The organism is Acinetobacter sp. 24-47-39, from assembly GCF_056783825.1.
The window spans coordinates 1-115,343 of record NZ_JBWYIP010000009.1; the positions used below are offsets into that span (position 1 = coordinate 1).

At 38.4% G+C, this 115,343-nt stretch carries 108 protein-coding genes, 1 tRNA gene, 1 pseudogene and 1 riboswitch (1 of these 111 running past the window's edge); of the genes and pseudogenes, 45 read left to right on the top strand and 65 right to left on the bottom strand.

What is annotated here, in order from left to right:
* From AC1M9C_RS09200 to AC1M9C_RS09230, 7 genes are all read right to left on the bottom strand, one after another.
* A partial coding sequence (locus AC1M9C_RS09200; RefSeq protein ID WP_481953576.1) for a GA-like domain-containing protein occupies nt 1–1,889 on the bottom strand: 1,889 nt, incomplete at its 3' end.
* A gap of 655 nt (nt 1,890–2,544) precedes the next feature.
* Nucleotides 2,545–3,018, bottom strand: coding sequence for a peptidoglycan-binding protein LysM (gene lysM, locus AC1M9C_RS09205; RefSeq protein WP_035269196.1), 474 nt, complete (start codon nt 3,016–3,018; stop codon nt 2,545–2,547).
* Nucleotides 3,019–3,215: 197 nt separating this feature from the next.
* Nucleotides 3,216–3,452 carry an acyl carrier protein gene (acpP, locus tag AC1M9C_RS09210; RefSeq protein ID WP_035269198.1) on the bottom strand — a complete coding sequence of 79 codons (237 nt, stop codon included), beginning with the start codon at nt 3,450–3,452 and terminating at the stop codon, nt 3,216–3,218.
* Between the two features lie 84 nt (nt 3,453–3,536).
* Nucleotides 3,537–4,271 carry a 3-oxoacyl-ACP reductase FabG gene (gene fabG, locus AC1M9C_RS09215; RefSeq protein ID WP_481953577.1) on the bottom strand — a complete coding sequence of 245 codons (735 nt, stop codon included), beginning with the start codon at nt 4,269–4,271 and terminating at the stop codon, nt 3,537–3,539.
* Nucleotides 4,268–5,254 (bottom strand): ACP S-malonyltransferase, encoded by a 987-nt coding sequence (gene fabD, locus AC1M9C_RS09220; RefSeq protein ID WP_481952265.1) that lies wholly within the window; start codon nt 5,252–5,254, stop codon nt 4,268–4,270. Before fabD ends, fabG begins: the two co-directional genes overlap by 4 nt.
* A 214-nt stretch (nt 5,255–5,468) precedes the next feature.
* Nucleotides 5,469–5,654 (bottom strand): 50S ribosomal protein L32, encoded by a 186-nt coding sequence (gene rpmF, locus AC1M9C_RS09225; RefSeq protein ID WP_035269206.1) that lies wholly within the window; start codon nt 5,652–5,654, stop codon nt 5,469–5,471.
* A gap of 77 nt (nt 5,655–5,731) precedes the next feature.
* Complete coding sequence (locus AC1M9C_RS09230; protein ID WP_179999015.1) at nt 5,732–6,289, bottom strand: YceD family protein; 558 nt, start codon at nt 6,287–6,289, stop codon at nt 5,732–5,734.
* 97 nt (nt 6,290–6,386) lie between these two features.
* Between AC1M9C_RS09230 and AC1M9C_RS09235 the strand changes: the two genes are divergently transcribed.
* Together AC1M9C_RS09235 and AC1M9C_RS09240 are read left to right on the top strand one after the other, a co-directional pair.
* The gene (locus AC1M9C_RS09235) at nt 6,387–7,049 is read left to right on the top strand and encodes an elongation factor P hydroxylase (RefSeq protein WP_481953578.1); all 663 of its coding nucleotides are present in this window, start codon (nt 6,387–6,389) and stop codon (nt 7,047–7,049) included.
* Between the two features lie 81 nt (nt 7,050–7,130).
* Nucleotides 7,131–7,748 carry an L-threonylcarbamoyladenylate synthase gene (locus AC1M9C_RS09240; RefSeq protein WP_481953579.1) on the top strand — a complete coding sequence of 206 codons (618 nt, stop codon included), beginning with the start codon at nt 7,131–7,133 and terminating at the stop codon, nt 7,746–7,748.
* Between the two features lie 32 nt (nt 7,749–7,780).
* On the opposite strand, the gene AC1M9C_RS09245 is transcribed toward AC1M9C_RS09240, so the two are convergent.
* On the bottom strand, nt 7,781–8,512 hold the full coding sequence (locus AC1M9C_RS09245) for a GNAT family N-acetyltransferase (protein WP_481953580.1): 732 nt from the start codon (nt 8,510–8,512) through the stop codon (nt 7,781–7,783).
* Between the two features lie 281 nt (nt 8,513–8,793).
* On the opposite strand from AC1M9C_RS09245, the gene AC1M9C_RS09250 reads away from it, so the two are divergent.
* Genes AC1M9C_RS09250 through rluB form a run of 3 tightly spaced genes read left to right on the top strand, consistent with a single transcriptional unit; the run spans nt 8,794 to nt 11,380 of the window.
* On the top strand, nt 8,794–9,585 hold the full coding sequence (locus AC1M9C_RS09250) for a segregation and condensation protein A (protein WP_481953581.1): 792 nt from the start codon (nt 8,794–8,796) through the stop codon (nt 9,583–9,585).
* Nucleotides 9,582–10,172: an SMC-Scp complex subunit ScpB gene (gene scpB, locus AC1M9C_RS09255; protein ID WP_035269219.1), complete on the top strand. Its 591-nt coding sequence runs from the start codon at nt 9,582–9,584 to the stop codon at nt 10,170–10,172. The genes AC1M9C_RS09250 and scpB overlap by 4 nt, the downstream gene beginning before the upstream one ends.
* 41 nt (nt 10,173–10,213) lie before the next feature.
* Nucleotides 10,214–11,380, top strand: coding sequence for a 23S rRNA pseudouridine(2605) synthase RluB (gene rluB, locus AC1M9C_RS09260; protein ID WP_081403293.1), 1,167 nt, complete (start codon nt 10,214–10,216; stop codon nt 11,378–11,380).
* Nucleotides 11,381–11,877: 497 nt separating this feature from the next.
* Here rluB and bioD read toward each other — a convergent pair whose 3' ends face one another.
* The 6 genes from bioD to ftn form a co-directional block, all read right to left on the bottom strand.
* Nucleotides 11,878–12,522, bottom strand: coding sequence for a dethiobiotin synthase (gene bioD, locus AC1M9C_RS09265; RefSeq protein ID WP_481953582.1), 645 nt, complete (start codon nt 12,520–12,522; stop codon nt 11,878–11,880).
* Nucleotides 12,519–13,298 (bottom strand): malonyl-ACP O-methyltransferase BioC, encoded by a 780-nt coding sequence (gene bioC, locus AC1M9C_RS09270; RefSeq protein ID WP_481953583.1) that lies wholly within the window; start codon nt 13,296–13,298, stop codon nt 12,519–12,521. Before bioC ends, bioD begins: the two co-directional genes overlap by 4 nt.
* A gap of 8 nt (nt 13,299–13,306) precedes the next feature.
* A complete protein-coding gene (locus AC1M9C_RS09275; protein ID WP_481953584.1) occupies nt 13,307–14,464 on the bottom strand; it encodes an 8-amino-7-oxononanoate synthase in 1,158 nt (385 codons plus the stop codon).
* Nucleotides 14,461–15,744, bottom strand: a complete 1,284-nt coding sequence (gene bioA, locus AC1M9C_RS09280; RefSeq protein WP_481953585.1) for an adenosylmethionine--8-amino-7-oxononanoate transaminase — start codon at nt 15,742–15,744, stop codon at nt 14,461–14,463. Before bioA ends, AC1M9C_RS09275 begins: the two co-directional genes overlap by 4 nt.
* Nucleotides 15,745–15,826: 82 nt before the next feature.
* Nucleotides 15,827–16,549 carry an alpha/beta hydrolase family protein gene (locus AC1M9C_RS09285; RefSeq protein ID WP_481953586.1) on the bottom strand — a complete coding sequence of 241 codons (723 nt, stop codon included), beginning with the start codon at nt 16,547–16,549 and terminating at the stop codon, nt 15,827–15,829.
* Between the two features lie 166 nt (nt 16,550–16,715).
* Nucleotides 16,716–17,180: a heteropolymeric bacterioferritin subunit Ftn gene (gene ftn / locus AC1M9C_RS09290; RefSeq protein WP_035269243.1), complete on the bottom strand. Its 465-nt coding sequence runs from the start codon at nt 17,178–17,180 to the stop codon at nt 16,716–16,718.
* Nucleotides 17,181–17,501: 321 nt separating this feature from the next.
* Between ftn and AC1M9C_RS09295 the strand changes: the two genes are divergently transcribed.
* Nucleotides 17,502–18,566, top strand: coding sequence for an SDR family oxidoreductase (locus tag AC1M9C_RS09295; protein WP_481953624.1), 1,065 nt, complete (start codon nt 17,502–17,504; stop codon nt 18,564–18,566).
* Nucleotides 18,567–18,627: 61 nt separating this feature from the next.
* On the opposite strand, the gene ligA is transcribed toward AC1M9C_RS09295, so the two are convergent.
* The 5 genes from ligA to AC1M9C_RS09320 all read right to left on the bottom strand — a co-directional run bounded on the left by ligA (nt 18,628) and on the right by AC1M9C_RS09320 (nt 26,996).
* Nucleotides 18,628–20,673: an NAD-dependent DNA ligase LigA gene (gene ligA, locus AC1M9C_RS09300; protein WP_035269246.1), complete on the bottom strand. Its 2,046-nt coding sequence runs from the start codon at nt 20,671–20,673 to the stop codon at nt 18,628–18,630.
* Between the two features lie 96 nt (nt 20,674–20,769).
* Nucleotides 20,770–21,873 (bottom strand): cell division protein ZipA C-terminal FtsZ-binding domain-containing protein, encoded by a 1,104-nt coding sequence (locus tag AC1M9C_RS09305; protein ID WP_481587221.1) that lies wholly within the window; start codon nt 21,871–21,873, stop codon nt 20,770–20,772.
* Nucleotide 21,874: 1 nt separating this feature from the next.
* Entirely contained in the window at nt 21,875–25,327 is a 3,453-nt protein-coding gene (gene smc / locus AC1M9C_RS09310) for a chromosome segregation protein SMC (RefSeq protein WP_481953587.1), read from the bottom strand.
* Nucleotides 25,328–25,337: 10 nt separating this feature from the next.
* Entirely contained in the window at nt 25,338–26,033 is a 696-nt protein-coding gene (locus AC1M9C_RS09315) for a GntR family transcriptional regulator (RefSeq protein ID WP_481587219.1), read from the bottom strand.
* A gap of 162 nt (nt 26,034–26,195) precedes the next feature.
* Entirely contained in the window at nt 26,196–26,996 is an 801-nt protein-coding gene (locus AC1M9C_RS09320) for a sulfite exporter TauE/SafE family protein (RefSeq protein WP_481587218.1), read from the bottom strand.
* A 27-nt stretch (nt 26,997–27,023) separates the two neighbouring features.
* On the opposite strand from AC1M9C_RS09320, the gene AC1M9C_RS09325 reads away from it, so the two are divergent.
* The 3 genes from AC1M9C_RS09325 (at nt 27,024) to AC1M9C_RS09335 (ending at nt 29,059) form a co-directional block, all read left to right on the top strand.
* On the top strand, nt 27,024–27,776 hold the full coding sequence (locus tag AC1M9C_RS09325) for a biotin--[acetyl-CoA-carboxylase] ligase (protein WP_481587217.1): 753 nt from the start codon (nt 27,024–27,026) through the stop codon (nt 27,774–27,776).
* 26 nt (nt 27,777–27,802) lie between these two features.
* On the top strand, nt 27,803–28,543 hold the full coding sequence (locus AC1M9C_RS09330; protein ID WP_481587239.1) for a type III pantothenate kinase: 741 nt from the start codon (nt 27,803–27,805) through the stop codon (nt 28,541–28,543).
* 102 nt (nt 28,544–28,645) lie between these two features.
* On the top strand, nt 28,646–29,059 hold the full coding sequence (locus AC1M9C_RS09335) for a hotdog fold domain-containing protein (protein WP_481587216.1): 414 nt from the start codon (nt 28,646–28,648) through the stop codon (nt 29,057–29,059).
* Nucleotides 29,060–29,143: 84 nt separating this feature from the next.
* Here the strand turns inward: AC1M9C_RS09335 and AC1M9C_RS09340 are convergent, their stop codons facing one another.
* Nucleotides 29,144–29,698 (bottom strand): RBBP9/YdeN family alpha/beta hydrolase, encoded by a 555-nt coding sequence (locus AC1M9C_RS09340; protein WP_481587215.1) that lies wholly within the window; start codon nt 29,696–29,698, stop codon nt 29,144–29,146.
* A 123-nt stretch (nt 29,699–29,821) separates the two neighbouring features.
* The gene (gene ffh / locus AC1M9C_RS09345) at nt 29,822–31,228 is read right to left on the bottom strand and encodes a signal recognition particle protein (protein WP_035269264.1); all 1,407 of its coding nucleotides are present in this window, start codon (nt 31,226–31,228) and stop codon (nt 29,822–29,824) included.
* A 143-nt stretch (nt 31,229–31,371) separates the two neighbouring features.
* On the opposite strand from ffh, the gene AC1M9C_RS09350 reads away from it, so the two are divergent.
* The 7 genes from AC1M9C_RS09350 to AC1M9C_RS09380 all read left to right on the top strand — a co-directional run bounded on the left by AC1M9C_RS09350 (nt 31,372) and on the right by AC1M9C_RS09380 (nt 38,423).
* A complete protein-coding gene (locus tag AC1M9C_RS09350) occupies nt 31,372–32,181 on the top strand; it encodes a cytochrome C assembly family protein (protein WP_179999001.1) in 810 nt (269 codons plus the stop codon).
* A 361-nt stretch (nt 32,182–32,542) separates the two neighbouring features.
* Entirely contained in the window at nt 32,543–32,956 is a 414-nt protein-coding gene (locus AC1M9C_RS09355; protein WP_481587214.1) for a type IV pilin protein, read from the top strand.
* 1 nt (nt 32,957) lies between these two features.
* On the top strand, nt 32,958–33,485 hold the full coding sequence (locus AC1M9C_RS09360; protein ID WP_092767479.1) for a pilus assembly FimT family protein: 528 nt from the start codon (nt 32,958–32,960) through the stop codon (nt 33,483–33,485).
* Nucleotides 33,457–33,903 carry a PulJ/GspJ family protein gene (locus tag AC1M9C_RS09365; RefSeq protein WP_092767481.1) on the top strand — a complete coding sequence of 149 codons (447 nt, stop codon included), beginning with the start codon at nt 33,457–33,459 and terminating at the stop codon, nt 33,901–33,903. Before AC1M9C_RS09360 ends, AC1M9C_RS09365 begins: the two co-directional genes overlap by 29 nt.
* Nucleotides 33,904–33,906: 3 nt before the next feature.
* Nucleotides 33,907–34,569 carry a PilW family protein gene (locus AC1M9C_RS09370; protein WP_481953588.1) on the top strand — a complete coding sequence of 221 codons (663 nt, stop codon included), beginning with the start codon at nt 33,907–33,909 and terminating at the stop codon, nt 34,567–34,569.
* 41 nt (nt 34,570–34,610) lie between these two features.
* Nucleotides 34,611–37,358: a bactofilin family protein gene (locus tag AC1M9C_RS09375; RefSeq protein WP_481607909.1), complete on the top strand. Its 2,748-nt coding sequence runs from the start codon at nt 34,611–34,613 to the stop codon at nt 37,356–37,358.
* A gap of 114 nt (nt 37,359–37,472) precedes the next feature.
* A complete protein-coding gene (locus AC1M9C_RS09380) occupies nt 37,473–38,423 on the top strand; it encodes a tRNA-dihydrouridine synthase (RefSeq protein WP_481953589.1) in 951 nt (316 codons plus the stop codon).
* Nucleotides 38,424–38,433: 10 nt separating this feature from the next.
* Here AC1M9C_RS09380 and AC1M9C_RS09385 read toward each other — a convergent pair whose 3' ends face one another.
* From AC1M9C_RS09385 to acnD, 13 genes and pseudogenes are all read right to left on the bottom strand, one after another.
* The gene (locus tag AC1M9C_RS09385) at nt 38,434–38,838 is read right to left on the bottom strand and encodes an NUDIX hydrolase (protein WP_481953590.1); all 405 of its coding nucleotides are present in this window, start codon (nt 38,836–38,838) and stop codon (nt 38,434–38,436) included.
* A 72-nt stretch (nt 38,839–38,910) separates the two neighbouring features.
* Nucleotides 38,911–39,375, bottom strand: a complete 465-nt coding sequence (locus AC1M9C_RS09390) for a YybH family protein (protein ID WP_092767489.1) — start codon at nt 39,373–39,375, stop codon at nt 38,911–38,913.
* Between the two features lie 238 nt (nt 39,376–39,613).
* The gene (locus AC1M9C_RS09395) at nt 39,614–39,952 is read right to left on the bottom strand and encodes a zinc ribbon domain-containing protein YjdM (RefSeq protein ID WP_035269853.1); all 339 of its coding nucleotides are present in this window, start codon (nt 39,950–39,952) and stop codon (nt 39,614–39,616) included.
* A gap of 140 nt (nt 39,953–40,092) precedes the next feature.
* The gene (locus AC1M9C_RS09400; protein ID WP_481953591.1) at nt 40,093–40,473 is read right to left on the bottom strand and encodes a ribonuclease E inhibitor RraB; all 381 of its coding nucleotides are present in this window, start codon (nt 40,471–40,473) and stop codon (nt 40,093–40,095) included.
* Nucleotides 40,474–40,639: 166 nt separating this feature from the next.
* On the bottom strand, nt 40,640–41,305 hold the full coding sequence (locus AC1M9C_RS09405) for an RluA family pseudouridine synthase (protein ID WP_481953592.1): 666 nt from the start codon (nt 41,303–41,305) through the stop codon (nt 40,640–40,642).
* Nucleotides 41,306–41,803: 498 nt separating this feature from the next.
* Nucleotides 41,804–42,064: a hypothetical protein gene (locus tag AC1M9C_RS09410; protein WP_481953593.1), complete on the bottom strand. Its 261-nt coding sequence runs from the start codon at nt 42,062–42,064 to the stop codon at nt 41,804–41,806.
* A gap of 72 nt (nt 42,065–42,136) precedes the next feature.
* Nucleotides 42,137–42,868, bottom strand: a complete 732-nt coding sequence (locus AC1M9C_RS09415; protein WP_481953594.1) for a hypothetical protein — start codon at nt 42,866–42,868, stop codon at nt 42,137–42,139.
* 109 nt (nt 42,869–42,977) lie between these two features.
* Nucleotides 42,978–43,559 carry a DUF4126 domain-containing protein gene (locus AC1M9C_RS09420; protein ID WP_481953595.1) on the bottom strand — a complete coding sequence of 194 codons (582 nt, stop codon included), beginning with the start codon at nt 43,557–43,559 and terminating at the stop codon, nt 42,978–42,980.
* Between the two features lie 118 nt (nt 43,560–43,677).
* Nucleotides 43,678–43,917 (bottom strand): zinc ribbon-containing protein, encoded by a 240-nt coding sequence (locus AC1M9C_RS09425; protein ID WP_481953596.1) that lies wholly within the window; start codon nt 43,915–43,917, stop codon nt 43,678–43,680.
* 5 nt (nt 43,918–43,922) lie between these two features.
* Nucleotides 43,923–44,651 (bottom strand): hypothetical protein, encoded by a 729-nt coding sequence (locus AC1M9C_RS09430; protein WP_481953597.1) that lies wholly within the window; start codon nt 44,649–44,651, stop codon nt 43,923–43,925.
* An 11-nt stretch (nt 44,652–44,662) separates the two neighbouring features.
* Nucleotides 44,663–44,853, bottom strand: a pseudogene (locus AC1M9C_RS09435) (hypothetical protein); the annotation flags it as partial.
* A gap of 14 nt (nt 44,854–44,867) precedes the next feature.
* Nucleotides 44,868–45,284 carry a hypothetical protein gene (locus tag AC1M9C_RS09440; protein WP_481953598.1) on the bottom strand — a complete coding sequence of 139 codons (417 nt, stop codon included), beginning with the start codon at nt 45,282–45,284 and terminating at the stop codon, nt 44,868–44,870.
* 230 nt (nt 45,285–45,514) lie between these two features.
* Nucleotides 45,515–48,133 carry a Fe/S-dependent 2-methylisocitrate dehydratase AcnD gene (gene acnD, locus AC1M9C_RS09445; RefSeq protein ID WP_481953599.1) on the bottom strand — a complete coding sequence of 873 codons (2,619 nt, stop codon included), beginning with the start codon at nt 48,131–48,133 and terminating at the stop codon, nt 45,515–45,517.
* Nucleotides 48,134–48,405: 272 nt separating this feature from the next.
* Here acnD and ygfZ point away from each other — a divergent pair, with 272 nt between their 5' ends.
* Nucleotides 48,406–49,128, top strand: a complete 723-nt coding sequence (gene ygfZ, locus AC1M9C_RS09450; protein WP_481609080.1) for a CAF17-like 4Fe-4S cluster assembly/insertion protein YgfZ — start codon at nt 48,406–48,408, stop codon at nt 49,126–49,128.
* A gap of 38 nt (nt 49,129–49,166) precedes the next feature.
* On the opposite strand, the gene AC1M9C_RS09455 is transcribed toward ygfZ, so the two are convergent.
* The 3 genes from AC1M9C_RS09455 to AC1M9C_RS09465 all read right to left on the bottom strand — a co-directional run bounded on the left by AC1M9C_RS09455 (nt 49,167) and on the right by AC1M9C_RS09465 (nt 51,354).
* Nucleotides 49,167–50,348 carry an MFS transporter gene (locus AC1M9C_RS09455; RefSeq protein ID WP_481614117.1) on the bottom strand — a complete coding sequence of 394 codons (1,182 nt, stop codon included), beginning with the start codon at nt 50,346–50,348 and terminating at the stop codon, nt 49,167–49,169.
* 6 nt (nt 50,349–50,354) lie between these two features.
* Nucleotides 50,355–50,939 (bottom strand): TetR/AcrR family transcriptional regulator, encoded by a 585-nt coding sequence (locus AC1M9C_RS09460; protein WP_481953600.1) that lies wholly within the window; start codon nt 50,937–50,939, stop codon nt 50,355–50,357.
* A 169-nt stretch (nt 50,940–51,108) separates the two neighbouring features.
* Nucleotides 51,109–51,354 (bottom strand): hypothetical protein, encoded by a 246-nt coding sequence (locus tag AC1M9C_RS09465; protein WP_092767507.1) that lies wholly within the window; start codon nt 51,352–51,354, stop codon nt 51,109–51,111.
* 290 nt (nt 51,355–51,644) lie between these two features.
* On the opposite strand from AC1M9C_RS09465, the gene AC1M9C_RS09470 reads away from it, so the two are divergent.
* Nucleotides 51,645–52,445, top strand: a complete 801-nt coding sequence (locus tag AC1M9C_RS09470; RefSeq protein ID WP_092767509.1) for a tetratricopeptide repeat protein — start codon at nt 51,645–51,647, stop codon at nt 52,443–52,445.
* Between the two features lie 108 nt (nt 52,446–52,553).
* Here AC1M9C_RS09470 and AC1M9C_RS09475 read toward each other — a convergent pair whose 3' ends face one another.
* Both AC1M9C_RS09475 and AC1M9C_RS09480 read right to left on the bottom strand, forming a co-directional pair.
* Complete coding sequence (locus AC1M9C_RS09475) at nt 52,554–53,477, bottom strand: AEC family transporter (protein WP_481953601.1); 924 nt, start codon at nt 53,475–53,477, stop codon at nt 52,554–52,556.
* Between the two features lie 97 nt (nt 53,478–53,574).
* Nucleotides 53,575–54,693 carry an NADH:flavin oxidoreductase/NADH oxidase gene (locus AC1M9C_RS09480; RefSeq protein WP_481953602.1) on the bottom strand — a complete coding sequence of 373 codons (1,119 nt, stop codon included), beginning with the start codon at nt 54,691–54,693 and terminating at the stop codon, nt 53,575–53,577.
* A 247-nt stretch (nt 54,694–54,940) separates the two neighbouring features.
* Between AC1M9C_RS09480 and mutM the strand changes: the two genes are divergently transcribed.
* Both mutM and AC1M9C_RS09490 read left to right on the top strand, forming a co-directional pair.
* Nucleotides 54,941–55,795 carry a bifunctional DNA-formamidopyrimidine glycosylase/DNA-(apurinic or apyrimidinic site) lyase gene (mutM, locus tag AC1M9C_RS09485; RefSeq protein WP_481587196.1) on the top strand — a complete coding sequence of 285 codons (855 nt, stop codon included), beginning with the start codon at nt 54,941–54,943 and terminating at the stop codon, nt 55,793–55,795.
* Nucleotides 55,792–56,076, top strand: a complete 285-nt coding sequence (locus AC1M9C_RS09490; protein ID WP_481587195.1) for a peptidylprolyl isomerase — start codon at nt 55,792–55,794, stop codon at nt 56,074–56,076. The genes mutM and AC1M9C_RS09490 overlap by 4 nt, the downstream gene beginning before the upstream one ends.
* 162 nt (nt 56,077–56,238) lie before the next feature.
* On the opposite strand, the gene mscL is transcribed toward AC1M9C_RS09490, so the two are convergent.
* Nucleotides 56,239–56,673 (bottom strand): large conductance mechanosensitive channel protein MscL, encoded by a 435-nt coding sequence (gene mscL / locus AC1M9C_RS09495; RefSeq protein WP_035270698.1) that lies wholly within the window; start codon nt 56,671–56,673, stop codon nt 56,239–56,241.
* 233 nt (nt 56,674–56,906) lie between these two features.
* A complete protein-coding gene (gene typA / locus AC1M9C_RS09500) occupies nt 56,907–58,739 on the bottom strand; it encodes a translational GTPase TypA (protein WP_035270590.1) in 1,833 nt (610 codons plus the stop codon).
* Between the two features lie 178 nt (nt 58,740–58,917).
* Between typA and AC1M9C_RS09505 the strand changes: the two genes are divergently transcribed.
* From AC1M9C_RS09505 to AC1M9C_RS09515, 3 genes are all read left to right on the top strand, one after another.
* Entirely contained in the window at nt 58,918–60,282 is a 1,365-nt protein-coding gene (locus AC1M9C_RS09505) for a uracil-xanthine permease family protein (RefSeq protein ID WP_035270592.1), read from the top strand.
* 61 nt (nt 60,283–60,343) lie between these two features.
* Nucleotides 60,344–61,369, top strand: coding sequence for a methyltransferase (locus tag AC1M9C_RS09510; protein ID WP_481607919.1), 1,026 nt, complete (start codon nt 60,344–60,346; stop codon nt 61,367–61,369).
* A 10-nt stretch (nt 61,370–61,379) separates the two neighbouring features.
* Nucleotides 61,380–62,834 (top strand): amino acid permease, encoded by a 1,455-nt coding sequence (locus tag AC1M9C_RS09515; protein WP_481587193.1) that lies wholly within the window; start codon nt 61,380–61,382, stop codon nt 62,832–62,834.
* Nucleotides 62,835–62,881: 47 nt separating this feature from the next.
* Here the strand turns inward: AC1M9C_RS09515 and AC1M9C_RS09520 are convergent, their stop codons facing one another.
* Together AC1M9C_RS09520 and omp38 are read right to left on the bottom strand one after the other, a co-directional pair.
* Nucleotides 62,882–63,340, bottom strand: coding sequence for an OmpA family protein (locus tag AC1M9C_RS09520; RefSeq protein ID WP_481587192.1), 459 nt, complete (start codon nt 63,338–63,340; stop codon nt 62,882–62,884).
* 108 nt (nt 63,341–63,448) lie between these two features.
* Nucleotides 63,449–64,501, bottom strand: a complete 1,053-nt coding sequence (omp38, locus tag AC1M9C_RS09525; protein WP_035265534.1) for an outer membrane protein Omp38 — start codon at nt 64,499–64,501, stop codon at nt 63,449–63,451.
* Nucleotides 64,502–64,873: 372 nt separating this feature from the next.
* On the opposite strand from omp38, the gene AC1M9C_RS09530 reads away from it, so the two are divergent.
* Complete coding sequence (locus AC1M9C_RS09530; RefSeq protein ID WP_481607921.1) at nt 64,874–65,404, top strand: GspH/FimT family pseudopilin; 531 nt, start codon at nt 64,874–64,876, stop codon at nt 65,402–65,404.
* Between the two features lie 101 nt (nt 65,405–65,505).
* Entirely contained in the window at nt 65,506–66,681 is a 1,176-nt protein-coding gene (locus tag AC1M9C_RS09535) for a thiolase family protein (RefSeq protein ID WP_481587190.1), read from the top strand.
* 164 nt (nt 66,682–66,845) lie between these two features.
* On the opposite strand, the gene AC1M9C_RS09540 is transcribed toward AC1M9C_RS09535, so the two are convergent.
* The 7 genes from AC1M9C_RS09540 to AC1M9C_RS09570 form a co-directional block, all read right to left on the bottom strand.
* Nucleotides 66,846–67,832, bottom strand: coding sequence for a diaminopimelate dehydrogenase (locus AC1M9C_RS09540; RefSeq protein ID WP_481953603.1), 987 nt, complete (start codon nt 67,830–67,832; stop codon nt 66,846–66,848).
* A gap of 401 nt (nt 67,833–68,233) precedes the next feature.
* Nucleotides 68,234–68,719: a DUF934 domain-containing protein gene (locus AC1M9C_RS09545; RefSeq protein ID WP_481587188.1), complete on the bottom strand. Its 486-nt coding sequence runs from the start codon at nt 68,717–68,719 to the stop codon at nt 68,234–68,236.
* Entirely contained in the window at nt 68,712–70,355 is a 1,644-nt protein-coding gene (locus AC1M9C_RS09550; protein ID WP_481587187.1) for a nitrite/sulfite reductase, read from the bottom strand. Before AC1M9C_RS09550 ends, AC1M9C_RS09545 begins: the two co-directional genes overlap by 8 nt.
* 230 nt (nt 70,356–70,585) lie before the next feature.
* A complete protein-coding gene (locus tag AC1M9C_RS09555; RefSeq protein ID WP_481587186.1) occupies nt 70,586–71,098 on the bottom strand; it encodes a DUF1543 domain-containing protein in 513 nt (170 codons plus the stop codon).
* 14 nt (nt 71,099–71,112) lie between these two features.
* Entirely contained in the window at nt 71,113–72,087 is a 975-nt protein-coding gene (locus AC1M9C_RS09560) for an FRG domain-containing protein (protein ID WP_481953604.1), read from the bottom strand.
* A gap of 70 nt (nt 72,088–72,157) precedes the next feature.
* Nucleotides 72,158–73,402 carry a tryptophan synthase subunit beta gene (trpB, locus tag AC1M9C_RS09565; protein ID WP_035265544.1) on the bottom strand — a complete coding sequence of 415 codons (1,245 nt, stop codon included), beginning with the start codon at nt 73,400–73,402 and terminating at the stop codon, nt 72,158–72,160.
* The gene (locus AC1M9C_RS09570; protein ID WP_481591711.1) at nt 73,383–74,027 is read right to left on the bottom strand and encodes a phosphoribosylanthranilate isomerase; all 645 of its coding nucleotides are present in this window, start codon (nt 74,025–74,027) and stop codon (nt 73,383–73,385) included. Before AC1M9C_RS09570 ends, trpB begins: the two co-directional genes overlap by 20 nt.
* Before the next feature lie 142 nt (nt 74,028–74,169).
* Nucleotides 74,170–74,385, top strand: a riboswitch (cobalamin riboswitch).
* Nucleotides 74,386–74,422: 37 nt separating this feature from the next.
* Between AC1M9C_RS09570 and AC1M9C_RS09575 the strand changes: the two genes are divergently transcribed.
* The 7 genes from AC1M9C_RS09575 to AC1M9C_RS09605 all read left to right on the top strand — a co-directional run bounded on the left by AC1M9C_RS09575 (nt 74,423) and on the right by AC1M9C_RS09605 (nt 82,021).
* Nucleotides 74,423–76,261, top strand: a complete 1,839-nt coding sequence (locus tag AC1M9C_RS09575) for a TonB-dependent receptor plug domain-containing protein (protein ID WP_481613341.1) — start codon at nt 74,423–74,425, stop codon at nt 76,259–76,261.
* A 96-nt stretch (nt 76,262–76,357) separates the two neighbouring features.
* Complete coding sequence (locus tag AC1M9C_RS09580; protein WP_481591709.1) at nt 76,358–76,942, top strand: cob(I)yrinic acid a,c-diamide adenosyltransferase; 585 nt, start codon at nt 76,358–76,360, stop codon at nt 76,940–76,942.
* Nucleotides 76,943–77,081: 139 nt separating this feature from the next.
* Entirely contained in the window at nt 77,082–77,795 is a 714-nt protein-coding gene (locus AC1M9C_RS09585; protein WP_481953605.1) for a glycerophosphodiester phosphodiesterase, read from the top strand.
* Between the two features lie 230 nt (nt 77,796–78,025).
* The gene (locus AC1M9C_RS09590; RefSeq protein ID WP_481953606.1) at nt 78,026–79,192 is read left to right on the top strand and encodes an acyl-CoA desaturase; all 1,167 of its coding nucleotides are present in this window, start codon (nt 78,026–78,028) and stop codon (nt 79,190–79,192) included.
* A gap of 148 nt (nt 79,193–79,340) precedes the next feature.
* Nucleotides 79,341–80,786, top strand: a complete 1,446-nt coding sequence (locus tag AC1M9C_RS09595) for a protein adenylyltransferase SelO (protein WP_481591708.1) — start codon at nt 79,341–79,343, stop codon at nt 80,784–80,786.
* Nucleotides 80,787–80,855: 69 nt separating this feature from the next.
* Nucleotides 80,856–81,224, top strand: coding sequence for an MmcQ/YjbR family DNA-binding protein (locus AC1M9C_RS09600; RefSeq protein WP_481953607.1), 369 nt, complete (start codon nt 80,856–80,858; stop codon nt 81,222–81,224).
* 122 nt (nt 81,225–81,346) lie between these two features.
* On the top strand, nt 81,347–82,021 hold the full coding sequence (locus AC1M9C_RS09605; protein ID WP_481953608.1) for a DUF6988 family protein: 675 nt from the start codon (nt 81,347–81,349) through the stop codon (nt 82,019–82,021).
* Between the two features lie 147 nt (nt 82,022–82,168).
* Here AC1M9C_RS09605 and AC1M9C_RS09610 read toward each other — a convergent pair whose 3' ends face one another.
* Together AC1M9C_RS09610 and baeS are read right to left on the bottom strand one after the other, a co-directional pair.
* On the bottom strand, nt 82,169–82,855 hold the full coding sequence (locus AC1M9C_RS09610) for a response regulator (protein WP_092767563.1): 687 nt from the start codon (nt 82,853–82,855) through the stop codon (nt 82,169–82,171).
* Nucleotides 82,856–82,873: 18 nt separating this feature from the next.
* A complete protein-coding gene (gene baeS / locus AC1M9C_RS09615; protein ID WP_035265564.1) occupies nt 82,874–84,535 on the bottom strand; it encodes a sensor histidine kinase efflux regulator BaeS in 1,662 nt (553 codons plus the stop codon).
* A 133-nt stretch (nt 84,536–84,668) separates the two neighbouring features.
* On the opposite strand from baeS, the gene AC1M9C_RS09620 reads away from it, so the two are divergent.
* The 4 genes from AC1M9C_RS09620 (at nt 84,669) to AC1M9C_RS09635 (ending at nt 90,019) form a co-directional block, all read left to right on the top strand.
* On the top strand, nt 84,669–85,295 hold the full coding sequence (locus AC1M9C_RS09620) for a hypothetical protein (protein ID WP_481609070.1): 627 nt from the start codon (nt 84,669–84,671) through the stop codon (nt 85,293–85,295).
* A 310-nt stretch (nt 85,296–85,605) separates the two neighbouring features.
* On the top strand, nt 85,606–87,408 hold the full coding sequence (locus AC1M9C_RS09625) for an acyl-CoA dehydrogenase C-terminal domain-containing protein (protein WP_180028280.1): 1,803 nt from the start codon (nt 85,606–85,608) through the stop codon (nt 87,406–87,408).
* Between the two features lie 170 nt (nt 87,409–87,578).
* Complete coding sequence (locus AC1M9C_RS09630; protein ID WP_481953609.1) at nt 87,579–89,360, top strand: acyl-CoA dehydrogenase C-terminal domain-containing protein; 1,782 nt, start codon at nt 87,579–87,581, stop codon at nt 89,358–89,360.
* A gap of 161 nt (nt 89,361–89,521) precedes the next feature.
* Nucleotides 89,522–90,019 carry a phosphate-starvation-inducible protein PsiE gene (locus AC1M9C_RS09635; protein WP_035265636.1) on the top strand — a complete coding sequence of 166 codons (498 nt, stop codon included), beginning with the start codon at nt 89,522–89,524 and terminating at the stop codon, nt 90,017–90,019.
* Between the two features lie 33 nt (nt 90,020–90,052).
* Here the strand turns inward: AC1M9C_RS09635 and AC1M9C_RS09640 are convergent, their stop codons facing one another.
* Nucleotides 90,053–90,520: an RcnB family protein gene (locus AC1M9C_RS09640; protein WP_481593538.1), complete on the bottom strand. Its 468-nt coding sequence runs from the start codon at nt 90,518–90,520 to the stop codon at nt 90,053–90,055.
* A 199-nt stretch (nt 90,521–90,719) separates the two neighbouring features.
* On the opposite strand from AC1M9C_RS09640, the gene AC1M9C_RS09645 reads away from it, so the two are divergent.
* On the top strand, nt 90,720–91,166 hold the full coding sequence (locus tag AC1M9C_RS09645) for a hypothetical protein (protein ID WP_092767573.1): 447 nt from the start codon (nt 90,720–90,722) through the stop codon (nt 91,164–91,166).
* A gap of 31 nt (nt 91,167–91,197) precedes the next feature.
* Here AC1M9C_RS09645 and AC1M9C_RS09650 read toward each other — a convergent pair whose 3' ends face one another.
* Nucleotides 91,198–92,661, bottom strand: coding sequence for a phospholipase D family protein (locus tag AC1M9C_RS09650; protein WP_481953610.1), 1,464 nt, complete (start codon nt 92,659–92,661; stop codon nt 91,198–91,200).
* A gap of 87 nt (nt 92,662–92,748) precedes the next feature.
* Nucleotides 92,749–94,896, bottom strand: coding sequence for a zinc piracy TonB-dependent receptor ZnuD (gene znuD / locus AC1M9C_RS09655; protein ID WP_481953611.1), 2,148 nt, complete (start codon nt 94,894–94,896; stop codon nt 92,749–92,751).
* Nucleotides 94,897–95,076: 180 nt separating this feature from the next.
* Between znuD and AC1M9C_RS09660 the strand changes: the two genes are divergently transcribed.
* The 3 genes from AC1M9C_RS09660 (at nt 95,077) to AC1M9C_RS09670 (ending at nt 98,102) form a co-directional block, all read left to right on the top strand.
* The gene (locus tag AC1M9C_RS09660) at nt 95,077–95,847 is read left to right on the top strand and encodes a DUF4184 family protein (protein ID WP_481953612.1); all 771 of its coding nucleotides are present in this window, start codon (nt 95,077–95,079) and stop codon (nt 95,845–95,847) included.
* Between the two features lie 147 nt (nt 95,848–95,994).
* A complete protein-coding gene (gene aspS / locus AC1M9C_RS09665) occupies nt 95,995–97,779 on the top strand; it encodes an aspartate--tRNA ligase (RefSeq protein ID WP_035265578.1) in 1,785 nt (594 codons plus the stop codon).
* 107 nt (nt 97,780–97,886) lie between these two features.
* Nucleotides 97,887–98,102 carry a hypothetical protein gene (locus tag AC1M9C_RS09670; RefSeq protein ID WP_035265580.1) on the top strand — a complete coding sequence of 72 codons (216 nt, stop codon included), beginning with the start codon at nt 97,887–97,889 and terminating at the stop codon, nt 98,100–98,102.
* A gap of 114 nt (nt 98,103–98,216) precedes the next feature.
* Here AC1M9C_RS09670 and AC1M9C_RS09675 read toward each other — a convergent pair whose 3' ends face one another.
* The 6 genes from AC1M9C_RS09675 to AC1M9C_RS09700 all read right to left on the bottom strand — a co-directional run bounded on the left by AC1M9C_RS09675 (nt 98,217) and on the right by AC1M9C_RS09700 (nt 104,302).
* Entirely contained in the window at nt 98,217–99,128 is a 912-nt protein-coding gene (locus AC1M9C_RS09675) for a hypothetical protein (RefSeq protein WP_481607933.1), read from the bottom strand.
* Between the two features lie 11 nt (nt 99,129–99,139).
* Complete coding sequence (locus AC1M9C_RS09680) at nt 99,140–99,931, bottom strand: glycosyltransferase family 25 protein (RefSeq protein WP_481607934.1); 792 nt, start codon at nt 99,929–99,931, stop codon at nt 99,140–99,142.
* Between the two features lie 7 nt (nt 99,932–99,938).
* Nucleotides 99,939–100,703 (bottom strand): glycosyltransferase family 25 protein, encoded by a 765-nt coding sequence (locus AC1M9C_RS09685; RefSeq protein ID WP_481607935.1) that lies wholly within the window; start codon nt 100,701–100,703, stop codon nt 99,939–99,941.
* Nucleotides 100,704–100,938: 235 nt separating this feature from the next.
* Entirely contained in the window at nt 100,939–101,913 is a 975-nt protein-coding gene (locus AC1M9C_RS09690) for a glycosyltransferase (protein ID WP_481587165.1), read from the bottom strand.
* The gene (locus tag AC1M9C_RS09695; protein ID WP_481607952.1) at nt 101,910–103,520 is read right to left on the bottom strand and encodes a glycosyltransferase family 2 protein; all 1,611 of its coding nucleotides are present in this window, start codon (nt 103,518–103,520) and stop codon (nt 101,910–101,912) included. Before AC1M9C_RS09695 ends, AC1M9C_RS09690 begins: the two co-directional genes overlap by 4 nt.
* Before the next feature lie 11 nt (nt 103,521–103,531).
* Entirely contained in the window at nt 103,532–104,302 is a 771-nt protein-coding gene (locus tag AC1M9C_RS09700) for a glycosyltransferase (protein ID WP_092767589.1), read from the bottom strand.
* A gap of 168 nt (nt 104,303–104,470) precedes the next feature.
* On the opposite strand from AC1M9C_RS09700, the gene AC1M9C_RS09705 reads away from it, so the two are divergent.
* Entirely contained in the window at nt 104,471–105,640 is a 1,170-nt protein-coding gene (locus AC1M9C_RS09705; protein ID WP_481953613.1) for a nucleotide sugar dehydrogenase, read from the top strand.
* Between the two features lie 38 nt (nt 105,641–105,678).
* Here the strand turns inward: AC1M9C_RS09705 and AC1M9C_RS09710 are convergent, their stop codons facing one another.
* From AC1M9C_RS09710 to AC1M9C_RS09725, 4 genes are all read right to left on the bottom strand, one after another.
* Nucleotides 105,679–106,605: a branched-chain amino acid transaminase gene (locus AC1M9C_RS09710; RefSeq protein WP_035265589.1), complete on the bottom strand. Its 927-nt coding sequence runs from the start codon at nt 106,603–106,605 to the stop codon at nt 105,679–105,681.
* A 34-nt stretch (nt 106,606–106,639) separates the two neighbouring features.
* Nucleotides 106,640–109,381 (bottom strand): bifunctional [glutamate--ammonia ligase]-adenylyl-L-tyrosine phosphorylase/[glutamate--ammonia-ligase] adenylyltransferase, encoded by a 2,742-nt coding sequence (gene glnE / locus AC1M9C_RS09715; RefSeq protein ID WP_481613354.1) that lies wholly within the window; start codon nt 109,379–109,381, stop codon nt 106,640–106,642.
* A 65-nt stretch (nt 109,382–109,446) separates the two neighbouring features.
* Nucleotides 109,447–110,727, bottom strand: a complete 1,281-nt coding sequence (locus tag AC1M9C_RS09720) for a sensor histidine kinase (RefSeq protein WP_481953614.1) — start codon at nt 110,725–110,727, stop codon at nt 109,447–109,449.
* A 358-nt stretch (nt 110,728–111,085) separates the two neighbouring features.
* Nucleotides 111,086–111,172, bottom strand: a tRNA-Leu gene (locus tag AC1M9C_RS09725).
* Between the two features lie 182 nt (nt 111,173–111,354).
* Here AC1M9C_RS09725 and queA point away from each other — a divergent pair.
* The 4 genes from queA to tgt all read left to right on the top strand — a co-directional run.
* Nucleotides 111,355–112,392, top strand: a complete 1,038-nt coding sequence (gene queA, locus AC1M9C_RS09730) for a tRNA preQ1(34) S-adenosylmethionine ribosyltransferase-isomerase QueA (RefSeq protein WP_481587161.1) — start codon at nt 111,355–111,357, stop codon at nt 112,390–112,392.
* A 10-nt stretch (nt 112,393–112,402) separates the two neighbouring features.
* Nucleotides 112,403–113,437: a hypothetical protein gene (locus AC1M9C_RS09735; RefSeq protein ID WP_481587160.1), complete on the top strand. Its 1,035-nt coding sequence runs from the start codon at nt 112,403–112,405 to the stop codon at nt 113,435–113,437.
* Nucleotides 113,438–113,461: 24 nt separating this feature from the next.
* Nucleotides 113,462–114,031 carry a LemA family protein gene (locus AC1M9C_RS09740; RefSeq protein WP_481587159.1) on the top strand — a complete coding sequence of 190 codons (570 nt, stop codon included), beginning with the start codon at nt 113,462–113,464 and terminating at the stop codon, nt 114,029–114,031.
* Between the two features lie 285 nt (nt 114,032–114,316).
* Nucleotides 114,317–115,343, top strand: the 5' portion of a protein-coding gene (tgt, locus tag AC1M9C_RS09745; RefSeq protein ID WP_035265598.1) for a tRNA guanosine(34) transglycosylase Tgt. Its footprint extends 104 nt past the window's final position; the window shows 1,027 of its 1,131 coding nt (coding positions 1–1,027); its start codon is at nt 114,317–114,319; its stop codon lies beyond the right edge, outside the window.

Consider the following 115,343-nt stretch of genomic DNA (forward strand, 5'->3'; position numbering starts at 1 on the left):
TCTTTGTCTGCTCCTTCTGGAAGTGCATCAACTTTCGCTTGTGCATCTTCTTTAGCAGCAAGTGCATCATCACGTGCTTGAGTCAGCTCAGCAAGTTCTGTTGGCGTGATTAAACCATCTGATTCTGCATCTGCTAGTGCTTGCTCTGCCTCAGCATATGCTGCTTCAGCCGCCTCTACTGCCTCTGTTGCTTCTTCAAGTGTAATATCTTCGCCGTCTGGTACGCCATCACCATCCGCATCATTGACTTCAGGTAAGTCAATATTTACAAGAGCATCTAGACGATCTTGTAAACCATCTTTAATCGCTCCATTTGGCAATACATTTACCTTATCTTGAGCAACTTCTTTTGCATCAAGTGCAGCCTGTACTTTCTGTTCAAGAATACTGAGTTCAAGCGGGTTAATTAAGCCATCTTTTTGAGCCAAAGCTAAATTATTAAGAGCTTCAGCATATTTAGCTTCAGCTTCTTCTACAGCTGACTGCGCTTCCTGAATCGCTTCTGGTAAGCCATCTACAATGCCATCACCATCTGCGTCATTTACTTCAGGCAAACTTATGTCAGTCAGATCATCTAATCGATTTTGAAAGGCATCTTTCTGTTCCTGAACAGATTCAGGTAGAGCATTTACTTTACTTTGAGCAGTTGATTTAGCAATTTGTGCCTGCTCTAAAGCATTCTGTAAAGCATTAAGCTCTGTTGGATTAATTAATCCATCACGATTTGCAACAGTTAAAGCATTTTCAGCAGCTGCATACTTTGCTTCAGCTTCCGCAACAGCCAACTCTGCTTGAATGAGTGCTTCAGCGATATCATCTACGATACCATCATCATTTTCATCATTAATTTCAGGTAGGATGATATCCACTAAATCTTCAAGACGTTCCTGCAAAGCATCTTTTTGAGATTGAACTGATTCTGGTAATAAATTTGTTTTAGTTTCTGCTAAGGCTTTGGCACTCTCGAAAGCCTCTTTAGCTTGATCTAATTCCGCTCTTTCAGCAGGTGTAATCAGGCCGTTTTCATTCTTCTCTAAAATTAAATCTTTTAATGCTTCGTACGCTTGTTCAGCATTGGCTACAGCTTCTTCAGCATCTAGTAAAGCTTGCTCGAGATCATCTGGTACACCATCACCATTTTGATCATTAATTGGTGGCAACTCTTCATCAACCAAATCATCTAGTCGATCTTGTAAATCAGATTTTTCCTCGCCATCTACCAAGTTATCGACTTTATCTTGAGCAGCATCTTTAGCATCCTTTGCATCTTGTAATGCTTCCTCTAATTCAGCTTTTTCCTCAGGGGTAATTAACCCATCATTTAATTTATCTTCAATCAAATCTTTAAGATCTTGATAAGCTTTCTCTGCATCATTAACGAGCTGTTTTGCTTCTTCTAATTCATCGTTAATTGGTGGTTCTGGTTCCGGCGATACAGAATTAGATTTTTTATCTGAATCACTCATATTATCTGCAATAGCAACTACTCCAGCAGCTAATCCCCCTGCAATTAACCATGGAGTTAACCCTGTCAAAGCTGTACTTGAGTTTCCAGCGATAAGTGCTGAAATATCATCAATTGGATAATATTTAATAGTCGAAGCTATTTCATTGGCAGCATCTGTGAACTCAACCCAATAAAGCTGACCATTGTCATTAAATAAAATATTATGACTATTTAAGGGATCGTCAAAATAACTTTCTACAACTAATTGTTCGCCATTTTTAAAATTAATAACTAAAGAATTTCCTTCTTTCTGAAAATTTAAGACCTCTTCGATTGATGCATCAATTTTCACAATTGAGTTCTGGTTTAATACGATTTTATTAGCAGTAGTCTTTTCTAAAACCGCCCCATCGTTTTTTGATAGTATTTCTAAATTTTTCATGACGTCACCCAGTATTATTAAGATATTCTTTAACCCTCTATTTTTTTATCAGATTGAGAATCAATGTAAACGTCATAAAAAGTCAGTTGAAAATCAACAAAAATTCATAGTTAAAAAAAAATTTTTTACACCCCATTCGAGATTCTTAAAGTAATGTTTTTATTGATAATATTTAATTTTAAACAAAGTCACAATTTATAAATTAATAGTGAAAAAAATCTCATTATTTATTATTTTATATAAGTTAGACCTAAAATTTTTAAATATTGCAAAAAAACACCAGAAACAAAATTACACTATTACTTAATTAAAGTTACATAATAAAACCCAATGAAACAATATTTTATTTCTTGAAACAAATTAAATTTTATTTATTTTCAAGCACTTATTTTTACTAATTTATTTTTCCTATATAAAACATAAAGTTAGGATTAATGAGTTTATTTCAATTTTTTTATTCTTATTACTTCGAAATAACTTAAAAAATGGCCAAAAACACCATTGCAATGTGGAAGTTAAAATATATTTATAGAAATTTTCTAGGCGTTAAAATATTGTTTTGTATTGATAATTTAGAAATCAGTTTTAAATTATTAAGTTACTTTAAAATAAAAAACCGAGATTTAAATCTCGGTCTTTTAGATTCACTAATATTTTAGTTTGGAATTCTTAGAACCTGTCCCGGGAAAATATCATCTGCATTTTTAAGTAATGGTCGGTTTGCTTCAAAAATTTTGTTGTACTGATTTGCATCACCATAAAACTCTTTAGAAATTTTTGAAAGATTATCCCCTGATTTTACTGTATAGAATTTACTTTCAGGCTCTGGAGATGAAACAGTAAGTTGGTCATCGACTTGAGCAACATGATCAATATTTCCCACAGCCAAGATGATCTTTTCACGATCTGCTTGAGTTTGCACTTGTCCTTTTACAGTCGCTAAATCACTGCTTGCATTATAAGTCACAGACAGTCCTGTTACTGGTAAGCCAAGTGATTTAATATGCCCCAATAATTTATTCGCAATTTCTTGAGCAGATGGCTCTGCTGGCGTTGCTGGTGTAGCTTGTTGCTCAGCTGGTGCGGTATTCTTTTTCCCAATACCTTTCACAAAATCAAAAAGACCCATTGTTATTCTCCTATTGTTATTTCAGTTTGGTGATCAAATAATTTAGATCCCTTAATTTTTATACAGAAGAACTATACCTAACGCCGTTATCTTTCTTAAACTTAAGGTAACTTAATGTAATATTGCAATTTAATCCTTGATAAAAAAAAGCCACCATAAAGGTAGCTTTTAAGTTCGAAAAGAACTGAATCTGATGATTAAGCTAATTTCTTAGTTACATAATCGATAGCAGATTGAACAGTTGTAATTTCGTTAGAGTCTTCATCAGGAATAGTAATGTCGAAATCATTTTCGAAAGACATTACAAGCTCAACTAGATCTAGAGAGTCAGCACCTAAGTCATCCATGAAAGATGCTTCGTTTTTAATCTCTTCAGCTTTTAAGCCAAGTTGTTCAGCTACTGCTTGTTTGATACGTTGTTCGATATCGCTCACAGGAATTCTCCTCATTGCTTGTGGCGGCGTATAATGCCTATAGTTTAATTGAATCTTGATATATTTGAAAGTTTATACATCGCATTACGCCATGTATAAACCGCCATTCACGTGTAATACCGTACCAGTAATGTAACTTGCTTTATCAGAAGCAAGGAAACTTACTGCATTTGCGATATCTTGAGGCTGACCAAAACGGCTCAATGCCACTTGATCACTCATTTTTTTCTGAATTTCATCACTTAACTGTTCAGTCATCTCAGTTGCAATAAATCCAGGCGCGATACTATTGACAGTAATTTGACGACTGCCCATTTCTTTAGCCAAACTGCGGCTAAAAGCTTCAATCCCAGCCTTCGCAGCGGAATAATTTGCTTGACCTGGATTTGCAAAATGCGCAACGACAGAACTGATATTGATAATTCTTCCAAATCTTGCTTTCGTCATACCTTTTAATACACGTTTAGATAGACGGAACACTGCTTTAAGGTGAATATTTTGGATATCATCCCAATCATCTTCAGACATACGAAGCAGTAGATTATCTTTAGTGATACCTGCATTATTCACAAGAACAAGTACAGGGCCAAAGCTTTGTTCAATATCTGTAATGAGTGCATCAATTGCAGCTCCATCACGAACATCGAGTACTTTTCCTGCACCACGTTCAGCAAATTGTGTAGATAATTTTTCAGCACCAGACTCAGATGTAGCCGTACCTACGACAAAAAAACCATCTTCGATCAACTGTTGTGCAATCGCAGCACCAATACCACGGCTTGCACCTGTCACTAACGCGACTTTACGTTCCTGCGTCATGCAATTTTCCCTTCTGCAACTAATACAGTATTTAAAGCATCTTCTAAACGAGATTTAGTATCTAAAGGCAATGCTTTTTCAACATGTGCTAGACGTTTTGCTAAATTTGTTAATACATTCCCAGGACCACATTCAACAACATAGCTCACATCTTGATCAGCCAATACTTGAAGTGTTTTAGTCCATTGGACAGATTCATAAAGTTGTGATGTCAACGCTGTACGCAATTCATCAACACTGTCAGCCACTTGTGCATTGACATTTTGAATCACTGGAATGCGAGGTAATTGAATATCAACATCTGCTAAAGCTTTGGCAAACTCTGCTGCCGCTGGCTTCATTAATGAACAATGTGATGGTACTGATACTGGTAACGCAATTGCTTTTGCACCTTGCTCTTTTACCAAAGCCATTAACGCTTCAACTCGTGCAGTATCACCTGCCACCACAACTTGACCCTGTGCATTATAGTTTGCAGCCTCCACCGAACCCTCACCTTGAGCGGTGACTTGAGCACACAGTTCTACAACCTTAGCATCATCAAGACCAAGAATCGCAGCCATAGCACCTTGGCCCTGTGGAACAGCATCTTGCATCAACTTACCGCGTAAGTTCACCAATTTGACTGCATCTTTTAAGCTTAAAGATTCTGCAGCAACCAATGCACTGTATTCACCCAGTGAATGTCCCGCTAAATATTTAGGAACGACACCACCAAGCTCTAACCATACACGCCATAAAGCAATGCTTGCTGTGAGCAGCACTGGTTGTGTAAATTCAGTTTGGTTTAACCCTTCACCACTTTGCGCAATGTGCCATAAATCAAAGCCGAGTGCTTCAGAAGCTTCAGCAAACGTTTCTTGCACACTACTAAACTGTTCTGCAAGCTCCGCTAACATTCCTGCTTTTTGAGAACCCTGTCCAGGAAAAACAAATGCAGTTTTGGTCGCAAGAACGGCTTGCTCGAGGCGTTTAGCAGACATATAAAAATCCTTTATTCAGAGCTTTGAGTATTCAATTTTGATTCATTTCGATCATCTTGAACATCAAACTCAAGTCTTAACTGATTTGATGGAGCGAAATTTATCATTAAAAAAAAGCTTTGGTAATTGCCAAATACAACAAAAAATAGAAATAAAAAAAGGGAGCTTACGCTCCCATTTTTTCTACTAAGCTTGACGCTTAATACATCACCAATTATTCAGCATCAGCTGCTTTAGCGAATAATTGACGACCACGGTAGACACCATCTTTAGTTACGTGGTGACGACGGTGAGTTTCACCAGTCGTTTGGTCTACTGTTAATGCATTCTCGGTTAAAGCGTCATGTGAACGGCGCATGTCACGGCGAGAGCGACTTTTACGGTTTTGCTGAACGGCCATGATGGCTCCTTACAAAGATCGAAAAAATGGATCAGAACAAATTCGATTGTCTTATACCTAAGAGTATAACACAAAAATTAGTTAAGTTTACCCTTCAAAGCTGCCAAAACACCAAACGGATTATCTCGTTTTTCTTCAACAACTTCTTCTTGGGCAGGTTGATGCTTATGCTCACAAGACTCATGTCTTGGTGACAAAGGAATCAACAATAACAATTCATCTTCTATGAGAGAAAGTAAATCAGCGGTTGCAGGTGCATCAAATGAACCTTTTGTCGTTGCTTCACTCTCACCTAAGACGATGAAATCAGCATCCTCATCCAAGCGCTCTATCAGTGACTCATCATCGACTAAAGCCAGATGAAAGTCCAATTCGAGAGGTAATTCAACAGTATCCAAACAACGTTGGCATTCCATTGGAACCTTCGTTTCAACACTACCATCAAGCCAAACGATACGATGATACGCGTCCATTGATAGCTTACAGTCTATATTGATCAATTGATTATCAATTGATCCAACAGCTTCACGGGATATACGAACAAAGCGCGACAATGGCAGTGTACCTGACCATGTGAAGCCCTGTTCAGCCCATTTAAACGGCTCAATCTGTGCCGGAAAGGTATTTGCTGACATAATTAAGGCGGCAATTCTACAAATTCATAAGTACTCTGTCAAAGATTAAGATACAATTTTGCACTTATTCAGACAGATCATTTGGGTTAATCAAGTCATGCATCAGTTGCAGCCGCAACCTGAAGTCACAACTTCATTACAGTTACACTATCCTTCGACCTCAAATTTGACCGATCACTTAGACCGCGTGCAACTCGCACCTTGGGTAAATCTGCAAACAGAAGCTCAACAGGTAGACTGGCTTATCTTACACTTTAATCATTGGTTTTCCCACTTAAATGTCACATTAGTCAAAGGTGACTTTGAACCTGAATACTTCCCTGCCTCAGACCAACAACCCGCTCGCATCCAATTCGCACATGGATTTTTCAATAGTGCTTTACATGAAATAAGTCATTGGACAATCGCAGGAGATCATCGTCGCACTCTTCCTGATCTTGGCTACTGGTATGCCCCAGATGGTCGAACCGCTGAACAACAAGCCCTATTTGAACAAGTCGAAATTAAACCTCAAGCAATTGAATGGATGTTTGCCACAGCCTTTGGTCGAAAATTCCGCGTTTCTCTGGACAATTTAACGGGTGAAGGTGGTGATGGACAGTCTTTTAAAGACAATGTTTATGCTCAAGTACAACGTTATTTTTCAGGTGAAGCTCAGCTTCCTCGAGATGCTCAACACTTTATTCAGTGCATCTGTAAGTGTCTCAGAAGTGGCAAAACATTACATTTGGATGAATTTTCTCGTGCATCGCTAGATTAAGTCTAGTAAATATATATTCATGACATTGAAGTGAATGTCTATGCACGCAATAATACGAAAAAATAATCAGGAGAAAATAAAATGCTTCATTTAAGAGTACATCCTGACAATCCACAATCTCGAGTTATTACTCAAGCAGTAGAAAGAATACGTGCAGGCGATGTAGTGGTTTATCCAACAGATGCAGCCTATGCCATCGGATGCCAAATTGGTAACAAGCAAGCGATGGAACGAATTGCTCAAATCCGTGATCTTGGTGCTAAGCATCAATATGCGATCTTATGTGCGGATCTCTCAGATATTGCAACGTATGCAAAAGTGGATAATGCAACTTATCGTTTGCTTAAAAATAATACACCTGCAATTACCACCTTTATTTTGCAAGCGACAAGTGAAGTTCCTCGTCGCTTGATGCACCCCAAAAAGAAAACCATTGGTTTACGTGTACCGAGCAACCCAGTCTGTCAAATGCTTCTAAAAGAGCTGGGTGAACCTTTACTCACCAGCACCCTGATTCTTCCAGGTCAAACTGAGCCTTTGGATGATCCATATGAAATAGAACAACAATTAAGTAAAAGAATTGATGTTTTTATTGATAGTGGACTTGGTACATTAACCACAACAAGTATTGTTGATCTCTCAGGAAGTCAACCTGAAATTATCCGCCGTGGCGTGGGTGATGTGAGTGCTTTTGAGTAAAATGCCTCACCATTCATCTCACTTTATTTAATTTACGCTGATTTTTCTTTATAAAATGCTTGAAGGGTCTTTATTTGTTGACCCTCTTGCATAAAGTTGCTCGGTTCAAGCCAAGCTAAATAACTTTCTTTTAAAGTCAGCCACTCTTCATCCAACATTGAAAACCAAAGCGTGTTTCGGTTTCTTCCCTTGACCACTTTATGTTGTCTAAACATTCCTTCATATTGAAAACCGAATCGTAGTGCGGCTTTTTTGGAAGCTAAGTTCAACTCATGACACTTCCACTCTATACGCCTAAATCCTAAAGTAAAACACTCATTCAACAGTAAAAATAATACTTCTGTAGCAGCTCTAGACCGTTTTAAATCTGCTGAGAAGTATACATTCCCAATTTCAACCACTCCATCATCCAACCCGATATTCATCAATGCGATCCACCCCACTGGTTTGTTCACTATGCGAATAACATAATAAATATTCCCCTGTGTTCCAAATTGCGATGAGAGTTTATATGACAAGTCTTCAATCGAAGTTGGCGCATCGTAAGGCAAATAGGTAAAGCTTGAAATAAACTCATCTGCAATCTTAATCGGGAATAGATTTCTCGCAAGCTCTTCAATATTTTCAATTAAATTTAAAGGATATAAATTTACATACGTTCCACTCAACGCTTTGAATGAGTCTATAGGGTGCGTATTTGAGTGAACTTTTATACCTACACTTTGTTCATATACATTTTGTTCTACTTTTTGAAAATTATTCATACTCTTTTACTTCTCGTCGAATACACACCAACAATGAATACCAGTTTACATTTATCAGTTAAAATACTAAATATATCTATATAACCTTAAAAAATACCACCTATTTATTTCAAATTTTTTATCGTAAAACCGCGGATAAAGATATATTCAGCACTCGATTTAATTTAGAATACCCATATTGTTTTTATGCTATTCGAATCACTGTCCTTTTACTGATTTCGATATGTGATCTCCTGAATCGCCCAACATGCTTTTGAAAATTCGCGTGGCTAATAATTGTAATGACTCAAGCTATCCATAATCCCATGGACGCACTTCCACACATCCGTGTTTTAGATGAGTGGCAAGATACGATTCCTGAAGATTTATATATACCGCCTGCAGCATTCGAAATTCTATTAGAACATTTCGAAGGACCACTCGACTTTTTAATTTACCTCATCCAAAAAAACGGTTTCGATCTACTTCAGCTCGATATAGCTCCGATTGCAACGCAATATTTGTCATATATTGACAGTATGAAGTCACTCAATATTGAGTTAACCGCAGATTATATGGTGATGGCGGCTTTATTAGCAGATTTAAAATCACGCTTACTGCTGCCTAAACCTAAATCAATTCAAATTGAAAAAGATCCAAAACAAGAATTAATAGATCGCTTAGAGACATATTTAAGGATCAAGCAAGCTGCTGAGCGTCTCGGTCAAATGCCTATTTTGGACCGTGATACTTTTCTACCCAACGTTAGCCTTGGACAAATTAATACAGTAAATGAGGGTTATGAAGCCTCTCTTCTGCGCGATGCTATGTTTTGTATTTTTAATCGCCCAGAGCCTGTTACACACCAGATTATTCAAGAACCTGTTTTGCTTGAAGAACGTATTGCCTATATTGAACAGATGATAAAATCAGGTGAGGTTTTGAAATTCGATCAACTTTTAAAACCGAGTCAAGGCCGTATGGGGTTAGTGGTGACCTTTATGGCAATATTAGAGTTAACACGTCAGCAAAAAGTTCAAATTATTGCATCAGGTATTGAAGCCCCGTTGGCAATTCAAGGGGTGATGATATGACCATTGATCAATCAAACTCCTTTCAAGTTGATGAGTTACACCACGAAGTGCTCATGCAGCTCGAAGCTATTATTTTTGCCAGTGAAGCACCTGTTTCTATTGCACGCTTAAAAGAGGCATTTCAAAACCAATTTTCCAAACAACAACTGCGCGCCTATTTACAACAGCTTGCAGTATTACAACACGGTCGTTCAATTGAGCTGACTGAAACAGCTCAAGGTTTTCGCTTTCAAGTGCGTGCTAAGTATCGACAAGTGATTGCACAAACTTGGCCAGAACGTCCAACTAAATTATCACCATCATTGTTAGAAACTCTAGCAGTGATTGCTTATCATCAGCCCGTTACCCGAGCCGATATTGAGCAAATTCGAGGAGTCACGAATAACAGTCAGCAACTCAGAACGTTATTCGATTGGAACTGGATTAAAGAGTCTGGTTTCCGGGAACTTCCAGGAAGACCCGCGTTGTTGGTTACAACGCCACAATTTTTAAATGCTTTTGGTTTAAGTGATTTAAATCAATTGCCTCCCCTACAGGATGCCAAGGAAGCTTTTATGGCACTGGATGCTCACGCACCCAAGTCGTAAATAGGTGAACTGTTGATGATTATTTCTAAGGTTATGCTGTTATGAGTGAAAAATTGCAAAAGGTATTGGCACGTGTAGGTTTGGGTTCTCGCCGCTATATGGAAGAAGTCATTGCTGCCGGTCGTGTTAGTGTCAACGGTCAAGTTGCTCAAGTAGGTGAACGTATCGAACCAACCGATGAGCTTCGTATCGATGGTCGTAAAGTACAGTTCCAAATTGAAGATGAAATCCGTCGTCGTGTATTGATTTACTACAAACCTGAAGGTGAAATCTGTTCACGTAACGATCCTGAAAATCGCCCAACTGTATTTGATCAATTACCATCAATTCCGGGTGATCGTTGGGTCATGGTTGGTCGTTTAGATATCAACTCAACAGGATTATTACTTTTCACAAACGATGGCGAGCTTGCAAACCGCTTAATGCATCCATCTAGTGAAATTGAACGCGAATATGCTGTACGTGTGATGGGTGAAGTGACCCCTCAACTGAAAAAGAACATGACAGATGGTGTCATGCTCGATGATGGTCCAGCAAAATTTGAGTCATTCTCTGAAATTGGTGGTGAAGGGATTAACCGTTGGTATCAAGTGGTTGTAAAAGAAGGACGTAACCGTGAAGTACGCCGCATCTTTGAATCACAAGGTCTAAAAGTCAGCCGTCTATTACGTACACGTTATGGTACAGTCATTCTGCCACGTGAATTACGTACAGGTCGTTGGATTGAACTTGATAAAAATGACATTGATAACTTAACTAAGTCTGTTGAGCTCAAACCACGTCAAGGTACTGGTCTTTACGGTATGGCGAAACGCCGCAATGAACGTATGCAAGAGAAACCACTTGCAGCACGTCGTGGTGGTTATTTACGCCAACAACGTCGTGACGAAGGCGAGCATCAAGAACCACGCCGTGACTTCCGTCAAGGTGGTGCTGATCAAAGCCGCAGCGATAATCGATTTAACAATCGCGCACCGCGTCAAGAAGGCTCAGAAAACCGTTTCAATGCACGTGCGCCACGTCAAGAAGGATTTGAGAATCGATTCAACAATCGTGCCCCTCGCACTGAAAATCAGGATTTCCGCAATAAACGTCCTGAAAACAAAGGTGAAGTAAACGGCAATTCTGTTGATTACAAACCACGCAATGAAAATAAATTCGGTCAACGAAAACCTTTTGGTATTAACAAAGGTTTTAAAAAGTTTTAATTAAAACTTGAATCAAAAAGCCACTATTTTTATAGTGGCTTTTTTCATAATAAACATTCAAAATCATGATAAAAAATTATACTACTCTCCTGTATCTCTTCATCATTTATCTATTGGCTTGCTGTTATATCGCTTATGAAGGGCAATTCCTTTCAAGCTATTTACAATCAAGAGGATTATTACAAGATGAATATCAATATCCTTGGTCAGGAGTATTGTTTTGTTGCGGATTATATTTTTTCGTAATTCTTAACTATATACCATTATTTACAATGAAATTCAGTCAAAATAATCCTGCTAAAAGTTATATATTAGCCAGCATCGTTCCCATATTCATCACTCTATACTCTTTGTTGGGGGCTATGCATGCCTCGAGTTTCTGGGGCGCATTTATAATGGTTATGCTAGTAACCATATTAGTCCATTTTTTTGTTTTACCTTTTATACTCAAGTACTACAATAAAAATTTAAAAGCACGAAATAGAAAATCATTCAGATCAATCTAATTTAGGTATATCGATCCATCGTGCTGTTGGAAAATGTTGTGATAAATACGTTTTTAAGTAGGCAGATGTATCACGTGAAATAATTGCATCTTCGGGTTCAGCATTCAAATTATATGCTAGAGCATATAACTCAAGCCCGCGATGCTTCAGTGCCTCTAAGCTCAACAAGGTATGGTTGATGCTTCCTAAACGCCCCGAACTCACCAAAATTATGGGATATTTTTTATCCACCAAATAATCAATGGTTAAATATTGTGTTGTTAGAGGGACCATCAAGCCACCCGCCCCTTCAAGTAAAACAACTTCATATAAAGAGGACAACTGTTGAGTCGCTTGTTCAATTTTAACGAAATCAATACTTCGCCCATCTATACGTGTCGCTAAGTGAGGCGATGCAGGATAACTGAAAATTTCAGGCATAGTGAGTTTTTGAGTATCTTCCTCTAACCAACCACATCCCATAATTTCACGATGTTTTTCAATATCTTCAGAAACATCCACATTACCCGTTTGAATTAATTTCTGAGTAATGACATTTTGCCCTTGTTCACGCCAAATTTTTGCCAAATAACCAGTGACGTATGTTTTTCCAATTCCAGTATCAATACCGCTCACAAAGTAGATTTGAGCACTCATGACTTACTCCGTGCGATAAAAAATATAGGGTGATACGTTAAAGGATATACAAGATTTTCTTGCTCATCAGTCGCAATAAATTGTCGGTAAGCTAGATAAAATTGATTCAAACTTTCCTTCGTCCAACGAAACCCCTGTGAGGTTGCCGTCACACCTGTGGCCTGTAAATGTTTTAGGACTAATTTTGGGTGCGCGAAGTGTAATTGAGCCAATTGTTGTTCACAGTGCATCACTTCAAATCCGTTCTGCTCTAGTAAGCTTTTAATTTGGCTTTGATCAAAATATTTCAATCCTTGACCAGTTAAGGATTTAATTTCTTTTAAGTTCTGAGGCCCATAAGTCGAAAAGCAAAAATAACCATTGGGCTTTAAAGCTGAATGAATTTTCTGTATCAATCTTTCAAACTCAGACATCCACTGTAATGCAGAGCTTGAGGCACATAAATCAAGATCTTTTGGTAACTCAATTTTTTCGACATCACCAATACGCCACTCGACAGGCTGATGATGACTAATGGTATGCTCAACATCAGCATATAAATCATTCAAAATGAATTGATCCATTTTAAAATGATTAAGTATCTCTTGAGTTAGATTTCCAGTTCCACATCCAATTTCAAATACTTTAGCAAGCTCAGAAGCTGAAACATAAAGAAGCATCAGCTCGCTTAAATGCTTCGCTACAGTTTGTTGAATACGTGCTTGATCTGCATAAGTCCAATGCGATTTTGCAAATCGAGTAGCAATCATTTCTTTTTGAATAAATTTGTTCAACATAGAGTCATTCATAATTGTTCTTTCAACCGCTCCAATTCATCTTGATTCAGCTGAGAATTCATACAAATTCTCAGGCGTGAACTTCCTTGTGGAACCGTTGGTGGCCGAACCGGCAAAATATAAAAACCAGATTGTTGTAATTGTTGTGCACGCTCAAGTGCACGCTGAGAATCACCTAAAATTAAAGGAATAATCTGCGAGCTTGAAGGACATTCGTAACCTTGCTCAAGAATATATTGACGCAGTTGCAGACTCAAATCACTTAAATGAGCACGTTGCTCCTGCATTTTTGTCATTTTATTCCAAATAAAATGCGTCCAAGCCATGTTGATAGGCGGTTGTGCGGTACTAAAAATCAACGAGCGCATTTTGTTGATTAAAAAATCTTTTAAGATTGGATGACACACAATGTATCCACCAACAGATGCGAGTGCTTTCCCAAATGTTCCTACCAAGAAATCGATATCATCTATGACAGCATATTGTTCAGCGCAACCGAGTCCTTGCTTCCCCCGAACACCAATAGCATGTGCTTCATCAACATATAACATGATTTTACTGAACTGATATTTCAGACTCACCAACGCAGTTAAATCAGTTTCATCACCATCCATACTAAAAATTGATTCAGTTACCACAATGATTCTTTGATACAAGGGATCATCATGATATTGCTCGATCAATTGCTTTAAATGAAGCAGATCATTATGTCGATAACGTATCAGCTTCGCTTTACTTAAGCGAATCCCATCAATCATGCTGGCGTGAATCAATTTATCCGAAAGAATTAAAGTGTGACTATCAGCAATCGCAGGCAGAATACCAATATTCATGTGATAGCCACTGTTGAATAACAAAACTGCCCTTTGATTGAATGATTGACTCATGTCATATTCAAATTGCTCATATTCAGGATAATTTCCTGTGAGTAACCTTGAAGATGAAGAGCTCATTCTTTTTGAATCTACTGAACAATGATCAAAAAATGCTTCTCTTATTTGTAGATCTGACGCAATCCCTAAATAATCATTACTCGAAAGATTCAACATTCTCTGTTGCTGAAACTCAACCCATTTTCCATACTGAACGATGGATTTAAACTGCCGAAAATTTCCAGTTTGTTTTAATGAGTCTAACTGCTCTGCGTAGTGGTCCAACAGATTCATCTCATTTCCTCTGCAAGTTCCATCACAACACTCACCAACTGCGTTAGTAACTCAGTAATTTCGACATCCGAAATCACAAAAGGTGGCATGACATAAACTAATTTTCCAAAAGGACGAATCCACACGCCTCGCTCTACGAAACGCTGTTGCAGCGTTTTCATATCAACATTTTGTTTAAGCTCAACAACACCGATAGCACCGAGCACACGGACATCTTTAATATGCGCTTGATCATCTAATCTATGTAAATGATGTTTTAGAACTTGCTCTATTCTTTGAATATTGGACTGCCAATCTTGTGACAATAAAAGCTCAGTACTCTTTAAAGCGACAGCACAAGCCAAGGGGTTCGCCATAAATGTAGGTCCATGCATAAATACGCCAGCTTCACCAGAGCTGATCACTTCAGCGACATGTCGCGTGGTCAGTGTTGCAGATAAAGTCATATACCCACCGGTCAGCGCCTTACCAATACACATGATGTCTGGTTCAACTTGAGCGTGTTCCCAAGCAAATAATTTACCTGTTCGTCCAAACCCTGTGGCAATTTCATCAAATATCATTAACACCTGATATTGATCGCATAGCCTCTTGGCTTCGCGTAAATATTCAGGATGATAGAAACGCATGCCTCCAGCACCTTGCACAATCGGCTCAATAATCATGGCAGCGATAGTGGCATGATGTTTTTTTAAAGTTTCTGCCAATACAAGAATATCTGCTGGATTCCAATCTTCATCAAATCGAGTCTGGGGTGCAGGAACAAAATAGCGATAAGGTAAACTAGAACCAAAGACCTGATGCATCCCAGTGACTGGATCACATACTGACATTGCATTCCATGTATCACCATGGTAACCAGAGCGCGTCGTGATAAAACTGGTTTTATCTTTCTTATCTTGTGCGGTCCAATATTGAACTGCCATTTTTAGTGCGACTTCAACAGCGACAGAACCTGAGTCCGCATAGAATATTTTATCTAATTGAGGTGGTGTAATTTTTAATAATGCCTTCCCTAATTCAATCGCAGGATCATGAGTAAGCCCACCAAACATAATGTGTGACATGTGCTGCAATTGATCCGACACAGCTTGATTAAGTTGAGGATGGTTATACCCGTGAATGGCACACCACCAAGATGACATACCATCAATGAGTTGACGACCATCTTCAAGTTCAATCATCACCCCTGTAGCCTTTTTTACTTTATATGTCGGCAGTGGGTTTAACATCGAAGTATAAGGGTGCCATAAGTGTGCTAAATCGAATTCGTCAACCATCCTGGAAGAATTTCCTTATTAATCTAAACAGAGCATAACGCGAATTATTTTTGTTATGAATTGCCTGATTAGACAATATTCATCAGGATTTCTCATTCTTTCTTAGATATTGAACGATTTTGTCACTTAGTTGTGTAGCTCTAAAAATTGAAAAGCAGTGAGAGCCTGGGATAATTTCGAATTTAAAAAACTTTGCATCTATCTTTCGGATATTATCTAGAACTTTGTTACTAACTAATCCATCATCATCAGCAAATACATGTAATTGTTTTCCGACATAATTTTTCAATATCTCGACAGTATTAAGATGATATAGTAAATCTAAGCCCTGCTTTTTTAAATCTAGCTCTTCACTCGTAATTGAATTTTGCAAAGATTGCCAATCTTGTTTAGCAGTTTGGCTGCCCTGTGAGACCAGATAACAGAATCGCTTTAAAGTGGTCATGGGGTCATTTTCAAAAGACTCTCTAAAACTTTGAAAAGTAGAAAGCGGCATACCTGTAGACCAGCGTTCATTGGCAACGAAGCAAGGATTCGATGCTAAAGTAATTAACGTTTTTGCCTGACCTGAAAGCTCGAAAACCTTTTGGGTGAGCAACGTTGCTAATTGTCCGCCTAAAGACCACCCCATAATGACATCGACTTTTTTAGCTAACTCAACATGTTTAGATAATTCAACAGGGTCGAGTGCATTAAAGATATTAATCAGATCGATTTGAAATCCTGCCATGTCCAAAGCAGTTTTTAAGTTTTCGAGTGGTTTTGTTCCGAGTCCCCAACCGGTAATTAATAAGATTTTACTCATGATTGCCAATCCTTAGCTGATCGTTTTCGGTCAGTATATAAAGCCAAGCACAATAACTCATTGAGCAAATCATTCAATTTCACTTTGATTTTTAGATAATTATTAAAAATGAGTCCATTCAGGCAAAACTGAGGTATAAAAAAACCCAGCCTTGCTGGGTTTTAACTTACATTTGAGACTGAATATAGTTTTGTAAACCAATTAGTTCAATTAAGCGAAGCTGTTTTTCCAACCAATAAGTATGATCTTCTTCGGTATCCGACATTTGTTGACGCAACATATCACGTGTCACGTAATCGCCTTTTTCCTCACAAAGCTTTACACCTTGCGCTAATTTTTCACGCACTTCGTACTCAAGCTTTAAATCAGCTTTTAAACATGAAACGACGTCTTCACCTACTTCAATATCATCACGACTCATATTCGGTGTACCTTCCAAGAATAAGACACGGCGAATAATAGCATCAGCATGTTGTGCTTCTTCTTGCATTTCGTGATCGATACGCTCAAAAATCTTAGTGAGACCCCAATCTTCATACATACGTGAATGAATGAGATATTGATCACGAGCAGCCAGTTCACCACCGATCAACATATTTAAGTAATCTACGACTTCTGGATTGCCACGCATTTCAATCACTCCATTCTTTAATAGCAACATTATGAACAATCAGAGCTTATTTTGCAAAAAATATAATGTGTAAGTTTATGATTTTTATAAAATTAAAATGAGAAACATACGCATTTGCAGTTTGAATCACTTATTTTTTACTTAAAAAATAACCCCTTGCATACAGTTAAAAAAATTCGAGAGCAGTTTTAAACAAATTTTAGCTCTATTTAATTTTGTAACCAATCGAAGTGACTCTCATTACATTTGAGTTGTTGTTGAAAATGATCAAGGACAAATTCTTTTTTTAATTTTAGAATGAATCTATTTGACCATCAGGCAATAACAATGATGACGACTACTGCCCCGATTTTGGTGACAGGTGCAACTGGCTATATTGCTGGTTGGGTGATTAAACAATTATTAGAACAAGGATACACTGTTCACGCCACTGTAAGAGATTTAACTAAAACGTCAAGTTTTCAACATTTAGAACAAATCGCATATCAAACTTCAGGTGCTTTAAAGTTATTTCAAGCAAATCTCTTAGTAGAAGGTTCGTTTGATGAGGCAATGAAAGACTGTAAAATTGTGATCCATATGGCTTCACCTTTTTTAGTGACTAATTTTAAAGATCCAATCACAGACTTGATTGACCCTGCACTAAAAGGTACGACCAATGTACTGAACAGTGTCAATCGCATGGATACAGTAAAACGTGTGGTTGTCACATCTAGTATTGCTTCAACTTATGGCGATGCAGTGGATATTTTGAAAACTGAGCAGAACCAGTTTGAAGAAAGCCATTGGAATACCACCAGTAGTGCCGAACACCAACCTTATTTTTACTCTAAAGTCGCAGCAGAACGTAAAGCATGGGATATGCAAAAGGCACAATCTCGATGGGATTTAGTGTGTATCAATCCCTCATTGGTTGTTGGACCATCACTTACACCTTCTACGCAATCTGGAAGTGTTGAAGTCATTCAACAATTTGGAAATGGCATGACTTTATTTGGTGTTCCTCCAATGTGGAATGGGTTAGTCGATGTTCGAGATGTCGCTCATGCGCATATCCAAGCAGCACTTCACCCTAAAGCACATGGACGATATATTATTAATGCTAAAACGATGACCCTACTCGAAATGGGTAAAACATTACGACAACATTTTGGTGGACGCTATCCTTTCCCACGAATGATTGCCCCCAAGTTTTTATTCAAATTACTCGCTCCTCTGTTTGGCTATACGCGAAAATTCGTTGACTTGAATGTGGGTTACCCCATTTACTTCAATGCTGAGCGTAGTAAGCAAGAATTAGGCATGCAATATCGTGACGTTGAGACAAGTATCGTAGAACATTTTCAACAGCTACTTGACGATGGCATTATCAAAAAACGTGGTTAATATCTAATTACTCTAGAAAAAAGGGCATCTATTGATGCCCTTCGTTATGTGCAAGATACACTTAAGACTCAGGTTCAGTGAGCTGACCATGCTGAATCATAAATGCAATAAACTCAGCTTCATTCATCACCGGAATACCTAGTTTTTCTGCTTTTTCAAGTTTGGAACCTGCCTTTTCACCAGCAACCAAGCATTTCGTTTTACTGGATACACTACCACTCACACGTGCACCTAATGCCTGTAAGAGTTGAGTCGCTTCATCTCGCCCCATACTGCTTAAAGTACCAGTCACCACCCAGCTCTCACCATTTAAAGGTTGTCGAGTCGGTGCTATCGGTGCATCCCAATGAATACCAGCCTCAATTAATCGATTTAATACTTCAATATTATGTTCAGCTTTGAAAAAGTCTAATATCCATTCTGCAGTAATATCACCTACATCAGGGGTTTTCTTCAATGCTTCTAAATCAGCAGATTTCAGCGCATCTAAAGTCTGGAAAGTATTGGCTAACATTCGAGCCGTAGTCTCGCCTACTCCTCGAATGCCTAGTGCGTAAATAAATGCCGCTAATGTTGTTTTTTTACTACTTTCTATTGAGTCTATGAGATTTTGTACAGATTTCTCACCCATTTTTTCAATAGTCAGCAGCTTTTCACGATGCTCGTGCAAGTGGTAAATGTCTGCAACATCTTTGAGGAGTTCAAGATGTAATAAAGACTCAACCCAACGATCACCCAAACCTTCGATGTCCATTGCTTTACGTGATACAAAATGACGGATCGCCTCTATACGCTGTGCCGCACAATAAAGCCCCCCTGAACATCGTGCTAAAGCTTCGCCTTCGGGCATCACAACTGGAGAAGCACATACAGGACATTGTTCTGGCAATTGAATTTCAGTGGTTTCTAGAGGTCGAAATTCTGGCCAAACCTTTTCAACTTTAGGAATAACATCTCCGCTACGATAGACACTCACCGTATCTCCAACGCGCACGTCCAAGCGATGTATTTCACCAATATTATGTAAAGTCACGTTTGATACTGTGACTCCGCCAACCGATACAGGATTTAATCGCGCTACAGGCGTTAAAGTACCTGTACGCCCTACCTGCCAATCAATATTTTCAACTGTGGTTAGCGCAGCCACTGCAGGGAACTTATATGCTGTTGCCCATCGAGGTTCACGACTTAAAAAGCCTAATTGTTGTTGTTGCTTCAAATCATTAACTTTGATCACCATCCCGTCAATTTCAACTGACAGGTTTGGACGCTCCTGATTTACAGATTCATAAGCCGCTTGAACCTCTTCAATACTGTCACAAACAAAATGTTTTTCCCCAACAGCAAAGCCCAACTGTTCAAGCCAATTTAAGCTCTCTGACATCGTGCTCAGACCATGATGTGGCATGCATTGCGCAATACCATAAGCATAGAATGCAAGTGGTCGTGATGCTGCTATGGTCGGATCAAGTTGACGCAAACTCCCTGCTGCTGCATTTCTTGGGTTAGCAAAAGTTTTCTCACCTTTGGCCTCATTTTCAGCATTTAACTTTACAAATCCAGCTTTAGGCATTAGTACTTCGCCACGAACTTCTAACAACGCTGGTGGTACACCTTGAGACATCATGAGTACTTTAGGCAAATTACGAATTGTTTTTACATTTTGGGTTATGACTTCTCCTGTTTCACCATCCCCACGTGTAACCGCTCGAATCAACACACCATGTTCATACCATAGTGAGATCGCAAGCCCATCAAATTTAAGTTCGACGTCGTATTGGATTTTCTGGTTAGGTAAACGCTCTTCAATTCTGCGTGCAAAGGCAAAAAGTTCATCCTGATTAAACACATTACCCAAAGACAACATTGGAACAGTATGTGTAATATTTTCAAACTTAGATAAAGGTTTATCACCGACTTTATTGGTCGGTGTATCCGTCTGTACTAAATCAGGATATTGTTCTTCTAAGTTTTTTAGTTGATAAAACAATTGATCATATTCACTGTCTTCAATTGTCGGCTGATCCATCACATAATAAGCATGGTTATGCCGAGCCAGTAATTGAATGAGTTGGCGCATTTGCGCAACGACAGCGTTCTGATCCATATTTTCACCATATAAAAGGGCGGAAAATTCCGCCCAATAATTTCAACCTAAACAGTATAAATGACTTTACACAAATTCAGTAAGTCACCTAGGTGATTAAACAGCTTGACCTGATCTATAGTCGATCGCTTTATGGCGCCAGTGTTCTTTTAACTGCGGTGTAAATTCAAGATTATTTTCATCATAGACGGTACCATCTGTTTCACGTGCAATAAGCCCTGCAATACTAACCATACTGTCATAGCCTTTTTGAACATTATGATGCGGTAATGCTAAGAAGAATGCTAAACCTTGAACTTGTTCACCAGATAATGTTTCTAAATCAAAACCTGCAGGACCCTGATCTGTGATTCTGAGTACGGAAAACAGCAATGGGCTGACTGCATCAGGAGTTTCATAACGATGGAAACAGTTCATTTCGCCAAAGCGCAATCCATATTTCATTAACACTTTCAAAGCTTTATCACCAGAAAGTGCTTTTCGAGGGTTCGGATACATATTCAAACTAATAATGTATTCGGCATTTGCTAAAGCACTTTCATCATCAAAACGTTGCTGTTCATGTAAATGCACATCCAAGATGCTGCTTTCTTCTTCAAATTCTTTGATTTCAGCAGTTTGAATATTCGGATTTAATACAAAACTTGGCTCAACTTTTTTCGAGTCTTCAATTGTAGTTTCTACGATTGAATCTTTGGAAATAAGATCTGCACTTTGAGTGTCTGTTACACCATCAATCGACTGAGCTTTACTCTCGACTGTTTCTGTATTTTTTTCTAATGGGTCAGTCTCAGTGCTGTCCGAGTTTTTACTGGAGTCTAGCAGAGATTTACTTTCTTTCTCTGCAAGGTCTACCGAAGTATCCAGTTGCACTGTATCTACCACTTCTACAGTTTCTTGAATATTTTCAGGCGTCTTTGTAGCATGCTGATCAGCTGTTTGATCCACTCCAGCCACATCACTCGCTTCAATGTCTTTCAAACTTGGTTCTACTCGCTCAGAAGAAGCCAATGGTGCGGCTTGCGCCTGTAAAAGACTACGAACATGACGAGGAATGACGGGTTGATTACATTGTTCATTTATATGTAATTCAGCATCTAATGACGGTGCTGCATCACTCGGCTTGCGCAGGATCATAAACAACCCTATGCAACAGATCACGATTGCGATCACAATTCCGATAATGGTACTGATTTCCATATTAAGACTCCGCAGCTAAACCGTATTCTTTCGCTTCTTCTAGATCAACAGTGACTAACTTCGATGTTCCTGGCTCAGGCATTGTTACACCAAGTAAGTCAGTAGCCATCGTCATCGCAACTTTATTGTGTGTAATGTAAATGAATTGGACCTGTTCAGAAAGCTCTTTTACTAAATTACAAAAACGTCCAACATTTGCATCATCTAACGGTGCATCAACCTCATCCAATACACAAAATGGTGCTGGATTCAGTCGAAATATAGCAAAAACTAATGCTAGTGCTGTTAGTGCTTTTTCACCGCCTGATAACAATGCTAAAGAACTATTTCGCTTTCCTGGTGGTCGAGCCATTAGCTTTACACCAGATTGCCAATCATCTTCTAAACTTAAACTTGCTTCACCACCATTAAACACCTTTGGGAATAAGTTTTGCAATTCCGCATTTACTTGATCAAAGGTAGTCATGAATAGCTTTTTAGTTTCTTGATCAATGCTTTTCATCGCATCTTTTAATTGTGCGACTGTTTTTTCAAGATCTTCAATTTGATGGCTTAAATCTTCATAGCGCTTTGATACTTCTTCATACTCTTCTGAAGCTGCTAAGTTCACAGCGCCTATTTTGTCAAACTGACGCTGTGCTTGCTCTAACTGCTGTTGGTGCTGACTCAAATCAATTTTCACATTTTCTAATAATTCTGCATTAAGCTCTTTTAATTGTTCAGCATAATGTTGTAAATCAGATTTAGCCACTTGCCATGCTAAACGCTTCTCTTCTAACTGGGTTCTAAAGTGCTCATCACTTTGCTGATGATTTAACCGTAGCTCCGTCAATTTTTGTTGCTTAGACTGTATTTCATTAAGTTCGACTTGCCATGAGGACCAAGTCTTTTGTAACTTTTCAGTCTGCTGCTTTTGAACCTCATATTGGCTTTGCAAAGTGGGTAATTCTAATTGAATCGGATCCACGAAATTTTTAGCTTGTGTAATTTGAGTGATGATCTGCTGATATTGCGTTTTTAGAAAACTTGCATCTTTTTCCAACAGCTCAATTTGTTGCTGATTTTGCGTATGAGTACGGCGGTTTGTTTCTAACTCTTGTTGTTTTTTGTAGACTAAGTCCTGAAGATGCTCAACCTGATCATTCAATTCTTCAACTTGAAACTCTAAGGTTTTGTAGTGTGGAAGATTGTGTTCAATTTTAAGCATCAATGCATGTAAATCGATTTCCAAATCATCTTTTTGCATCGCATCTTCTTCAAGCTGCGCATCAAGTTGAGCAATTTGTGACTCGATGTGTAGATTTTGCGACTCGAAAGCCTGCTGAGCCATTTGCTGTTTTGCAATCTTCACTTCAACTTGGTGAGCAAGGGCTTGATGATTTTTTAACGCTTTTTGCAACTCCGTACATTCACTATTTTTTTGTTCAAGCTTTAATTGCATCTCAGCGAGTTCGAGCGTCATTGACTCATGCGCTTTCACCATTTGTGTCAACTCTGAATCAATTTCATCTAATCGAATTCGGTGGCTAAGTGCTCCTTGAGCATCTTGACTCGACTCATCAAAGTACAGACCAATCATCCAGTCAGGACCCATATGATAGCCATCCAAACTTAAAATAGACTCACCTGGTTTTAATTGAGGCTGTAATTGAAGCGCCTGCTCAAAATCTTGAGCTATCGCAACGTTTAACCATAATGAGTTTTGGGGGAAATCAATCCAGCTCGCTAATGTGGGTAAACCAAGTACAGTCCCAGATACATCTTGCTGAATAACTTTTAATTGACGGGCAGATTCGGTCTGAAATAAATCTTCACTCTTTAACGTATTCGCATGCAGCCACTTTGACAGAAATTTTTCGACCAATGCTGCAAACGGTTTCGCCTGATCTTTTAGCTTCAAAATTTGCATTAAAGGGTCATTGCTCTTCGATGCATGTCGACTGACTTTCACCACAAGCTGTTGTAATTGTTTTTGTTCAGATTTCAAAATCTGGATGTGTGAATTCAAATCTGTGCATTTACTTTTTTGCTCAGTCAATGAGATTTGATCACGTTTCAATTGAGTTTCTAATGTCGTAATTCTTTCTTCTATACGAACGATTTCAATCTGTACATCATGTTTTTCATGCAGGAGATTGTCAATATCATCCTGTTCATACTGTGCTTGATTTTGAGATTTTTGTTCGAGCAAAGTTTGTTTTTGCTGCTCAATTCGAAGCACATTTTTAGCCAATTGATCACTCTGCGCCAACATTTGTGCACGTTGCTGTTGTTGCTTTTCAACCAATGCTTTTATTTCAGAAAATGATTTTTGCGCTTCAAGTTGCTTTGCCTTCAGCTCATTGAATTGTTGTAAATCAAGCTGTGCATTTGATTCAGTATCACTCAATGTTGTTGCTTGATGTTCTTGCTGGAGGATCAAATTTTCCAACTGAATATCAATCAGTTGCATCCGCTCTTTGGTTTGTATTTTTTGCTCTTCAAGCTGCTTTAAAGTTAAAGTATTTTGAGCAAACAATTGCTGTTTTTGATCCAAATTGGCTTGTAATTCAGCCAGCTTTTTTTCAGCTTGTTGCCATTCTTGCTGAAGTGGTGTGGATTGTTGCATTAATCGCTGAAATAACTCATTTGTTGCTGTTAAATCATGCTCAACAGTGGTGAGTTCAGAACGAACAAGCTTAAATTGCTCACCCAATTCAGTCATTTCAGTTGTATATTCTTGTTGAATTCGTTCACTTTGATGGCATTGAAATGAAAGTATCTCAACTTTCAAAGTTCGAATTTCAGTCTCTAAGGCTTTATATTGAAGTGCAGCTTCTGCTTGACGCTTTAGTGTCTTTAATTGGGATTTTAATTCAACAGCAATGTCATTTAGACGACTTAAATTTTGATGAGTATGTTCTAAATGTTGCATCGTCTCACGACGACGTGCTTGATAACGTGATACTCCAGCAGCTTCTTCGATATAAACGCGCATTTCATCTGGTTTTGCATCGACCAAACGGTTAATCATGCCTTGTTCAATAATCGCATACGAACGAGGACCTAAGCCTGTTCCTAAAAAAATATCTGTAATATCACGGCGGCGGCATTTTGTACCATTAAGAAAATATTCAGATTTACCCTCGCGATTGACTTGGCGACGTACCGCCAACTCACTATAAGCGTTATATGCTCCACCTAGTTTTCCATAGGTGTTTTCGAAGCGTAATTCTACACTCGCCATTCCCACTGGTTTACGTTTTGCTGTCCCAGTAAAAATGACATCCTGCATACTTCCACCACGTAACTGGCGTGCGCTTGACTCTCCCATCACCCATCGGATTGCATCGATGACGTTGGATTTACCACAACCATTTGGTCCCACGACTGCGGTACGGTTGGCTTTAAATTGTAAGGTGCTGCTATCCGCAAAAGATTTAAAGCCAGAGAGTTTTAAGCTGCTTAATCGCATAGTGTCCTGATTATCTGCGCGATCTCCGCGCCCAAGCTAGTTCAATTTGTTTCATTCGTGTCAGTGACTCTAACACTAGATTGCGCAAGTGTCGGCAAAAATCTTCCATAAATAAAGTAGCTTGTTGTGATTTTCGGATCAAAATTGCATCGATCACAAGCTTAATTAATTCAAGTGCTTCTTGAAGCTCTCTACGCGAAGTATTTAAGGTTAAAAAATAACTACGACGTATAGATGGCAACAGTTCGCGATAAAACTTCATTAAGTATGGGTTGGCTACCATATCTTGTTGCTTAGCTAAAAATTGAAATACACCATCGTAAAATTTTTCAGTATTACTTTGTTTAACTTGTTCAATTAAATATTGCATAAGTTGCTGAAGCGCCTCAGCTTCATGATTACGCCAAGTTTCACTCATACGCTGGACGATCTGCCCTAACATAAGTGCACTCGTATCAAATAAAGCTCGCACTTGTTGAGCAGACATTTCTGACACAATTGCGCCGCGTCTTGGATAAATTTCAATTAAATGCGTGCGTTCAAGTAATAACAAAGCTTCACGTACCGAACCTCGACTCACGTCTAATTCTTTAGCGATACGCAATTCTTGTATACGTTCACCTTCGACCAATTCGCCACTAATAATCTGTTCACTTATATGTCTGGCTATTTGCTCTGAAAGGCTGTCCACTTCTTCCAATTGCATAATATTCCTATTTATTTTTTTACTCACACTTCATCAAGCATGATGCTATTTTATTGTTTTTATACCAATAGCATCATACTGACTATGTCTTTGTCTGACAATTTATCAAATTTTTAAGTCAATACACATCATTATTTTCGAGAATGATTTGGCATATTTTTCTCAAAATACGCCTTGATAAATAAAATAAATCCCTACAGTTGTAAGCAAAGCTGCAAAACATTTTTTCAACATCGCTGCTGACAGTTTATGTGCAACTTTTGCTCCTACTTTTGCGGTGATAAAACTCATTACACTAATGCCAATGAATGCATAAACATGAACATATCCAATGGCATTTTCGATTTCAGCAGGTGCTTTTTGTCCGTAGAACATAAATCCAAATGCACCTGCTAAAGCAATCGGCAGTCCACTTGCAGCAGATGTTGCAACAGCTTTTTGCATCACCACCCCATGATGATTTAAATAAGGTACGGTTAAACTTCCTCCACCGATCCCAAAAATTGCTGAAGCCACCCCAATTCCACTTCCCGCAGCCAATTGAGCAGGTACAGAAGGTAGTTGCTTAGATTGATCGACCACCACATTAGCACCACGGAACATACGGTATGCAACCCAAATTGCGAAACAACCGATAATCAATTGGAGCATTGGTCCAGAGATAATACTGGCCAATCCAGCACCAAAAAATGAACCCAGTACCAAACCTGGCGCTAAATTTTTAAATACTGACCATAGCACTGCACCTTTTTTATGATGTGCCATAACTGAGCTAATCGATGTGACCACAATCGTAGCCAATGATGTTCCAAGCGCCATGTGCATAATGACAGTTGGGTCATAACCCATTTGGGTAAATACAATAAATAAAATGGGTACGATGATTAACCCACCGCCCACGCCAAACAACCCTGCAGTAAAACCAGCGATTGCACCAATAGCTAAATATATGATTAACTCCATAAATCTTTTACTCTTCTCAGATTCAACATGGATTTAGAGACTCGCCACCTCAGTCAGCTTTTAACTGAAGCTCAACAACTTCCAGAAGTTTTACTGTTAAAACAGAGCACCACTTCAACCAATGATGAAGTACGCGCACTCATCAAAAAAGGTGTACAGGGTATTCTTGTATGCAGTGAGACTCAAACTCAGGGACGTGGACAACATCAACGACAATGGGTTTCCCCAGTCGGGAATATTTATTTAAGCACATTGCTAGAAACCAAAACACCCTTAGATGGTCGACTATCCCTTGAGATTGCACTTAATATTTTGCAAATTCCTTCATTTAAGTCATTGGATCATTTACAAATCAAATGGCCAAATGACCTTTATAGTGTGCAAGGTAAATGGGGTGGCATTTTGGTAGAGCCTGTAACCCCACATCAGGCGATTGTTGGCGTTGGTGTTAATTTATTGCCTGTTTCTGATGCAGCAATCGAACAGCAAACCACATCCATTATGCAATTGGGTTTAGCTCATCCAAATCGAATTAAGATTATTTCAGAACTTTATCTCGCCATCATGCAAGCCGGACAATGGTTTGAGCATGGAAGTTATAACCTCTCGGGACGTTTCAATCACTATGCTGCTTTTATGAATCAGACTGTAGAGTTTGAGCAAGTGAATAAAACAGTACAAGGTATCTTTAAAGGTATTGGAGATGATGGTCGAATTAATATTTTGACTGAACAAGGTTTAATCGGTTTGTATCAAGGGCGTTTACGCTTAAAAAAATAAAGAAAATATAGGTCAGCGAATACATGATGAAACGTCTTTGGTTAGATATAGGCAATACGCGTTTAAAATATTGGATCACGGAAGGTGAGCAAATCTTGGAGCATGTGGCGGAGCTTCATCTACAATCTCCTGCGGACTTAATGTTGGGTCTCATCCAACACTTTAAATCTCAAAACCTCTCAGAAGTCGGTATCTCATCTGTTCAAGACAAGAAGAATAACGACCGTATACTCAAAATTTTAAAACTGCTAGATATCCCAATTGTCGTTGCTAAAGTTCATCAAGAATATGCAGGACTCCAATGTGGATATACAGAACCGAACCAACTGGGCATTGATCGTTGGCTACAAGTTCTAGCGGTCGTCACCGATCCTCAAGAGAAATATTGCGTGATCAGTTGTGGAACGGCCTTAACGATTGATTTAGCAGATGGATTTACACATTTAGGTGGATATATCGTACCAAATCTCTATCTACAGCGAGATTCACTTATTCAAAATACCAAAGGGATCAAAATCCCTGATGCTGCATTTGATGAGTTAAGTCCTGGGCAAAATACATTGGATGCAGTTCATCATGGTATTTTATTGGGATTGGTCAGTATGATCGAAAAAGTTTTAACAACATCACCAAGAAAATTAATTCTTACTGGTGGTGATGCTGCACTCTTTGCTCAATATTTACAATCTTATGACCCGCAAATCGAAACCGATTTATTATTAAAAGGCTTACAACGCTATCTTGCTGTCGCGAAGCAAAAAACATAACTTGGTCATCAGGTCTGCTGAACTGAGTGTCTTTTAAAACAAAAAATTATTCACTCAGTGTCAGTACACACATCCAAAATACAAAAAAACAGGCTGAACAACATGAATAACAGGACGTTAAACGTTTGGAATATCGCGAAGAAACTGCCCTTTGGGAAAATACTTTTCAATCAAGTGATCCAACTCAAAGCACCTTATTTCAAGTCGATTCGCACGAAAATTATTGAATTGAGACCAGATTTTTGTCAGGTCCAGATGTCTAAAGAAAAAAGGGTTTTAAATCACCTCGATACTGTACATGCGATCGCATTGTGTAATTTGGCAGAGCTTACTGGTGGTCTAATGACAGAAGTCACTCTTCCACCAAGCCATCGATGGATACCCGACGGTATGCAAGTCAACTATATTAAAAAAGCAACGACCGATTTAACAGCAGTTGCTTATCCTCTGACGCCAATTCAAGCGGGGCAATCCATACCAAATAGATTTGTAGCGTGTGTCGAAGTCCATGATTAAAACCAAGCGCTTGTCTTTAGAGCAGAAATCAATATGTGGGTGACATCACGTTAAACACGTCAGTGAGAGCTTATAGCTTCTGAATTAATCTCGAATAATCTCAGCCCAGACCTCAGGCAATGCCGTACAACCTTCTGAATCAATAAAATGGCCTTGATGTTCAGCAGCAACGACATGTGCATCAATACTTTCAGCTTGCTGGAAACTAAATTTAGGCAGAACGCGCTCATCACCTTCAGAATAAATGACCACGCGATCATGAACTTGGCCACGAATGAGTTCAAAATCTATATCAGCAGCATCAATAAATGGATTGACTTGCTCAAGCCGCCCTAAACGTCCATTGAAACCAGCAACTAGAATTAATTTTTTGATTTTTTGGTTTAAAAGCACTTGGCTTAAGTAATGTAAAGTTGCAATACACCCGAGACTGTGAGCAACAAAAATTGTTTGATCATCAATTTGAGCTATTTGCTCTTTCATTTGTTGTTCCCACGTTCCTAATTGTGGCGTCTCAGAAGGATCTAATCTCAATACTTTTAATGGAATACCATACTGATCAGCTTGTTGTTGTATCCATGGAAACCAATTTTCTTCAGGGCTTGCCGTATATCCATGCACAACATAAACCTGTGTCATTTTCTTGCACTCTTGACTATATTCTCAACATCATGAATTGATTATTTTTTAAACTAAATAGTAAGTTTGCAAAATTATGTAGCATGAAAAAAGGCGCCACAGCGCCTTTTTAAATTTTGGGAGTTATTTTGGATCTTTTCCACCAAATAACGGACCAACGCCACCGCCGCCACCAAATTTCTTTTGCATACCGCTTAATGATTTCATCATTTTCGCCATACCCGATGGATTCGCAAATTTTTTCATCATTTTTGCCATTTGGGCATGTTGTTTGATCAGCTTATTGACTTCAGCTACATCCATACCACAACCTGCTGCGATACGTTTTTTACGGCTTGGATTCATCAAGTCAGGATTGCGACGCTCTTTGATGGTCATCGATTGAATAATCGCTTCCATTTTCTTCACTTGCTTTTCAGGATTTGCTTGAGCAATCGCATCCTGAATTCCTGAGTTACTCATGCCAGGCAACTTGTCTAAGAAGCCCATCATACCGCCCATTTTATTCATTTGTTCAAACTGCATCAGCATATCTTCAAAGTTGAAGCTGCCGCCTTTTTGCAGTTTTTTCGCCATTTTTTCAGCTTTTTCTTTGTCGACTTTACGTTCAAGCTCTTCGACCAAAGAAAGAACATCACCCATACCTAAGATACGTTGTGCTACACGCTCAGGATGGAATGGTTCAAGGGCATCGAGTTTCTCCCCCATCCCCAAGAATTTAATAGGCTTACCAGTAATTGCACGAACAGAAAGTGCCGCACCACCACGCGCATCACCATCAGTTTTTGTAAGAATCACACCGGTTAAAGGCAATGCATCATTGAATGCTTTTGCTGTATTTGCAGCATCCTGACCGGTCATTGCATCTACAACGAACAGTGTTTCTGTAGGATTAATCGCTGCATGCAATTCTTTAATTTCGCCCATCATATCGTCATCGATATGTAAACGACCTGCAGTATCGACAATCAATACATCCGCAAATTGAATTTTGGCTTGTTCAATCGCTCGGTTCGCAATCGTAATTGGCTTTTCATCAGCACTTGATTCAAAGAAAATCGCGCCGACTTCACCTGCTACAGTCTGGAGCTGCTTAATCGCTGCAGGTCGATAGACGTCGGCAGAAACCATTGCGACTTTTTTCTTTTGTCGCTCTTGTAAAAAACGAGCTAATTTTGCAGCAGTCGTCGTTTTACCTGCACCTTGTAAACCAGCCAATAAAACAACAACGGGAGGCTTTGCAGCAAGATCAAGACTTTCATTTGCCTCACCCATCATTTTGGTGAGTTCATCATGAACAATTTTGACGAATGCTTGGCCTGGAGATAACTGTGACATCACCTCTTGACCTAATGCCTCTTCCTTAACTTTCGCGATAAATTCACGAGTTACAGGAAGTGCAACATCGGCTTCAAGAAGTGCCATACGCACTTCACGTAACGTATCTTTAATATTGTCTTCGGTCAGTTGCCCAGAGCCAGTAACATTTCTTAAACTCTGCGTGAGTCGTTCTGTTAAGGTATCAAACATTGCAAAATCCGCTTAAAATGGTTGTTGCAAAAAAATCTTTCTTAAAATAGAAAATTTATGCATAAGATGCTATAGGATACTGTAGTTCGTTTGGAATTTATATCTTATTAGATGAATATTCAGCATCCATAAAAAGGTTTGACATGATTAGCCTCCCTTTGGTTTACACAATTTTAGCATTGATCGCCTATACCACTGCCTTTTGGTATTTGTTTACCCATTTAATGACTAAACGTGTCCCTAATCATTGGTTTATCAGTCTCGTAGCTGGATTAGGCTTGATCTTGCATGCTGTCGTCTTATTGATAGATATGAAAACGCCTTTCGGCATTAACTATAATGTTTTTAATCTCCTTTCATTTACTTCAGCACTCATGTTGTTATTGAGCCTGCTTTATAGCACTTATCGACCTGTACTTGCGCTGAATCTGATTGGAATACCAGTAGCTGCATTGGGTTTAATTTTAGGCTATTCCTTGAGCCAGCCTATACTTACACTTAAACAGAACACACTTGGACTTGATGTCCATATTATTTTGTCACTCTCAGCTTATGCAGTGCTATTAATGGCAACAATTCACGCAGTTTTGTTGTGGTTACAAGATCGTGAGTTAAAAAACAAACAGAAACATCGTGTTTGGGTAAATCTATTACCCTCCTATCAAGCAATGGAATCTCTGTTATTCGATATGCTTGTTACAGGTTTCATTTTATTAAGTACTGCACTTATCTTCGGCTTTTTTACGATTGATGATTTTTTTGCACAACATTTGGCACATAAAACAGCATTTAGTATTGTCTCTTGGTTTGTTTACGGTGCACTTTTATTTGGACATTATCGTTTTGGTTGGCGCGGTCAAAAAGCGAGACGCTTTACCATTATTGGTTTTATTTTACTTGCAATAGGCTTTATTGGATCAAAATTTGTATTAGAAATGATTCTAGGAAAATAACAATTGTGTGATTTAAATCACGATAAATAATAATAATTAAATAAATATCACATCCTATTAAATTTTATATATTTTAAATACATTTAAAATATAGGTAAATAAATTTTAAGTATAAATAAAATTTTCATATTAAAAATAGTAATAAAAATCAATTATTTAAAATAAAAAAACCACATTAAACCTTTATGATGATTTAATAAATAATAGTTAATATTATTTGAATTATTTAATTAATTAATATTAATAATCTGTTCATCGCTTAATAGCCCCCATTAATCTCCTATAAGTTGTTATTATTTAGGTTAGTAACTAATGTTACAGTTAGTAAATGGATATTTTTGATGATTATTTTGGGGTATGTATGAAATTGCAAAAAGGTTTTACCTTAATCGAATTAATGATCGTCATCATTATTGTTGCAATCTTGGCCGCAATTGCAGTACCTAGTTATCAAAACTACGTCACCAAAGCAAAAATCAAAGAAGCTCAATCAAATTTAATCGCACTTTCATTAGGTGCTGAAAATGCATATCAAAGAACACTAAACTACCCTAAAGAAACCTTATCAAATACCAACGCAGTAAAAACTAAATTTACAACTTGGAATCCAAGTTCTGATTCATTTAATTTTACATACACTTCATCAGATGGTGTGAATTATGCGGTTCAGGCAATAGGAACTGAAGCAAGAGTTTTAGGTTGTACATTAACACTCAAAAATGATGGAACTCGTACCGTGTCCGGTTGTGGTTCATATACTGACTGGGTGAAATAATATGCAAAATACTGGTTATAGAAAACAACTTGGTTTCACGCTGATCGAACTAATGATTACGATCGTTGTACTGGCTATTTTGTTATTTGTAGGTACTTCTTTAACCAGAGCTTGGGTAGATCAAAGTCATGTTGATGGAGCGCTAGCAGGTATTAAAAATGCGACTTATCAAGCTCGTTCTGCAGCAATTCGAAACACGAATAATCAAGAGTCTTCACTTGCAGCAGCATCTGTTTGTATAGATAAAACCCATCAAGAAATTAGAGTCATTCGTGTTGCTAAGGACAATACTGATGCGTGTTCAACAAGTGACGGCAACTCGCCTGACCAAAACTATATCCTTCAAAAAATCCCCTATGCATCGAATGTATTTTTCAAAGTAAACAATACAGAGTTTTATTGTCTATCTTTTAACTCGAATGGGATGTTGGTTGCTGCAAGTTCAGCATCAGCAACGTGCAATTCAAATTTAAATTTAACCGTTACAGTTGAGAAGAATAATGAATCAGCAAACATTCAAATCAACTAATCAACGTGGTTTCACATTGTTGGAGTCTCTTGTTGGTTTACTTATATTCTCGATTATTGTTTTTGGTAGCGGTTTAGCAATCAGCAAAATGTTGAACACGCAACGATATATGAACATTGACAATATAGTGATAAACGAACTGCAAAATCGCTTACAAACCATCACTATATCTACTGACTCAACTGATGTTTGTGCTTCATTCAATAACCAATCTACCGAAAGTAAATCGTTCACATTAAATGGTAATACCTACTACATTTATTGCAATTTGAATTCTGAAAATATTAGTGAAACGAGCGGTGTCGCAGGTACAAAAATTACATGGCCTGTGTTAGCTGCGAGTACAAATCAATCTAATGCCAAGACCTGTGCTGAAGATAGTATGGAAGGCTTAGATTGTTATCGAGTCGGGAGATAAATCATGAGTCAAAAAGGATTTACGCTCGTTGAGTTGATGGTTGGATTAGTCATTGCAATGTTATGCATGCTAATGATGCTCATGCTTTTTAAACAAACGACTCAAATTGGTATTAGTTCTTCTCGTGATTCGGAATACGATGCTCAAATACGAACAGCATTATCAGTTGCACAGAAGCTCGTTCAAAATGCAGGCTATGGTTCAGGAAAAACATCAGATATTGCTGTAGGAGTGGACACTCAAAATTTACCTGCTGTTTTCTGGCGTATGAATCCAGATCCTGTAACAAGCTTAATGTCTGCAAATACAACGATTAATTACAACTGTGAAGCATTAACTCAAGAAAAAGAAGGTGATACATATCGCTTAATCTTTCTTAAAAAGAATAACTGTGGTTCTGAAGCAGTATTAAATATTGAAACTTTTAGCCAACCTGATGAAAAACAGCATATTGTTTCCTTTAAGACCTTAGAAACAGACACCGTTTTTAACTTTGTATTAACACCGGGAAATTGTACACCTTTTGGAATTGATAAAAACAACTCCAAAGGTACGCGCCAACTGACGATAACTGCCAATCGTCAATACGCAGATGAAATGCAAAATTCAAATATTGGTCAAACAGTGAGTAATACTGTTTGTCTTAATAACATTGTTAACCTTTAAGAGCGAGATTAAAGATGAATAGTTTAAGAAAGCAGCAAGGCATGGCCACTATTCTTTTGGTCTTGCTCATCGGGCTTACAGTGATGATCATAACATCGACTGTTGCAAAATCACTCATCTCCAACAAAGAAGCAAATGTTGCTGCGCATGCACAAACCAACGTACAACTCATGGGATGGTCAGGTGTTAGTGCCTTTCGTGAATATTTATTAAAAAAATATAAGGATACCGATATTAATGACTTTCGCCAAAGCTTATTAAATACAGGTGAAATTCAACTTTTAAATGATGATACCAACCAACGTTATGTCACAGTTGAAGTAAAAGATGTAAAAGGTTGCAATGGTTTAACCAATAACCCAGATGGTTCTACTGGAACCAAATGTATTGTTATCGCAAATATTCTGTCGAAAAGTGGGTCAGCTCAATCAGCTACTACGATACAAGCAATCTATGATCTTGCAGCAGACCTGATTAAGTACAAGAGTGTTATTAATTTCACTGGTCAAACATTTATGTCTGGCACTACTATTTCTGGCGAAGATCCAACTAAACCAGATGAATATGTCGAACTGAATGTCGATGGTGGCAGCCTGTCCTTACAAGCTGGCTTCAAAATCCAAAATATCAAAAACTTAACTATTAACGTTAAGAAAGACAAAGATGGTAAAGGTGGAAATGTCTATATTGATTGCTTAATTGATGCCTGTGGTACAAGAAATGGGGCTGTAATTAACATCAATGCTGAGGGCTATGTTCATATTATTAACGGCGGAAATTTTGGCAATATTTCATCTGGTGAGTGGGTTAAACTGTTAACCAATGTCAAAGCAGAAAATATTAAAGCAATTGGTGATGTCACACTTTCTCTTGGTTCTAAAGCTCAAAATATTTCCACTGACGGAAATATTAGTCTTACAGAAGGAGGCTATGCTGCAAACTTACATACCAATAAAGATGTAACACTACGCACGAATGTTGAAGTGTCTTCTATCACCACACACCAAGGGAATGTCAATATTTCCGTTTCTAGTAAAGTCAACGGAAATGTCATGGCAGGTGGCAACGTAACAATGATCGGAACTAGTGTTGTTACGGGTGATATTACATCAGGCGGGAAAGTTAATATTTCTAGTAGTGACGTTAAGGGCAGTGTAAGAGCCAAAGAATTTATTGACCTTGATACCTTCTCCAAAATTGAACAATCGGCCTATGCTCACAATCAGTCGAAACAAGGGATTGGCGTGTACAAGGCTGGAGTCCGCTTAAGTACAAGTTGGATTGGTGGAAATGTGTATTCTAACGGTCCATTACGCTTATTAGATGGTCTTATTACTGAAGACGTAAAAGGTGATGTCTATCTTGCCAACTTTAGTACTTCAAATCAGAATGGTGTAGTTGAAGGATTTAAGAATGCGATTAGTGGAAAAATTTATGAAAAACTCACAAGCATCCCTCAGCTCAGTACTTTTCCAGATATTCCTAAATACGATGTGTCTGAAACCATAGCCAGTATTCAAGAAGCAATTCAAAATATGACGTTTGAAACCAGAGTCGATGTTCGTCAATATCGAAATGATGCAAACTATATTTTCGTACGTGAATATGGCGCTGCTCGCGTATATTTAAATCATCTTCGCAATGAGAGCTCTAAAATCACTTACATGTATGAGTATGACGCTACTAATAATATTCACAAACAGTTTGCTGTAGATGCTTCAGGAAATAAAACTCAAATCATGAAAATTGACCCTGAGAACTCAAACTCAGGCTCACGAGGTTTCTATTTAGGGAAATACACCTTGAATAGCAAAGATTATGTCGGTGCTATTTGTGAAACTATTCATGAAGAACAGGTCATGACCAATAGTTTAGGGCTACGTACTGAGCATAAGAGCGGTTATTGTACGAGTCAAATTATTGGATATCTTCCACGGGTCAGCTTAGACTTCAATGGTCTTGATGGTAAAGATCGTTATATATTTGGCTGGCCTAAAGATTATGACTATACATTACCAGACACTTGGTATATTCGTTCAATGGATACATCTACATTCGATAACGCAAGTTTTGCTCCAGGTATTCTGTATTTCGAAGGTAAATTAATTATTTCTGGTAAAGCGAATCTTGCGGCGGACAGTACTGATTCTGTATTCACCAATACTTTCCTTGCTGAAGGTGATATTGATGCGATTGCGATGTCTCCTCGCATTTATTCGCCTCGTAATATTACGCGAAATCCAAATGCAACAGATGCCTTAATTTGTTCACGTAACTTAGGCACTACGTCTAATACTAAGTTTAGTGTTAGTCCACCTGCAACAACACCTGCAACTTTATCGAACAAATTCTTGACGCCAGTGAATTTGTGCCAAGATGCGAATACGATGTATAAAAATACCAATAGATTACCTAACGGTACGCTTGATACAGTGACTATTGATAATAAAGAAATCACAAAGCTAGAACTTGGTTTAGTTGCCTTGATGTCTAATCAGGTTGTGCGTATTGGTGCATGTGCACAAATTTATGGTGACGTATTAGCAAGAAGTAATGTTGAAGGTAGTGCAGCATGTGGTATCGGTGAAAAAAATGGAATCTTTGGTAATATCAGCTCTCAAGGTGTCCCACCGTATACTAGTGTTCAACAACACAATACAATGGGTGCTGGTACAAATATTTATATTCCCAAAAATGAATATAAAAATTTAAATAAAGTTGACGATGTGAATGCAAATGATTTCATCGCCATTAAAAATGCAGACCTACAATGGGCTAAATATCAATAATTGGAAGCGAAAAGCCCAAACATAAGTTTGGGCTTTTTTTTGTGTGAAATTTCTGACTAGACAAGCTATACAAAACACCGTATAACACCGTTTTTCCCATATTCAGGTGACCAAGTGAAACTCGTTTTAGCACCCATGGAAGGTTTAACTGATCCCATCATGCGTGATGTTCTCACACATGTCGGCAGCTTCGACTGGTGTGTAACTGAGTTTATCCGTGTCAATGATTCTGTCCTTCCAGATCACATCTATCATTCTTACTGTCCCGAATTATTGAACGATGGCAAAACAGCAGCAGGAACACCCGTTCATGTTCAATTTTTAGGGAATAATTCAACCATGTTGGCTGCAAATGCCGTTCGAGCGGTGGAGTTAGGTGCACCTGCAATTGATATGAATTTTGGCTGTCCAGCTAAAACAGTAAACAGGCATCGAGGTGGTTCTGTATTATTGGATGAACCTGAAACAGTGTATCAACTGGTTAAAGCTGTACGTGATGCAGTGCCTGCTGAAATACCAGTTTCAGCAAAAATGCGTTTAGGTTATATGGATCGTAATTTCACCCTGGAAAATGCACATGCTATAGAAGATGCTGGTGCCGCTTGGGTGACCGTTCATGCACGAACAAAAGCAGATGGCTATACCCCACCCGCCTTTTGGGATCAACTTCAACCCATTCGTCATGCGCTTAGCATTAATGTGATAGCCAATGGTGAAATCTGGAATAACCAAGATGCGCGCCAGTGTTTAATAGAGTCAGGTTGTGAAGATCTAATGATTGGTCGTGCAGCAGTGACAACACCCGATGTCACACAATGCATCCGACAAAATAAAGACGAAGCGATATTACAATGGAGCGATTTAATTACACTCCAAATTCGCTTCTTAAATGGTTCTTATAAAAAAGAAATGAATATGGTCGGACGTTATAAGCAATGGCTAGGTATGATGTCTAAACATTATCCTGAAGCAAAACTGTTATGGGATGAAGTGAAACGTCTGAAACAAGTAGATGAAATCATTGCTAAGCTCAATCATTTTCAAAACATTATACCATCTGTCTAATTTCTAAATTCTAGAATGAATAACTCCGAACTTCACCTTGAAAATTCAGACAGTCTTGAACGCGAGTGCGTTGAACCTCAGACAGTTGCTCTGGACTAAACCATGCATATTCCGTATGTTCCTCAGAGAGTCGAATTTGGGCATTATTTTCAATCATGCATCGAAATATAAAGGTGTGTGAGTTTAAATGTGTGTGATAGTAAACCCCAGACAAATACTGGATGCTTACATCACAACCTATTTCTTCTTTACACTCTCTGAGCAAAGCTTGATGTATGGTTTCACCTTGATCTAAACCACCACCAGGCAACCCCCAACTGTAATTGGCATAGTTTGCTTTCAGTAATAAGACTTGTCCCTCTGGGTTGGTGATCACCGCATGAGAACTCAAACGATAAAAATCATAAAATCCCATGGCTCATCTCCAGAATTTAACTCATTCATGAAAGATAACACTGTTTAAGCCCATCTAAATGCTCAAGATAAGCTAAACCACAAGCCTTAATTTTGATTTATCCTTCAAGATGATAGCCTTTCCCGTTGCTAAGTCTACAGGCATAGAAATATGTTGGTGTACCATCACCCACTGTTCATTAGTTTTTTGTAGACATAGTGTTGTACGACACCAAGGCATTTGCAGCTGACCTTTTAAGGCTTTATGTTCCACTTTAGAGTGACAATGTAATACAACCAAATGATCACTCGCATGCACTTTTACATCACGGCGAGTGATTTGCATTCCATCGAAGAAATAGGGGCTAAATTTTTGCCATTCTTTTCGATAAGCTTCAGCTCCCTCAAGTTGGGTGCTGACATCAAACATACTTACATTTTGCGCACATTGTTCGATTAACGCATCAACATTATTACCCACTAATGCTGAATCCCATTCTTTTAATTGCGCTAATACTTCATGAGCAGCAACAACATTACCCTCAATCTGAATAGACATGATGTGACCTTATTGTTATTAGTGTGATGAAGTTAACACTTTTAAAGAAAAACTGTAATGTTATTTTGTGCCAAGCAAAGAAATTTTTATTCTAATTTGTATCTAAAATTCAATTTAAATTGATAAAAAACAACCATTATTTATTAAAACTTATCATTATGATCAGATTAAAACCAACGACGAGTTATTATCACATAAAAAAATTGGCCCCAGTTTCACTGAAGCCATTATAAAAAGCTTATGCTTTCTTTACATATTCGGACTTAAGTTTCATTGCGCCAAAACCATCTACTTTACAATCAATATCATGACCATCCGTTGCATCTGGCAACAAACGAATACTTTTTGCTTTAGTACCGACTTTGATTACGGATGATGAACCTTTAATTTTTAAATCTTTGATAACCGTTACGGTATCGCCATCTGCAAGAAGATTGCCATTTGCATCTTTGATCTGAACCACTTCTTCGAGTGTCTCTCCTTCTTTCCATTCATGTGAACATTCTGGACAGATCAAGAGGTCCCCATCTTCATAAGTATATTCAGAGGAACATTTTGGGCAATTTGGCAAAGACATAAAAAATCCAAAAAATTAAAAAAATTTTGCTCAATATACCACTTTCAACTAGCGAATAGAAAAAAACCTTAAATTTTATAAGGTTTAAATAAAAAACCTAAGTTCAATCACTTAGGTTCTTTTATTGGCTCTAGCCTTGTTTAGCTTTGAAACTCATCTTCTATATCTTCATCATCATATACATATGCCATACATCCCCATCCATCGTACTCACCATCATAGTCATTGGCTATTTTGGTAAACCACTCTTCCAAATCCACAATATCTGTGTATTCTGGCTCCATGTACACGTAAATCGTGATAATCCATTCTGCGGATTCAGACTCTTCATCAATAAATAAACTGATCTTTTGTTCTTCCTGAAGCAAGAACAAGGCACATTTTTCAGCTTTTTCTTTAGAGCTAAAAGCAATTGAGTACTCAATCTCATGCGGCTCGCTTAAATCATCTCCATCCTGGAACATTTGCCACAGTACATCGCCATTATCATCATTAGGAAATTGTTCTAAATCACGGCTCATACATTCATCCTTATTGTGGTTATTGCGTATACAATATCCTAGAGTAGCCTATATTTATTTCATTTTGGAGAAGAATTCATTAGAAATTGTTCTTAAACTTATATGATCGTAATTGTTAAATTTTAGTTAGGCACTCACATTACATATTCTGCTTGAAGCGTTTCATTCAAAATGGAACTTCACTCACAATTTTAATTTCAATACCACTCAACGGTTGTTGAAACTCTAAATAACTTGCATGCAAAGCCATACGCCCTAAATCACTGAGTTTAGGGTTTGGATGATAGAGTTTATCACCTGTGATCGGATGACCTATGGCTTGCATATGTACGCGTAATTGATGTGAACGCCCCGTAATTGGCGTCAACAAGACACGACTAACATCTAAATGCGCATCATAAGCGACCAATTCAAACAGTGTTAAGGCTGGTTTTCCAAATTCAAAATGAACGATTTGTTTCGGTCTATTTTCCCAGTCCGTAATTAAAGGCAAGTCTACTTGTCCCTGTTGTGCAATTTTACCTTGCACCAGTGCCACATAATTTTTTTTCACGGTGCGTGCTTGGAACATTTTGCTCACAGCCACTTCAGCATCACGATGTTTTGCAAACATCAAAATTCCAGAGGTTGCCATATCTAAACGATGGGTAATTTTTGCATTTGGATATTGAGCTATCACTCTAAAATACGCACTGTCATGATGTTCAGGCAAGCGTCCTGGCACAGACAATAATCCTGCTGGTTTATCAATGACCACCAAATCATCATCTTCATAGACGATGTTAAGCGGACCTTGAGGTGGCATATATACAAAATTATCGTCTAAAGGCATGTGAACAGAGCATTTCTTTGGGATGCGGAAAAATAGCAACTGATCAACTCAGTGTCAATTTATAAGATGAGCGATTTGAGATTTGAGATTTGAGAATTGAGAATGAAAATTTTTTTTAAGAGAATTTTGAGGGTGTCAGGGAAAACATGTTGTTTACTTCAACTATTATAACTTTGTAAGTTATAACCCTATTGCCTATAAACTTCTGGTTTATAGCGTCCTAAGCCGAATCAAGACCTTTTGGGTAAGTACTACACGCACGTTGTACGCAACTGGTAGCAATCTACTCTTTTCGATCCCGTCACACCCTTGAGATATATAATAGCGAGACTGCGTCGGGATTAATTTCCTAAGATTAACGAATTTTAGCATCGAATAAAAAATTATTTCATTTCATCTTATAAATACAATATTTTTTCCCAAATAGGCTCATTGATACACTTTTTTTAGCGTTTTTGAGCTAAATATTGCAATTAAAATTCAAGTCGACTTTTGATTTTAGAGACTGGCTTGAATCCAAGATGCAATGCTCCACCACAACATCATGGCAAACATGCCACACATAAGATTAGCGAGTACTTTTTGTAGTTGAGATAATTCAGATTTGTAAATTTTGAGGTTAATCACATACGCAACGATGCCCAGTACCACTCCTACTGCGCCACCAATGAGTAACAGTAATATTGGCCAGCCTGCCATAAATTGAACTTTAACACCTAAAGACGTTTTTTCATTTTCAGCTATGCTGCTCATTTCCATGTGATTCTTCCTCTTGGAATCATTTTTACTGTAAATAATCAAGCAAAATTCGCACCAACCTTATTAAAAAAGTTATTCAAAATTGAGCTCATCAAAGTCCTTGATTTTGGACAGATAGATTGGTGAATAATTCACTTTGGACCAGGTATGCTTAAATTTTTCCTGAAGATCCCGATCTGCCAAATTGATATTTTGTGAATGCTTTTTTTGATGACTGAGAAAATTAATACTTACTCTATAATCAGTATATGGGCCATAATTACTAGAAAGATCATAACCAATCAAACGCATATCCTGCTGCTCTAAACGAAACTTATAACTCCAATAGCCATAACGACCGTGTCCATAATGGATCCCCAGAATATTCTTGCGGATATCAGCACTGAGTTCTGGCGGAAAATAAACACCACCCTCTTCATTTTCTGATGAAAATGCAGTCAGATTCTGCATCAGTTTTTGATATTTGAATTGATCCTGTAATAGCACCAGAATGCCACGTCGGTTACGATCCAGCTTGCCCTGATCAGGATGGTTCACCCACCCTTTGGGATCAATTTTTTTTACAATCAGTACGGCATCCTTTTGGCCATCCTGATTCAAATCACCTTCTACGGCATCGAACAGAAAGTATTGGTCTGGAATAAAGTCCTTAAATTTTTTTGCCTGCAGTTGAAGTTTGATTTCTTCTGGGCTTAGTGTTTTCTGCTGTGGAGTGTTCGCCCATAACGGTACTGAAGCAATCGAACATGCCATAAGTATCACGACTGATATACCATGACGCTTTAATATTTTTAGCACAGGCATCTGCTGAGCTCCTTTATAATTTTTATAATGTTTTTAGCCAATATAATTTTTAGATGAACTGGAATGGTAATCGTGATTCAACATATTTTTACGATGTTCCATTGAGATTTTACAGGGGACTTTCGGCATTCTTTACCATGCGTCTTTTCTGATGAATCCAGCGTACTGCCCAAACCACACCGATTATTAAAACGATCACTACCAATACGGGTATAAAAAATGACAATACGGAAATCACCAATGCGCTGACCCACTCACCTGTAGATACCACAGGATTTGCCACGCCACCCGTGGTTGCGGTCGATACACCCCGTGCTGCCACTGTCCCAAGTTGCACTGCTCCTGCTGTTCCACCACCGACGATGATTGCGGCAGCCCAACTTGCAAATTGCGACATTTCACCAGAGCTTACCGCCATGGTTGTCAATGTTCCAGCCACCATCGCGGCAGGTGTTGCAATGGTATCGAGTAAGTTGTCTACCCATGGGATGTAATAAGCGCCTATTTCACACAGTGTGGCAAAACCGAGTGCAATGCAGACCGATGGCATCGCCAACCATTCAAAACCTTTGATGGGTTCAAAAATGCCCATAATGGCAGCAATACTCATCACCAATAATGGAACAAATACGCGGAAGCCACATGCAGCACTTAATCCTATACCAAGACATAAACCGAGTATCGTTTCCATAGTGACCCTTTTTATTAATATGTTTTTAATTTTCTTAAGGTAACAAAAAAGCCCTATGGAGTAATAGGGCTTTTGTTTCAAACAGTGGTGTCTGTTTTAGTGTGTTTGCTTGAGCGAATTATTTTTTAAATTGATTGCTTAAACATTTGGTACACGGTGGTAAACGATCAGTACCAATTTCTAAGTAAGCACGATGCCCACATTGAACGCAAAAATAGAAACCTGTTCCCGGTTTAGAGCCAGCTGTAACCATTTTTGTTCTCCGTATAATTTTAGAAATGGTGACACCACTATAACGAACAATGAATGACTTTTTATTGTCCATTTCGACAGATGATGGTGTCGATTGGGCGAACATAAACTTCACGGTTTATACTTTTCTAAAAAGCTGTGAGTAAGTAAATTAACATCTTTAAAAAGTTTGGGACTCTTATCTAAATCGTAAAGAACCTCTGTGGGCTTTAAACCTTTTTTTACACAGGAATAATAAAGTTCAGTTTCATAATGTAGTCGACCCACAAAAACTATTAAGTGGCATTTCCATTTATCTTCTACAGATAAATTTTCTCTAATCCTATTCCCTTTTATTAGTAAATCTTCTATTTTTACTGATCTAGATTTAATACTATTCACTAACTTATCTCTGTTTTCTTCGATATCCCATCTATGAGCAAAATCATTTCTCACCTTCCTAAGGGCATTTAACTCTATTAATATATCCTTACTAATCAAGTCAAATACATACGCTATTTGAATTCGATTTGAAAAACTTGATAAGCTACCAAAGCCATCTAATAATGATTTCGCTCCTCCAGGTGTGTCTTTGGGCACGATTCTTTTGATCATACTTTCAAAACATTCATCAGCGTAAGAACATATTACAATAGGGAGGTATTTACTTTCTTCATTAGAAATTAAATTCATTACCCTTTCTAAATTTTTTAGACTCAAATACTGCTTATTATCACAATCCTCAACAAATAATTTTATTTGATTTTCTATAAATGCATTTTGGTAATTTCGATAAACCTGTAATCCATTTTTCTCAAAATCACTAATATTTAAGTTTTTTATATCTTTATCATAATCCATACATTGACCTATTAAACAAACTTATAAATTATTAAATTTAAAACACTCCCTCCTAACAAGGGCTGTGCAAAGCATTGCAACATCTACCCGCTTCATACACATATACTTCTTTTTCGGTATCCGAACGACAGGTTACAGGAATCTCAAGGATTTAATTGACACCCTCAGTCGATGAACGCTCAACCACCAAAATCAACATAGAACTGTGAAACCCAACTAGCCGTTATTCAGTAAGTGTATGCAAGCATCAGTACCATAACTTTGCCAAACTATAAAAATCTGGTATTTATCCGTATTAAATCTTTGCTTGTAATTTTGATCTCGCTCACCTGCTTGTGATACAGGCTGAGATATGACAATTTCATTCCATGCATCTTTGCAATAAATATGATCATATTGCGTCTTTTCTACAAGTTGCCAAGTTTGTGTTAATTGCTTCTCAATTCGACTTAAATCATCTCTGGATAAAGCATTCTTGTCGATATCCATAAAGATATATTCAATATTTTTTTTACTTGCTTCGGAGCTTACTTTATAAGGGATTCTCCCCAAAATTTGCTGAGCAGTTACTTTGGGATCTAACTTTTGACTTAAATTTACAGGTTTATTTAAATGATTTAATTTCCAAGACATTGTAATAACAAGGATTAAAAAAAATATTAAAAACAATTTATTGCGTATTTTCATCAATTCTTATTGTTCTAAAAATATATATGTAAATATTATCTAAATTTTGAATTTTTAAAAGTCTAAACATACTTTATCAATGTTCAAAATAACTTTAATCCTCCCCAAGCCTCCTTTAAAAGGAGGGAATTCCCCTCTTTTAAAAGAGGGGTTTGGGGAGATTTTCAACTTATAAACTACGCTACATTCCCTTCTAAGAAATCCTGTGCAAAGCGTTGTAACACCCCACCCGCTTCATATACAGATACTTCTTCTTCGGTATCCAAACGACACGTAACAGGCACTTCAATCGTTTGATTTTTACCATCCGCCGTTGAGCGCTCAATAACTAAAGTCAAAGTCGAACGAGGTGCAATATTACCAATCACGCTATACAGCTCAGTACCATCCAAACCTAAAGTTTTACGGTCAGTCCCTGCTTTAAACTCAAGTGGTAATACACCCATACCCACCAAGTTGGTACGGTGAATACGTTCAAAACCTTCTGCCACAATCGCTTCAACCCCTGCAAGGCGAACACCTTTCGCAGCCCAGTCACGGCTAGAACCTTGACCGTAGTCTTTACCTGCCACAATGATCAAAGGCTGTTTACGGTTCATGTAGGTTTCAATGGCTTCCCACATACGCATCACTTCGCCTTCAGGCTCTACACGCGCTTTTGAACCTTGCTTAATCCTACCGTCCGAACGTACCACCATTTCGTTATACAATTTCGGATTGGCAAAGGTCGCACGTTGTGCCGTTAAGTGGTCACCACGGTGCGTTGCGTATGAGTTAAAGTCTTCTTCAGGCACGCCCATTTTATGTAGATATTCACCTGCTGCCGAATCCATCATAATCGCATTCGATGGTGATAAATGGTCTGTGGTAATGTTGTCACCTAAAATCGCAAGCGGACGCATATTGGCTAAAGTACGTGGTGCAGCAAGTGCGCCTTCCCAATATGGCGGACGGCGGATATACGTACTTTGTGGACGCCAGTCATATAATGGGCTTGCCGCTTGAACCTTCTCACCCAAATCAAACATTGGGATATACACTTTCTTAAATTGCTCAGGTTTTACCGCAACTTTAACCAACGCATCAATTTCTTCATCAGATGGCCAAATGTCTTTTAAATAAATTGGGTTGCCATCTTTATCGTTTCCTAATGCATCGGTTTCGATGTCAAAACGAATCGTACCTGCAATCGCATAAGCCACAACTAAAGGTGGAGATGCCAAGAATGCTTGTTTTGCATAAGGATGGATACGACCATCAAAGTTACGGTTACCAGACAATACCGCCGTTGCGTAGAGGTCACGGTCAATAATTTCTTGCTGGATTTTTGGATCTAACGCACCTGACATCCCGTTACATGTGGTACATGCATACGCCACGATACCAAAACCGAGTTTTTCTAAATCACCGAGTACACCTGCTTCTTCTAAATACAATGCTGCTGCTTTAGAACCCGGTGCAAAAGATGATTTCACCCACGGCTTACGCACTAAGCCGAGTTCATTCGCTTTACGAGCAAGCAAGCCAGCTGCAACCGTATTACGTGGGTTAGAGGTATTGGTACAAGAGGTAATCGCAGCGATGATGATTGCACCATCAGGCATTAAGCCTTCTGCTTCTTGCGCACGAGCAGCGTCTAAATTACCTGCAATACCTTTTGCTTTTAAATCGCTTGTCGATACACGCGCATGTGGGTTTGATGGCCCAGCAATGTTACGAGTCACAGTCGATAAATCAAAACGTAATACGCGTGGGTACTCAGCTTTAGTCATATCACTTGCCCACAGACCAATTTCTTTGGCGTAGGTTTCTACAAGCTTCACTTGCTCAGGCTCACGACCTGTCAGTGTTAGATAATCAATGGTGTTTTGGTCGATATAGAACATCGCAGCCGTTGCACCGTATTCAGGGGTCATATTGGAGATGGTTGCGCGGTCACCAATCGACATGGTGTCTGCACCTTCACCAAAGAACTCTAAATATGCACCGACGACTCGCTCTTTACGCAAGAACTCTGTTAAAGCCAATACGATATCAGTTGCCGTAATGCCCGGCTTACGCTGACCAACAAGCTCTACACCAATAATGTCAGGTAAACGCATCCAAGATGCACGACCAAGCATCACGTTTTCAGCTTCTAAACCACCGACACCAATGGAGATCACACCCAAAGCATCCGTATGTGGTGTATGTGAATCTGTGCCCACACACGTGTCAGGGAAAGCCACGCCACCACGGTTTTGAATCACTGGAGACATTTTCTCCAAGTTGATTTGATGCATGATGCCATTACCCGCAGGAATCACATCAACATTTTCAAAGGCAGTTTTGGTCCACTCAATAAAATGGAAACGGTCTTCATTACGACGATCTTCCACCGCACGGTTTTTCTCAAATGCATCAGGATCAAAACCACCGTACTCGACTGCGAGTGAGTGATCGACAATCAGCTGAGTTGGTACCACGGGATTGACTTTAGATGGGTCTCCACCTTGATCGGCAATCGCATCACGCAAACCTGCAAGGTCCACCAATGCTGTTTGACCTAAAATATCGTGGCAAACCACACGTGCTGGATACCAAGGGAAATCGTGGTCTTGTTTATTAAAGATTAATTCTTTAAGAGACTGCTCTAAAATTGCAGGGTCGCAACGGCGTACCAATTGCTCTGCAAGCACTTTAGAAGTATATGGGAGTTTTGCGTATGCGCCTGGCTGAATATCTTCAACGGCTTGACGCACATCATAATATTCGAGCTGGGTACCTTGCAGTGGTTTACGGTAGTTGTTATTCATCGCGTTCCTGCCTTGCCTTGAGCATCTTTTTTCTAAACTTTCTAAACATTTTGTTGTTGATGAGACTTCATCATTTGTGATGGCATAGTACACTGCTGAAAGTCAATTTCCCAAATCTTATATATTTCATCGACTTAGGTATAAAAAATAGGGTTTTTGAAATATTTTGTTTCAAATAACGCAGATAAATAAGCAGTTATGTGCTTTTTTTTGAAAAATAGTGGAAAATTGGGATAATTCTTTAGTATTAGATTCAGATTCGAGCATAGAAAATGAACAATTTATCTTTCTCCTCATTTACGCTTAATGGCGTGGATGCTCAAAAATTTTTACAAGGTCAAGTGACGTTGCATGTTGAACGCCTTGAAGAAAATATCACGCGCTACACAGCAATTTGTGATTTAAAAGGTCGAATTCACTTTGGTTTATGGCTAACAAAGCTGAATCCTGAAAGCTTTGTCATTGTAACCACTCAAGATCAAGCTGAAGAATTTTCCAAACACATTAAAAAATTCGGTGCTTTTTCCAAAATGAAACTTGAAGAAGCTAGTCAGGTCTATCCTACGCTTCAAGGTGACACCACAACGTTCTCAGCAGAAGTAACAGATATTGCCGCTTGGCAAGTTCAGGCCATTCAACAGGGTCAAGCTTACATTGATCAAGCCATAGAACACGTGTTCCAACCCCAAGAACTCCGTTTACATCAACGTGAAGGCGTTCACTATGACAAGGGTTGTTACTTGGGTCAGGAAGTCATTGCACGCTTATGGTTTAAAGCCAAACCGAAAGCGTGGTTACATCTGATTCAAGGTACAGGTGCTGTGCCTGCAGAAGCGGAACAACTCGATAAAAGCGTACAAGTGGTCAATAGTGCTGCATTTGAAAATGGTTATATCGCTTTGGTGGTGGCACGCCCTGAAGCATTAGCAGAGTTAGACGTGACTGTTTTAGATTTGCCTGAGTATTTAAATGGTGATGTGGCTAGACCACAGTAAAATAATCTAAAAAAAACCTCCATTTAGGAGGTTTTTTATTAACCATTAGGCTGAGGATTTGGAACATATTTCCGGTAAATAATCAGGTTTAATATGACCAATACCGCACAACACCAGTACATAAATTCAAAGCTCCATTGTGCGATAACTAATCCCATCACAACTGAACCAATCGCTAGACCAATATCAAAACAAATAAAGAATGTTGATATTGCATGCCCCATCCGATGTTTATCTACGGTTTGAATGGTGAGCGTTTGCAAACAAGGAAATACTGAACCATATCCAATTCCAATAAAAATTGCAGATAACCACAACATCCATTGATCATTGACCAATGTTACGACCATAAGCCCAATCGCAAAAAATATAAAAGAAGGAACAATAACAGCACTCGGACCTTGACGGTCATAAATTTTACCGACCCAAGGTCTTACAATTAACATCGACGCCGCAAACAATATAAAAAATACACTGGTGTACGCCAGCAGTTGTTTGCTCTCACTATAAACCGTAATAAAACTGGTAATACTCGAGTAAGCAAAAGCTGTAAGTAAAGCAACACCACTTACAGCAAAAACTTTAGGCTCAAGAAAATCGTCTAGCTTAAAACCTTTTTTATTCATTTTATGTTGCTGAGGTATCTGATTCGCTGGAATATTTAATAGCCAGCTAAAAATTAGACCTAAACTGATGAGCACCGCGAGAGCACCGAATAAAATTTGGAAGCTATAAAATTGAATCATGGTAAGAGCAATTAACGGTCCAAATACCACACCTAGGTTAGTGGACATCACATAATAACCCATGCCTTCACCTTTACGATGCTCAGGAATGAAGTCATTCGCGACTGGAACAGCCACAGTGGTCAACACACTAAACCATATCCCATGTAAAAATCGTATAAGCAACAATGACCACATGTTATCAATGAATAAATAAGCAAATGCAAAGACCGCAAAAAACGTGCTCGATCCACGCATAGTGAGTCGCTTACCCATTTTTTGAATGATCATACCTGAAAATGGTCGTACTGCTATTGATGAGGCGAGAAAAAGCGTTAACGCTAATCCTGCTTCTTCAACTGATCCCGCTAAGTCCTTCACAATGTAAATCGGAAGGACAGCCAACATGGCAAAGTAGTAAATAAAAACAAATAAATTATTTAATACACACAAGATAAATGAACGATTCCAAAGTCGCTCGGTGGTTACACTCATGAAAATCTACTCTTGTCGCATTAATGTTTGGGCTTGAGGGCGTAATGGATCTAAACTCAGTTTGACCAATTGACGGATATAGTGCTCATCAGGCAAATGATTAAAGAAAATAATTTGGTAATGAATAGGACCATACAGTCGATCAAGTACCAAATCATAGTGATCATGTTCTATCAGCTCCCCCACCTCAATCGCCTGTTGGATCAGTTGATGCAGTTGAACTCGTTTAGGTAACAAATATTGCTTGAAGAATGTTGCAGCCAATTCACGATGATTCGCCATAACCACCAACATCGCACGTCCCACTGGATGATCTAAAGCCTTAGCCAAACGAAGCAATTGTTGATTAAGATTTTGTTCAAGATCGAATTCTGGCTCAAACTCAAAAATTGAGAGTGTGAGCTCCTTAAACGTGTCTAGAACCAATTCAGATTTATGTGACCACCATCGATAAATAGTCGACTTTCCCACCCCAGCACGTGAAGCAATGTCTTCTACTGTCAGTTGGTGATATTCCACTTCATTCAAAGCCTGTTTGACTGAAGCTAAAATACATGATCGGCGTCGTGCACTTTTGTCTTCGCTTGTCATGAAATTCTCACAAATAAAACGATACGTTTCGTATCGTTTTATAATAGAGTTTTTTTATTGATAAAGATATGAAAATAAGACCAAGGCGTTAGATGGAATAGATTTTAACTCTCAATCGATTGAGAGATGACTCATAAAAAAACCTCCTATATCGCTAGGAGGTTTTATTCTAAAAGCCATGAAATAATTTATTCATATCCTTCACCACATAATCTTTAAAATGAAATGCTCTCGCGTGTTTAGCATCAAACTTTACGGTTAAATCACCTTTTTGGAATACATACACTCGATTCTCCTGACTCACCAAATACTGCTCGCCAAGTTTTAATAAGAGCGCATCTATCTTTTGTTCATCTGGGATTGAATCATCTTGAAAAACTTTATCGTAATTACGTTTAATGCCTTTTATAAACATCGTTGACCACCTCATTGCACAATGCGTATTTAAGCAAAACCATCGAAGAACTACTAGTGGATTAAAATTTTGGTTAAATCCATATATTCAAGGCTGAACAACATAAATCCAGTGTCGTTTATATGCTTATACTGCAATACACACACTTTATTCACAAAGCGAAGCTAAATTTGAAGGATGTATACATATTCTATATTTACATTCACATAATTCGGACTATGATGAAATGGTGTAAAACTCTATTTACATCAAATAAATAGGGTTGCTTTTAAGATAGGTATAAAACAATTATGAAAAAAATATTATGTGGTGCTTTACTCGCTGTTGCCACCTCATTTAGCTTCGCTGCCGCACCAGTCGATCCTGCATTCAGCAAAGTACAGGAACTGATTCAAGCAAAGAATTACAATGCGGCCTACCAAGAACTTGAACGCTTATCAAAAGCAGGGAATCCTCAAGCGACTTATAACTTGGCATATCTCACTCAAGCTGGTCAAGGAACCAAACAAGACAACAAAAAAGCAGTACAACTTTATGAACAAGCTGGCACTGCAGGCTATCCTTTAGCCAATTATGTATTGGCGCAAAACTATGCCACTGGCGGCTTGGGGCTGACCAAAAATGAGAAAAAATCTCGTGAATACTTAGATAAAGCTGCAGCTCAAGGTTTTGAAGATGCGATTGTTGAATCTGCTGTTCTACTGTTCTCTGAAGGTAAAGAACAATCTGATAAGCTCGCTTTGCAAAAACTTGATCCTTTAATTAAGAAAGGAAGTTATCCAGCCATTCATGCTCGTGCTTTATACGATATTTCATTAGGCTTCAAAACCAAAACTGAAGCGCCTGTGAAAAAAGGTTTAGCGAGCATTCAAGATTTAGGTAAAAAAGGATACATCCCTGCGCTTATGGCCATTGGTAACATGTTCGTAAACGGAAATATCGTTCCGCAAAACCTACCTGAGGCAAAAAAAATATTTAGTGCTTTAGCAGATGAAAATATTCCTCAAGCCAAAGAAAATCTAGCGATCGTGAACAAACTGATTGCTGAGAATGCAAAAAAACCTGCAGCAAATACGAAAGCTAAATCTTAAGCATTAATTTAAATTTTAAACCGATGCTCAAAAACAAAAACCCTATCGCAAGATAGGGTTTTCTTATATGAAAAGGATATTTATGATTACATTCTAAGTTTTATTCAATTACCACCATAAAATAATTAATCCAGCAGTCACAATAAATCCAATCACTGTACTCATCAATAAAGGTGTAATTGCACGATCATTGAGTCCATATGCTTGTCCCAACATTCCAAATAATGCAGGTGTAGGTAAAGCTGCAATCAATGTCCCTACATACACGATATCCATCGGTGCTTGAGCAATAAATCGTAGAGTCAAATACATGAGTATTGGAAAAATAAAGTTGGATGATAGAACAATATAAAGACTCTGCTGATTGACATATTTTAAGGTTAAACCTGCGACGCTCCCGCCAATCACAAATAACGCCAAAGGAGATGCCGTCTGACCAATCATTAAGAAAACTTGATCTATATAATGCGGCAGTTTAACCTGAAAAACCGCGCACACAATTCCGATTACCACACCAATAAACAATGGATTTTTACATAGGATTATAAAGTTATTTTTTAATGTATTGAGTAGTGCTTGCTGATTTTGAGCTTGCAATCCCGCAATAAATAAAGCTGCTGGAACAAGAAAAACACTTTCGATAATTACGATTAAAGAAGTAAAGGCAAGCGCGATATGACCAATCAATAGACTTAAAATGGCCGTACCAAGTAGTCCAGTATTAGACATTGACGCTCCAATTGAGAGAATGGCAGCATCACTTAAATTGTTTTTAAAATGCTTTACCAAAATCCATAAAGCGATTGCAAATACAAAGGCAGTCACCACAATATAACTGTAGAAAAGTTCAGGTTGCCATATCGCATCAAGATCTTTTGATGAAAGCGCTTGTAAAAATAGAGCAGGTAAAGCGACTCGAATGACGAATGTACCAACAATAGAGACTTGTTCCTTGCTAAGTAAATTCAGTTTAACCGAGGCATATCCCGAAAAAAGCAGTAAAAAAATCGGAATAATGACCGATAAAACCATGACTTAGCATCCCTAGCTATTGTATGAGTTAGTCAAATTATCATACAACAGCCGTAATTACCCAGGATGACTTTTTAAGTATACCTTTATGCCTATTTTATCTATCAGCATATGGCTTAAATAATGATTTCACATCATGCGGTTGGCATCGTAAATATTGCGGACTAATTTCAACCTCTGCTTTTAATTGAGCAGCAGCATGCCATGGCCATCTTGGATTAAATAGTATTACCCTTGCGAGCCCGATTGCATCAGCTTTGCCTTGTTGTAAGACATCTTCCGCCTGTTGAGGTTCAGTGATCAGCCCAACAGCAATCACTGGAATGTCTACGTGTTTCTTGATTGCTTCCGCAAATGGAACTTGGTAATTAGGACCAATCTGAATATTTTGATCGACATGTAATCCACCAGATGATGCATGGATATAAACGGCACCAAGTTTTTCTAATGCCTTTGATAACCCAATTGAGTCATCAATATTCCATCCCTTTTCTTGCTCCATCCAGTCTGTTGCAGACAAACGAACACCGATTGGATAGTTGTCTGGAACAGCATTTTTGATCGCCTGAAAAACCTCTAAAGTTAGACGAATGCGATTCTCAAAACTTCCACCATATTCATCTGTTCTTCGATTAGATAAAGGGGACATAAATTGATGTAATAGATAACCATGAGCCGCGTGGACTTCGATGAGATCAAAACCTGCATCTACAGATCTGACTGCTGCAGTTGCAAAGTTATCGATAATTTTTTTGATTTCCTCGATACTTAATTCATGAGGAGCCTGATCATCTGGATTAAATGGTAAATCACTTGCAGATACCGTTTGCCAGCCATGTTCATGATTCGATGAGAATTGACCACGTCCCAACCATGGTTTATCAGTTGAAGCTTTACGTCCCGCGTGCGCTAACTGAATGGCGATTGGCGTTGGAGCAATCGCTTTTACCTTATCAATCAATGCTTTTAATTGTGCACGTTGTAAATCATTCCACAACCCTAAATCTGCAAAGCTGATACGACCTACAGCTTGTACCGCAGTTGCTTCAATAATATATAATCCAGCACCCGACAATGCATAACTCGCCCATTGTTGTTCGTGCCAAAAACTATGCTCCCCTGCTTCATTCGCAGAATACTGACACATGGGAGCAATAATAATTCTATTTTTGAGTGATAAATTTCCGAATTGAATTGGCTCAAATAATTTTGCCACACTGAATCTCCCTGATTTTAAATTGATTTATTTGTAACAGTGTACAACGCATTTACGTGATAAATCATCTAAGTTCATTTCATCATTGAATGCTTTAAAAAACATTTTAAAACTTAACCATGAAGGCACTAGATGGATTGTGTATCATATTCTGTTCAAGCGTAATATCTTGTAGTTCACTCGATGCTGCTTGCAATATCCTCATATAACCCAATATTTTTCTACTCGCCCATTTAACAGAGTTTCCATGCCTGAATTACCTGAAGTTGAAACCACTAAAACCAGCTTGCTCCCTTTGCTGAATCAAAAAGTACTTTCTGTTCAAGTCAATAATTCAAGTCTGAGATGGCCTATACCAAATGATGTAAATCAATTGGTCGGTCAACGACTGATAGGGCTAACACGTCGATCCAAATATATTTTGGCACAATTTGAAAATGCGACCATGTTATGGCACTTGGGAATGTCAGGAAGCTTTCGTTTAAGCGATTCACGTGATGCGCTGAGAAAACATGATCATTTCATCATACAATTCGATGATATCCAATTACGCTACCACGATCCTCGTCGTTTTGGTTGCATTTTATGGCTAGATGATCATGCTCAAACCAAACTTTTAGATACGCTTGGACCTGAACCTTTAAGTGAATCTTTCAATGCTGACTATCTAGAGCAGAAATTTAAAAATAAGAGCGTTGCAGTCAAAGTTGCAATTATGGATAACCACATTGTTGTGGGTGTTGGAAATATTTACGCAACTGAAAGTCTGTTTAATTTGGGCATTCATCCTGCACAACCCGCCTCTAGTCTTACACGGCCACAAATTGAAAAATTTGTCATTGAAATCAAACGAATCCTTAAGCAAGCAATTGATTTAGGCGGATCTACTTTACGTGATTACACCAATGCCATGGGCGAAAATGGCTACTTTCAACAAACGCTATTGGCTTATGGGCGCGCTGGTGAAATGTGCATCAACTGTGAAACAACTTTAGAAAATATTAAACTCGGGCAACGTGCTTCTGTTTTTTGCCCTGAGTGTCAACCGCTTAAGCGACCTCAAGCCTCAAAGAATCCTGTATCAAAGGTAAAATCCAAATGAAATCAGCAATTGTTCGGCATATTTTAGTCAAAGATAAAGACCTGTGTATCCAACTTAAACAAAAGCTTAAAGAAGGTGCTGATTTTACTAAAATTGCTAAGCAACACTCAACTTGTCCCTCAGGAAAAAAAGGAGGGGAATTAGGTGAGGTTAAGAAAGGACAATTGGTTGGTCCTATCGATAAGGCAGTTTTTAGTTTGGCTGAACGTGAATTACATGGACCAATTAAGAGTCAATTCGGCTGGCATTTACTCGAAATTAAATTTCGTATGGATTTTTAAACTTCTTGGATTTCCCTCTCCTTTTAGGAGATGAGAAGCATCGCTTCGCAAGGGAGAGCTAAGAATCAATACCTCCCAGCCTCCCTTTGACAAAGGGGGATTTAAAAAAAATGATGAGATATAAAAAACGGCGCATTTAGCGCCGTTTTCATTGTAAAAGCATTAACCTTTACGTTTTAATTCGTCACGAATTTCACGAAGTAATTCAATATCTTCTGGAGTAGCTTCAGGTGCTGGAGCTTCCTCCTCTTGCTTACGACGCATTTTATTCATCAATTTCACTAACCAGAATACCACCCATGCAAGCAGGATAAAGTTGATGAGAATCGTCAAGAAATTACCGTAAGCCAAAACATTTAAACCCGCTTCTTGAGCGGCAGCAAGCGTTGTAAGGTTATTTGGATTATCGCCTAATACAACAAACCAGTTTGAATAATCAACATCACCGCCTAAGATCCAACTGATAATTGGCATGATGACATCTTTCACCATTGAATCGATGATTTTACCAAACGCCCCACCAATGATCACACCGACCGCCAGATCCATTACATTGCCTTTCACGGCAAATTCTTTAAACTCTTTAATAATGCTCATTTTTTCTCCAAAATTTTTCTATGCATTAATGTGACATAATATACATTATTCTTAATGATATTTCCGTCCAAACTCGTTGGTTTTCCACCAAAATCATAAGTATCTCTGTTTAAATAAACAAGATCTTGACCGAATCAACTACAACAATTCAACAACTTTTATTTCATCTATTGAATGATGGAGTCAAGATATAAAAAAACCGCTCAAAAGAGCGGTTTTTTTATTTAAATCAATTAAGATTTATTACGTTTACGTTCGTTTTCAGTCAACCAACGCTTACGAATACGAATTGATTTAGGTGTAACTTCAACAAGCTCATCATCTTGAATAAATTCAAGTGCTTGTTCTAACGTATATTCAATCGCAGGAACAAGTGTTAATGCATCATCAGTACCTGATGCACGAACGTTTGTTAATTGTTTCGCTTTAGTTGGGTTTACAACCATATCGTCTGAACGAGAGTTGATACCAATGATCATACCTTCGTAAACTTCTAACTGAGGTTTAGCGAATAGACGACCACGGTCTTGTAAACTGAACAATGCATAGCCCAAGCATGTACCTTGAACCATAGAAATCAACACACCGTTTTGACGTTTTGCAACAGAACCTTGTTTCATTGGTCCATAGTGCGAGAAACTTGAGGTCATGATCCCAGTACCTGAAGTCATGGTCATGAATTCTGAACGGAAACCAATCAAGCCACGTGAAGGTACAGTTGCTTCAATACGAATACGACCTTTACCGTCGACTTCCATATTGGTCATTTCACCTTTACGGTTACCCATTTGTTCCATTACAGCACCTTGATGCTGTTCTTCTACGTCAAATGTTACGTTTTCGTATGGCTCTTGCATTTCGCCGTCAATCTCTTTCAAGATTACTTGCGGACGAGATACACCCATCTCGAAGCCTTCACGACGCATGTTTTCGATCAATACCGAAAGGTGAAGTTCACCACGGCCCGACACTTTAAAACGGTCAGGACTGTCAGTATCTTCTACACGAAGTGCTACGTTGTGAATTAATTCGCGATCAAGACGTTCACGGATGTTACGTGAGGTCACAAACTTACCTTCTTTACCGGCGAATGGTGAGTTGTTAACTTGGAATGTCATCGATACTGTAGGCTCATCTACAGAAAGCGGTGGCAATGCTTCAACATGTTTAGGATCACAAATCGTGTCAGAGATATGAAGTTCGTCCATACCTGTTACACATACGATGTCACCTGCAGAAGCAGATTCAACGTCAATACGCTCCAAACCATGGTAACCCATGATTTTTAAGATACGACCGTTACGTGTTTTACCATCTTTGTCGATTACCGTTACAGGTGTGTTCAATTTCACTGAACCACGTTGGATACGACCCACACCAATAACACCAACGAAGCTGTTATAGTCAAGTGAAGACACTTGCATTTGGAATGGACCATCAACATCCACTGCTGGCGGCTCAACGATGTCTACGATTGTTTGGAACAACGGAGTCATGTCTTCAGCCAATTCTTCTGGTGAAGGACCTGCTACACCACGAAGACCAGAAGCATAAACCACAGGGAAGTCTAACTGTTCGTCAGTACCACCAAGGTTATCAAATAAATCGAATACTTGATCGATTACCCAGTCAGGACGCGCATTAGGCTTGTCAACTTTGTTGATAATTACGATTGGTTTCAAACCACGTGCGAACGCTTTTTGCGTTACGAAACGAGTTTGTGGCATTGGACCTTCTTGTGAGTCTACCAAAAGAAGTACACAGTCAACCATCGACATTACACGTTCAACTTCACCACCGAAGTCGGCGTGTCCCGGGGTATCCACGATATTGATACGGTATTCAGTATCAGTACGTTTATCTAACCATTTGATTGCAGTGTTTTTTGCAAGAATGGTAATACCACGTTCACTTTCAATAGCGCCTGAATCCATGACACGCTCGATCTCACCCGCGCGTTCACCCAAAGCACCTGATTGTTGTAAAAGTTTGTCGACAAGAGTCGTTTTACCATGGTCGACGTGTGCGATGATGGCAATATTACGGAGAGTTTTAATATCTGACATGTAAATTCGATACGCTTTAAATTTGAGGGCAAATTATACAGAAAAATCCTAAACTTTTATAGTGACTGTTTCTTTACAATTTCATTTTTTTTTGACGAATGATTATGTTTCGGTTTTGTAAACGCATGTAACTCGATTAGAATGTCGGCACTTTCGCTTAATCTAGATGGTATAGACCATGTCTGCTCCCGACCAATCTCAAGAACCGAAACTCGATCTTGTTTATGGTTTAGACGATAAACCAAAACCGTTCATCGCTTTTCTCGCTGCCATTCAGCATTTACTTGCCATTATTGTTCCGATTGTTACTCCTGGTCTATTGATCTGTTTGGCTTTAGGTGTTTCTAAAGAAGATACAAACATGATCCTCTCCATGTCATTGGTGATTTCAGGTATTGCGACATTCTTACAAAGTAAAAAGGTTGGTCCTTTCGGTGCAGGCTTACTAATTGTTCAAGGTACAAGTTTTAACTTTATCGGTCCTATTATTGGGATTGGCTCAGCAATGGTTGCCGCGGGAACTCCAGTTGAAACTGTTATGGGTTCAATTTTTGGTGTCGTGATTGCAGGCTCATTCATTGAAATGGGAGTTTCACGCATATTACCATGGGTGAAAAAACTCATTACTCCACTTGTGACTGGTATTGTTGTACTTCTCATTGGCTTAACGTTGATTAAAGAAGGTTTAATCTCAATGGGTGGTGGTTACCAAGCGATGGGGAATAACACTTTTGCCAATACAGACAATCTCATTATGTCTTGTACTGTTTTGGCATTAATCATTCTCTTAAACCGCTTAAATGTTACATGGGTTAAGAGTAGTGCGATATTAATTGCACTGATCGTAGGTTATGCGCTAGCAGGCTTCATGGGCCATTTAGATTTTTCTGGCTTAGAAAATGCACCTTTGGTTCAAATCCCTACACCAATGCACTTTGGCTTAGACTTCTCTTGGAGTTTATTTATACCAATGGCATTTATTTATCTGGTTACTTCATTAGAGGCGATTGGTGATATCACCGCGACCTCTAAGTTGTCTAATCAGCCTGTTGATGGTCCGAAATGGATGGAGCGCATTAAAGGTGGTGTACTCGTCAACGGTGCAAACTCCTTACTCGCAGGCTTATTTAATACTTTCCCGAGTTCTGTTTTTGCTCAAAACAACGGAGTAATCCAATTAACTGGTGTCGCTAGTCGCCACGTGGGTATATGGATCGCTGCTCTATTAGTTATTTTGGGTTTACTACCAGCAGTGGCTGCCATCATCCAAGCTGTTCCTCAAGCTGTACTGGGGGGCGCTGTCATGGTGATGTTTGGGGCTGTTGCAGCATCAGGGATTAATATCCTTTCTGGTATTCAGCTTGACCGCCGTGCATTGCTTATTATTGCAATTTCACTTGCTCTTGGTTTAGGTGTTGCTCAAGTTCCACAGATTCTTGAACATATGCCTGAACTCATTCGTAATATATTTAGCTCTGGTGTAGCAACTGGCGGCATTGCAGCCTTGATCTTGAACTTCGTTCTACCTGAAGCAAAGAAATAATTTAGATTGAATCAAAGACTGCCCAGCATTGTCTGGGCTCTTTTATTCTGTGGAGAAATATATGGTTCCTCAAAGTGAAGTTGTTATTCGTCAACATAACTTTCTGAAAGGTCGAATATTATTAGTCAATGCACCAACTGATGACTTAAGCACTCAGCTCGATAAAAATATTCAGGCTTCAGTATGGACATGGAATTATAACGACTTTCTATTTTTCCAAAATCAAAATATTCCTGTTCATTTTGGGACGGATATCCCTGAAGCAGAATATGATCAAGTTATTGTTTTTGTGCCTAAAGCCAAAGAGCTTTTGAATTACTTACTACACAGTGTGGTATTAAAACTCGGTCTTGGTGGATCAATTTTTCTTGTGGGTGAAAAAAAAGGTGGCGTTGAACGAGCAGCAAAACAACTCGCTCCATTTGGCAAATGTGTCAAACTAGACAGCGCTCGTCATTGTCAAATGTGGCAATTAATTATCGATCAGACTCCTACGCCTCGAGCTTTAGAAAATTGGGCTCAACAATATACAATTCAAACACCGAATGGCGAATTACAGATTTATGCTTTACCTGGTGTATTTAGTCAAAATAAACTTGATATTGGTACAGCTGTATTTCTCCCCTACCTCAATCGAGTGAGTTCAGGTAAAATCGCTGACTTCGGTTGTGGTGCTGGCATTATCAGTGCATATTTAGCCAAATTGAATCCCAAAAATCGTATTTTTGCGCTTGATGTGGATGCTTTTGCGCTCGCCTCCACCCGCCTAACATTTGAAAAAAATAATTTGTCACCAGAACAGCTCGAAATCAAAGCTGTGACTGGCATTGAAGATGCGCCACTATTTTTACATGCCATCGTCAGTAACCCTCCTTTCCACCAGGGTATATACACTGATTACAATGCGAGTGAGAATCTTTGTAAGACATCACGTCGCCATCTAAAATCTGGTGGTGAACTTTGGATCGTGGCAAATCGTTTTTTAAACTACCCAACTCTCATTGAGCAAAATTTTGGTCAATGTGAAACTTTGACTGATCAACAAGGCTTTAAAGTACTGTTTGCAAGTACTCAAAAGAAATCATAAGGAACTTTCGATGAGCGAAACCGGTCAACTTAAGCGAAAGCTTGGAGCACGCCATCTTAATATGATCGCCATTGGTGGTTCTATCGGTACAGGACTATTCCTAGCTTCGGGTGCAACAATTGCCAATGCTGGCCCTGGTGGTGCATTACTTGCCTATTGTTTAATTGGCGTAATGATTTACTTCCTCATGACCAGCTTAGGCGAACTCGCAACACACAATCCAACATCAGGTGCTTTCTTCACCTATGGCACCAAATATGTCGAAGGTGGGTTTGGATTCGCACTAGGCTGGAACTATTGGTACAACTGGGCGATAACCGTCGCATTTGAACTTGTTGCAGTTCAATTCATCATGAAATTTTGGTTTCCTGATATCCCAGGTTTCTATTGGAGTGCCATTTTCCTTGCTATCGTTTTTGGTATTAATGCCTTAACAGTCAAAGGTTTTGGTGAGTCTGAGTTCTTTTTCTCACTCATTAAAGTTCTTGCCATCATTGCATTTATCATCATTGGTATTTTCATGATTGCCAAAATCATGATGACACCCAATGTTGCAACTTTCGCAAATTGGTCAAAGGGTGAAGCGCCATTTGTAGGTGGTTTGTCAGCATTAATTGGTGTCGCGATGATCGCAGGATTCTCATTTCAAGGTACTGAAATGGTTGGTGTTGCCGCTGGTGAGTCGAAAGATCCGAAGAAAACCATTCCTATTGCGATTAAACAGATCTTCTGGCGTATTCTCTTATTCTATATCGTTTGTATTTTTATTATCGGTACATTGATTTCGTATGATGATCCTCGTCTAATGCAAGCCGCATCAGATGAAAATATTGCATTATCACCTTTTACGCTACTCTATGAACAAGCAGGCTTCGCTTTCGCTGCAAGTGTCATGAATGCGGTCATTCTTACCGCTATCCTTTCTGCCGGAAATTCAGGAATGTACTCTTCCACGCGAATGCTGTTTGATATGGCGAAAAATGGCAGTGCACCTAAAGTGTTCTCTAAACTTGATGGTCGCGGTGTTCCAATGAATGCACTTTATGCTACGACAGTAATTGCAGCACTATGCTTCTTGACGACATTTATTGGTGAAGAGGAAGTATTTAATTGGCTTCTAAATATGTCTGGTATGTGTGGCTTTATCGTATGGCTTGGGATTGCAATCTCTCATTACCGATTTAGAAAAGGCTATTTGGCTCAAGGGTATAAGTTAGAAGATCTAGCATATCGTGCAAAGTTCTTCCCTTTTGCACCATGGTTCGCTTTTGTTTTGTGTGCAATCGTGGTGTTAGGTCAAAATTATCAAGCCGTACTAGATGGTGAATGGATTGCCGTTATATCTACTTATATTGGGATCTTCTTATTCTTAGCAATATGGTTAGTTTATAAGTTTAAGTACAAAACCAAGTTGATTCAATATCAAGATATGGATGTGAAACCGATTCAAGTCGAACAAGACTAAAAAAAACAGCTCAAATTGAGCTGTTTTTTTATTATTAGATTCTGATCTTATTGTATTTTTAAGGTCAAATTCACTCGACGATTCAATGCTCGACCCTCTTCTGTCGTGTTATCAGCGATTGGCTGATTTGGGCCATAACCTTGAGTCGAAATTTGTTTAGGATCAACATTATATTGCATCACCAATTCATTACGGACAGCATTTGCTCGCTCAAGTGATACTTTTTGATTCGCTGCTATAGACCCTCGATTATCTGTATGCCCATCTACTTGAAGTATAAAACTTTTATTCTGCGCCAGAATTTTTGAAGCTGCTGTTAAATAAGGTTCATATCGGACATCTATTTGACGGGAATTGTGATTAAAATACAGCGGTAGACCTTGTTTTAATTCAATTAGTATCTTTTGATCCAAGTCTTGTACACCATTAGTTGATTGCGTCTTTGTCGTTGTACAAGCTGCCAAAGTTAAAGCAATGCATAAGCCTGCTATCAAGCTATATTTCATCTTTATTCTCATTGTGTTGTTGATTATATTTTGTGAAATATATCACATTTATAAAAAAGGGGTAAAAAAAACAGCTCCTAAGAGCTGTTTTTTACAATCTAGTAAAGATTATTGAGCTGCTGCTTCAGGTTGAGCAACTACTGTACGGCTACCAGAAATCGTAGCGAATACACGACGGTTCATCGCACGACCTTCTTTAGTTGCATTGTCAGCAATTGGTTGATCCCAAGCGAAACCTTGAGTCGCTAAACGAGAAGCGTCAATGTTGTATTCGCTTACAAGAGCAGATTTCACAGAGTTAGCACGAGCTAAAGATAAACGTTCGTTCAACGCACGTGGACCAGTATTATCAGTGTGACCTTCAATACGAGCAGTTGCATTTGGATATTCGTTTAATTTTTCAGCTACTTTAGCAATTTCAGGCTTGTACTGATCTTTGATGTTAGACTTGTTCGTATCGAAGAATACGCGAAGTTCCATGTTAAGATCTTCAGTCAACTCTTGTGGAGCTGGTTGAACTGGAGCTGGAGCTGGTTGAACTGGAGCAACTTCTACTACTTCAGCAGCAGGCTTCAAGTGACCGCCTAAAACTACGTTAAGACCAGCAAGTGCTGTGTAGTTCCAGAAATCTTCGTCGATGTTATAAGTTGCACGAGCTTCTGTACGAAGAGATAGAGCATCATTTAAGCGCCAGAAAGCACCTACACCTGCATTACCTAAAGTACCTTCGTCATCTTTAAGATTTACACCATCGTATTCATATTTGTAGTGACCAGCACCCAAAAGAACGTATGGCTTAATTTTGCTGTCATAGTTCTTAGTGATTAAATCAGAAGTAACATAGAAGTTACCATTGATTTGAGTTTGCTTGTACTCGCCAACATCATTACCAGTAATTGTGCCTTCGATATCACCTTTTACTTGGTTATATTCAGCTTCAAAACCCAACCATGGAGTAAGTTCAATACCTAACGCAGCACCAACGAATAAATCGTCTTGTAATTCGATAATGCTGTCAGATAAGTGATCAGCAGCACCGTTGTTGTGTTGAGTGTCTTGGAATGTGTAACCCACTAATAGTGGAGTAACAGTTACACCAGCATTAGCAGCAGCGAATGGAGCAGCAACAAGCATAGCAAGTGCGATACGACTCAATTTCATGGATATCCTCCAGAGATAACAATTGTTTTTCAAGCTCAGCCTAAAATAATTATGGCTTCCTGAGATAGGCTTTTTTATACCCCAGTATTTTTTTTAAGCTACTCATGTTGAATCATACAAACACTTAAAGTGAATTCCAAGTGTTTGATTACTTTAATCAAGTAAATTATTGACAAAATTACTTACAATTTCCGTTGTAATTCGGTAATTTTTTACTCAATTTATCCGCATGAATAACTTATCTTTTCATTTTTGGTATATTAACAGCATTCAAAGGTGATAGTAATCATTTTTTAGCACTTCAGCTTATAATATAACTTCACCAAGATTATCTATAAATTCAAATAATTAACAAATACTAGAAGCTTTAAAATGTATTCCTATTGTAAATCTCTTGCTTTTACCCTTTTAGAACTCATTTTCACGATCGTCATTATTAGTATTCTTGTGATGATAGCACTCCCTCATTATCATGAATTTCGTGAAAATCAAGAAAGGGCGCAAATTCTTAGCACGGTACGGCAAGCCATCAGCCAAGCTAAAGCCAATGCTGTAAGTTACCGAAGCCCTGTGATGATCTGTGCTTCTCAAGATTTAAAATCGTGTAAGAACAGTCAATGGCATAAAGGGTTTATCATCTTTCTAGATCAGAATCACAATCAACAATTCGATCCTCACGAAAAGCTTATTCAAGCAACTTCGACAGATTACCAATATGGTGATTTCAGTTGGAAAGGTGGTGTTACCAGCAAGAATACGATCACCTTCCAACCAGACTCTGGTTTACCACGTGGATCAATGGGACATTTTAAATACTGTGCACATTCAAATAAATCAAATCTAATCGTCAGACTTTCAATGATGGGACAGACTCGTCTTGAAGAAACTAAGACATGTGAATGACAACTTATCAGTCACATTTTACACACTATAGCCAATATTAATTGGCCTGATATTACATATACTCAAGCTGTAAAACAAAGCTAAATAAATTGGAGAGAATAATGACTGATATCGTCATCCTTAATGGTGCACGTACGGCAATGGGCGGCTTTCAGGGAAGTTTATCAAGTGTGACTGCACCAGAACTGGGTGCAGTGACCATTAAAGAGGCTATCTCACGCTCGGGTTTGCAGCCAGCAGACATTGAAGAAGTCATTATGGGTTGCGTTTTGCCTGCAGGTTTAAAACAAGGCCCTGCTCGCCAAGCCATGCGCAAAGCTGGACTACCTGACTCGACAGGTGCAGTGACAATCAATAAATTATGTGGGTCAGGCATGAAAGCTGTGATGCAAGCAGCTGATATGATTAAAGCTGGTTCAGCAAATTTTGTGGTTGCAGGCGGTATGGAGTCTATGACCAACGCTCCTTACGTCTTACCTAAAGCACGTGGTGGTTACCGCATGGGTCACGGTGAAATCAAAGATCATATGTTCTTCGATGGTTTAGAAGATGCTGAAACTGGTCGTTTGATGGGCTCATTTGCTCAAGATATGGCCAACACTAAAGGCTATACCCGTGAGCAAATGGATGACTTTGCAATACGTTCATTAAAGCGTGCTCAAACTGCGATTACTGAAGGCTACTTCAACGATGAAATCGTCCCTGTTACTGTGTCAACTCGTAAAGGAGATGTCGTTGTAGATAAAGATGAGCAACCTTTTAACGCAAACATCGATAAAATACCAACACTTCGCCCAGCTTTTGCTAAAGATGGTACGATCACTGCTGCCAATGCCAGCTCGATCTCTGATGGTGCTTCAGCCTTGGTTATCAGTTCATCTGAACAAGCACATACAAAGGGTTTAAATCCTTTAGCCAAAATTGTGGCATATGCCTCTAATTCACAACATCCCTCTGAGTTTACGATTGCACCAGTCGGTGCAATCCAAAAGGTTCTCGATAAAACAGGTTGGAATGTCGCAGAAGTCGACCTTTGGGAAATCAACGAAGCTTTTGCAATGGTCACAATGTGTCCTATTGATGAGTTCAAACTCGACCCTGAAAAAGTAAATATCAACGGCGGAGCATGTGCTTTAGGACATCCAGTAGGATCTACAGGTTCACGGATTATTTTAACGTTAATCCATGCACTTAAACGCACAGGTGGTAAACGTGGTATTGCTGCGCTTTGTATCGGTGGTGGCGAAGCAACTGCAGTGGCGATTGAGTTAATCTAAAGCGTCTAAAGCCCCTATTTTTCAAAGAGGTGCTTGAGGGAGATTTAAATCATCAATCCTCCCCTAAACCCTTCTTGACTAAAGGAGGGTAAATAAAAAAGCCTCTACTTAGCTAGAGGCTTTTTTATAATCTCAATTCAAAGCATAGCTTTGAATTATTAGACTTAAAGAATTTCTTTACGTAGTTGCTCTGGAGATTTCATTGACAATAAGCCTGGTGCAACGTCAAATGCAGTTTTCGCGCCATATTGACCCATTTGATTCATGCGGTAGCATGCACGTGCATAAGCCACAAGTACACTTGCAGTAAACTCAGGATTGCTATCTAATTTCAACGAAAACTCCATTACTTGAGTCTGCTCTGCACTACTATTACTACTGCGAATGACAAATCCACCGTGGGGCATACGATTATGCTCGTTACGAAGCGTTTCTTCGTCAATGAAGTTCACAGTCGTGTTGTACTCTGCAAAATAGTCTGGCATGGTCACAATCGCCTGCTTTACGACTTCAGCGTCAGCACCATTTTCAAGCACAACATAACATTCACGAGTATGTTTTTCTTTAGTGGTTAATATAGAACGTGAACCACTACGAACTTTATCAATCGCATCTTGTGATGGAATAGTATATTGAACACCTGCTTTAACACCCGCCACACGGCGAATCGCATCTGAGTGACCTTGACTCAAACCCTTACCCCAGAAAGTATAGGTTTCACCATCTGGTAATAATGCCTCACCAAATAAACGATTAATTGAGAACATGCCTGGATCCCATCCAATCGAAATCATTGCCGTTTTTTTGTTAGCAAGTGCAGGCTCATTCACTGCTTCAAAAAACTCAGGAATACGTGCATGCGTATCAAAACTATCTACTGTGTTGAATTTACTTGCCAATTCTGGTGTTTGTTTTGGAAGATCATCTTTAGATCCACCACATAAGATCAACACATCAATTTTGTCTTGAAGGTCATTTAAGTCATCCATATGAAAAACTTTCGTGTCACTAAAGCAAGGAGACACTGATTCAGGTGCACGGCGTGTAAAAATTCCCACAAGCTCTAAATCTGGGTTCTTGTGAATTGACGTTTCAACGCCACGACCGAGGTTGCCATAACCGACAATACCAATACGAATCAAATTTTGCATAACAACTGCTTCACTATTTAAATGATGGCAAGATCACTAGACTGAGTACTAAACATATACCGCAAAACAGTCTGATTGAGTGGAGAAAAACCCGCACCAAAAATGATCAAATGAATACTAACATACTACAATAAACTGCACTTTTTTGGAGCAAATTTATCATTTAAATCAGTGTTAATCGATCAATTGAATCATATAAAAAACCGCTGCACTAAAGGCTTTGTCGCTATATATTTCTGAATGAATTAAAAAATTCTGCTCTAAATAGACATTTGATTAAACTTTGACCTTCTATGTGTCATTTTGAATAGCGCTTAGGCTGAACTATGAATACCTAAATCTTGTTTCCATTAAATAAAAAAAGCTGAACCTAAGTTCAGCTTTTTTATCACTTAATAAAATTAAGCACCCGTTTGATAATTTGGTTTTGGTACAGCAGTCGACGCTTGATAAGGTTGAGTAAAGTCGTTTAAACCTGCCGCTGCTTCTGCAATGTCTTTACCTTCTTTAATCACGAAAGTATCGAAACCTGCACGCTTCATGTAGTTCAACACGTCTTTGAATACATCACCTGTTGCACGAAGTTCGCCTTGGAAGCCTTGGCGACGTAACAATGCGGCAAATGAATACCCACGACCATCATTAAAACCTGCAAACTCAATAAAAATTGCATCAAGCTGATCAAGTGGGAATTCATTGTTTTCAGGTGAGGCATCTACGGTTAGGTAAAGTGCTTTTTTACCTGAAACATTGGCAAGCTGGTCTAACTGCTCCACCGTTAAAACCACATCACCTTGTGGCAATACGCCATCTTCACCAATCAGTTGATAAGTATTGTCTGCAATCGTGCCATCCTTAGAGAGCACTTGTAGTGCGGTATTAAGCATATGCACGCTCCTTAAATGGTTGAATTCCTACACGACGGTAAGTATCAATGAACTCTTCACCTTCTTGACGTAAATCAAGATAAGTGTTCAAAATTTCTTCCACTACATCTGGTACTTTTTCAGCAGCAAATGATGGTCCTAAGATGTCACCGATTGAGGCATCATGGTCTGCATTACCACCCAATGTAATTTGGTAGAATTCTGCGCCTTTCTTGTCGACACCTAAAATACCAATATTACCCACATGGTGATGACCACAGGCATTCATACAACCTGAGATGTTCAAGTCCAATTTACCTAAGTTGTAAATTGTATCTAGATCATCAAAACGGCGTGAAATAGCTTCAGAAATCGGAATAGATTTCGCATTTGCCAACGAACAGAAATCACCACCTGGACAGCAGATAATGTCAGTTAAGAAACCAATGTGCGCGCGAGCCAAGTTATTCTTTTCAAGAATCGTCCAAAGCTCAAATAAGTCTTTTTGCGGTACATCAACAAGGGCAATATTTTGCTCATGCGTGGTACGCAATTCACCAAAAGTGTACTTATCTGCAAGATCAGCAATCAAGTTCATTTCTTCAGTGGTCACGTCACCCGGTGCAACGCCTGCACGTTTCAACGAAATTGTTACGATGCGGTAACCTTTCACTTTGTGTGCATTGGTATTGATGTTAAACCATTGTTTGAATTTCGGATGTGCAGCAAACAGTGCTGAGAAGTCTTCATCTGCATAATCTTGGTACGCAAATGGTGTGAAGTTCTGGTCCATTTTCGCCAGAGTGTCTGCATCAACTTTTAAAGTTTTAATCGTATGTGCAAATTCAGCTTCAACTTTTTCAGCAAAAACCTCAGGTGTTACAGCTTTTACCAAGATTTTGATACGAGCTTTATATTTGTTATCACGACGACCGTGTAAGTTATACACACGAAGCACTGCTTCTAAGTAAGCAATAAGGTCTTCACGTGGCAACCACTCTTTGATCACAGCACCAATGATCGGTGTACGACCTAAACCACCGCCAACCATTATTTTATAGCCCATTTCACCCGCCTCATTGCGAACGATATACACTCCGATATCATGAAATGCTGTTGCAGCGCGGTCGATTTCAGCAAGTGCAGAAACTGCGATCTTGAACTTACGTGGCAAGAATGCAAATTCTGGATGGAAAGTTGACCACTGACGAATCAATTCGCATGTCGGTCTTGGATCTTCAATTTCACCAGCAACGACACCTGCATATTGGTCTGTTGTTGTATTACGAATACAGTTACCAGATGTTTGAATCGCATGCATTTGAACTGATGCCAACTCTTGCAACATGTCTGGCACATTTTCTAATGCTGGCCAGTTAAATTGAAAGTTTTGACGAGTAGAAACGTGTGCATAACCACGGTCATACGCTTTAGCGAGTTCAGCAATTTTACGAAGCTGTTTAGAGTTCATCAAACCATAAGGTACAGCGACGCGAAGCATCGGCGCATAACGCTGAACATATAATCCATTTTGTAAACGTAATGGACGATATTCATCTTCAGTAAGCTTTCCAGCTAAATAACGTTCCGTTTGATCACGGAATTGTGCAACACGTTCATTGATCAGTTGCTGATCGAAATCAGTATATAAATACATGGCGTACAGCTAGTAGTTTAATTTTAACGAAGCACAGCATAGCTTTTATTCATCTATCAATAAAATGCGTTTTTTACATATTTAATAGCGATTTTATTGATATGTAATCACTCAAATCACTGATATATAGACAAACTCTGGATTCTAGCACTTATTCCACATAAAGATTTTATTGGGCTTTTCTTAGCACATAAATTCATATAAATAGTAAATTTGTTCTTTATGAAAAATTATCCGATCGTGATGTATGTATTTTCCCAATACCCTTCTTTAAATTGACCCTCGATCAATTGAATATATCGACCATGAACTTGATCAATGGCAATACAATCATCAACGTCCAAAACCCGATCTGTATGCTGTTTTTGCCAATCTTTTCCAAAGAATGATTTACCACGTTCTTTAGCCGATGCACTATTTAAAGCGGGTACTAATACATAACGATGTAACTCTCCGAACTCATTAACGTGGTACCCACCTAAATTAATCAACCAGAGTTTCATTTCGTTTTCATTAGGAGCTGCATCTGTAAAATGGATTTGGAATTGCTGCTCATTATATTCCACTCCATTTACCTTCGCCCAAGCATCAATATGTAAGCCTTTCTTCTCACCAAACCATACGGTTTTAAGCTGTGGGTAAGTTTCTTCCAATGTTTCACCCACAGCGAGCACGACATCGTGCACTTCGGTGTTGGCACGCTGATGTCGACCACCGAGCATGACGATAAATAGGCTAGGCATGAGAGGTCCTACTTTTATTGAATTTCTGATAGTTTAAGCTTAAAAGATTCTAAGGCAAAATTATCATTCGCATATTTTGCAGCACCTTCTGCCCCTCCATAAATTAAAGCAGACGTTACATCATAAGCTTCACAATACTTCAAAACTTTCTCTACGAACTTTACAGGCAAGGAAATTTTTAAGAGCATTTTTTCAACTCTTTTCTCAGCTATAAGCTCATCAAGTAATTTAATCTCTTGAAATCTTCTATTTTCTTCATTCCAAGTTAAACTTTGGCTGTTTCCAAGTTTTTGACGAATAAGTGTAAAACATCCATCTTGTGCAGAAATATTTCGATTCAGCCCTTTAGGAACTTCCACCATTTCAAAAATAGGTTCTGCACTACCTTGATTAAGTAAGCTCTTCTTGTCAGGGTTTAAAATCCATAAGGACATCCAGCCAGCGTAATTAAATTTCTCTTTATTTTTCTCACTTATAAAACTATCAAGGACTCCTTTAACCATAAAAAAGCTAGCAACTAACGGACTCTTTGACCAATCTAACAATTCGGTCGGTATTCCGTAATGCTGAGCAAATGCGAGAAACTCATATAAATCGTCAGGTGGAGCGTAGGCGCTATTTAAAAAAATCTTATCAATTAGACTCGAATCAATGTTGCGATTAAGCAATTCTTCTCTCAGGTGTTTTGAATCCGATGGAATTTGAATTCCATTTTGATCACAGCCTTTTATAAATGTATTTATTCTTAACAATTGTGCATTGTATAAGTTATGAAAAGCGTCAGAATAAATTTCAAAAGTCTGATCATTCCGAAATAAACTAGGTTGTAATAACCAAGTATGATCTTGTTGACCACGATATAAAAGGTTAGCTGAGCAACTATCAAGATAATCTTTCAAATTTTCTTTATCTGGCCGAATTAATTCAATAAATTCCTCATAAGACTCGATGAATACTTCAACATAACCCTGCTTTTTTTCTTGTCTCATTTCATTCCCCCATTTTCTTTTTATAAAAATAAAGCCCCTACCAAGGAGCTTTATTTAATGCTGTTTTACATCACATTTCTACCATTTCCACGCCATCAATGCGTGCAACTGTCATTAAGTCTTTATCACCACGACCTGAAACCGTCGCAATAATAATTTGATCTTTAGACATCGTTGGAGCCAACTTAGTCACATATGCCATCGCATGCGAACTTTCAAGTGCAGGAATAATACCTTCAATCTTAGTTAAGTCACGGAAGCCTTGTAATGCTTCATTGTCATTAATTGGAACATACTCAACACGCTTCATATCTTTTAAGAAGCTATGCTCTGGGCCTACACCAGGATAATCCAAACCTGCTGAAATTGAGTGTGTTTCAATAATCTGACCTTGTGCATCCGACATCAGATAAGTACGGTTACCATGCAGCACACCAACATGACCAGCATTTAATGGAGCAGAGTGTTTACCAGTTTCAATACCGTAACCAGCAGCTTCAACACCGTACATTTTCACATCTTGATCATTCAGGAATGGATAGAACAAGCCCATCGCATTTGAACCACCACCGACACACGCCACGAGGGCATCAGGTAAGCGACCGGCTTGTTCCTGAATTTGACGACGTGCTTCACGACCAATGATCGATTGGAAATCACGTACCAATTGAGGATATGGATGTGGACCTGCAACTGTACCAATCACATAATAAGTAGAATCGACATTTGTTACCCAATCACGCATGGCTTCATTCATGGCATCTTTTAATGTTTTAGAGCCACTTTCGACAGGAACAACAGTCGCGCCCAATAAACGCATACGATATACATTCATCGCTTGGCGTTTCACATCATCTGCACCCATGTATACAACACATTCAAGCCCTAAACGCGCTGCGATGGTCGCTGTTGCCACACCATGTTGACCTGCACCAGTCTCAGCAATAATACGTTTTTTGCCTGATAACTTTGCCAGCAAAGCCTGACCAATCGTGTTATTTACTTTATGGGAGCCAGTATGGTTCAAGTCTTCTCGTTTTAGATAGATTTGTGCACCACCCAACTCCTTTGACCATCGCTCAGCATAATAAAGCGGACTTGGACGACCTACATAAAAAGCGAGGTCACGGTCGAATTCTGCCAAAAACTGTTCGTCATTTTTCATTCGGAAATACAGTTGCTCTAGATCTTCTAGTGCAGCCATTAGAGTTTCTGACACAAAACGTCCGCCATGGATACCGAAATGCCCTTTTGCATCAGGGTATTGGGTATAGTCAATCACTTGATCTTGTTGATTAACGGTTTGCTGATCCACGTTGGACTCCTTGCATAAAGCGTTCTACGAGTTGTTGGTCTTTTATACCTTTTGCGGACTCTACACCGCCGCTCACATCCACAGCATATGCTTGTGTTGTAAGAATTGCTTGCTCGATATTGTCAGGGTTTAGTCCTCCTGCCAAGATCAATGGAATATTTAATTTTGGAAATGTTGTCCAATCAAAGCTGTGGCCTGTTCCGCCCTTTAAATCTGGATGCCATGCATCCAACAACACAGCACTCGCACCAAACTTTTGATATTTATTGATTTCTTCAACGATATCTAGTTCTGGTTTTACTTGAATTGCTTTATACCAGCGGCGACCCACTGCTTGAGCAATTTGTTTGCACTGTTCTGGACTTTCATCGCCATGAAACTGCAAAATATCTAAAGGGACTTTTTTAAGTATGTTTTGGATCTCTTCGGCTGAACTATTAACAAATAATCCAACTGATTGCACATAAGCAGGAATCGCTTGAACCAACAGTGATGCTTGCTCAACATCTACGTGTCTTGGACTTGGTGGAAAAAACACAAATCCTATGGCATCCGCACCAGCTTGCACAACAGCTTGGACATCTTCTAATCGGGTAATTCCGCATATTTTTGCACGAGTTCGCATCTATTCTAGCTCTAATCCACCCTCATCATAGCCGATCTATCATTTTTGGGCGCTTCATTGTAAAGCAATTTTTTCATCTTGCGTAAAGTTCACTCAGAATATTCGGTGTGAAGATTGTTTAAATGAGAAGCGCTCTTTATACTGCGCTCAAATTGCAACAAGTCAAAGCAATCGCTTTAGGGAAGTTGGTGAAAATCCAACACTGCCCCCGCAACGGTAAAAAATGAAAAGCATTTCTCAATAGATTTCTGATTTTTAGAGATCTACACCACTGCATGTCATATGTGGGAAGGTGGAAATGTAAGTAATCCAGTTACTACATTTGAGTCCGGATACCTGCTTGTTGTGTTCTTCCACTCAATCATTCACGGGGAAGTGAATGTATGGAGCACGTTATGTCTATTCAATGTCAACCAACAGCTTTGGTTGGTGCAATCGCTATTGCGATGGGTTTTACTACATCAGTTTTTGCTCAAGAACAAACAACTTCTAATGCAACTTTAGAAACTATTGTAATCACAGCTACTCGCTCAGAAGAAAAGCTTGAAAACGTACCTGCACGTATTTCAATTATCCAGCCACAGATTCTCGAACAGTCACCAATTAAAGCTCTGCCAGACCTACTTAAAACAGATCCTAGCATTAACGTGGTTCAATCTGGCGGTTACGGTCAACAAACTTCAATTTTTTTACGAGGCACGAATTCAAATCAAACTCTAGTGCTACGTGACGGCGTCCGCTTAAATACAGCGACAACTGGTGCTGCCTCGATTCCATTTTTAGACACCACCGATCTTAAACAAATTGAAGTTCTAAAAGGTCCAGCATCTGTACTTTATGGAACTGATGCAATTGGAGGGGTGGTTCAATTTGTCACGCGCACACCAGAAAAAACTACAGCTTTTATTACAGGTGAAATTGGTGAAAATAACACCTATAAATCGATTGTTGGCGCAGATTTAGCTGAAAATGGCATCTATGCACAAGTTCGAGGTCAAATATTAGAAACTGACGGTACGCCAGTATTTAATATGAATGATAAACGTAACTATAGCTTTGATCAAAAAGGTTATAGTGCCAAGTTTGGTATAGATCAAAAACGTTATGCTGCATCTTTAGATTTCAGTCAGAACTCAGGAAATGGGGAATACAACAACTGGGGTACATTCTCAAGTCAAGATTTTGAAAATGAAATCATAAATGCAAAGGGACGCATTAACCCAACTGATCAGCTTGAAGTTCATGCACGTTTATCCCAATTTAAAGATGATTTGGAGCAAGTAACTTCTAATAGTTTTGTACACAGTACGACTCAAGAGGCTGAGCTTTATAGCAAATGGAATTTTGTACCAGCCCAAAATATTCTAGTTGGTGTGACCCAACGTAATACTGAAGCTAAAACCGATGCATTAAACGAAGATATTAATTCAACAGGTTACTATATTCAGCATCAATATCAAGCCGATGGCTTGAGTACGCAAGCTGGCATCCGCTTAGAAGACAATGAAAAGTTTGGTTCACACACAGTCATGCAGGGTGCACTCAGATACCAATTGCTTCCTACAACAAGTATTTACACCAATATTGGCACTGCATTTAAAGCACCTACATTAAATGATCTATATGCCTATGGTGGTAATGAACAACTTAAGCCAGAAGAAAGCATTTCTTATGAAATTGGTATTGATCAAAAACTCCCACTTAATATTTCATTGGGTGCTTCTGCTTTCTATACCAAAGTTGATAATCTAATTAATTCAATCTGCGTCAGTACTTGTGATGGCGATTGGGTGAATACGTTCCCAACTTACCAAAACCAAAACGTTGATAAAGCACAAATGACAGGCGGTGAATTGACAGCACAGTGGACAAATGATCAGTACTTTATCAATGCAGGCTATACATATATCAAAACTGAAGATACTGAAAAAAATACTGAGTTATTACGTCGTCCTCGTCAATCAGTTACTGTTTCAGCAGGTTTACAAAATGCAAATTATGGTTTAAGTGCTTCGCTCGTTGCCAAATCAAAAGCAAAGGATTTTAGCCAAGATATTCCAGGATATGCTCGAGTAGACTTAAATGCATTCTGGAACCTTAACCCGCATGTAAAACTGTTTACCAATATTGAAAACGTTGGTGATGTGAACTATAAAACTGTTCACAGTGCTGGTGAGCAATATTATGTCAATGGTGGACGTTTAGCTTCTGCTGGTGTGACATTCAGATACTAAGCATTCTTTGACTCATAAATACTTTTGAGAATCATGTCATGCCTATGGCATGATTCTTTTCATATCTAGCACTTAAAAAAATTTAAAGGAAACCTCATGGGTCACCGTTTAAGTAAAATTTATACCCGCACGGGAGATACGGGCACTACCGGACTAGGCGATGGTTCACGTGTACCTAAAGATGATTTACGTATCGATGCGTTAGGTGATGTCGATGAACTCAATGCGACCATTGGTGTATTACGTTCGTACATTGCTTTAAGTAGCATTGAAGACAAAGCTCAATGGGATAAATCACTCAGTCTGATTCAACATTGGTTATTTGATTTAGGCGGCGAAGTCTGCATTCCTGGATTTAACTTGGTTCAACCAGTATGTATTGAATTTTTAGAAAATGATATTGATCGTATGAACGAAGCATTACCCATGCTAAAAGACTTTATTTTGCCAGCTGGTACATTAGTCTGCAGTTTTGCTCATCAAGCACGTGCTGTCTGCCGTAGAGCTGAACGTAGCGTGATGTCTGTTCATCAACGTGATCAAAATATCCAAGCCACATCATTACAACTTTTGAACCGCTTATCTGATTGGTTATTCGTCGCATCTCGTACCTTACAACGTGCTGAAGGTGGCTCAGAAGTGCTTTGGCAAAAGAATATCAATGAGACAATTGAGCCCTGACCTTAAAAGTGTAAAAAAGCTCTTCATGTTGATTGCCCCATCCACTTAAAATGCTTTTTTGATCAAAATTTTGATTTAAAATCGTCATATTTCATTCATGATTTAGCACTAAAATCACCCTGAAATTTCAGGGTGTTTTATGAAAATAATTGGTCATCGTGGTGCGCGTGGGGAAGCACCTGAAAACACCCTCGGTGGATTTCAATATATTCAAGATATTGGTATCCGCGCTGTAGAATTTGACGTTCGTCAACTCAAAGATAATGCGCTGATCGTGATGCATGATGATGACTTTATTCGTACTACAGGCCAAGCTAAACATTTATACGAATGTGATGAGCAAGATTTAGCGCAGTATAATCATGCCGTAACGTGGTCTGAATGGAATAAAGTCGAAGCTACACCGCTACTCGACCAAACCCTCAAAATTATTCATAATTTTAATCATATTGAAGTTGAGGTCAAAGCTGTTGAATCGATGAAGGCCGCAGAAAAGATTGTCGAAGCCTTAGATCAACAATTAATAGGCTTTGAAGATTCCGCCATTATCACCAGTTTCGATCCTAAAATTCATCAAGCCCTTCAAAAGCAAAAATCAAGGTTTAAGCGTGGATTACTGGTTGAAACCGATATAAAGCATGCAGCCATTGATCAAGCTTTGAAATTTGAATGTTGTCAAATTGGTTGGATGAACGAACTTGCTACAAATGAGATCATTGCCTCCACACTTTCCGCAAATTTAAATATTAGTATTTGGACAGTCAATCATATAGATCGTGCTAAACAGCTTAAGGATTTAGGAGTTCAAGGCTTAATTACTGATTATCCCAAGTTAATGATGTCTCACCTATAATACTTTCAAATTCAAAAACTTATTTGATTATTTTTTCTAATTTGTTTTTTGGAATTCGTCCAAAGTCGAATTTATACAATGATGTATTCTGTTACGGTTTAAACAATACAACTGTACAATAATGCTAGTGAACACATGTTCGCCCATGTTAGTATTAACGAGTCTAACCTCACAAATTTGTGAGTGGATTTAGTTTTAACCTATTAAAGGTTCTAGGAGTGCTGTTGGAGATGAATGCTCCCCTACCCAAAGCCCCAATCAACTGGATTGCAGTATTTGCATTGGTGTTTTTACCTATTGTCGCCGTTATTGCGATTCCACTTTATGCTTATCATCATGATTTCTCGCTTGCTGCGTGGATCAGTATGTTTGCGCTGTTGGGTCTGAGCAGTCTTGGCATTACCGCAGGTTATCACCGCTTATGGGCACATCGTGCTTATGAAGCGACTGTACCACTCAAAATCATTTTAATGATTATGGGAACCTTTGCTGTACAAAACAGCATTTTGTATTGGGCCTCAGGTCACCGTACCCATCATCGTCATGTTGATGATGTAGAAAAAGATCCCTACTCAATTAACAATGGCTTCTGGTACGCGCACATCGGTTGGATGCTACGCAACTATCCAGCAGCTGAAGCAAATTACAAAAACGCCCCTGATTTATTGGCTGACAAAATTGTCATGTTCCAAGATAAATATTACATCCCTCTCGTGATTGTCGTTCATGCCGCTATTCTTCTTCCTATTGGATGGGCAGTTGGTGATGTCTGGGGAGTGTTATTGTTGGGTGGTTTAATGCGCTTAATTTTAAGCCACCATGTGACTTTCTTTATCAACTCGCTATGCCATATGTGGGGCAAACGTCCGTACACAGATGAAAATACTGCACGTGACAACTTTGTTCTTGCTATTGCGACTTGGGGTGAGGGTTATCATAACTACCATCATATCTTCCAATACGACTATCGCAATGGCGCAAAATGGTGGCAGTACGACCCAACTAAATGGTTGATCTGGACGTGTTCAAAACTAGGGCTCGCAAAAAACTTACGACGTATTCCAAGTTTTAATATTAAAAAAGCTGAGCTTGCAATGAAGTTTAAATATGCCCAACAAGATCTCGCTGTTTACGGCCATAACGTGAATGATGATATCGTGACAGTTAAAACAAAAATTGCTCAAGAATATGAAGCATTTACGCAAACTTTAAATGATTGGGCGAAGCTTAAAGAGCAAGAAATTAATGCCAAAAAAGCAGCTGTTGCTGAAAAAATTCACTTAATGGATAGCAAACTGAAAGTTGAATTCCAATTGGTTGAACAACGTTTATCTCATCATAGAGAGACATTGAACTTATTGGTTCGTAATTTAAAGAAATCACCAGTATCTGAATAACTCATTCAAGAGACTCTTCAGTTACTCCAAAGCTCCGTTGATCGGGGCTTTTTTTATTTTTTCGATACCATTTCCAATGTAGCAGTCACAGTTTTATGTATCGAATTTTGCTATAGTCAAAGTTGTTCATCACATTTTGAAAAATTATATGCAGTTCAATTCTCGCTATAACACACTACCCGCTCGACTGTATCATCATCAACAACCTCTTCCGCTAAAAGGGGCTAAACCTGGTCATTTTAATGAAGCACTTGCAGATGAGTTACTGTGGACTCAAGAAGATAAGATGAACTGGGTAGAAATCTGTAGCGGGCAAAAAACTTTTGCTGAGTTTGAACCTTTGGCGATGGTATACGCGGGTCACCAATTTGGACAATGGGCTGGACAGCTTGGTGACGGTCGCGGTTTACTCATTGCTCAAATCCTGGATCAAAATAACAACACGGTCGATTTACATCTTAAAGGTGCTGGCTCTACCCCCTATTCTCGGAGAGGCGATGGTCGTGCAGTGTTACGTTCCGTTATTCGTGAATATTTGGCTGGACACGCCCTCAATGCCCTAGGTGTTCAATCCAGTAATGCGATTGGTTTTGTATCATCAGATCAAGGTGTACAACGAGAAAAACTTGAACGTGGCGCGATGATGTTGCGTACGTGTGATACACATATTCGCTTAGGTCACTTTGAGTGGATTAATCAATTTCAGCCAGATCTACTGCAAGAATTTACACAAAAGTGCATTGAATGGCACTACCCTGAATGTTTGGAGACAGAACAACCTGTTCTTTCTTTTGCAACTCAAGTCATTCAACGTACTGCGATCATGATCGCCAAGTGGCAACTGATTGGTTTTGCGCACGGGGTCATGAATACTGACAACCTGAATATTACCGGCTCAACTTTAGATTTCGGACCTTATGGTTTTATGGAGCGTTTCCGTCCTAATTGGATCAACAATCATTCTGATTACCAAGGACGCTATACGTATCAGAACCAACCGAGTATCGGGCACTGGAATTTATGGACTTGGTTAAATAGTCTCATTCATCTTTGTCCAGAAAATTATGATCGAGAGCAATGGAAACAAGACTTGTCTTACTGTTTAGAGCACTATGAACCAACGTTCCTGGAACACTATAAACTTGGTTTAAGTCAAAAAATGGGATTACCAAGTTTTCATAAAGATAGCTTTGATTGTGGTATGGCTTTTCTACATATTTTACAAACAGAACAACTTGATTACACCCAAAGTTTTATTCGTTTACAGAATAAAGCGTATGAACAAATCAAAGATGATTGCCTTGATCGTATCGCATTTGAGCGGTTTCTTCACCAATATCTCTCAATACGGGAAAATCAAGACACTGACGATCTCGATCAAGCGATGTTAACAGCCAATCCACACTACGTTCTACGAAACCATATGGCACAGAAAGCAATTGAACTTGCTGAACGTGATGATTTCTCTGAAGTTGATCGCTTGTTCAAACTTCTTCAAACACCATACACCAAACAAGAACATCTTGAACAACCAGAAGACTTAGGCCCTTTAGCTAGCGACGTCCCTGAAATTCAAGTCAGTTGTTCATCATAAGTTATTCACAAACCTCTCTCATTCTGTGGATAATTTAATCATTATCCACAATACCCATTCGTTTTTACTATGCATTTACATCAATTGGCAGCATCACAAGCTTTAAAACTTCCTGAAGTCACTGTCAGTCAACCGTTTGGTGAGGGATGTGATGTTTATAAAATTATGGATAAAGTCTTTTTGCTCGCATTTCATTTACAAGGCAAAGCTGCGATTAATTTAAAAGTCGAACCAGATCGTGGACATATGTTAAAAGATATTTATCCTTATATTCGATCTGGATGGCACATGAATAAACGACACTGGGTTTCAATCTATGATGAATCTGAATTGGATGAAGAGCTTATCAAAGATTTGATCTCCAACTCCTATAATCTTGTGGTATCGAAGCTTAAAAAAGCCGAACAAAAGCATATCGCTTTACTCAGAGTCATTTGAATAAAGTTAAAAATTGCTTTTCTATAACAATAATTACGCTAAATTAATAAATAGTAGTAATACGAAAAACTTATTCTATATTTGGGTTATATCATTACAACTCTATGAGTACGATATTCATTATGGATATAGAACAACTTTTTGGATTATCAACTCAGATGATCTTAGAGCTAAAACAAGAAATTATTAATAGTGACATTATCGATTGTGGGCCGCGTTTGGACTTAGTTAAACAATGTATTTACATCTCATTTGAGCATGGGCTTGGAGTAAGTGGTTTATTATCTTCAAATCTACCAACACAAGCTATGATTCTACTTAGATCACAATTTGAAGCTGTAGTCAGAGCATATTGGTTATTATTTCTTGCAAGTAATCATCAAATATCAAAATTGCAATTTAGTTACACATTTGAAGAGCAATTTGAATTCGACACATGTCCAATGATTTCTGAAATGCTTGATAAGCTTGGTGCTTCAAACTTACCTGCTCAGCCAATAATTCAGACCCTTTGTGATTTCAAAAAATATCATTTGAAGCAACTTAACTCCATAGTACATACTGGAAGACAGTCATTTACTAGAGATGTTATGGGATATGAAGATGAGATGCTGATCACCTTGATGCGCCAATCAAATAACTTAATAACCGTAGCTGCACAGATAATGTTAAAGCACACAGTTCCTGATAAACAAAAATATATTAGTGTTTTGATCGAAAAATATAGATATTGCTTTTATATGGTTGATGATGTTGATCCTATAGTAAAAGCTAGAGTCGAAGCTTACTTTAAATAAAAATACGATAGCCACCTCTAATAAGCTCATATCCTAACAAAGTTACATGAAAGTTGCATATGAAATGGCCAATTGTAGAGACCCTAACCAAAACCAACGCACCAAAAAAAAGCGAACTTCTAGATTCGCTTTTTTTATCACAAAGAATCAATCTTCAGGATATTCGAAACGATATCCCACCCCATAAACAGCTTGAACCCATTCATGGCGATTACCTGTTTCCGCGGCATCCGAGATTTTACGGCGCAAGTTTTTGATATGGCTATCAATCACACGATCTGCCACTTCAAAACTGTCTGGGTTGATATGATCCAATAATTGCGCACGAGAGTACACCTGACCTACGTGTTCTAAAAATAATTCAAGAAGTCGAAATTCTGTAGGTGTCAAATTTAAAGATTTGTTTTGATACCAAATTCGTTGTTGACCTTTGTCCATACGGAATAAATTATTTTCTTCAGGTTCTGCTTTACGATCTAAACGTCGCAACACTGCTTGAACACGAGCAACTAACTCTTTAGGGCTAAATGGTTTACAAACATAATCATCCGCCCCCATATTCAAACCAAGTACACGATCAATCTCTTCCGTTCGTGCTGTCACCATGATAATAGGCAAATCAGACTGCTCACGGACTTTACGGGTGATCGTGAGACCATCCATACGAGGTACCATCAAATCTAAAACCATTAGACTTGGTTTACGTTGTAAAAAGCTATCATAAGCCTCTTGACCATCGTGAAACATACTGACTTCAAAGCCAGCTGCTTCAAGATAATCTCGCACCAATTGAGCAAGTTCTACTTCATCTTCAACCAGCATCACATGTTTCATATGTCACCCTTCTTCAATTTAAAACGATTTCTTTGGAAATGTGAGGATGCAGCGCAATCCACCCAATGGTGAGTGGTCAAACTTCAAGGAGCCCTTCATGCCTTGTGCAATTTTGCACGATAATGCTAGACCTAATCCAGTTCCGCCAGTACTACGTGTTCTAGAATCATCCGCTCGATAGAAACGCTCACCTAAATGAGCCAATTGCTCATCAGTAAGACCTAATGGGCTATCGTCAACAATCACCGACCAAGTCTTATCGTTTTCGATCGTATGCACATGAATTCTTCCACCGGCTTCCGTATAGCGAATAGTATTACCGAGTAAGTTGACCATAATTTGTTTAAAACGATCTACATCTAATTGTAATTTCGTTCCATGCCCCTCTGCGCTAATCGTGAGATCGGCTTGTTCAAATTTAGGTTTGAAATTTTCAATCTCATTTAACACGACACTCCAAGGGTCAATTTCATTGAAATCAAAATTGAGTTGTTGTGCTTCAGCTTGTGCTAACGCAGCCAAATCTTGTGTTAATTTTTTCAGACTCGAAACTTGTGCCAACATTGAAGCAAAATGTTCAGGCGTTGGTTTACGTATTCCATCTTGCATTGCTTCAATTTGTGCTTGCAAAACAGCCAGCGGCGTTTTTAACTCATGCGAAGTGTCTGCAACCCACTGCTTTCTAGAATTTTCATGCTGATCTAGAATCACAGCTAACTGATTAATTTCAGTCGAAAGATCGCCAAGCTCATCGTTACGATTTACTTTCACCTGATGCTGAAAATTCCCTTTGGTTAATTCTCGTGTTGCATTTAATAAGCGTTGAATTGGCTTTCTAAAATAAGTTGCTAATAATAAGGCAGCAACCAAACTCGAAATAAATGTCAGAATATATATTAAAAATAAATAACGCTTTTGATTGCTAAAGAAATTAATACTTAAAGCATCATCTTGATCTAAAACAGGTCTTAGCCCGAGATACCCCACAATATTTCCATCAACTGTGATCGGTCGATACGACACCATATTCTCTGATGGTTCACCCAAGATAAACTGTTGTTTTGCATCATATAAGGAAAGTCTAGAACTTAAACCCAAGTGATCAGACATAGATATAAATAGTTTCTTGCCCTGCTGGTATTCAGAAGTTCTCAAACTAGAAAGCTTATTTTCATGTGATTTATCAGAACTGTTCGTGGTTCTTGTCTGATTCTGATTTGAACTTAATGGGAAACGCAATCCTTCAAATGGCTGAAATGCAGAAGGTAAATTTTCTTCTAAGACTTTCAGCTCTTCTGGACTAATAGTTTGCGTTCTTTGTGACTCAATTTCGCTAATTAATGTATGCTCTTTGAAATAACGCTGTTGCAATGCAATATCATATTGGCGACGTAACCACCAACGTGATAGTCGATCATAATCATCGGGTGCAGCTTCACCTTCAATTTGTAAAATCTGAGCTTGAACGGCATTGCCCCAATCTTGATAAACAGAGAATACGCCCGCTAAATTATCGATTAGATGATCAAGCTTTTGCATTTCTACATCAGCTACATATTTGGTGAAGTTTTTTTGCATCGTCCAATGCAGCACACTTAAGCTAACCGTCGTAATGAGCAATGTCGTTAACAGTACTGTAAAAAATAAGCGTAGTGCGATTGGTACGCGACGTATATTCAAATTGAACTCACATTATTTCTTCGTTTTTCAGTATTGTATCTAACACTGATTCAAAAAACTCTCCATTGTTTCTTCATCTTTATTATTTAATCTTTACCTATACCGAATCCAAACAACTTTGGGGATAAACATAATGAAAGCGATGAACAAAATTGTATTGGTGACCACTGGTTTAATCAGTATGGGCGCACTTACTGCATGTCAAACAACAACTCAAGCACCTCAAGAAGTTAAAAAGGGTCACTATGATAAAAAACATCATCATAAAGAACGTTTAACACCTGAACAACGCGAGCAATTCAAACAAGCGCGTGCTGACCGTAAAGCGATGATGCAGCAAATTCGTCAAGCATGCGACGGCAAAGTTGTAGGTCAAACTGTTCAAATCAAAACTGATAAACAAAATATTGATGGTACTTGTCATATCCGTTTCATAGCGGATCGTGCTGATATGAAAAAAATGCATGAGCAAGCACGTGCCCAATTTAAAGCTGAAAAGCCAACTTCGGCCCAAGCTAACCGTTCACAAAAAGGTGAACCGCTCACAGATGCCAAACGTGCTGAGCTTGTTCAAAAATTTGATCAACGTTTGATGCAACAGCAAGTTAGTCAAAATGCAAAACTTCAAGCATGCAATGGACAAACTGACGGTAAAAAAGTTCAAATCAAAGTGGGTGAACAGACTATCAACGGTGTATGTAAAGTTTATTTCAAACCAAATCAACCACTCGTTAAACCAGACTTAAAAAAATCCGCATAATTCAATTCAACTCACTACTAAGTGATTGAATATTAAAAAGGCGCATGTTGCGCCTTTTTTTATGTCATAACTTATTACGTTTTTGACTATTCTGTTCACATATAATTCACGAAAAAACTTTATACTCTAAACACTTAGCCAAAATTAATATTTTTTCTTTGACTTTACAGTCACACAGAATATGGCTATAAAACTTGTACCAAGCAATAACTTATTGCACGATGTAATAGAACAAAATAGGTGTCGTAGATGACACGACATTTTTTATTAGGATTATAAATCTGGTTTAACCAGTATTGAGGAACCCGATATGCCACAATACAAAGCGCCCTTACGTGATATGCAATTCGTTTTGCATGAATTATTAAATGCTGAAGAACACTTTTCAAAACTCCCTGCATTCCAAGAAAACGTAAGCCGTGAGTTGGTTGATCAATATTTAGAAGCTGCTGCAGATTTCTGTGAAAACGAATTATCTCCACTTAACCAAGTAGGTGACCGTGAAGGTTGTACTTGGAATGATGGTGTAGTTACTACTCCAACAGGCTTCAAAGAAGCATATAAAAAATATGTAGAATTAGGATTCCCATCTTTAGCTGCTGAAGAACAATATGGTGGTCAAGGTTTACCAAACTCTTTAGGCATTATCATTTCTGAAATGATCGGTTCTTCGAACTGGGCATGGGGTATGTACCCAGGTCTATCTCATGGTGCAGTTCGTACAATTGAACACCATGGTACGGAAGAGCAAAAAAATACTTACTTACCAAAACTAATTTCAGGTGAGTGGACAGGTACCATGTGTTTAACAGAATCTCATGCGGGTTCTGACCTTGGTATTATCCGCACAAAAGCTGAACCTAATGCAGATGGTAGTTTTGCGATTTCAGGTGAGAAAATCTTTATTTCCGCTGGTGAGCATGACATGGCGGACAACATTGTTCACATCGTTCTTGCGCGTTTACCAGGTGCTCCGAAGGGAACTAAAGGGATCTCATTATTCATCGTACCTAAGTTTAACTTAACTGCTGATGGTGAAGTTGGCGAGCGCAACGCTGTTCGTTGTGGTTCGATTGAACACAAAATGGGTATCCACGGTAACGCCACATGTGTGATCAATTTTGATCGTGCAACAGGTTACTTGATTGGCCCTGAAAACCGTGGTCTGAATGCTATGTTCACCTTCATGAACACTGCACGTATTGGTACAGCTGTACAAGGTTTGTCTGCTGCTGAATCATCTTTCCAAGGCGCTTTGGCATATGCGAAAGATCGTTTAGCAATGCGTTCACTTTCTGGTCCTAAAGCACCTGAAAAAGAAGCAGATCCTATTATTGTGCATCCAGCAGTTCGTAACTTAATCTTAACGCAAAAAGCATTTGCTGAAGGTGGTCGAGCTCTAGTGTATTACCTCGCTCACTATGCTGATATCGTTGAGAAAGGCGCGACTGAAGAAGAACGTAAATTTGCAGATAATATTCTGTCATTATTAACGCCAATTGCTAAAGCATTCTTAACTGAAGTTGGTTATGAAGCTGCAAACAAAGGCGTACAAGTATTTGGTGGTCACGGCTTCATTTCAGAGCATGGTATGGAGCAAATTGTTCGTGATACACGTATTGCTTGCTTATATGAAGGTACCACTGAAATTCAGGCACTTGATTTGTTAGGTCGTAAAGTACTGCAAACTCAAGGTGCGATGTTGAAAGATTTCACCAAAATCATTCACAAATTCGCTGAAGCAAACAAAGATAATGCAGACTTGAAAGAGTTTGTTGAACCTTTGGCTGCACTCAACAAAGAATGGGGCGATTTAACTATGCAGATCGGTATGCGCGCGATGCAAAACCCTGATGAAGTAGGTGCTGCTGCAGTAGATTACCTATACTTCTCTGGTTATGTAACGCTAGCATTCTTATGGGCTCGCATGGCTCAAGTTGCTCAACAACAACTTGCAGCAGGTTCAACTGAAGTTGACTTCTACAATGCGAAAATCACAACAGCTCGCTTCTACTTCAAGAAGATCCTTCCACGCGTTCGCTCACATGTTGACGTAATTGCAGGTGGATTAGAACCATTAATGACTTTGGATGCTGAACATTTTGCATTCTAATGATCCATATTAAATATGTGTAAAAGAAAAAGGACAGTCATAGATTTGGCCGTCCTTTTTCTTTATAAATAAATTCGAGATATTAACCTTTAGTCGTCTAACAAGTCCTAATATGCTTCGATAGACTGCTAAGAACTAAAGATATTTAAACAAAAAAAAGGTGAACGAAAATGCCAATCTATAATGCGCCTCTTACAGATATGAAGTTCATTTTGAATGATGTATTTCAAGCTGAACAATTTTGGCAATCAAATGAGAATTTAGCTCATATTGATGCTGCGACAGCTGAAGCTATTTTAGAAGAGATGGCTAAATTCGCTCAAAACGTAACCCTTCCCCTAAATCGCACAGGTGATGAAGAAGGCGCAACTTATAATAATGGATCTGTTACCACACCAGCGGGCTTTAAAGAAGCGTTCCAACAATATGCAGAAGGTGGTTGGATTGGCTTAGGTGCTGACGAAGAATGGGGCGGTCAAGGCATGCCAAAAATGCTGACTGTGCTTGCAGATGAAATGCTTTTTGCAACCAACCCATCATTTATGCTTTACCCACTTCTTTCTGTGGGTGCGGGTATGGCATTAAATAGCTATGCTTCTCAAGAACAAAAAGAAACCTATCTTCCTAAAATCTATTCAGGTGAATGGTCAGGTACGATGTGTCTCACAGAGCCTCACGCAGGTACTGATTTAGGCATTATTAAAACTAAGGCTGAACGTAATGAAGATGGTACTTACAACATCACAGGTACTAAAATTTTTATTACCGGTGGTGACCATGATTTAGCTGAAAATATTATTCACCTTGTATTAGCAAAAACGCCTGATGCTCCTGCTGGTTCACGCGGTATTTCTCTGTTCATTGTACCTAAATTCTTAGTGAATGAAGATGGTACTTTGGGTGATCGTAACCCTGTAGGCCCTGGTTCTATTGAACACAAAATGGGGATCAAAGCCTCTGCAACATGTGTGATGAACTTTGACGGTGCAAAAGGCTATTTAGTCGGTAAAGAAAACGAAGGTCTTGCTGCAATGTTCGTGATGATGAACTATGAACGTTTGTCCATGGGTATCCAAGGTTTAGGCGCTTCAGAATTTGCTTATCAAAATGCTGCTCAATACGCCACTGATCGCTTACAAGGTCGTAGTGCAACAGGTGTGAAATCTCCGAATAAACCTGCTGATAGTATTCTTGTACACGGTGATGTACGTCGTATGCTCTTAAATGCTCGTGCGAACAATGAAGCATCACGTGCATTTGCAGTATATGTAGGTCAACAACTGGATATTACAAAGTTCTCGACGGATCCAGAAGCAGTTGCAAAAGCAAATAATCGTGTTGCTTTGCTCACACCAATCGCAAAAGCATATTTAACAGACACTGCTTTCAATGCGACACTAGATGCCCAAATGGTCTTTGGTGGTCACGGCTATATTCGTGAATGGGGTATGGAACAATGTATCCGTGATCTTCGTATCTCACAAATTTATGAAGGAACGAACGGCGTTCAATCACAAGATTTAATTGGTCGTAAAACGATTAAATGTAATGGACAATTCATCGCAGAATATATCGAAGAAATTCGTGACTTTGCAAATGCATTAGATGCGGACTTAAATTACATCAAAGATGCCACTCTTGATGCTGCAACTGAACTTGAATCGATTACTCAAGTTGTTCTTGAACGTGCTGCGGAAAATCCTGATTATGCGAATGCTGCTGCGTTGGATTATTTACATGCGGTAGGCTTACTCAGCTTTACCTATATGTTTGCTAAAATTGCTAAAGCTGCGAGTGAAAAATCAGGTGAGTTCTATGAGAACAAATTATCTTTGGTGAACTACTACATCCAACGCGTTTTACCTGAATTAAATACACGTTTAGCTCGCATCAAAGCTAGCTCTGAAATCGTGATGGGATTTAGCGAAGATTACTTCACAAATCAATCATAAGTTTTATCTTAAAAAAGCCTGATTCTTCAGGCTTTTTTTTATCTGAAATTTGCTTATTTTCAAAGCAACTCATAATAGTCTTCCCTGCTTAGGCATAAGATGAGCATGAATTTTGCATCACTCCAATGAAACCATCAGGTTTTTTCAAAGGAGGAGATGTCATGAGTAAAAAAGATATTAGCGTAGAAAAAATCGAATCCTTATTAGATCGTTTTGGAAATCTAGCAGTTGAGAGCTTCCACTATATTGCGCTCTTTATTATTGGCTGCATGGTAATTTGGTCTGCAGGACATACCGTGATTGATATTCTTACGGTAAAACAATATGCAACGATTGATGACATTCTGTTGTTATTTATCTATTTAGAGCTAGGTGCGATGGTAGGTATTTATTTTAAGACCAATCATATGCCCGTCAGATTTCTGATCTATATCGCCATCACTGCCCTGACACGTCTGTTAATTTCAGATATTCAACATGACCATAAAGCTGATATTGATTTAGTCATTATTACAGGATCAATTTTAATCCTAGCATTCGCTATATTGGTCGTGCGTTTTGCTTCTTGGAATTTTCCATCAGTGATCCGAGATAAACACCAAGATAAACCTTTACCACTTGGAAAAACACCACGCCCTGAAGATGATGAGTTGGCTTAGATAAAGATGGCTTAGACAAATTGGATTAAGCATCTAACGATCATTTGGCATCTGGATATATCGACCATTTTGGTATATCCAATGCATTCCAACTTGTGGTGCAGGAAGACCATAACGACGCCAATCTGAAATCAGCATATACTGACTCATTTCAATAGTACCACCCTGCCCATTTACGAAACTTGACTGCTTGCTAGAATATGTCGTCGTGGTCGGTAAAGACTGTTGATAGATCACTGTAATCCCATTCTGCTGCGGATACGCTGGATAAGGAGGATATGGTCGCTGTAATTGAGGTCTATTCTGAGCAAAACGTGGTTGTTGCAATGGGACTGGCTTACTTAGACGATCTGCATTACCAGTATATATTGGAGTCTGTGTTGGTTTTACAGGTCGAACCTTAGAACCTTGGTAATTAGCCCAACTATCTGCAAAAGTATGACTCGTTATTAAAAGAATCACTGAACCCAATAGAGTCTTAACCAATAATGTATTGTTCATCTCTATTACCTCATTCCAAATGTAAGATTACTTTTGTTTTCAACACTCATTCTAAAGCTTAAATATAGATCAATAATGTAGAAATCTTGAACATTATTTAAAATTTTAAATTTAATACTTTAGACCTTTTATTTATCCGCATGAGTCTGTTTGTAAATCTGCTAGACTAACCATTTTTAACTTTGCGAGATTATCCACCGTGCCTGAAATGAGTTTTGATCGCCTGCACCAATTTTTTTGTAAAGTTCCGAGTGTCCAAGAAAACTATATCGATTCTTATGGCACTGATGGTGAACATGCATGGTGGTTTAAATTTCAAATCAATATCGACCATGCCTTAGCTTGGCAAACGGTTCAAGAACTTGGTCATGTATTGAATTACATTTCTAAAAATGAACGCCTACCCACTCAGTTTTTACCAGTGTCTCCTCCACCCTATATGAATGGTGAGGCGAAACAATTCTTATCTTGGGTGATTCAGTGTAATCATCCTGATTTTACGCCAGATGTGGTTTGTGATTGGTTAGAAGCACGTTTACCTCAACCTGTTGAGGATGAGTCTAAGTGGAAAATTAAAACCGACATTAAAGAGCTCGATCAGATTGATGATAAGGAACTCGATAAATTAGTTCCACCGAATCCATAAATGAAAAAATCCCTCTTTAGAGGGATTTTTTTTAGAAGGTTGAGAGACCACTCCATTCCATGAATAGATAAATGGCATATTTCATTTTTGAATCTTCTGCATATTCTGAGTAATCAACACTCATTTGCTTACCCTCTAAATTCATCCAAGCAGTATCAAAATACTGTACTGCATCTTTAAAAACTTGCTGATTTGAAGAGCCAATAACACGTAAATCAGTTTCTAAATTATAATTTTTCAAATTACGAGCAGTAAAATTAGCCGACCCCAAAATCAGTTCAACCTGATCTGAACTACGCTTAATAATCATTTTTGAATGGCACTGCTCACCTTGTGTATTACACCAGCGTACGTCTATTCCAGCTTTATAGAGCTCTGTCGCGACAGGACGATTTGGAATACCATTTTTAGTACGTCCAAATGCATCTTTGTTCGGGTCTAGTAAAACACGAATTTCAACACCGCGTTGATGAGCTTCAATTAAGGCTTCAATAATTTTTCGCTCTGATAAATAGAACATTGCCAAATCTATTTTTGCATCAGCACCTTGAGCAGATTCAATCAGTTTCAGCAGTTCATCATATATTGCCTTTTCTGTCAGTACTTGCACTTTCGGCAACAGTTTATCTTCTGGTACATCTCCCACAATAACCATTGGAATATTTGCTTTAGAAAATAAAGCCACTGATTGTTCAGTTTTTAAAATATCGACAGCTGTATGCCCTTCGACCACAAGTGCTACATTGGAATGGCGTGAGCTTCCATCATGTGGGTTCATCGAAGTCACTAGTGTTTTCCATCCCTCGGATGTATCTACTACGATGGTTTTACGATGGTTCGCTTTAAAATTAAAAAGATTTAAATAGCTTCGAATGGTAATTTTTTCTTCCCCGAAAGGATTATTTAACCAACCTTTCTCAGCATTATTACCTAAACTCTGACAACAAAAATACCAAATGCCCGACCACAGTGGATTCGATGCGCGTAATGGTGATAAATCTGTTTCTATGACATCAATTCCTGCTTGTCTGAGTTGTCGATAGTGCTCTGGGATTATTCCACCATAAACTGAATTTATAGGATCAGTGATTAATTTAATTTCAATATTCGGTGTTAGACGCTTTTTTTGAATGAGTGCTTGGGTCAGTTCTTGTGTTAAGGCGCGATGTTGATTTTGAGACCGACCAGTTTCAGGATTGAACAGAAACATATCTAACACAATTGTGGTTTGCGCTTGCTCAATAAGATTGAGAATTTCATCAAAAATCTGATGCTGCTGTCGCTGACCCGCCGTATCTATATAAGTTTGGTCTGCTAGGAATTTCACATTTGCATGCCGTAATTTACCGGAATAATTAAGCCCTTCTGGTAATGGTTTATAAATATGATATAGCGCTGAGGCTAAATAGCCGATGGTCAGCATACCGAGAATCAGACCAACATAACGTCGGTTTGACCAATTTAATTTTTGGTGAATTCGTTTAAATAGACGCATAACAAAAAACCTAGTCCGATACTTTCAGACTAGGTTTTAATTTACGTTTTTTCAAGCATTAAACTGTTTTTAACACGTTGAATTAAATTAGAACCCGTATTCAACGCCGACGGTAAAATTACGTCCAATTTGTGGAATATTCGATAAAAATGAATTGTGCGAATAAACCTGATCATCCAACAAGTTATTTGCTTTTAAATAAACCCGATAATCGTTGCGATTGTTTAACTGCCCAGCATAAGACACACCAACATTGACCATGTTATAACCTTGGGTTTCTTTTTCAAAGTCAGCAAATTTATCTTGCGTGAATACATGATAATACTCAGCTAAACCAGACCAACCATCAGCAAAATTGGTTTCCACCTTTGTACCAAGTCGTCCAGCAGGAACACGTGGAGCATTTTCCCCCTCTATCTTGCCTCTTACATAATCACCAAACACACTCACCTTGTAAGTATCATTAATTTGATATCCTAGCTGAGCCTCAGTTCCATAAAAACGTGCCTTATCCTGCGTATATTTAAGTCCACGTAAATTGCCTTGTTGAGCTACAGTTGCACCATAAATATAGTCATCAAACCAATTGTGATAAACATGAACATGATAATCGAGCTGATCACCTTCATAATGGAGACCTAACTCTAGATTATTAGATGTTTCCTTATCAATATCTGGATTACCTAGCTCATATGTGTTTGTTGCAAAATGAAGACCATCTGCATATAACTCTTGAGCTAGCGGTAAACGTTGTTGATGAGACCCCACTAGAGACAACTTATAATTTGGCGCGAACTCCCAATTAGCTGCAGCTGATCCTGAAACAGCAGTCCCTGAGTAGTTCTTTTGATTGGAATCGACATCAATTTTTTGATGGTCTACACGAGCGCCCAATTCGACATGCACAGGACCAACCTGTTTATGTTCTAGTGCAAATAAACTGTACTTATTGGTTTTTGTATCCGCCATCAGAACATCATGACTATGACCATGATGTTCATGATCGTGATCACTATGATCATGGTCACCATGATCAACTTCATCATGGTCATGTCCCTCAGGCGCATTAAGTTTTATTTTTTGCTGAGATGCTTGTACACCTACAACACCCTCCCAACCTAACAACGGGATATGAACCAACTCTAAACGACCATCATAGCCCTTACTTTTAAAGTTACTAATAACTTCATTTTCTTCTAGTTCATCATGCTCGTAATCTGTAAAACTTAAATGAGCTCGCAGCTTTTCAAATCCTTTTAATGGATCATTTAATTCAGTTCGTAGATCATAACGCTTAGATTTTAAGTCAACCCATGGACCTGCAGCATTTTCGTGTTCATGGTCGTGCACTGAATTAGGTGGTGGACAATGGAAATGATCTCCATGCAATTCACATCCATGATATTCATGACTATGACCTGGTAATCCATATTTATCTTGTCGATTACTATATGACAGCCCCACAAAACCTCGATCATGGATCCAAGAGCCGCCGACATTAACTGTTTGACCTTCTGAGAAGGTATTTTCTACACGTTTAGCACTTTCACGATGAGACTCTGTCTCACCCTCATGATGATGTTCAGTGAAGTAACCTTTGAAAGGGATATAATCATTGGCTTTATGCTTCGTGCCTTCAACACGAAGTGCAAAATTTTCACCTATAGCTGCTGTTACACCTGCACTCGCAAGTTTTTCATCACTCCCAGAGTTGTAGCGGACGCCCACTTGCCCCTCTAGACCATTAGCTGGCATTTGTGTCGGTATTTTTTGATCAGTCACATTGACTAAACCACCCACAGTTCCAGCTGCGTACAGTAATGTTGAAGGTCCTCGGATAACTTCCACTTGCTTCGCCAAAATAGGATCAACCGTTACGGCATGGTCAGGAGAAAGTGTTGATACATCTGCAGTTTCAGAAGCATGCTGTAAAACTTTTACACGCGGTCCATCTTGGCCACGAATCACAGGACGACTTGCACCTGTTCCATACTGATTAGAATAAACACCCAACTCATCGGCTAACGCATCACCTATGGTTGTTGGTCTTTCGGATAATTTTTTTTGATCAATCACATGATCCGCTACAGCGAAGTCAGCAGCTGTTTGAACCAATGGATGTGCGGTAGAAGAAATTGTATCTAATTGAACATTTTTTTGTTTTTGATCAGCATGTGCTGCGGATGCTATCACTGCTAAGACGGAGGCAGTGATGATATTTTTATGAAAGTTCATACGACAAGCTCAAAATTCGAGAATTTACAATTGTTGTTATAATATAACATTTCAACCAAACTTCAATCATATTTCATTCATTTACTCCAAATTAATTAGCTTCATATAATTAAACCAATGGGTTACATATCAATGTTAATCTATAAAATTCGGATAGCATTTTTTTGATATATTTCAGCAATGCCCTTTACAATTTCACATGCTGTACTCGCACCAATTTTGCATAAAGCATCGAAAGGAACACTTCCTATTTCTGCTCTAGCAATTGGTTGCATGGTCCCTGACTTATTTCGTCTTTTTACAGATGAACATATCCAAATCTCACATCAATGGAGCGCATTGCTATATCCCAATTTATTGGTGGGAATGGCATTCTGTCTATTGTGGTATGCACTTTTAAGACCTACTTTTTTTAGATGGGTTGGTATTTACAATCCCTTAAAATTATCGAACTTTAGATCTGTCTTGCAGTTCTTCTTGCTGATCAATATTTCATTAATCTTGGGTATCAGCAGCCATATCCTTTGGGATGGTTTAACTCATGTTGATTACAGAACCTTTGCTTTTCATGACCTATTAGCTAAGCAAATCAATCTTTTCGGACAACACTACCCCCTCCATCGAATTTTACAGGTCGGTACCTCTATTATCGTTTTACCCTTTATTTTATGGTTTGCAAAACAATATTTTTGTACTTACCGTCAACCATTCAGAGTAACTCGTTCTATCACTATTTTTGCTGTGGTATCCGTGCTAATTTCAATATTAGGTGGATTATTTGGATTTATTCATTTCAACTCTAATTACAATACAGCCATTTTAAATGACCTATATGGTTACATTGGCTTCTCAATTAATTATTTCTTTAGAGGCTTTCTATTGACGTTTACGATTTGTGCGCTTGTTTTTCAAATCCTAGATCAATTGGAATTATTCGAAGGATCGTCTTAATTTTAAATTTGCATTAAATAATAGGGCTTTCATAATCTTCTCCTTGTGACTGTAGTCTCAAAGAGGCATAATTCACCCTTTGTATAAAGGCGTTACGCTGTTTACGTATACGCTTTCATTAACCCATATAGTTGGATTTTTAACGCTATGATGCGAACTCATTACTGCGGTTCATTAACCGAAGCTCAAATTGATCAAACCGTTACACTTTGCGGATGGGTACACCGTCGCCGTGACCACGGTGGTGTAATTTTCCTTGATATGCGTGACCGTGATGGTCTAGTTCAAGTGGTTATTGATCCTGATACACCAGAAGCTTTCGAAACAGCTGATAAAGCTCGTTCTGAATTTGTATTAAAAATAACTGGTCGCGTTCGCCGTCGTTATGCTGGTACTGAAAATGCCAACATGGTGAGTGGTCAAATCGAAGTATTAGGTAAAGAAATTGAAGTTCTAGCAGCGTCTGAAACTCCACCATTCCCATTAAATGATGATAATACTAATATTTCAGAAGAAATTCGTTTGAAATATCGTTTCTTGGACATTCGTCGTCCAGAAATGTTAGAGCGTTTACGTTTCCGTTCTAAATTAACAAACCTTATTCGTAACTATTTCGAAGAAAACGGATTCTTAGACGTTGAAACACCTATTTTGACACGTGCGACTCCTGAGGGTGCGCGTGACTATTTAGTACCAAGCCGTGTATCAAATGGTAGTTTCTACGCTCTTCCGCAATCACCACAGTTATTTAAACAATTGTTAATGGTGGGTGGTATTGATCGTTATTACCAAATTGCTAAATGTTTCCGTGACGAAGACTTACGTGCTGACCGTCAGCCTGAATTCACACAAATCGACGTTGAAACATCGTTCATGAGTGACGATGACATTATGGATTTAATGGAACGTTTAACAGTTAAGATGTTTAAAGAACTTCTTAATGTTCAATTTGATAAGTTCCCACGTATGACCTATGCAGATGCAATGCGCGACTATGCGTCTGACAAGCCTGACTTACGTATTCCACTTAAACTCGTTGACGTTGCAGATTTAATGCAAGACGTAGAGTTCAAAGTATTCGCTGGCCCTGCTAAAGATCCTAAAGGTCGTATTGTTGCATTACGTGTTCCAGGTGCAGGCTCTCTTCCACGTAGCCAAATCGACGAGTACACTAAATTTGTTGGCATCTACGGTGCAAAAGGTTTGGCGTATATCAAAGTTAACGAACTTGAAAAAGGTATCGAAGGCTTACAATCTCCTATCGTGAAATTCATCGAGCCAATCGTGCTTGATCTATTAAAACGTGTGGGTGCTGAAAATGGCGATATCGTATTCTTCGGTGCAGATAAAGCGAAAGTTGTAAACGATGCAATGGGTGCTTTACGTATCAAAGTCGGTCATGACATGAAGATGGCAACTTGCGAGTGGGCACCACTTTGGGTTGTTGATTTCCCAATGTTTGAAGAAACTGATGATGGTAAATGGACCTCTGTTCACCACCCATTCACATTACCAAAATCTAGCGTTGAAGAAGTGAAGAATAACCCAGGTGCTGCATTGTCTGTTGCTTACGATATGGTACTTAACGGTACTGAAATCGGTGGTGGTTCGCTTCGTATTCATAACCTAGAAATGCAAAAAGCAATTTTTGAAGCTTTAGGTATTGGTGAAGAAGAAGCAGAAGAGAAATTCAGCTTCTTATTGAACGCTTTACGTTATGGTGCACCTCCACACGGTGGTTTAGCATTCGGTTTAGACCGTCTTGTGATGTTAATGACAGGTGGTTCTTCTATACGTGATGTGATTGCATTCCCGAAAACGAAAACTGCGGAATGTCCTTTAACACAAGCTCCTGCACCAGTTGAATCAACTCAACTTCGTGATCTTGGTATTCGCTTACGTGAAAAACCAAAAGCTGAATCACAAGAATAACGTTTTGTTGATCTAAATAAAAACCCTGCAACTGCAGGGTTTTTATTTCATTGAGATAAACGCTCAAAAATGGCATAATCTCAGAAAATATTTAAGAGTTCATTCATATGGCTATGCGTCCTGATGTTCGTCGTCATACAATCATTATTATTGTATTTTGCATCGTGCAATGGGCATTTATGCGTTATATCTTGAATGAACAATTATTTAACCTCACCACTTATCAGCGTATCGTGTTCTTTAGTACGAGTAGTTTTATTGCAGCTTTTGGTTCAATCGCCGCACTTATTTATATGGTGATTAAAGGAAATGCGGATAAATAAGCATTGAGCTTACTTCCCTCTTCATTCTTCTCTTGCTTAAATTAAGTCAGTATTCATCTGACAAGATTCACCTATTATCAATAAATTATTAATTTTTAAATATAAATTAAATACTTAAGGGTTTAAAATTTTTAATAAAAACTTATGTCGATCATATTGGTGCACTATAGGAATCACAGATTGATCTTTATTGACTATTTTGCCATCTAACAAAGATATCTCTTCTTGCGAAAATAACCCTAAAGTTATTATATTGGAATCATTGGGTTGGCAGAATTGAATATTGGGTATACGACCATCGAATATCAACTTATTATGCATGGCTTGATCATAAATTCGATTCGACATGATTTTATATGGAATATTACAAAACTCACTTATCATTAACTGAATATAAGCCAGCATTGACTCTCGATCACCATAGCTTACTCCTGAACATGAAATCTGCTGCATTCCCATTTGCTCTAAGACTTCTACACCGTATGCATCTTTAATCCAGTCAGCGTTATAAGCCTCATCCTTTAATTTAACCTTTTGTTTTTCCATCCCGACATACAATCCATGTACGATGCCATCAAGTGGTGGAGCTTGGAAAATTACATCCCGAATATCAGATAAAAGAATTTTTTGAGCATTTGGACGAAGTCGAATCGCTTTTTGATACTCAAAGAAACGAGCTACATGAGGATAACTCGCATAGTTCAAAGCGATTTCTTTCCAACCTTGCCTTGGAATTTTAGCTACAAATTGAAAAAACAGAGTGGCGCAACGTCGTGCCAACTTATGTTTGAGTAATCCAACATAATCATTACGATAGTGTAGCTTACCCATAGAACTAAATTGGTAATTAATAGTGTAGTGTTGAATATGCTTTAAGTGTTTTCTATATTCTTCTAATTGTTTACGATAAATGATTAAAACAAGTTCACCATCAAATCCAGTATGATCTAAAGAGTTTATGAACGCTAAAATTTGAGAAACACTGTAACCTGTAGCAGCAGCTAGAATAACCTTCTCATTACCCATCGATATTTTTCCTATTTAAACTTAATTGTTCGGTGCTGATATACATCCAACAGTTGCTGAATGAGTCTAAACCACTCCCGTACAACCTTTTGTTTAAACGTCAATTTCTGCTTGATATGCTGTACTTGAATATCAAAACGCTTACGACGATTCTGCTCTAAACTACTTTCAAAAATTTCTTTTTGTGTAGGCTTTAATATATCGCTTTGAATACACAACCCAGGACTTAATTGATATGGAGTATACTGAGTTGACTGATCAAATAATTCAAAAACTATATGATCAACAGCCACCATTTCATCAAGACTTCGAGCATATTGCAATAATTGTTCACAAGCCTTTCTAGATAAAATATAGCCAGCACAACCTAAGTGTATACCATTCAGCTGATACAACGCTCGTTTACCAGGTACTATAGCTTGCTTTTGATAAGCCATTTTTATTTTTTTTGAGAAAACTTCAAGTTTGATTATATGTGTATCTTTTGGTATCCAATTATAATTCTCTAAAAGTAGATGACTCTCTTGACCCAGGTAAACATCATCTTCAAATATAGTAATAAAATCAAATTGCTCATCAACTGCTTTTTTCCACAAAGTGAGGTGACTCAATAAGCAAGCTATTTCACCTTCTGTAAGCTGTGTCTTTTGAAAATTTAGATCTAATAAATTAATCGATTTCTGACTAGAATCAGGTGTAATCGCATTAAAAAACTCAAAATCAACATTTTGACGATTGAATTCAATGCTTATGTGTTCACGTCGGCTCTTAGCAGTCTCTAAGCTAATAACAAAATTTCTCATAATTCAGCTACTTAAACTCTACTTTTCTAGCAAACAAACATAGCCTCAACTTATGAATCAAACGAAGAAATTCTCGTTTGATTTTTTGATCAATGCTCAACATTTGTTTTGGTACTTTAAAATTGTTGCGGTAAGCATCTAGCGAACTAACGAGCGTAATTTCTTGCTTGAGAACTTTCTCTTGTATACAAATGGCAGGTTCCAACTGATAAACAATATAATCATTGTGTTTAAGCAAATCAGAGAATAGTATGTGATCCAATGGTTTCAACGTTGTTTGATGCTGAATATAGTTTAGAATATTCTTTATGGCTTTTTTCGAAAGTATATATCCCGCAGCCCCAAAGTGATCTGTTTTTAGCTCACTTATTACATGTTTTTCTTTACTTAATTTTGATTTTTTTAAAATTACTCTCTCGAAGAAAGTTTCAATCTTTAAAATATCTATATTTTGTTCTAACCAACTACTATCCTTTAAAAATAATGATGCATCTTCAGTTAAAAAAATGTCATCTTCAAAGATCGCAACATAATCCAAACCATCATTCAGCGCTTTCTTCCAAACAGTAATATGGCTCAATGCACACGCCAATTCACCTTCACTAATTTTAGTCAGGTCAAAAAAATCAAAATCGGATTTTATAATTTCGTAGGCTAAATCGGGAGTTAGAGCATCAAAAAACTCAAAATCAATTTTTTTTGCGTGAAATTCCTCAGTGATATGACTCCTTCGCTCATGAGCAGAAGGTAAACTTATAACAAAACTCTTCATATAAAATTGGGGATCTACTTTTTACTAAGCTTATAAAATAAAAAAAGTTAATACATTATGGTTGTTAATAAATTTCACATTCAACAGTTCTAGTATGAAAAAAACATATACATTATACTTTAATTTAGATTAATTAAAAAAATATCTATCCATAAAAGTTAGTTTTTCTAGTTTGTCTAATTACACATTAGAACATTTGCAATACATTTAAAAACTACATGAGAGTTTAGCATTTTTAATGCCAATCTAAATGAGTGCTATCTTTCAATAATGATGGAGCTTGATAATTAAATGCTTTACCCTCAACAGCCATTTGATATTTTTCTAAATATCCATACATCATTTTTTCAGCATTAAAATATTCTTTAACATGTTCGTGGCACTGTAAAGGATCATATTTCTGATTCAAAATAGCATCGACTAACTCATCGGTTTGAGGTGAAAGTTTTCCACAAAAATGAGGAACTAATTCTGGAATAGCCCCATAAGGCGTTGAAAAAACTGGACACCCGAAATACATACTTTCGATAATCGCTAAACCAAATGGTTCATGCCAACGCACTGGAAAAATCAAACCTTTTGAACCATTTAATAGTGCGAGTTTTTCTTGACCGCCCACCATACCATGAAAACGAATATTTGGAGAAAATGTTAAGCGTATGCCTCGTTTAAAATTAAAGCGGTCACCACCCAATACATCTAATTTTTGCTTCGCTTTTAAAGCAACATTGATCGCACCTTTGACATTCTTTAAACGCCAAGCCGCTTTACCTAAGAAATGATAATAATCACGCTTGGCTTTCCAATTCACATTACCATAATTTGACCAATCGAGGCCGTTATAAACAAAACTGTTCGACTGATGTCTCTCTGCATGATTTTTTGAAACAAAAATAGTATTTCTATCTAACAAATCACCCACTTGAGCATTACCATGTTCTGTCACAACATAAGGTATATCAATTTCAAGGTTTTTAGGTTGGAATTGAAAATGAACGATATCTGTATTTTCAGGAATTAATTGATTCCAAGATTTAAAAGGATCAATTTCAATAACTTCTGCAAAATCACAAGTTGAGCCCTTCGGGACGATAAATGTGACTTTATGACCGAACTCGACTAATTTTTTTGCTAAATCCCAAATAACTCGTTCCGTTCCACCGTAAGCAAAAACTGGAATCGTCGACATATTTGCGATTACAATATTCATTTATTCTTCTCTTGATTCATTTGCCAAAGCATCACATATTTATTAAAGGTGTATCCCATCGAAGCGATTGCCAAAAATAATCCATATGCTCCACCAATAAAATCACCTCGGATAATATATTCTCGAATAAATGAAAATATTGATCGAAATATTAAGGCAATTAAACTGACTTTTTTTCCATTTTTAAACTTATCTTTTGCCCAATCATGACTATATCGAACATTTTTGAGCAAGAAATGGTGTAAATCATCGTTGGTCAAATGAGCCAAATAACCTGGCAAACATTGTGCTGAAACCCCTTTTTGGTCTAAAGATTCATGCACTTCTAAATCTGAATACTTAAAATGCTCACGTGAATAAAGTCTTGCAAGCTTGTCGGTGTACCAGCCTCGTTTTTGAACTTCAACACCACAGAATAAATTCACTCGCGCCAAACTAAACACTCGATCATACTGTACTGGCTGCTTTAGAATTTCTGCAATCGAGTCACGTAAAGGTTGATCTAATCGCTCATCTGGATCCAGAACCAACACATAATCTTGAGTGGCATAACTTTGAGCCAATTGACGTTGCTTACCAAAACCTTTCCAATCAGTATTTACAAACCATTTTGCACCGTAACGATCAGCAATTTCTCGAGTATTGTCCGTGCTTCCTGAATCTAGAATGACGATTTCATCCACGAGATCAACCACACTATCTAAGCAATCTGCCAAATGTCTTGACTCATTTTTTAAAATAATCACCAATGATAAAGTGGATCTTTTTTCTGTCCCAAGCTCGATTGAAGTTAGATTCTGCAATGCTTGATGTTCAGCAACAAACTTTCCTTCGGCATTGTTATGATGTAGATCATACAAAATTGCATATTTATTAAAAGTATATTGCGCAAATATTAACGAGTATAAAAAACCATAGCGGCCTTTCAAAAAACGACCATCTACAATATATTGTTTTATAAATGCCCAGAATGCATGCAGTAAAATTGCAAATGATGAAGTTGATTTTCCACGATTAAAACGATCAACTGCCCACGCTTTCGCGTATTGGAGTCTTTTGCTGAGTAAAAATTCTGGTGTAGGTGCAGTATGATGCAACATGAATCCATTCAATGTTTCTGTTCTAGCTTGATTCAAAACAATAGATTCATGCACTAAATTATCGTTATATTGAAATGATTTAGGATATAAACGCCAATGCGCTTTTATTGACCAATAACGATTGTCAATCTCATGTCCAAAAACACAATCAACGCGTTTAATTCCATAAACGATATTTGCAGGTTGGTTTTGGATAACTTTTAAAATGCTTTGCTTTAATTCTTCAGTAATTTCTTCATCAGCATCCAACGCTAGAATCCAATCACCAGTCGCATAGCTTTGCGCCAATTGACGCTGTTTACCAAAACCAGGCCAATCTGTATTCACAAACCATTGACCGCCAGCAGCTTCGACCAGTTCACGTCCGTGATCAGTACTTCCAGAATCAAGCACAATGATTTCATCTACCCAACCACGCAATGCAGGTAAACTAACTGCTAAATTTTCAGCCTCATTTTTTACCATCATCACAACAGATAAACGGTATGCTCTTTCTTGTCTATTCAACATTTCCATGTTTAGCGCCAAGCATCCTTAATCCATTGACTTGGCAACACATAGCGGTACCATTTACCACCGCCACCATTCACAGCATCAGGTGGATTAATCTCACCATGGAAAATAATAATTTTAGCACCTTCAGGTTTTACTGGTGGCTTAAAAAACGCCATTGGGATTTTTTGTAAACAGTGATATTTATAACTTTTACACCAGCTATCTGGCCAATAGGTTTGCTTCGCATGTTTATCTACATACCATGACAAATAGGCTTGTTCATTACGGAATTTTTTTCGGATCTCATCAAAGTTCTCACGAAAATATGGTAATAATCCAGGGAAAGCGCCCAATTTAAAACGATATACTGAGCTATTACCTGTGATTCGCCATGGTCGTTTCCAGTCGTGAATAATTAAAAAATCACCTGGATAAGTGAAAAAATCATCCATGTTATCAACGATAACAACATCCAAATCTAAAAATAGCGCGTTACCCTTTAAGCCATATAAGTCAGGCTCAAAAGTTGAAAGTTTGTTCCAACCACGCTCAGGCGCGCCTTCAGGCAATGCTAAGGGTGGAATAGGAAAGCATTTAACATTTGGATCAATTCCTTCTGTACGGTCAGTGAGACAAACCATCTGGAAATCAACAGTCGTGTGTCGTTTCACCATATTGTAAAGACGATTCACATACTCAGAACCATATTTGGTTCCCCACTTCATACACAAAACAATGTTCTGTTCTTGTGCAATCTCTTCTTCTAATAAGACATTGTTTTCATGTATTGACATGCCGTTTTATTCCACCTAATCAATAGCTGCATCATACCACAGAGTTAAAATATTCTTGAACGATAAGAATTCAAACTCGTCAAAATTGAAATCAAATCTTCATTAAATTGTCACGTCTTAGAAACCCTATTTTGTCAAATTAAATTTAATCTGGCTTGAACTAAAATAATGAAAATTACTATTGTCGGCACTGGGTACGTCGGTCTCTCAAATGCGATGATTTTAGCGCAACATCATGAAGTCACCGCCTTAGACATTGATCAAAATAAAGTAAATTTATTGAACAAGAAAATCTCACCTATACAAGACACAGAAATCTCTGATTTTCTAAGTAATAAACCATTAAACTTTAAAGCAACAACTAATGCTGTGGATGCATATTTTCAGGCAGACTATATTCTTATTGCGACACCAACTGATTATGACCCTACAACCAATTATTTTGACACTTCAAGTGTTGAATCTGTGATCACTGAGATTTTAAGTATTAATCCATTAGCGACGATCATTATCAAGTCGACAGTTCCTGTAGGTTACACCCAACAACTAAAAAGTAAATTTGAAACACAGAATATTATATTTTCACCTGAGTTTCTCAGAGAAGGAAAAGCATTGCTGGATAACTTATATCCTTCAAGAATTATAATGGGTGAAAATTCTGAACGAGCACATCAATTTGCAAACATGCTCATAGAGGGTGCTTATAAAAAAGATTGTCCAGTCTTGTTCACTGACTCCACCGAGGCAGAAGCAATCAAACTTTTTGCAAACACCTATTTAGCTATGCGCGTTGCATTCTTCAATGAACTAGATACTTACGCTCAAATATACCGATTGGACACTCGCCAAATGATCGAGGGTGTTTGTTTAGATCCTCGAATTGGTAAATTTTATAACAATCCATCATTCGGATACGGCGGATATTGTCTTCCTAAAGATACTAAACAATTACTCGCCAACTACGACCAAGTTCCAAGCAATTTAATTCAAGCCATTGTAGACGCGAATATTACTCGCAAAGATTTTATTGCACAGTCTATTTTGGAGAGATACCCTAGCGTTGTTGGGATATATCGTTTGGTCATGAAAAGTGGTTCAGACAATTTTCGATCGTCAGCAATACAAGGTGTTATGCGTCGTCTCAAAGCACAAGGAATCAAGATCATTATTTACGAACCCACACTTTCAGAGAAAAAATTTCAAAACTCAAAAATCATCAAAACACTGGAAGAATTTAAAAAAAGAGCAGATTTAATTATTAGTAATCGTCATTGCGATAAACTAAATGATGTTGCAGATAAAGTGTATACCAGAGATATTTTTGGTAAAGATGATTAAAAAAGGACTCAATTGAGTCCTTTTTTTCAAAGCATTAATTACTTCACATATGTTAACCAGTGAGCATATTTAGGGTCTTTACCTTGTACGGCATCGAAGTATGCTTTTTGGATTTGTGTTGTGATTGGACCACGAACACCTTCACCGATTTGACGATCATCATATTCACGGATTGGCGTTACTTCTGCCGCTGTACCTGTAAAAAATGCCTCATCAGCGATATAGAATTCATCACGTGTGATACGGCGCTCTACAACGTCATATCCAAGGTCTTTCGCAATCGTAATAATGGTTTGACGAGTAATACCATCAAGAGCACCACCAGCGATATCAGGGGTATGAATCACGCCATCACGCACTAAGAATACGTTTTCACCTGAACCTTGACACACATAACCTTGTGGATCAAGTAACATTGCTTCGTCATAACCTGAGTGCGCAACTTCTTGGTGTGCCAAAATAGACAGCGTATAGTTTCCTGATGCTTTCGCCTTACACATCGTCACGTTAGGGTGATGGTGTGTAAAAGAAGAAGTTTTTACACGAATACCCTTCGCCATTGCTTCTTCACCAAGGTAAGCGCCCCAGCTCCACGCAGCAACCACTGCATGAATTGTATTATCCGTCGCTGCAATACCTAGCTTTTCCGAACCAATAAAGATAATTGGACGTAAATAGCAAGAAGCTAATTTATTTTCACGCACCACATCAATTTGAGCTTGTTCTAATGCCGCCTGATCAAACGGAACTTTCATTTGATAAATTTTGGCAGAGTTTAAAAGACGTTTAGTGTGTTCTTTTAAACGGAAAATTGCCGTTCCATTCGGAGTTTCGTAGGCACGGACACCCTCAAACACACCCATACTGTAGTGTAAAGTGTGTGTTAAGACGTGAGTTTTTGCTTCACGCCAATCAACTAATTGTCCATCTTGCCAAATAAAACCATCACGATCAGCCAAATTCATGACCTAAACTCCAAATTTTTATACACAGTCATTTCTATCCAACTACTGATGCAGTTGGATCTATTAATCTTTGCCATAGCTTGCAAACGACCTTACGGGTATCGAGCCAATTCGCAGCACTCACTTGCATGGATTGATTTGCAAGGGCTAAACGATGACTCTCGGCACGTTCACGGAGATAAGCTTGAATCAATGCTGTCGCATCGGCGCTGGATAAGCAGCCAGTTTTTGCGGCATCCTCAAGGATTCGTACATTGTCGGAGTAATGGGCGAGATCAGGATTCGTCCCACTCCATGCTAATACTGCATACTGTGCCATAAATTCGATATCAACGATACCACCTGCATCCTGTTTTAAATGAAAAATTCCATCTTTTTTTTGCTCATTTGATGAGCCTAAATGGTCTTTCATTTTTTGACGCATTTTTAGCACTTCTGCTCTCACCGTTTCTTCATTTCGAGGCAAAGTTAAAATACGACAGCGTAATTCCTCAAACTTTTCTCTTAAGCTTTGCTCACCCGCTATACTACGCGCACGAACAATCGCTTGATGCTCCCAAAGCCATGCATTTTTAAGTTGGTATTGCTCAAAAGCCTTAAGGCTTGTGACGAGAAGCCCAGCTTCTCCTGAAGGACGCAATCGTGTATCAATCTCATACACACGACCATCTAAAGTTTGGGTTGTCATCAGCGACATGAGCTTTTGCCCAACACGCATCGCAAATTCAAAACCACTAATTGGTTTCAAGCCATCTGTATCTGCCTGCTCATCCATATAGTGGATAAAGACTAAATCAAGGTCTGAACCATACCCAAGTTCAATACCGCCTAATTTCCCATACCCAATGACACTGAATGCCATATGATTTTTTGAACAACGTTGACCATCTGCATCTACTGGGTAACCATGTTTTTTTGCTGTAATTTGATATGCTAAATTCAAAGTTGCTTGAACTGAAACCTCAGCAATATCGGTGAGCGCATCAGACACACGCATCAGTGGACTTTCAGCCAATACATCACTTGCTGCTACAGTCAAAACATTCGATTTTTTAAATAAGCGCAATACGCGCATTTGATCTTCCACTTGATCAATTTCAATACGCAGCAGCTGCTGTCTGAGTGAATCCTCCAAATCTTGGCGTTTAGGTAACTCAAAATCCATCGATAAAAACTCATCGAGTAAAACTGGATAATGAGTTAACTCTTCACAAATCCATGGGCTTACAGTCGCCATTTTAACGAGTCGCTGTAATGCTCCTTTACTTTCAATTAACATCACCAAATAGACTGTTCGCCGCATCACAGATTCAACCAGTGGCATCAGCCTTACCAAAGCGACTTGTGGATTATCCGATTCAAGAACAGCTTGAATCAGATGAGGCCAAAACTCTTTTAAACGATTAACTGCTTTAGCGGGTAATTTTTTTATGGCATGTCCATACCAAAATTCACGAACCAAATTTTTAGCAGACTCATCTAAAACTTCATTCAATTGCTGCTCTATTTGGCTAAAGCTTTCAACCAATGGATCTACTTCTTTTTCTTTAATTAAATGCTCAAACTGATAAGTTACTATAGCGCGCTTATCATTGAGAACATTTAAGAAAGCATCCCAACTCTCAAATCCAAGTGTCTCTACGATGCGATTTCTTTGGTCAGGTTCTGTAGGCAGTGATTGCGTTTGTTGGTCGTTCAACGCTTGAATGGCATGTTCCACACGACGCAAGAATAAATAAGCATTTTCAAGCTCATCCACCACTTCAGGTTCAAGTAATCCAACAACCCCCAAATGATGTAGACTCACTAAACATTGACGGTCTTGTAGCTCAAGTTTTGAACCACCATAAATCAACTGGAAAACTTGAACGATAAACTCGACTTCACGAATACCACCTGCACCAAGTTTAATATCATCTTCAATATTTCTACGTTGAACTTCACGCTCAATCATCGCTTTCATTTCACGCATCGCTGCAAAAGCAGTGTAGTCCACATAACGGCGGAATACAAAAGGTCGAGTCATTTCCAGCAGCTCATCCCCTTCCTTTCCTCCTGTAACAATACGCGCCTTTATCCATGCATAACGCTCCCACTCACGCCCATGTTGACTGAGATACTTTTCAAGTGCCGCATGACTGATTGCTAGTGCTGAACCATCACCCCATGGTCGCAATCGCATATCCACTCGGAATACAAATCCATCCGCGGTGATATGTTCCAACAAATAAATAATTTTTTGCCCCCAAAGGATGCAAAATTGCTGAACATCAATACATTTACGACCATTGGTTTCACCTTGCTCATCGAAGGCAAATATAAGATCAATATCACTGGATAAATTAAGTTCCTGAGCCCCCAATTTACCCATTGCAATCACGATAAGGTCTTGAAGCTTACCGTTATAGCCGATCGGCTCTCCATGTTTGGCTTGCAATGGACGATAAGCGAAGCTTTTGGCTGCATCAATACTGGCATCGGCAAAGTCTGAAAGCTCACGAGTCAATGTAATAACTGAAATGAGGCGGTTCGCATCCTGCCAAATCCACCGAAACATTAAACGTGCTCGCAAAATTCGAATTTTTTGCATCCATTCTTTTTCATCCTGAATGTCGGCAAGTTCTTTTTGTACAATGTGATAGATTTGTTCAGTACTTAAAAATTTATTAAATTGATCAGATGAATAATCTTGTTCTAATAATGTTTGATGTAAATTATAAACTTGTTCCGCGTATTGACTGGCTCTAAGAGTTTTTTGCAACTGATCAGCATTCATTTGAAAAAAAGCCTGAATAAATCTAAAACTCTTTTATATCAGTCCTTACGCAGTTTGTGGACTATTTAGTTCACTTTTTCCAAAGATGTTTGATTACTCGTATTTGGGGTGGCAGGTAACGCTGCATGAATGTCTGCTTCAGGTAATATGACTTTAAAAGTCGTACCTTGACCTTGTTGAGAACTGACACAAATTTCACCATGATTCAAATCAACAAATCTTTTACATAACACCAAACCTAAACCAGCACCTTTTTCACCCGATGTACCACGAATAGATACCTTCAAATCCGGTTGAAAAAGCTTCTCAATTTGCTGTGGTGTCATACCTAAACCTGTATCTCGAATGGCAATTTCGACACCTTGATCGCATTTTGATGCTTCGATATAAACTTTTCCAGTTCCATCCACATGAGTAAACTTCAAAGCATTGGATACCAAGTTTTGAATCACTGATGTGATCATATTAATGTCGGCAAAGACTTTTAACTCTTGCGGCACACTTTCAATTAATTGAATATTTTTTTTCACAGCCAACGTGTTTAAAACATCAAAAACGATTTTTGTCACCTGTTTAAGTTCAAACTGAATAGGATGATAGACAAATCTCCCGCCTTCAGCCATTGCCCAATTTAATAGGCTTTCCAATAAGTTATAAGTCGATTGAGCGGTATCATGTAAATACTCAGCGATATTCTGTACACTGTCCTCATCCAAACTTTCACGCTCATTGGCCAATACATCAGAAAAACCTAATAAGCCATGAAATGGTGCGCGTAAATCGTGTGCAATGATTTGAAAGAATTTTGTTTTACTGAAATTAAGCGCCGATTGTTGTTCATATAATTCTTTGAGTTCCGCATAATCCGAATGAAGCTCTAATATACGAATCAAGCTCATTGAAAAATCATAAACCAGTTCTAAATTATGATCATCAAAAGGTTGGTGCTGATTATCGAATAAAATCACTTGACCAATTGAAAAATCATCATTCACTTTTAAATCAATGGCTATAATTCGCTCGTGATCAACTCCGAGTTGATGAATATGTGCTGAAAAAGATGAATAATTAGGATGATCACGACTGATCGAAGTTTGTCCCGCGAAATATGGTAATAATTTTGCTTTTTTATTGGCATTAAAAGCTTTAAATCCATTTGGAGAAGAATGCCACACATATGGTTCATCATGAAAAGCTAAGATTGCTGACTCCGCATTTAAAATGCCACGCGCAAATCTTAAAAAACTCTCAAGTTGATTTTTTGGCGTTGATACACCGAGTAAAAGAGACATTTTGCAGGCACTGAGCTGATCAGCTTGATCGACATCTATAAATTCTATTTTCATGTCTACATCCTGCCATGGAGTAAAGGGGAATAATGATCGATTACATTTTATTTTTTCATTTCACAGTAAAGAAATGAAACCTTATTTCATCAAGACTAATACATTCTCAAATATTAAGAAAGTGCATTTTTGGGGACTGAATATCTAGCTAAAGCATGAGTCATACTTTACAAAACGTAAGCGTCTAGTGAAGATCGATTGAATAAACCATAACTATTTATTATTAAAATAAAATTTACTCAATCCTTATCTTATATTATTCATCAAATCTTCATTTGAAATTTTAAAATTCCTTTATTTATTTAAAACAAATAAAAAGGCCCTCAAGTCTGAATATGCTTGAAGGCCTTTAAGTATTTGGTCCCGAGGGTCGGACTCGAACCGACACGTCATCTCTGACAGCGGATTTTGAGTCCGCCGCGTCTACCAATTTCACCACCTCGGGAAAGGTTGTGTTCGGTATAATATCGTTTTTCTTTTCTTTGTCAATGCATAACCTGACTCAAGCGCCTATTTTTAAATCAATAGTATGCATTATGCTTTTTTAACCACCAAACTCAACTCGAACTGGGCAAAAAAAGCATATACTAATGCCAAAATTTTTGCTGATTCCATTTTTATATTCTTATGCAACTTTCTGATTTTAACTTTGAACTCCCAGACGAACTTATTGCCCGTTACCCTCTTGAAGAGCGAAGCGCTTCTCGCTTACTTCATCTTAAAGCCGATGGCCAATATGACGATCACCAATTTACCGATATTTTAGACCTGTTTAATGAAGGTGATTTATTAGTTCTCAATGATACTAAGGTGATGAAAGCTCGCTTGAAAGGTAAGCGTGCTTCAGGTGGTGCGATTGAGGTTCTGGTTGAAAGAATGCTTGATCAATTTATTGCTCATTGCCATATCAAAGCAAGTAACTCGCCAAAACCAGGTGCTGAGCTTTTTGTCGGATCAGATGAGGTTAAAGTTACGGTTCAAGGGCGCCATGAAAATCTCTATGTGGTGGAATTTTCCAAACCAATCTTAGATGTATTGGATCAGTATGGTGCATTGCCTATTCCACCTTACTTCAACCGAGAAGCAGAAGATATTGATACTGTACGTTATCAAACCGTATTTAATGATCCTACAAAAATTGCCAGCGTTGCAGCTCCAACGGCATCTCTGCATTTCGATGAACAACTATTAAAAAAACTCGAAGATAAAGGTGTAAACAAGACATTTGTCACTTTACATGTAGGTGCAGGTACATTTTTACCAGTACGTACAACCGATATCGAAAATCACATCATGCACAGTGAATGGTGCCAAGTCAGCGATGAAGCTATGGCGTTGATTAAAGCCACTAAAGATCGAGGTAATAAAGTGATTGCCGTCGGAACGACTGCAACACGCGCAACAGAAAGCGCAGCTCAAGCCAATGGTGGCGAACTGAAGGGCTGGACTGGTGATACTCAGATTTTTATTTATCCTGGTTATGAATTTAAAGTGGTAGATCGCTTGATTACTAACTTCCACCTTCCAGAATCAACATTATTAATGCTTGTTTCAGCCCTGTCCAATCGTGATTATATTTTGAATGCGTATCAACATGCTGTAAAAGAACGCTATCGTTTCTTTAGTTATGGTGACGCAATGTTGATTGACCAAGCAAAAGATTAGGATCTGATCTATGCCGATTGATTCTGTTCAGCAACTGCTTCACCTTCGCACCCGAAAGAATAAGCAAATTATGGCCAGTGTTGATCGGCTTTGGGCTCTTGGACGTTCTGCTCAACATTCTGATGACATCCTGCAAGGATTACATCCATGGGGTTCGAATACCCAACTCTTTTTTCACAATGGCATACCTAAATTTTTTGTTACGCTTGCCATCATATTCATTGTTTTTTCGCTCTTTCCTATTTTTGACACATTAAAATGGATGGCATATAGCGCAGCGGCGATACTTATCCTGATTGCATATATTATTTATGAACCAAATAAACCTATTCATGAAGTGATTTCATTTCTTGAAGAGCGAATGATTGGTTTTAAATTCGGTATAGAAGCTTATTCAACGCCATCACACCTTGGAACAAATAGACATAACACCTTGATCATAAGTCAGCTAAGGCAAAAATTTCCTTTGTTTAACCAAGGTAACCATGCCAATGACATTTTAAAGTTTGCCTCTACCACGTGGAAAAACCCTCAAAACCAAGATTTCCCTGTTATGCTTTTTCATTACCGATATATTGATGAAATCAATCTGCCAGAGCAAAACAAAACACCACAAAAATTAAAAAAAATTGAACGTCATCGTTGGGGCGTATTTGTATTTGATATATCACCACTAGGATTAGCGACAACCAGTAGAAAGAGAGGTTTCACCGCACCATATATAGAACGCTGGGAGAGCAGCGATTTAGAGCTACGTAAAAAAGTTCAGATTTACGGTACAGATCGCTTACAACTCGCAAAGATCATGACGCCATCAACCACACTCAAACTGATTGAATTTTATCGACTTCACCAGGGCGACTTAATTTTCCACCCTCATGACCAAATCATGTGCTATTTGGGAGAGCGCGATTTATTTGAAATCACGCACAAGCTTGAAATCAAAGACATTAAAAATATATCCGCTTTGCGCGGTTACTTAAGAACATTAACCATGCCAAATTATCAACAACTCAAACAGAGCATGCTAAACTTAGTTGCATAATAACGATCATATTAGGTAATGCGTGTGGGCTTATTCATTTTTCTTTCCATCTTTGTTTTGATTATTGTTTGGGGAATATGGGTTCGAAATAATATCGTTCGATATCTGAATGCTTCTCAGCGTGCTTGGTCAGATGTCGCAAATTTTGAACGTCAGAAAATTAAAACATTAGAGCATCTTGAGCAAAATTTATCTCAATACACTGAGTTTGAAAAATCAACATTAGAAAATATCACAGCCTTACGCCAACAAATCCTAAATCTCAATACACAATCAACTGATGTAGCTCAGCTTCAGCATATTGAAGCGCTAAGTCAGTCGTTAATGAAAAGTTTAAATGTGGTTGTTGAGAATTATCCAGATCTCAAAGCTGATCAGCTTTACAACCAAATGATGCATGACATTCAAGAGCAAAATGAAAATGTCAGTGCTGCAATTTCAATATTCAATCGAAATGTCGAAGAGTTTAATAACTTGATTCAAATTTTTCCAAATAACTTAATCAACAGTATCAGCCTCGCAAAGAAACCTATTCGCCCATTTACAGATCATCAAGCGCAACAAAATTTTGATTATCGCCCTAATTTCAAATAAGGATTCCACCTTAAAAAGTGGCAATATCTTAGAGAATCACGTTGTTTATCCATTACGATTTATTCATATTAGGATACGCTAAAAACTGTATACCTGGGCGAAAAATATGCAGATATCTTCATTGTTTAGCAAGATCATGAATCTCTTGTAATTTTTCATAAACAAAAATCCAAGTCGTTAAGAATAATGTAATTTTTCTAGCATAAACTGCGCGAATCTAGGAAAATAGAGCGCTTTATCGCTATCAATCAGCGAACTGTTTTTTCGCCTCGATTTGGACAATTTATGAAGTTTGAAAAATTAGGTCAGTCTGGTCGCGCTCGACGCGGACGCTTAACCTTGGAACATGGTGTCGTTGAAACACCGATGTTTATGCCTGTCGGAACTTACGGCACTGTTAAAGGCATGCTCCCACGTGATATTGAAGAAATTAAATCACAGGTCATTTTAGGGAATACCTTTCATTTATATCTACGCCCTGGCCTAGATGTCATTCGTGAGCACGGTGGTCTACATGGTTTTATGAAATGGAATAAACCAATTTTGACCGACTCTGGTGGCTTCCAAGTATTTAGCTTAGGCGCAATGCGTAGTATCAAAGAAGACGGCGTAACATTCCGCTCTCCAATTGATGGCTCTAAAGTCTTCCTTTCTCCTGAAATTTCAATGGATATTCAACATACATTGAATTCAGATATCGTGATGATTTTTGATGAATGTACACCCTATCCAGCGACTCACGAAGAAGCTCAGAAATCGCTACAACTTTCATTACGTTGGGCAAAGCGTTGTAAGACTCAACATCATGATGTGTTAAAAAACCGCAATGCCCTGTTTGGTATTATTCAAGGCGGCATGTATGAAGACCTCCGCCAAGAATCACTAAATGGATTAAAAGAAATCGGTTTTGATGGATATGCGATTGGCGGTCTTTCTGTAGGCGAGCCAAAAGAAGAGATGATCAAAGTCCTTGATTATCTTCCAGAGCAAATGCCTGCGGATAAACCACGTTATTTAATGGGTGTTGGCAAACCAGAAGACATCGTTGAAGCTGTTCGTCGTGGTGTAGACATGTTTGACTGTGTAATGCCAACTCGTAACGCACGTAATGGACATTATTTTGTTACGGACGGTTTAGTGCGTATACGAAATGCGAAATACCGCCATGATCAAAGCCCACTTGATCCGCATTGCGATTGTTACACCTGTACCAACTTTACCCGTTCGTATCTATACCATTTAGAAAAATGTGGTGAGATGCTTGCATCAATGCTTGGCACAATCCATAACCTTCGTTATTACTTGCGTTTAG

Excerpts from the sequence above, each read along its gene's own strand:
- queA (WP_481587161.1), top strand. The coding sequence starts at position 111,355 with ATGCAACTTTCTGATTTTAACTTTGAACTCCCAGACGAACTTATTGCC.
- omp38 (WP_035265534.1), bottom strand. The coding sequence starts at position 64,501 with ATGAAATTGAGTCGTATCGCACTTGCTATGCTTGTTGCTGCTCCATTC.
- AC1M9C_RS09245 (WP_481953580.1), bottom strand. The coding sequence starts at position 8,512 with ATGAATAATTTTCAAAAAGTAGAACAAAATGTATATGAACAAAGTGTA.
- AC1M9C_RS09675 (WP_481607933.1), bottom strand. The coding sequence starts at position 99,128 with ATGGGTAATGAGAAGGTTATTCTAGCTGCTGCTACAGGTTACAGTGTT.
- AC1M9C_RS09230 (WP_179999015.1), bottom strand. The coding sequence starts at position 6,289 with ATGTCAGCAAATACCTTTCCGGCACAGATTGAGCCGTTTAAATGGGCT.
- AC1M9C_RS09620 (WP_481609070.1), top strand. The coding sequence starts at position 84,669 with ATGAAAGCGATGAACAAAATTGTATTGGTGACCACTGGTTTAATCAGT.
- AC1M9C_RS09235 (WP_481953578.1), top strand. The coding sequence starts at position 6,387 with ATGCATCAGTTGCAGCCGCAACCTGAAGTCACAACTTCATTACAGTTA.
- AC1M9C_RS09650 (WP_481953610.1), bottom strand. The coding sequence starts at position 92,661 with ATGCGTCTATTTAAACGAATTCACCAAAAATTAAATTGGTCAAACCGA.
- AC1M9C_RS09475 (WP_481953601.1), bottom strand. The coding sequence starts at position 53,477 with ATGGTTTTATCGGTCATTATTCCGATTTTTTTACTGCTTTTTTCGGGA.
- AC1M9C_RS09680 (WP_481607934.1), bottom strand. The coding sequence starts at position 99,931 with ATGAGAAATTTTGTTATTAGCTTAGAGACTGCTAAGAGCCGACGTGAA.
- AC1M9C_RS09520 (WP_481587192.1), bottom strand. The coding sequence starts at position 63,340 with ATGAAATATAGCTTGATAGCAGGCTTATGCATTGCTTTAACTTTGGCA.
- fabG (WP_481953577.1), bottom strand. The coding sequence starts at position 4,271 with ATGACGCAGGAACGTAAAGTCGCGTTAGTGACAGGTGCAAGCCGTGGT.
- AC1M9C_RS09685 (WP_481607935.1), bottom strand. The coding sequence starts at position 100,703 with ATGAAGAGTTTTGTTATAAGTTTACCTTCTGCTCATGAGCGAAGGAGT.
- AC1M9C_RS09415 (WP_481953594.1), bottom strand. The coding sequence starts at position 42,868 with ATGCCTGTGCTAAAAATATTAAAGCGTCATGGTATATCAGTCGTGATA.
- AC1M9C_RS09305 (WP_481587221.1), bottom strand. The coding sequence starts at position 21,873 with ATGGAAATCAGTACCATTATCGGAATTGTGATCGCAATCGTGATCTGT.
- fabD (WP_481952265.1), bottom strand. The coding sequence starts at position 5,254 with ATGTCTGCTAAACGCCTCGAGCAAGCCGTTCTTGCGACCAAAACTGCA.
- AC1M9C_RS09575 (WP_481613341.1), top strand. The coding sequence starts at position 74,423 with ATGTCTATTCAATGTCAACCAACAGCTTTGGTTGGTGCAATCGCTATT.
- aspS (WP_035265578.1), top strand. The coding sequence starts at position 95,995 with ATGATGCGAACTCATTACTGCGGTTCATTAACCGAAGCTCAAATTGAT.
- AC1M9C_RS09320 (WP_481587218.1), bottom strand. The coding sequence starts at position 26,996 with ATGGAGTTAATCATATATTTAGCTATTGGTGCAATCGCTGGTTTTACT.
- ftn (WP_035269243.1), bottom strand. The coding sequence starts at position 17,180 with ATGCGTGGCAATCCAGAAGTCGTAGATTACTTAAATATGTTGATCGGT.
- AC1M9C_RS09590 (WP_481953606.1), top strand. The coding sequence starts at position 78,026 with ATGAATGCTCCCCTACCCAAAGCCCCAATCAACTGGATTGCAGTATTT.
- AC1M9C_RS09275 (WP_481953584.1), bottom strand. The coding sequence starts at position 14,464 with ATGAATCTGTTGGACCACTACGCAGAGCAGTTAGACTCATTAAAACAA.
- AC1M9C_RS09505 (WP_035270592.1), top strand. The coding sequence starts at position 58,918 with ATGTCTGCTCCCGACCAATCTCAAGAACCGAAACTCGATCTTGTTTAT.
- ligA (WP_035269246.1), bottom strand. The coding sequence starts at position 20,673 with ATGGATCAGAACGCTGTCGTTGCGCAAATGCGCCAACTCATTCAATTA.
- AC1M9C_RS09545 (WP_481587188.1), bottom strand. The coding sequence starts at position 68,719 with ATGCTTAATACCGCACTACAAGTGCTCTCTAAGGATGGCACGATTGCA.
- AC1M9C_RS09355 (WP_481587214.1), top strand. The coding sequence starts at position 32,543 with ATGAAATTGCAAAAAGGTTTTACCTTAATCGAATTAATGATCGTCATC.
- bioC (WP_481953583.1), bottom strand. The coding sequence starts at position 13,298 with ATGTTGAACAAATTTATTCAAAAAGAAATGATTGCTACTCGATTTGCA.
- AC1M9C_RS09640 (WP_481593538.1), bottom strand. The coding sequence starts at position 90,520 with ATGAACAATACATTATTGGTTAAGACTCTATTGGGTTCAGTGATTCTT.
- AC1M9C_RS09540 (WP_481953603.1), bottom strand. The coding sequence starts at position 67,832 with ATGCAAAATTTGATTCGTATTGGTATTGTCGGTTATGGCAACCTCGGT.
- rpmF (WP_035269206.1), bottom strand. The coding sequence starts at position 5,654 with ATGGCCGTTCAGCAAAACCGTAAAAGTCGCTCTCGCCGTGACATGCGC.
- AC1M9C_RS09410 (WP_481953593.1), bottom strand. The coding sequence starts at position 42,064 with ATGGAAATGAGCAGCATAGCTGAAAATGAAAAAACGTCTTTAGGTGTT.
- AC1M9C_RS09600 (WP_481953607.1), top strand. The coding sequence starts at position 80,856 with ATGCATTTACATCAATTGGCAGCATCACAAGCTTTAAAACTTCCTGAA.
- AC1M9C_RS09625 (WP_180028280.1), top strand. The coding sequence starts at position 85,606 with ATGCCACAATACAAAGCGCCCTTACGTGATATGCAATTCGTTTTGCAT.
- AC1M9C_RS09395 (WP_035269853.1), bottom strand. The coding sequence starts at position 39,952 with ATGTCTTTGCCAAATTGCCCAAAATGTTCCTCTGAATATACTTATGAA.
- znuD (WP_481953611.1), bottom strand. The coding sequence starts at position 94,896 with ATGAACTTTCATAAAAATATCATCACTGCCTCCGTCTTAGCAGTGATA.
- AC1M9C_RS09350 (WP_179999001.1), top strand. The coding sequence starts at position 31,372 with ATGATTAGCCTCCCTTTGGTTTACACAATTTTAGCATTGATCGCCTAT.
- AC1M9C_RS09390 (WP_092767489.1), bottom strand. The coding sequence starts at position 39,375 with ATGTCTATTCAGATTGAGGGTAATGTTGTTGCTGCTCATGAAGTATTA.
- typA (WP_035270590.1), bottom strand. The coding sequence starts at position 58,739 with ATGTCAGATATTAAAACTCTCCGTAATATTGCCATCATCGCACACGTC.
- AC1M9C_RS09710 (WP_035265589.1), bottom strand. The coding sequence starts at position 106,605 with ATGAATTTGGCTGATCGTGATGGTTTTATTTGGCAAGATGGACAATTA.
- mscL (WP_035270698.1), bottom strand. The coding sequence starts at position 56,673 with ATGAGCATTATTAAAGAGTTTAAAGAATTTGCCGTGAAAGGCAATGTA.
- AC1M9C_RS09420 (WP_481953595.1), bottom strand. The coding sequence starts at position 43,559 with ATGGAAACGATACTCGGTTTATGTCTTGGTATAGGATTAAGTGCTGCA.
- AC1M9C_RS09580 (WP_481591709.1), top strand. The coding sequence starts at position 76,358 with ATGGGTCACCGTTTAAGTAAAATTTATACCCGCACGGGAGATACGGGC.
- AC1M9C_RS09570 (WP_481591711.1), bottom strand. The coding sequence starts at position 74,027 with ATGCGAACTCGTGCAAAAATATGCGGAATTACCCGATTAGAAGATGTC.
- AC1M9C_RS09430 (WP_481953597.1), bottom strand. The coding sequence starts at position 44,651 with ATGGATTATGATAAAGATATAAAAAACTTAAATATTAGTGATTTTGAG.
- AC1M9C_RS09720 (WP_481953614.1), bottom strand. The coding sequence starts at position 110,727 with ATGAAAATAGAATTTATAGATGTCGATCAAGCTGATCAGCTCAGTGCC.
- AC1M9C_RS09325 (WP_481587217.1), top strand. The coding sequence starts at position 27,024 with ATGGATTTAGAGACTCGCCACCTCAGTCAGCTTTTAACTGAAGCTCAA.
- AC1M9C_RS09510 (WP_481607919.1), top strand. The coding sequence starts at position 60,344 with ATGGTTCCTCAAAGTGAAGTTGTTATTCGTCAACATAACTTTCTGAAA.
- AC1M9C_RS09735 (WP_481587160.1), top strand. The coding sequence starts at position 112,403 with ATGCCGATTGATTCTGTTCAGCAACTGCTTCACCTTCGCACCCGAAAG.
- mutM (WP_481587196.1), top strand. The coding sequence starts at position 54,941 with ATGCCTGAATTACCTGAAGTTGAAACCACTAAAACCAGCTTGCTCCCT.
- AC1M9C_RS09455 (WP_481614117.1), bottom strand. The coding sequence starts at position 50,348 with ATGAGTGTAACCACCGAGCGACTTTGGAATCGTTCATTTATCTTGTGT.
- AC1M9C_RS09470 (WP_092767509.1), top strand. The coding sequence starts at position 51,645 with ATGAAAAAAATATTATGTGGTGCTTTACTCGCTGTTGCCACCTCATTT.
- glnE (WP_481613354.1), bottom strand. The coding sequence starts at position 109,381 with ATGAATGCTGATCAGTTGCAAAAAACTCTTAGAGCCAGTCAATACGCG.
- AC1M9C_RS09595 (WP_481591708.1), top strand. The coding sequence starts at position 79,341 with ATGCAGTTCAATTCTCGCTATAACACACTACCCGCTCGACTGTATCAT.
- AC1M9C_RS09425 (WP_481953596.1), bottom strand. The coding sequence starts at position 43,917 with ATGTTCGCCCAATCGACACCATCATCTGTCGAAATGGACAATAAAAAG.
- rluB (WP_081403293.1), top strand. The coding sequence starts at position 10,214 with ATGAGTGAAAAATTGCAAAAGGTATTGGCACGTGTAGGTTTGGGTTCT.
- AC1M9C_RS09330 (WP_481587239.1), top strand. The coding sequence starts at position 27,803 with ATGAAACGTCTTTGGTTAGATATAGGCAATACGCGTTTAAAATATTGG.
- AC1M9C_RS09700 (WP_092767589.1), bottom strand. The coding sequence starts at position 104,302 with ATGTCAATACATGAAAACAATGTCTTATTAGAAGAAGAGATTGCACAA.
- AC1M9C_RS09535 (WP_481587190.1), top strand. The coding sequence starts at position 65,506 with ATGACTGATATCGTCATCCTTAATGGTGCACGTACGGCAATGGGCGGC.
- AC1M9C_RS09360 (WP_092767479.1), top strand. The coding sequence starts at position 32,958 with ATGCAAAATACTGGTTATAGAAAACAACTTGGTTTCACGCTGATCGAA.
- AC1M9C_RS09530 (WP_481607921.1), top strand. The coding sequence starts at position 64,874 with ATGTATTCCTATTGTAAATCTCTTGCTTTTACCCTTTTAGAACTCATT.
- AC1M9C_RS09670 (WP_035265580.1), top strand. The coding sequence starts at position 97,887 with ATGGCTATGCGTCCTGATGTTCGTCGTCATACAATCATTATTATTGTA.
- smc (WP_481953587.1), bottom strand. The coding sequence starts at position 25,327 with ATGCGATTAAGCAGCTTAAAACTCTCTGGCTTTAAATCTTTTGCGGAT.
- bioA (WP_481953585.1), bottom strand. The coding sequence starts at position 15,744 with ATGGTTGACGAATTCGATTTAGCACACTTATGGCACCCTTATACTTCG.
- ygfZ (WP_481609080.1), top strand. The coding sequence starts at position 48,406 with ATGAACAATTTATCTTTCTCCTCATTTACGCTTAATGGCGTGGATGCT.
- AC1M9C_RS09555 (WP_481587186.1), bottom strand. The coding sequence starts at position 71,098 with ATGCCTAGCCTATTTATCGTCATGCTCGGTGGTCGACATCAGCGTGCC.
- AC1M9C_RS09560 (WP_481953604.1), bottom strand. The coding sequence starts at position 72,087 with ATGAGACAAGAAAAAAAGCAGGGTTATGTTGAAGTATTCATCGAGTCT.
- AC1M9C_RS09460 (WP_481953600.1), bottom strand. The coding sequence starts at position 50,939 with ATGACAAGCGAAGACAAAAGTGCACGACGCCGATCATGTATTTTAGCT.
- AC1M9C_RS09400 (WP_481953591.1), bottom strand. The coding sequence starts at position 40,473 with ATGAGCCGTGATTTAGAACAATTTCCTAATGATGATAATGGCGATGTA.
- AC1M9C_RS09690 (WP_481587165.1), bottom strand. The coding sequence starts at position 101,913 with ATGAATATTGTAATCGCAAATATGTCGACGATTCCAGTTTTTGCTTAC.
- scpB (WP_035269219.1), top strand. The coding sequence starts at position 9,582 with ATGACCATTGATCAATCAAACTCCTTTCAAGTTGATGAGTTACACCAC.
- AC1M9C_RS09610 (WP_092767563.1), bottom strand. The coding sequence starts at position 82,855 with ATGAAACATGTGATGCTGGTTGAAGATGAAGTAGAACTTGCTCAATTG.
- AC1M9C_RS09340 (WP_481587215.1), bottom strand. The coding sequence starts at position 29,698 with ATGACACAGGTTTATGTTGTGCATGGATATACGGCAAGCCCTGAAGAA.
- AC1M9C_RS09365 (WP_092767481.1), top strand. The coding sequence starts at position 33,457 with ATGAATCAGCAAACATTCAAATCAACTAATCAACGTGGTTTCACATTG.
- AC1M9C_RS09705 (WP_481953613.1), top strand. The coding sequence starts at position 104,471 with ATGAAAATTACTATTGTCGGCACTGGGTACGTCGGTCTCTCAAATGCG.
- AC1M9C_RS09440 (WP_481953598.1), bottom strand. The coding sequence starts at position 45,284 with ATGTCTTGGAAATTAAATCATTTAAATAAACCTGTAAATTTAAGTCAA.
- AC1M9C_RS09375 (WP_481607909.1), top strand. The coding sequence starts at position 34,611 with ATGGCCACTATTCTTTTGGTCTTGCTCATCGGGCTTACAGTGATGATC.
- lysM (WP_035269196.1), bottom strand. The coding sequence starts at position 3,018 with ATGGGTCTTTTTGATTTTGTGAAAGGTATTGGGAAAAAGAATACCGCA.
- ffh (WP_035269264.1), bottom strand. The coding sequence starts at position 31,228 with ATGTTTGATACCTTAACAGAACGACTCACGCAGAGTTTAAGAAATGTT.
- AC1M9C_RS09285 (WP_481953586.1), bottom strand. The coding sequence starts at position 16,549 with ATGAGTAAAATCTTATTAATTACCGGTTGGGGACTCGGAACAAAACCA.
- AC1M9C_RS09635 (WP_035265636.1), top strand. The coding sequence starts at position 89,522 with ATGAGTAAAAAAGATATTAGCGTAGAAAAAATCGAATCCTTATTAGAT.
- AC1M9C_RS09385 (WP_481953590.1), bottom strand. The coding sequence starts at position 38,838 with ATGGGATTTTATGATTTTTATCGTTTGAGTTCTCATGCGGTGATCACC.
- AC1M9C_RS09605 (WP_481953608.1), top strand. The coding sequence starts at position 81,347 with ATGGATATAGAACAACTTTTTGGATTATCAACTCAGATGATCTTAGAG.
- AC1M9C_RS09660 (WP_481953612.1), top strand. The coding sequence starts at position 95,077 with ATGCCCTTTACAATTTCACATGCTGTACTCGCACCAATTTTGCATAAA.
- AC1M9C_RS09515 (WP_481587193.1), top strand. The coding sequence starts at position 61,380 with ATGAGCGAAACCGGTCAACTTAAGCGAAAGCTTGGAGCACGCCATCTT.
- bioD (WP_481953582.1), bottom strand. The coding sequence starts at position 12,522 with ATGAGTGCTCAAATCTACTTTGTGAGCGGTATTGATACTGGAATTGGA.
- AC1M9C_RS09315 (WP_481587219.1), bottom strand. The coding sequence starts at position 26,033 with ATGCAATTGGAAGAAGTGGACAGCCTTTCAGAGCAAATAGCCAGACAT.
- acnD (WP_481953599.1), bottom strand. The coding sequence starts at position 48,133 with ATGAATAACAACTACCGTAAACCACTGCAAGGTACCCAGCTCGAATAT.
- AC1M9C_RS09585 (WP_481953605.1), top strand. The coding sequence starts at position 77,082 with ATGAAAATAATTGGTCATCGTGGTGCGCGTGGGGAAGCACCTGAAAAC.
- AC1M9C_RS09240 (WP_481953579.1), top strand. The coding sequence starts at position 7,131 with ATGCTTCATTTAAGAGTACATCCTGACAATCCACAATCTCGAGTTATT.
- AC1M9C_RS09370 (WP_481953588.1), top strand. The coding sequence starts at position 33,907 with ATGAGTCAAAAAGGATTTACGCTCGTTGAGTTGATGGTTGGATTAGTC.
- AC1M9C_RS09630 (WP_481953609.1), top strand. The coding sequence starts at position 87,579 with ATGCCAATCTATAATGCGCCTCTTACAGATATGAAGTTCATTTTGAAT.
- AC1M9C_RS09465 (WP_092767507.1), bottom strand. The coding sequence starts at position 51,354 with ATGTTTATAAAAGGCATTAAACGTAATTACGATAAAGTTTTTCAAGAT.
- AC1M9C_RS09550 (WP_481587187.1), bottom strand. The coding sequence starts at position 70,355 with ATGTATTTATATACTGATTTCGATCAGCAACTGATCAATGAACGTGTT.
- AC1M9C_RS09405 (WP_481953592.1), bottom strand. The coding sequence starts at position 41,305 with ATGCCTTTAGACGATAATTTTGTATATATGCCACCTCAAGGTCCGCTT.
- AC1M9C_RS09490 (WP_481587195.1), top strand. The coding sequence starts at position 55,792 with ATGAAATCAGCAATTGTTCGGCATATTTTAGTCAAAGATAAAGACCTG.
- AC1M9C_RS09250 (WP_481953581.1), top strand. The coding sequence starts at position 8,794 with ATGACTCAAGCTATCCATAATCCCATGGACGCACTTCCACACATCCGT.
- AC1M9C_RS09335 (WP_481587216.1), top strand. The coding sequence starts at position 28,646 with ATGAATAACAGGACGTTAAACGTTTGGAATATCGCGAAGAAACTGCCC.